The sequence below is a fragment of the Poseidonocella pacifica genome, assembly GCF_900111875.1.
Classification (GTDB): domain Bacteria; phylum Pseudomonadota; class Alphaproteobacteria; order Rhodobacterales; family Rhodobacteraceae; genus Poseidonocella; species Poseidonocella pacifica.
In genome coordinates this window covers 225,686-337,172 of the sequence record NZ_FOJU01000004.1, presented here as the reverse complement: position 1 = coordinate 337,172, position 111,487 = coordinate 225,686, and the positions used below count along the sequence as shown (strand labels likewise).

The following is a 111,487-nucleotide window of genomic DNA, read 5'->3' as shown; positions in this document are numbered from 1 at the left end:
GGGGGTTGAGGTTAGACATGGAGGCGATCTCGGAGGGCATGGCCCGAGATGGCGTCGCGCTCCCTTCATTGTTGCGGCAGATCCGTGCCTCGCTGCCCGAGGATCTGCATCCGGCCATTCATCGTGGCCTGACCAGTCAGGATGTGATGGATACGGCCCTGGCGCTTTGCCTGAAATCCGTGATCCCTATCTTTGGCACGCGGATTGAGCGTGTCATCTCGGTATTGGATGACCTGTCGGATCGCTTCGGGTCGAGGCCGCTTATGGCGCGGACCCGCATGCAGGCGGCGATGGAGATAACGGTCGCGGACCGGATCGCCGCATGGCTCCATCCCTTGCCGGACCTGCGCGACGGCCTCAGCCGCCTTTCACCAAAGCTTCTACGGCTGCAATTCGGCGGGGCAGTCGGAAACCGGAACATCGACGCAGCCGACGCGATCAATGCGGCTTTCGCAGATCTGCTGGATCTCTCCCCCATGTCGCGCGCCTTCCACACGGATCGAACCGCGCTTGTCGAATTTGGGGGATGGCTCTCTCTCGTGACCGGAAGCCTTGGCAAGATCGGTCAGGATATCGCCCTGATGGCACAGCAGGGTGTCGACGACATTTCCCTCCGCGGCGGGGGCGGCTCGTCCGCCATGCCGCACAAACAGAACCCGGTGGGGGCGGAGGTACTGATCACCTTGGCGCGATTCAACGCAGCGCAGCTCGGTGGGCTCCATCAGGCTCTGGTGCACGAGCAGGAACGGTCGGGCGCGGCGTGGTCATTGGAATGGCTGATCCTCCCCCGGATGATGGAGGTCACAGGCCGTGCGCTTACCCTTGCTGACGAAGTCCTTTGCCAAGTCGAAAGTATCGGGCAGCGCTAGCGGGGACGCGCCTCAATCACGACGAAGGCCTGCGCCCAGGGATGATCATCTGTCAACGTGACGTGGATGATCGCCTCGTGGTCGGGCGGCGTCATTGCGAGGAGCCTTTCGCGCGCCCACCCCGTCACTTCCATGACAGGCTGTCCGGTTGGCAGGTTCGAGACAGCCATATCCTTCCACGCGATCCCCATTCGCAAGCCCGTGCCCAGTGCCTTGGAACAGGCTTCCTTCGCGGCCCAACGCTTGGCATAAGTTCCGGCCACGTCTGCCCGCCGCTCCGCCTTTGCCTGTTCCACGTCAGTAAAGACGCGATTCCGGAACCGCTCGCCAAAGCGTTCCAGCGTGCCGGCGATACGGTCTATATTCGCCAGATCGGTCCCGATACCGAGGATCATGCGCGGGCGTCGTCCATCAGGCGCCGCATCTCGACGATAGCCGGGGAAAGCCCCCGAAAGATCGCCTCCCCGATCAGGAAATGGCCGATATTTAGCTCCATGACCTCGGGAAAGGCCGCGATAGGCCGCACCGTGTCATAGGTCAGGCCATGGCCAGCATGAACTTCGAGCCCCAGGGAATGCGCGAGGCTCGCCATCTCCCGCAAGCTGGTCAGTTCGGCTTCGGCGGTCTCGACATGCCCTTCGGCGCAGGCATCGCAATAGGCGCCCGTATGCAACTCTATCACCTGTGCGCCGATCCGGTGGGCCGCCTCGATTTGCCGACGATCCGCCGCAATAAAGATGGACACCCGGCAACCCGCTTCGCGTAGCGGCGCGATGAAATGCGCCAGACGGTTTTCTTCCCGCGCGACCTCAAGTCCGCCTTCGGTCGTTCGTTCCTCGCGCTTTTCCGGCACAATGCAAACAGCATGAGGGCGGTGACGAAGCGCTATCGCCTGCATCTCATCGGTCGCGGCCATCTCGAAATTCAAGGGAACTGAGAGGACCTCCATCAGCCCGTCGATGTCACTGTCCGATATGTGGCGCCGATCCTCGCGCAAATGCGCCGTGATGCCGTCGGCACCGGCCTCTTCGGCAAGTTTGGCCGCCCTGAGAGGATCAGGATAGGCACCGCCCCGCGCATTCCGCACGGTTGCGACATGATCAATATTCACTCCAAGGCGCAGCCGGCCGGATGTCTGGGTCATTCCACTTCCCCGATCTGGATTTTCGCCAAACTAGTCCGATCCCCGCCCGGCGTCAGCCGGTTTCTTTCGGCCTTTCAACACCCTCCAACGCGACATACGCGCGGCGCGGCGGCGGTTTTGATAAGCGCGGATCAGGGGGACCGAGAGGTAATAACACACCGTCGCGGAAATGAGCCCCGGCAGAATTCCTCCCACGAGATAGGGCAGGAAGACATCATGAAAAAACATCCGCAGCCCGTTCCAGTCGGCGGTGCGATCGGAAAAGAGCGCCCCGAAATTGGCCCACAGATCCTGCGCGGCAAAAAGGAATGCCTGCAAAAGACTGTTCTCGGCCCCATGGAACCGCCCACCAAGCATGAAATGCCCGGTTTTGAGGGAGATGATGCCGATCGGCAGATAGGTCAGGGGATTGCCGAAAAACGTACCCAGCAGCGCCGCGAGGATATTGCCCCGGATCATCGTCGCTATCAGTGCCGCAACCACGAAATGCAGACCGTAAAACGGCGTGAAGGTGGTAAAGACACCCGCCCAGATGCCGCGCGCGACTTTTTCAGGAGGATCGGGAAGCCGGTTCAGGCGGTGCTTCACATAATGAAAGGCGCGTGCCCACCCGCCCTTTGGATAGACGGCGTGCTGAAGAATCGTCAGGGGGCCCCGCCGATCGCGCCGTTTGAAGATCACCCCGCCCTATCCTTCCTGCGTCGTTTCCGACATGTCCCGTCCCGCAACCGGCGCCGAATGCTGCCCCCGTGACGGATCGCGATGCCGCTCCAGCGATGCCACTTCGCTTTCTGCCTCAAGCGCGGTTAATACTCGGTGCAGGTGCTCTGCATCGCACAGGTCCACATCTATCAGCAGGCGGTAATAGTCCGGTTTGCGGTCGACAAAGTGCAGATCCGAAATGTTGGCTTTCTGCTCGCCGATCATGGTGCAGATATGCCCCAACACACCTGCATCATTCGCGATGGTAATATCAAGCGACACATTGTGGACAGGCGCATGTTGGCCTGAGTCCCAATGCAGGTCCAGCCAGCGGTCGGGTTGATCCTCCAGCGATGTCAGGGCTTCGCAGTCAATGGCATGAACGACCACGCCGCGCCCTCGGGTGGTGATCCCCACGATCCGCTCCCCCGGGACGGGCTGGCAACAGGGCGCGCGATCAAAGTTTTGCCCCGGCGAAAGGCCGATGACCGCGCGGCGGAAATCGACCTCATGCTCGGGCTGTGGGCTGAGGTCGGGATAAAGCGCCCTCACGACCTCACGGCCGGTTATCTCGGCGCTGCCGAGTCGGGCGAGCAGATCGTACCGGTCTTCGACCCGGAGCAGCTTGGCGGCAGTGCTCAACGCCTTGTCGGTCGCCTTCTTCCCGATGTGCTCAAAGGCCACACGCGCCAGTTCGCGCCCGAGCTTCATAAAACGCTCACGGTCCTCCGCCCGCAGGGCCCGACGGATCGCGGATTTGGCCCGGCCCGTCGCAACGATATCCAGCCACGTGGCCTGCGGCGTCTGGCCCTCTGCCGTGATGATCTCCACCGATTGGCCGTTCTTGAGCCGGGTCCAGAGCGGCACCCGCATTCCATCGACCTTGGCCCCGACACAGGCATTCCCGATCCGCGTATGGATCGCATAGGCAAAATCGATCGGCGTCGCACCACGCGGCAGCTTTATGACATCGCCCTTTGGGGTGAAGCAGAAGCGCTGATCGGAATACATCTCCAGCTTGACGGCTTCGAGAAAGTCCTCGTGATCTTCGTCTTCGCTAAAGCGCTCCGTGAGGCTTGCGAGCCACTTGGCAGGGTCGACCGCAAAGGGGTTTTCGCTGCGCACCCCATCCCGATAGGACCAATGCGCGGCGACGCCCGTCTCGGCGACATCGTGCATTTGAGCAGTTCGTATCTGCACCTCGACGCGTTTGCCATCACGTCCTGAAACAGAGGTATGGATGGACCGATACCCGTTCGATTTGGGCTGGCTGATGTAGTCCTTGAACCGTCCCGGCACCGCCCGCCAGCGCTGATGGATAACGCCTAGCGCGGCATAGCATTCGGCATCCGTCTCGGTAATGACGCGGAACCCGTAGATATCGGACAGACGCGAAAATCCGACGTCCTTCTCACGCATCTTGCGCCAGATGGAATAGGGTTTCTTGGCCCGCCCGAACACTTGTGCCTCTATGCCCGCGGCCTCAAGTTCCTTGCGCATATCGCCCGTGATCCGCTGGATCACGTCGCCGGTCTCTCGCTGCAGGGTAATGAAACGCCGGATGATCGAACTGCGCGCGTCAGCGTTGAGAACCCGGAAGGCCAGATCCTCCAACTCTTCGCGCATCCATTGCATACCCATCCGTCCCGCGAGCGGCGCATAGATATCCATCGTCTCGCGCGCTTTCTGAACCTGCTTTTCATGTCGCATCGACTTGATGGTGCGCATGTTGTGCAGGCGATCGCCAAGCTTGACGAGGATCACGCGCAGGTCCTTGGACATCGCCATGAACAGCTTGCGGAAATTCTCGGCCTGCTTGGTCTCGGAGCTTGAAAGCTGAAGGTTGGTGAGTTTGGTGACACCATCCACCAGATCAGCCACCTCGCGGCCAAACTGACGGGAAACCTCGGAATAGCTCGCCTTGGTATCCTCGATCGTGTCGTGCAGCAGCGCCGTCACAATCGTGGCGTCATCGAGTTGCTGTTCGGTCAATATCGCCGCAACGGCCACAGGATGAGAGAAATACGGCTCCCCGGATTGACGGAACTGGCCGTCGTGCATCCGCTCGCCGAATTCATACGCCCGGCGGATGAGTTGCTCATCCGCACGGGGATTATAATTGTGGACCAGCGCGATCAGATCATCGTCGGAGATCATTGTGCGCGCCTTTGCAGTTGGCGGCTTAGCGCTGCCCTTGAGCTTCCATCAGAGCCCGCAGAAGCTTCTCCTCGGAGAGGTCGTCGTCAGCAGGCTTGTCCGCCGCTTCCGCACCCATGAGAAGCGCCATGCTGTCATCTTCGGGTTCGTCGATTTCGATCTGGGTCTGGTTCGACTCGATCATGCGCTCACGCAATTCATCGGCCGACTGAGTTTCCTCGGCAATCTCGCGAAGCCCGACGACGGGGTTCTTGTCATTGTCGCGGTCAACAGTGATCGGCGAGCCGGCCGCGATCTCACGCGCACGGTGCGCGGCGAGCATCACAAGTTCGAAACGGTTCGGGACCTTGTCGACACAATCTTCAACAGTCACGCGGGCCATATAGGACTCCAATCGGCAGGCTTGGGTGGAAGCGGGTACATACGCCCAAGATAGAGCCTTGACAAGGCGGTTTCTATAGAAGTGCGCGAACCTCTGCTCGGGCGGTCGGATCGAGGGCCTCACACATCTCCGCGATGCTTCTTCCGGTCAGGGGGTGCCGCCAATCCGGCGCCACATCCAAGAGCGGAAGCAGAACAAATGGCCGATCCTGCAATCGGGGATGGGGAAGCACCAGTTGAGAGGGCGCCCGCGTCATCTGTTCCTCCAACGAAAGCTCCCGCCAGGCAGTTTGTGTATCGGCGTCCGGCAGGATGATATCCCCCACGGCAATCAGATCAAGATCGAGTGTCCGGCTGGCCCATCTCGCGCCCCGCTCCCGTGCAAAACCCGCTTCGATCTCGTGGAGGAGATCGAGCACTTCCTGCGGCCCGCGCTTCGATCTGACAATCGCTGCGGCGTTGACATAATCGGGGCCGGATCCAGCGGGAAATGCCGGAGTCGCGTAAAACCTACTCACCGACACCAGCAGCAGCGGCGAATCGCTCAGCTTCTGAACCGCTGCCGCGATAATTTGTTGAGAGTCGCCCACCGAAGACGTAAGATTGGACCCTAGGGCAATGATAAAAAATGCCCCGGTCGAAAAGGCCATGGCACATGTGGCGCCTTTTTTATGGCTCTGCATATACTTTTTCGCCTCTTGCGGATGGGATTCAGTGAATTAACTTCATATTAGGCTGGTGCCCAGTTCGCACTCACGGACTTCGGGCAACGGACATTATTCGGAAGGAACTTTTATGTTCTATAAGGACGAACGGCTCGCGCTGTTCATCGATGGCTCGAATCTGTATGCGGCGGCCAAATCGCTCGGATTCGACATCGACTACAAGCTTTTGCGACAGGAATTCATGCGTCGCGGCAAGCTGCTTCGGGCGTTCTACTACACCGCGCTTCTGGAGAATGACGAATATTCTCCGATCCGGCCCCTGGTGGACTGGCTGCATTACAACGGCTTCACCATGGTGACCAAGCCTGCCAAGGAGTACACCGACAGTCAGGGCCGGCGTAAGGTCAAGGGCAACATGGATATCGAACTTGCCGTCGATGCCATGGAACTCGCCCCTCGCGTGGATCACATTGTGCTTTTCTCGGGCGATGGCGATTTCCGCCCCCTGGTCGAAAGCCTCCAGCGGCAGGGTGTGCGTGTTTCAGTCGTATCCACGATCCGCAGTCAGCCACCGATGATCTCCGACGACCTCCGGCGCCAAGCCGACAACTTCATCGAGCTGGATGATCTCAAAGAAGTGATCGGGCGCCCCCCGCGCGAGCATCAGAACGACAAGGATTCGGCATTCGCGGCGAGCCACTAGCCCTCGTCGTGCCGCAGTATGAGGAAGCCGCAGCAAATCCGCGCCTCGGGGTAGAACCCGGGCGACGGAGGCATTAGCTGTGGGACTGATTACGAAAGGTGAGTCCTCATGAGCAAATCTCCCCTCACGCTTTATTTGGCTGCTCCGCGCGGGTTTTGCGCCGGGGTCGACCGTGCGATCAAGATCGTGGAGATGTCGCTCGAAAAATGGGGCCCGCCTGTCTATGTCCGGCACGAAATCGTCCACAACCGGTTCGTCGTGGATGGGTTGCGGGAAAAGGGCGCGGTGTTTGTAGAAGAACTCGACGACTGCCCCGACGACCGGCCGGTGATCTTCTCCGCTCATGGGGTCCCGAAGGCCGTCCCGAATGAAGCTGCGCGCCGGGAAATGGTGTATGTCGATGCCACCTGCCCCTTGGTCAGCAAGGTTCATATCGAAGCGCAGCGCCATGCAGAAGCTGGCCTTCAGATGATCATGATTGGCCACGCAGGGCACCCCGAGACGATCGGAACGATGGGGCAACTGCCCGATGGCGAGGTCTTGCTGGTCGAGACCGAAGCCGACGTCGAAACCGTCGAGGTGCGTGATCCTGAGCGGCTTGCCTTTGTTACCCAGACCACCTTGTCCTTGGACGATACTGCGGGAATCGTTGCCGCGCTCAAACGGCGTTTTCCCGCAATCGTAGGCCCACACAAGGAAGATATTTGCTACGCGACCACCAACCGGCAGGAAGCCGTCAAGGCCATGGCGCCAAGCTGCGATGCTCTGCTGGTGGTCGGCGCTCCGAATTCGTCCAACTCGCGTCGGCTCGTGGAGGTCGGCGCACGGGCGGGATGTAGCTATTCGCAGTTGGTCCAGCGGGCCACGGATATCGACTGGCGGGCCCTCGAGGGAATACAGTCAATCGGTATCTCGGCGGGGGCCTCCGCACCTGAGGAACTCGTCGACGAGGTTATCGCTGCATTTTCTGAACGTTATGAGGTTTCAGTCCAAGAAGTCGTGACCGCTGAAGAGAACGTCGAGTTCAAGGTGCCACGGGTTCTCCGCGTTCCAGCATGACCCCTTGCCCTCCGCTGCGCGCAGCGGGATAAGGCGGCTCTTGGCGGATCGGGCGGAGTGTCATGGCGGAGCTTTTTGCATACACGGATGGGGCATGTTCGGGAAATCCCGGCCCCGGCGGCTGGGGCGCACTTCTGATTGCGCGCGACGGGAAAGAAGTCCTGCGTGAGCGTGAGTTGAAGGGCGGCGAAGCCAACACCACCAACAACCGGATGGAACTGCTGGCTGCGATCAACGCGCTCGAAGCGCTCGAACGGCCCTCGTCCCTGACTGTTGTAACGGACAGCGCTTATGTCAAAGGCGGCATCACCCAGTGGATGCATGGTTGGAAGCGCAATGGCTGGAAAACCTCCGCGCGCAAACCAGTCAAGAACGAAGACCTCTGGCGACGTCTGGATGAGGCGAGCCGCAAGCACGAGGTACGCTGGGAATGGGTCAAGGGCCACGCAGGTCACCCGGAAAACGAACGAGCCGATGAGCTCGCGCGGGCTGGCATGTCACCGTTCAAGCCGGGCTCTACCTGAATCGAATCAGCCCAAACGCCCCAAACCATCCCGTTGTCGCCATTTATATCTACCTAAGGTTGAACCTCGGTCAATTTTGCAGCGGCCGACGCAACTCGAAATTGCAAATTGCGCGTTCCGGGCAAGAAGCCTGTGGCAATGACGTGGGCTATGCTAACGTCCTCGTGACCAGAGCGGGCTGTCTGCAGTTCATGATGTCGTCGCACTTCGCGCCTACACAACGAACAGCAGTAATTCGTGTTGATGACGGAGGTTTTACGCAGCAACACCGAACGTGGCCGGGCGCTGTTTAGAAAACTCGGTTTTCTTTAGCGAACGGTAGGGCTTTGCAAAATAAAACCTGACAACAGGTTGCCAGGTTTTCATGACGTAAAAATTTTAGTGCGAGTAAGCGCGTCACCCTTTCTAGGGTGGCGCGCAATTTCTGTAAAGAAACCTTGGAAATATTGAGCGCTTTTTCGCGTCTTTGTCCGAGTTCTCAGCGGAATTCTGTCAACTTCCGCCTTCTCGCCACTTGTTTCGCTACCTTGCAGGGCAGGTGCCCGCGACTCGGGCACTTTCTCAGAGCGTGTCGCCAGCACTGATCTTGAGTCCACGAAGGAACTCTTCGGCGCTTTGCGGCCCTCGGCCCTCGCGTTGAAGGTGGCTCATCCTTACTGCGCCCTCGCCGCAAGCGACCAGCATATTGTCATCGAGCACCTCTCCCGGCGCGCCGCGACCTTCTGCAAGCTCACTTCCCAAAAGTTTGATCCGCTGACCATCGCGCATGATCCAAGCCCCCGGAAAGGGAGATAGCGCGCGGATCTGTGCGTCTACCTCTGCAGCAGGCCGTGACCAGTCCACTTGCGCTTCCGCCTTGTCGATCTTGGCGGCATAAGTCACGCCGTCTGTCGGCTGGGGCACCGCGTCCAGTTCGCTCAACCGATCAAGTGCGTCCACAATCAACTTTGCCCCAAGGTCCGAGAGGCGATCGTGCAAGTGACCCGTCGTTTCCGTCCTCCCGATCGACACGGCCTCGCGCAAGAGAACCGGCCCGGTATCAAGGCCCGCTTCCATCTGCATGATGCAAACGCCGGTCTCGGCATCGCCCGCCATGATGGCGCGGTGTATCGGCGCAGCTCCGCGCCACCGGGGCAGCAAGGAGGCATGGATGTTGAGACAGCCATGGGTAGGGGAGTCCAGCACCGGCTGTGGAAGGATCAAACCATAGGCCACGACCACGGCGACGTCAGCCCCAAGGGCGGCGAAGTCCTGCTGTGCGTCCTCGTTGCGCAATGTTGTCGGTGTACGTACCGGCAGACCAAGGGCCTCCGCCCGCGCATGAACTGGCCCGGGTCTTTCCTTTTTGCCGCGACCGGCGCGCCGGGGAGGCTGCGAGTAGACGCAGACAATATCGTGACCCGCCTCGTGCAGCGCCTCCAGACTCGGAACGGAAAATTCCGGCGTGCCCATGAAGATGAGTTTCACCGCAACTTCTCCGCCTTCTTGATCAACATCTGCCGGCGTGTCCGGCTCAGCCGATCGAAAAACATCTTTCCGTTCAGGTGGTCTATCTGATGCTGGACGGAAGTCGCCCACAGCCCGACGAAATCACGCTGCTCCATCTCTCCATCGGCGTTCATGAACCGAACCGTGACACCGCGCGGCCTCAGGATCTCAGCGGAAACACCGGGCAGGTTCGGACTGGCTTCATCATGGGCGTGGAACTCCACCGACGCATGGAGAATCTCCGGATTTGCCATGCGGACCGCCTGCCCCCGTTCTTCGCTGGCATCCACGACTGCAAGTCTAAGGTTGATCCCGATCTGCGGCGCCGCGAGGCCGACACCGGGCATCGCCTCCATCGTGTCGATCATGTCGTCCCAAATCGCACGGATGTCGGAATCAATGCCCTCAACCGGCACGGAGACCATACGCAGCCGCTTGTCGGGCCAGGGAATACAGCGCCGTCCACCCATCAGGACCGCGCCTGCTCCCGCTTCAGCTTGACCATCTTGCGAGTGATCATCTGACGCTTCATGGGTTTCAGATAATCGATGAAAAGCTTGCCATCGAGGTGATCAATTTCGTGCTGGACACATGTCGCCCAAAGCCCGTCGAAGCCCGCCTTTTTTCCCGTTCCATCAAGGTCGAGCCAGCTGACCTCAACCTCAGCGGGGCGCGTGACCTCAGCATATTGATCCGGGATCGAGAGGCATCCCTCTTCGTAAATGTTCAACTCCTCAGAGGCGGCGGTGATTTCCGGGTTGAGCATCACCATCGGTCTTGGCTCTGCGCCCTCTTCTTTCACGCAATCGAGCACGATGAGCCGTTGCATCACGCCGACCTGCGGGGCCGCAAGCCCGATCCCGGGGGCATCATACATCGTCTCAAGCATATCGGACGCGAGTTGCCGCACCTCATCGGAGAGTTCCTCCACAGAGGGGCAGACCTTCTTCAGGCGGGGGTCGGGGTGGATCAGGATCGCGCGTTTCATGCCGCTCATCTAAGTCAAGCCGCCGCATCTCGCAACGCCTCTTGCGCCCGCAGTGTCAGGCGTTAGCGTCCTTCGCGACAACCGATGCGAAGGACCACCCATGAATTTCGACGAGATCATCGACCGGACCGGCACACACTCCGCTAAATGGGACATGATGGAGCAACTCTATGGAGTTCCCTCCGACAGCGGGTTGCCGATGTGGGTCGCGGATATGGATTTTCGCCCCCCTGAAGTGGTTCAGGAAGCGGTTCAACGCATGGCCGCGAATGGTGTCTATGGCTATTTCGGGGATGAGAGCGCCTATCGCGCCGCGATACGTTGGTGGCTTGCGGAGCGCCATGGATGGACGGTCGAAACCGATTGGATCTTTACCACCCATGGCCTTGTGAACGGTACCGGCCTTTGCATCGATACCTATACAGAGCCGGGCGACGGGATCATCCTCCTTTCCCCGGTCTATCATGCCTTTTCCCGCGTGATCCGCGCCTCCGGGCGGGAGGTTGTCGAATTGCCACTGGCACTCCGGGAGGATCGCTATGAACTCGACATAGACGCATGGCAGTCTGCGCTTACCGGCACGGAAAAGATGCTCATCCTGTGCTCCCCGCACAATCCAGGCGGCCGCGTATGGACAGCGGCGGAATTGCGCGCCCTTGCTGATTTTGCGCGCGACAACAACCTGCTGCTGGTGTCCGATGAAATACATCAGGACCTGATCTTTCCCGGCAACACCCATATTCCAATGGCCGTAGCCACCCCGGATATCACGGATCGGCTGATCATGATGTCTGCCACGACCAAGACCTTCAACATTGCAGGGGCCCATGTCGGCAACGTGATCATCCCCGACCCTACTCTCCGCAGCAAGTTTTCAAAGCGGATGAGCGCTTTGGGGATCTCGCCCAATTCTTTTGGGTTGCACATGGCCACGGCCGCATATTCCCCCGACGGGGCGATCTGGCTCAATAGCCTGATGCTGTACCTTGATGAGACACGCAAAATCTTTGATGCAGGTATCGCCGGAATTCCCGGCCTGAAGAGCATGCCGCTCGAAGGCACCTACCTTGCGTGGGTAGATTTCAGCGGAACCGGTATGACCGAGGCAGACATCCTTCGACGTGTGGAAAAAGCCGCGCGCATTTGCACGAGCCACGGCAAGACCTTCGGCAAAGGTGGAGAGAACTTCTTGCGATTCAATCTGGCGACGCCGCGTGCACGGGTGGAGGAGGCCATTGCTCGCCTACAGGAGGCATTCGCGGACCTGCAATAGTCAGGCCACTCGGGCATTCACTCCGGCGCAGGAAGAAATCCAGCAGGCGTCACTCGATCCGTCACATAGTCCAGCGGCGGCGCGCCCAAAGCATCACTTCGCCACTTGAACGCGAAATGGACGCGCCCCGCATCTTCGCCCGTGGCCACGATCAGGCAATGCCGCAGAAAACGGTCTCCGTCGAAGAAATCGACATGCCCCGGCAACCGCGCGGCGGCCTCTCGGTCTACTGAAAAACCGTCGTCCCATATCTCTCGAACCGGCACGCGCACCGTACCTGCCTCAACGCGCAACCTCGGGCGCGCCTTGCTTGCCTTGGCACGCGATGCGGCGAGTTCTTCCTCTACTTCCCGCGGTAAAAACACCCTGTCCCCCAATCCCTCGGGCGCGTGCGAATCGTGGCCCTGAAAAGATCATACCCCATATCCCGCGCGCCGGAGCGGTCTCCTCTCTGTGCATTCGCGCATGTGTCCTGCGCGCATACCCTGCCTTTTCGCAGAGCGCGCAGGCGTCATATTGAGGTTGGAATACAAGGAGGACGACTCATGGGTTTGCTCGTTGACGGACAATGGCAAGATCAGTGGTACGACACGAAAGAATCCGGCGGTAAATTCGTCCGGTCGACTGCGAAGTTTCGGAATTGGATAACGCCCGATGGTGCCCCCGGCCCGTCGGGGGAGGGGGGATTTCCTGCGGTATCGGGTCGGTATCACCTCTACGTCGCCCTCGCCTGTCCCTGGGCCCATCGCGCACTGATCTTCAGGGCGCTCAAGGGGCTGGAGCCTCATATCGGCGTTTCTGTGGTACATCCCGACATGCTAAACGACGGCTGGACCTTCGCGACGGATTTTGACGGCGCAACGGGCGACGATCTCTATGGCCTCCCGTTTCTTCGGGACATCTATACCAAGGCCGATCCGGAGATTTCGGGCCGCGTGACTGTACCAGTCCTTTGGGACAAGGAACGCGAGACCATCGTTTCGAACGAGTCCGCTGAAATCATCCGCATGTTCAACTCGGCCTTCAACGACCTGACCGGAGACACGCAGGATTTCTACCCCGAAGCCCTCAGAGCTGAAATCGACCACGTGAATGCACGCGTCTATTCCACGGTCAACAACGGTGTCTACAAGGCAGGGTTTGCCACCACGCAAGAGGCCTATGAGGAGGCCGTTCTACCGCTGTTCGAAAGCCTCGATTGGATCGAAGATCGGCTGAAGCGTCAACGCTACCTTGTGGGGGATATCGTCACCGAGGCCGACTGGCGGCTGCTGACAACGCTTCTGCGCTTCGATCTGGTTTATCACGGACACTTCAAGTGTAACCGCCGACGGATCGCCGATTATCCCAACTTGTGGGGATACACGCGAGAACTCTATCAGTGGGAAGGGATCGCAGAAACCGTTCGCTTCGATCACATCACGCGCCACTACCACTACAGCCATGACATGGTGAACCCGCACCGTATCGTGCCGATCGGCCCCGATCTGAATTTCGATGCGCCTCACGGCCGCGGGTGATCAGCTTGCCTGCCCATAGTGTTCGATGATCGCCGTAAGATCTTCGGGCGGTGTATGGGCGGGCAAATAGGCACAGGCCGACGGGCTGAGGCTGAAAATCGACCCGTCGGTAAAGAAGCTTCGCCGGGTGACGAAAACGATCCGCGCAGACGGCTGACGGTAGCTGACGTAATCCGCCACGGCCAGCGGGCTACCTGACTCAAGATTGAGATCGAGGATCACCACGGCGAAGGACCCTTTGGCCACAAGGTCAACAGCGCTGTCGGCATCTGCCGCGCGCTGAACCGCAAACCCCTCTCGCGTCAGGTGACGCTCCCAGAGCGTACCCAATTCTTCGTTGCTCTCTACGATCAGTACTTTCATGGACATCCTGTAAAACGCATCAGCGTCTGATACCCCATCCCTCCGCTCAGGGCGTTTACAAAGTCCTAACGAAATTGCTGTCGCGATCCGTACAGCGCGACTTCCTGCTCAGTTACCCTGAATAACGGCGATTCCTCGCCGAATGCGGGATATCGAATTCCCGCCGCCGCACACATCCTGTCGATGGGCGGAGCACCCTGTTATGGTCGGATCATGAAAATCATATACGCCCTCGCCGCCCTCCTCTTCGCCTCACCGATCGCCGCCCAGACCCCCTGCGGCGGACCGTTCGGCGCCTTCCTGAATGGCGTAGCTGCCGAAGCGAGCCAGAGGGGTGTTCCCTCTGACACGATACGCGGCTTCCTCGCCGGAGCCGCGCAGGACCCCGCGGTGATCCGAGCGGACCGGGCGCAGGGCGTCTTCCAGTTGCCCTTTCTCGAATTTTCACAACGTCTGATCAGCGCCAATCGCCTTCAGAACGGACAAGCCAACGCCCGCAAATGGGATGCCGTGTTCGACAGGGTGGAGCGGCAATACGGCGTTCCGCGCGGCGTGCTGCTGTCCTTCTGGGCGTTCGAGACGGATTTCGGACAGGTGCAGGGCAACTTCAACACGCGCAATGCACTCCTCACTCTTGCTCACGATTGCCGCCGGCCCTCACTGTTCCGGCCACAGATATTCTCGGCGATGGAGTTGTACCGCCGGGGTGACTTTGACCCGAACCGGACCACCGGCGCCTGGGCCGGGGAGATCGGCATGGTACAGATGTTGCCCGGCGACATTCTGGAAAACGGCATCGATGGAGACGGCGACGGGCATGTCTCTCTCAAGACGTCGCCTGCGGACGCGTTGATGTCGGGCGCCAAGATGTTGCGCCACCTTGGATGGCGGCCGAATGAGCCGTGGCTTCAGGAAGTTGTCCTTCCCGCCGACTTTGATTGGTCCGCGACGGGGTTGAACACCACGCGAAAGGTCTCCGATTGGGCGCGCGCGGGTGTCAGGCCACGCTCCGCATCCCTCGGCCCCTCGACGCTACCTGCATCAATCCTTCTTCCGCAGGGTCGAAACGGGCCTGCTTTTCTCGCCTATCCGAACTTCACCACGCTCTTTGAGTGGAACCGCAGCTTCGTCTATGTCACCACAGCGGCCTATTTCGCCACGCGGCTGGAGGGGGCGCCGATCTATAACGCCGGCAACCCCGATCCTGCGCTCAGCGGCGAGCAGATGAAAATGCTCCAGAGGAAACTCGTGGCCCATGGGCATGATGTCGGCGCCATCGACGGCATCCTGGGCGCGCTCACCCGCGCCGCCGTGCAGGCAGAACAGCGCCGTCTTGGCCTGCCCGCGGATGCATGGCCGACCCGCGCACTTCTCGACCGCCTCTGATCAAAAATTTCTCCTCCTAACATAAATTTCGATCGGCGGGCGGGAACTTTAATCATCGGCCTCCGTTATCTCGACGTGGAAGGGCAGCAATACCTGCTTCCCTCGTATGAGTAAGGAGGACCTACAATGAAACGTCTTCTGGCAACGACCGCTATTGTTTTCGCCGCGAGCACTCCAGCCTTCGCAGAATCCCATGCTATGGAAGCCGAAACCGACGCAGAGGTTCAGGCGCAAACCGAGCTTGGCACAGAGATGAACCAGGCCGGTGAAGAGATCGAGCAGGCAGCAGATGATGCCGCCGCTGAGATCGACCAAGCTGCTGAAGATACTGCACAAGCTGCAGAGAACGCCGGTGACGAAGTTGAACAAATGGCTCAGGACGGTCTCGAAACCGACACTGACGCGACGCTGAACGCCGATGCAAACGCAACCGCAATGAACGACAGCCTGTTCATCGGGTCCGCTTCGGTGAATGCCGGCGCACTTTCCGCCTCTGAACTGATCGGCAAGTACGTCTACAGCTCGGAAGCTGAAGTTTCAGGTGACGCGATGGCCGAAGCTGATGAGAACTGGAACAACATCGGTGAAGTCAACGACATCCTGATGTCTGCCGACGGCAAGATGCAGTCCGTGGTTCTCGACATTGGCGGCTTCCTCGGGATGGGCGAACACACCGTCGCCGTCTCAATGGACAAGCTCGACATCGTTCAGGACTCCGATGACGCTGACGATTACTTCGTCGTCGTGAAGGCCACCAAAGATGAACTGATGGCTGCCCCTGAGTTCAACAAAGACGACATTGGTACGAACACAGCTGTTGAAGAGTCTGAAACTGTTACCGAGTAACACTGTGTAGCAGTAACGAGTACCGCCCGCCGCACCCAGTGCGGCGGGCATTTTTATATCTGCCGTCTAGACCTTGGTCAGGCCACCATCTGTTCGGCCTTCTTGAGGTCGACCGAAACCAACTGGCTCACCCCCTGCTCCTGCATTGTCACACCAAAGAGGCGGTCCATACGTGCCATCGTAACCGCATGGTGCGTGATGATCAGGAAACGCGTGTCGGTACGGCGGCACATTTCATCCAGCAAATCGCAGAAGCGCGTGACGTTCGCATCGTCTAGCGGCGCGTCCACCTCATCAAGCACGCAGATTGGCGCTGGATTTGCCAGAAACACTGCAAAGATCAGCGCCATGGCTGTGAGGGTCTGCTCTCCCCCGGACAACAGCGAAAGCGTCGAAAGCTTCTTACCGGGAGGCTGGCACAGAATTTCCAACCCAGCCTCCAGTGGATCATCGCTTTCGACAAGCTCCAAAGTCGCCTCACCGCCGCCGAAAAGATGGGTGAACAGGAGCGAAAAGTTACTGTTTACCTGCTCAAAGGCCGTCAAAAGCCGTTCACGGCCCTCGCGGTTCAGACCAGAGATCCCAGAGCGTAGCGCTTTGATGGCTTCTTCGAGGTCGAGCTTTTCCCGCCGCAGGTCGTCGTGCTCTGTCTGCACCTCCCGCGCATCCTCTTCGGCCCGCAGATTGACTGCCCCGAGCGCATCCCTCTGGCGTTTCAGGCGATTGACCTCGGCCTCAATGGCCGCGCTGTCCGGCATCTTGTCGGCATCCGCGCCGAGCTTGGCGATCAAGCTCTCTGCACTTGTCTCCAACTCTTGCTCAATGCGGGCCGCAGCGCTTTCTGCGCTCTGCTTGGCGGCCTCGTGGCGCGCTTCCGCGCCCGCTCGGGCCTCTCGCGCTTCGGAGGCCGTGCGCTCCGCGTCCCGTTCCGCCACCACGGCCTCTCGCAGCGCGCTTTCGGCCTCGGCCAACCGATCGGCGGCTGCGCGCCGGCGCGTCTCCGCCGCCTCAACCTCCCGGTCGAGCGCTTCGCGCTTTCCGGCAATCTCCGCAGGTGTGCCGCGCGCAACCTCCAGCTCCTCCGCAGAGGCATCACGACGTTCGGACAGCTCCCCGATCCGTTTTCCCGCGGATTCAAGGCGGAGCTTCCACCCGCTCAGCTCCTTGGTCACCTCTTGCGCGCGTTTCAGCCGCGCCTCCCCTTCCCTGCGCAATTCATCCCGCGCAGAGCGGCGCGCCATCATCGTCATCCGCGCGGCCTCGACCGTCACCTTGATATCCTCGACCTGCGCGCGGGCAGTGCCAAGATCGCCGAGCGCATCGACCGCCCGTTCCGCTTCGCGCAGCCGCCCGCGTGCCTCTGTCGCCTCATCCTCGTGGCGTGTGACGGAAAGCCCCTGACTCTCCAACCTTCCGGTCGCAAGGTTCAGGTCGGCTTCGGCGCGGCTCAGGGTCCGGTTGGCGTCATTGGCCGCCCGGTCAGCCTCACGCCGTGCGTCCCTTGACGCGCGGTCCTTTGCCGCCGCATCCGCAAGATGAGCCGTCAACACATCATGCTGCGCCTTCGCCTCTGCGGCCAGCCCATCAGCCTTTTCCGCTTCTGCCCGGAGCGCTTCGAGCCGGTTCACCTGCTGCAATCGAAGCGCGGCGGCGCTTGGCGCATCTTCGTTCCGAGTGTGAAAGCCATCCCAACGCCACAGATCGCCCGCCGTACTCACCAACCTCTGGCCGGGACGCAGCGCCCCTTGCAGCGCCTTGCCTTCGGACGCATCCACCAGCCCGATCTGACCCATCCGCCGGATGAGGACGGGCGGCACCGACACATGCGCAGACAGTGGTAGCGCCCCCTCCGGAAGCGGCTGTGCGTCATCATAGCCGGGAAGCGCACGCCAACCCGATCCGCCCTCCGCGCTGATTTCCGGCGCGCGCAGGTCATCGGCCAAGGCCGCCCCGATGGCCTTTTCGTATCCCGCCTCCACCTGCAACTGGTCCATGATCTGCCCGCCTTCGGCGGTATCGCGGGCAAGCAGCTTGGCGAGCGCGGACGCTTCTGCGCGAAGGGCGTTGGCTTCTCCCTCCGCCTCCGACCGCTTCGCGCGCGCCTCGGCTTCCTCAGCCTGGATCTTGCTACGATGGCTTTCGGCGGCGGTCAGAGCTTCCTCTGCGGCCTGTGCCGCCGTCACGGCAGCCGCCTCTCCGGCTTGCGCCTCCGCAAACGCGATCTTGGCGCTCTCCAGCGCTGCTTTCGCCTCTGTTACCGCGCGGCGTGATCGCTCCGCCTCGTTCTCGGATCGCTCAAGTGTCTTGCGACTATCGTCAAGCAAACGATGCGCTGATTGATGCCGCGCAGCCAACCGGGCCAGATCCTCGGTAAGCTGGGTGAGATCATTCTCGCGAACCTGCAATACCTCCGACGCTTCGGTTGCCGCCTCGTTCGCCTGCGACAACCGCTCTTCGTGGCCATCGCTTGCTTTGGCAAGCTCAGCGGCTTCCCACTCCAGACGCGAGATCGTCTCGCCCGCGTCCCGGTTCAATCCAGCCTCCCGCTCCATGTCGCGATCAAGCTGTGCAATGCGCCGTTCCAGCGTCTCGATCTGTGAGGCCGCCCGCTTCGCTTCCTCATCGAGCCCGTCCCGTTGTACAGCAAGACGTTGCAGAACCGCCGCGGCAATCGCTTCTTCCTCCCGCAAGGCCGGCAACCCGGCCTCCTGCTCTGCACGCCGACCGGCTGCTTGACGGGCCGCCGCTTCGGCCTGAGCCGCGCCGCGTACCCGGCTCTTCAAAAGGGTTTCCGCCTGAATTCGGGCTTCGTCCGCCTCACGCCAAAGCCGATAGAGCAAAAGCCCCTCTGCCCGCCGCAATTGCGAGCCTATTTCCCGATAGCGCGCAGCTTGCCGTGCTTGCCGAGCGAGTTGACCAAGCTGATTGGCAAGTTGTTCGATGACATCGTCAACCCTTCCCAGGTTTCCCTCCGCTGCCTTCAGCTTCAACTCTGCCTCATGTCGCCGCTGATAAAGCCCGCTGATCCCGGCAGCCTCCTCAAGGATGCGGCGCCGGTTTTTCGGCTTGGCGTTGATCAGTTCGGAAATTTGGCCTTGCCGAACCAATGCTGGGGAATGCGCGCCGGTGGAGGCATCCGCGAACAGCATCTGAACGTCGCGCGCGCGAATGTCCTTGCCGTTGGCCTTGTAGGCGCTGCCGATGTCGCGCGTGATGCGCCGTACGATATCGAGGTGATCGCTCTCGTTGAAACCCGACGGGGCAAGCCGTTCGCGATTGTCGATCTGCAAGCCAACCTCGGCGAAGTGCCGCGCGGGGCGCGTGGCCGCCCCTGCAAAGATCACATCTTCCATCCCCCCGCCGCGCATCGCGGTCGGGCGGTTTTCCCCCATGACCCAACGAAGAGCTTCGAGCAGATTCGACTTGCCGCAGCCATTGGGCCCCACGACCCCGGTCAGCCCATCGGAGATGAGCAATTCCGTCGGATCGACAAAGCTCTTGAAGCCCGTGAGTCTGAGTTTGGAGAAGCGCAAGATTTGCCCCGCTGATTCCGAGTCAGCACCAAATGTGGCGTGGGAGGGTAATCCGAGTCAACCAAAACCACCGGATTTCGCGTTATATGAGCGGTTATCCACAAGATGTTGAATATGGCTGAATGCTTCGGAGCGCGGCAATCTTTCTTGACCTGCCTGTTCTTTGCGCTCCTTATACAGAACAGCAATCAGAACTGACGTGCCATGCATCCAGTTATTACCCTTTCCGATCCCCGTGAGCCGCAGGCATCCGCGCTGCTGCGGTCCAGTCACAACCTGATGGAAAGTCTCTTCCCGCCAGAAGACAACCACTTCCTTTCCATAGAAGCGCTGTGCCGACCTGACATTCTCTTCGTCACCGCCCGCCAGAGCGGTCAGGTGCTCGGCTGTGGGGCCCTGATGATCCGTGAGGGATACGGCGAGCTTAAATCAATGTTCACGACCCCGCCTGCCCGTGGACGAGGGATCGCGGCAGCAGTCCTCAATCGCCTCGAAGACGAGGCCCGCAAACAGGGGATGAGCGCCATTCGCCTTGAGACGGGCGACCTGCTGCACGAGGCGCACCGACTTTATGCGCGCCACGGCTTCCAGCTCTGCGAGCCATTTGGCGACTACGAGGAAAACCCCTCCTCCATCTTCATGGAAAAGTGGCTCTGACGCATCCAACCAATTGACGGCTTGCCGGACGGCCAATGCGGTCATATCTTCTCACCAATATGGCAGAGAGGTGCGGATGACCTTCCGACCCGTTCAATCCGAAAAGCTGTCGACCTCCGTCGTTCGGCAGATCGAACAGCTTATCCTGCGTGGGATTTTGCGCCCGGGAGAGCGTTTGCCGTCAGAGCGTGACCTCGCGGACCGTCTCGCAGTATCCCGGCCCAGCTTGCGGGAGGCCGTCTCGGAGCTGCAATCGCGCGGTCTTCTCACCACACGCGCCGGGTCGGGTGTCTTTGTCGCCGAAGTGCTGGGCAACGCATTTTCCGACGCTTTGGTACAGCTTTTCGCAGGCCACGAAGAAGCGCAATTCGACTATATCTCCTTTCGCCGCGATATGGAGGCGATCTGTGCGGACCGGGCGGCGCGCCTCGCCTCGGATACGGACCTGAAGGTCATCCAGACCGTGTTCGACAAGATGGAAGCCGCCCATTCGGGGCGAAATCCGGAAGAAGACGCGCGGCTGGATGCGCAGTTTCACATGGCCATCGTCGAAGCCAGCCACAACGTCATCCTGCTTCACATGATGCGTTCGATGTTCGATTTGCTGAGGGCGGGGGTTTTCTACAACCGTCAGGCGATGTTCAAGCAACGCACGTCGCGGCTGACCCTGCTGGACCAACACCGCGCGATCAATGATGCGCTACAGGACAGGGATTCCGAAGCCGCCGCAGCCGCCGTGCGCACGCATCTGACCTTTGTGGAGCATTGCCTCGACCTGCAGCGCAGGGCTGAAAAGAATGAAGAGATCGCCCGGCGCAGGCTACAGCACGAAGCCGATACCCGCTGAACGGAAAAAGCCCGGACAAAAAGTCCGGGCTTTTCTATTCGTTGCTAGAGATAGGATCAGTGCAGCTTGGCATCGACCTGAGCGATGGAGTCGTCGATCAGGCGGTCCGAATCCTGCGACGTCATCTGCTTGGCAATCACTTCGCGCGCTGCGGCAATCGCAACAGTGATGGCTTGGTCACGAACCTCGCGGACGGCACCCGCTTCAGCAGCATGGATTTGCTCTTCCGCGGCGGCCAGACGGCGCGCGATGGAGGCCTTGAGGTCCTTCTGCGCTTGAACCGCGGCGGCCTTGGCCTCGTCACGCGCTCCGGCGACGATCCGATCAGCCTGCTCCTGCACATCCTTTTGCTTGCGCTCATAGGACGCCAAAAGCGATTGCGCCTCTTCGCGCAGGGCCCGCGCTGCATCAAGCTCCGACCGGATTCCATCGGCACGCTTGTCCAGCATCCCCATCAGAAGCCCCGGCACCTTGAAGTAGATCAGCACCACGACGAACAACAAGAAGCCCAGCAACACGATGAAATCCGTGTTGTTCAGCGAAAAGAACGGACCGCTTGCCGCAAAGGCCGGCGAGGCGGCGGTGGCGAGTAGAAGTGCCAGAATGCGCATCGCTTATCCTTTCAACCGGTCGTCGACGGCGGCGTTGATCGCCTGTTCGTCGGTTTGCGCGCCAAGGGCGCGAACGATCTCCCGAGCGGTGTCCCGTGCGACGATCTGGACGCTTTCCAGAGCGCTCTTCCGGATCTCGGAAATCGCAGCCTCGGATTCGGCTGTCTTCGCGGCGATATCGGCATCCGCCTCCGCGATGGACCGGTCCAGCTCCGCCTGAATTTCCGCGCGCGTTTCCGCGGCGATCTTCTGGGCTTCGGCCCGTGCATCGGCCAGCGCCTTGTCGTAGGCCGCTTCGGCCTCCTGCGCTTGTGCCTTCAGATCGTCTGCGGCCGCAATATCATTGGTAATCGTGCCTTGCCGCTCTGCCAGAACCGCGGAAATCCGCGGCAAAGCAATACGGGCAAGCAGGAAGTAGATCACGACAAGCGTGACCAGCAGCCAAAAGATCTGGTTCGGGAACCAGTCAAAGCAAAGCTGCGGCAGGCCTATGGCACTGCCCGTGGGGCCCACGCAGGAGCCGACCACTTCCGTTGTCGTTTCGGTCGCCATGTCGTCGTACTCCTACCGGAACCTATCTTAACTCCATCGGGCGGCCGGGTCACCCCGGCCCGCCCGGGCGTAAGGATCTGGTTACCGCTGGATCAGACGGCGAACATCAGCAGGAGCGCGATGAGGAACGAGAAGATCCCGAGCGCTTCTGCGAAGGCGATGCCGATGAAGAGGGTCGCGGTCTGGGACGCGGCTGCCGAAGGGTTGCGCAGAGCGCCGGCAAGGAAGTTGGCAGCAACGTTGCCGACCCCGAGAGCTGCGATGCCCGTGCCGAGACCTGCAATGCCTGCGCCGATGTGTGCGAGTTGACCTTCCATGGGTGTATCTCCTTACGATTGGAAGTTTTCGAATATGATGTGGCGGGTCCGAAGGGGGCGTACCCCCTCAGGCTACGATCAGTGTGAGGGGTGCAACGCGTCCTTGAGATAGACGCATGTCAGGATGGTGAACACGTAGGCCTGAATGAAGGCGACCAGTACCTCGAGCCCGTAGAGCGCTGTGACCGCCAGAACCGAAAGCGGCGCGATGGCGGCAATCGCGGCGAAGCCCGCGAAAACCTTGATCACCGCGTGGCCCGCCATGACGTTGCCAGCAAGACGAATGGAGTGGCTCACCGGGCGCACAAAGTAGGAAATCACCTCGATGATGGCCAGAACCGGACGAAGGGCGAGCGGCGCGGAAGAGACCCAGAAGAGCCCCAGAAACGCGCTCCCGTTCTTGACGAAGCCGATCACCGTCACACTGATGAACACGGCCAACGCCAGAACCGCTGTCACGGCGATATGCGATGTCGTGGTGAAGGCGGTCGGGATCAGCCCGAGGAAGTTGGCCACCACGATGAACATGAACAGCGACATGATATAAGGGAAATACTTGACCCCGTCCTTGCCGGCGATGTCCTCGACCATCTTGTAGATGAAGCCATAGGCCAGTTCGGCAATCGACTGCGACCGGTTGGGGATCACGGCGCGCGAGCGGGTGCCCAGAATGAGGATCGCACCGATCACGAGCACGGTGATGGCCATCCACAGGGTCACGTTCGTGGGCGTGTACCAATGCACGGCACCGTCGCCAAAGAGCGGCTTCACGATGAACTGATCCATCGGGTGAAATGCCAGCCCGCCCTCTGCGGCGTGCCCTGCCTCAGCGTGTCCCGTCGTTTCCGTCGCCATGCGCCCCGGCCCTCTTGTCCTCTGCGGCCTCAGCCGCCAGTTTCTCCTGCACCTCCTGCGCGCTCCGCATCATCGTTTTGACACCGGCGGCGAGGCCCAAAAATATAAACAGCACCATGAGAAAGGGAGTCGTGCCGAAAAACCGGTCGAGCCCGTATCCGATGCCGAAACCGATCCCAAGACCGGCCACAAGTTCCGTCACCATCCGCCAGGCAAGGTTCGCCTGAGAATAGTGTTCATCCGCGCGTGGCGTTGGCGCTTGCGCGGCTTTCGCGGCCGCGATCTTCGCCTCCAGATCGGCCATGCGCTCATCAATGCGCGGGTCGGCCATGTCTCTTTGCCCCACGGGTTGGTTGGCGCTAGTGCTATGCGCGGGGGGGGACCGAGTCAAGCGCCCCGACGCCGCGCCCACGCGAAGACTAGGTCACTGTTTTAAAACGAAAATCTTCGCAACCAATCCTCCGCACCCAAATGGTCGCAGGCCATGTTGGGGGGCAAAAGCGACGTGGAGCATATTCAACCGAATGGTTGACGATTGCGGCGGGTCCGGTCACCAAGAGGCATGAGCGACGATCTCGACACCGTCTTTGCGGCCCTCGCCGACCCGACCCGCCGCGCGATCCTGTCGATGCTGCTGGAGGATGACATGGCCGTCACGGATGTGGCGGAACCCTTCAAGATCTCTTTGGCCGCCATTTCCAAGCACCTCGGGATACTAACCCGCGCGGGCCTCATCACCCAAGAGAAACGGGGGCGGGTGAAGTGGTGCAAGCTGGAGCCTGATGCGCTTCGCGATGCCTCTGTCTGGATGCAGGGCTTTGGGCAGTTCGAACCGATCAACCTCGACGCGTTCGAACGCTTCCTGGCCCGGGAACTGGACGCCGGGTCCTAGCTTTTGCGCGGCACCGCCTGAGGGCTTTCATCCTTGAGCAGCAAGAGCAGCGCACCAATCGTCAACGCCACCCCGACAAGCACGAGCGCGGGCGGTCCGCCGTGGCGCATCGCAAGCTCCCACCCGATGACCCATGTGGGCACAAGATAAGTATAGGCCATGACCTTGGACGACGGGAGCCGCAGCGCCGCGTATTGCAAAAGCACAAAGGTCATCGCGCTGGCAAAGACGGCCACATAGATCAGTGTGATCCAGACGATCGGCGGCAGCGCCAGCCAATCGGTATCAAGGATCGCCGGCATCCCGACGATCGTCAGCAGGACAAAGGCCGTGACCAGAACCGCAAAGGAAAACGGCAACGCCGGCTCCCCCCGGTTCAGCCGTGGCACCAGCGGTGTATAGATAGAGTGGCACAGGACACCGATGAAATAGATCGCCTCGCCCCGCCCGATCTCAAACGCGAGCAGCCGCGACAGTTCCGCTTCGAAAATCACCCAGAGCGCCCCCGCCGCCCCGATCAACAGCCCCGCCGCGATGCGCAGCGTCGTGATCTGATGCATCAGCAACCAGCCGAACCCTGCCGCCATGACCGGGGTGAGCGTAAAGATCGCCGCCGCCTGCACCGGCCGCGCGGTTTTCAGCCCCTGAAACATCAGCGCGAAATAGGCGGCGAAAAGCGCGCCAAGCACCAGGAACCGCCATGGCGCTCGGTAATGCGCCCGCTGGAACCCGCCCGTCGCCAAGACCGCAACCCCAAGCAGCAGGCCCGCGATCAAGAAGCGCAAGGCATTGATCGCCAACGGATCGACCAGCGGCGCCGCAAGCGCGCCGAGGGAAAACGATCCCGCCACCAGCAGGGAGAATGTCAGCATCGCCAGATGCCCGCGGCTGCCTTCGGTCACGGAATGGACCACGTCTTGGCTTCGGCCTTCAGGAAGTCGAGGAACGTTTGCACCTTGATGGTCCGGTGCAGGTCCACATGGGTTACCAGCCAGAGTTGCGCGGACCATTCCTCCCGCGCCGGGCTGACCTGTTCCAGATCCCCGATCTCACCCTCGCCCCAGATCGGCATGAAGCCGATCCCGACACCCGCCCGGACAGCTTCTTGCAGCGCCTGCTCTTCGGAGGAGCGAAAGACGATACTTTCCTCCGGCACGTTCTCCCAGAGCCAACGGTGAAACGGCGCGCGGGTGGCACGATCATCCACGGTGACGAAGCGATGCTTGGCATAATCCTCAACCTGTTCGGGCCGCCCGAATTCCGCCACATAAGCGGGGCTGGCGAACAGGGCATGGTGCTGGGTAATGAACGGCTGCACCACATTGTCCGGCTGATCGGGGGCGCGGCCCGCGCGGATCGCCACATGCGCCTCGCCATACTCCAGACGGAAAAGCCGGGTGCCGGTCAGGAACCGGACGATAAGTTCGGGATGCTCCGCGCGAAATCGTGCGAGCACCGGGGCGAGCAAAGGCGACAACTGGCTGAGCGAGGTCACGACCAACTCGCCGCCCACGGATTCGCCGCGTCCCTTGATACGGCCCGCCAACTGGCTGAATTGGTCATCCGTCGTCTGCGCAACGCGCATCAGGTCCTGACCCGCCTCCGTGGCGGTGTATCCGCGGGCGTGCCGCTGAAAGAGCTTGACGCCCAACCGCTGTTCAAGCGCATCCACGTGCCGGATGACGGTCGCGTGATGAACCCCGAGCACCTCGGCGGCGCCACTCACCGTCCCCAGACGCGCGACCTGATAGGCCGTGCGGATTTCATCCCAGTTGTCCATGGATCTCACTGTGCGCTGACAAACATTTCCTGTGGGAAGATGCGGATTGCGTTGGAAAATGCAAGGACCATTTGTGGGGCAACCTATAGCAAACAAAATGAGCCTCCGATGACCAAGACCATCCTCCGCCTCGATGCTTCCGCCCGCCGCGAAAACTCCGTAACGCGGGAGCTTTCGGGTGCCATCACCGAGCGTCTCGGCGCGGACCGTGTGATCCACCGCGATCTGGCCCAGACGCCCCTGCCCCAGCTTGACGAGGCATGGGTGGGTGCCAATTTCACCCCCGCCGACCAGCGTGACGATGCGCAAAAGGCCGCCCTGGCCCTGTCCGATAGCCTGATTGAGGAATTGCGCGCAGCCGACGTGATCGTCATCGGCGTGCCGATCTACAACTTCGGGGCCCCTGCGGCGCTCAAGGCTTGGGTCGATCTCGTGGCCCGCGCGGGTGTGACGTTCCGCTATACCGACGAAGGCCCCAAAGGTCTGCTCGACGGCAAGCGCGCGATCCTCGCTGTCGCGTCGGGGGGTGTTGGCGCAGGGTCCGAGGTTGATTTCGCCTCCAACTACATGCGCCACGTGCTTGGCTTCATCGGTGTCACGGATGTGGACATCGTCGCCGCCGACCGGATGGCGCTGGATCCCGAAGGCACGCTGAATGCCGCGCGCCAACAGGTCGCCGACCTCGCCGCCTGATCGGCCCCACCCCCGCCCGCCCGGCGGCACGTCCTCACCTCCACACTATCTGTCCGCCGGTCGGGGCAACCCGCCGGCGGATTTTCGAATCTCCCTCGGCTCCGATGTCTGTGCCCCAGTTCGTGCAGCGCATTGGGCGCCATGGCCCCGCCCAAGCGCCTGCTTCGCTTGACTCGCCCGCCGCTGCCGTCTACACGCGCATCCAATTCCCGGAAGTGAAATTGCTTCCGGTCCCATGGGCATAGCCCGGGATCGACCTCCGTCAGCGCGTTGCGCCCACGGGGGCACTCGGCGTTTGGCACGTCGTCCCGGTTTGCGCATGGTTTGTGGAACGCACCGCTTACCCCTATCTTTGGGGCGGGCTCATCGAAACCGGCTGAGGAGGCCGAGGGCATGTTTGAAAATCTATCCGAACGTCTCTCCGGCGTCTTTGACCGGCTGACGAAACAAGGCGCGCTGAGCGAGGAGGACGTCAAGACGGCCCTCCGCGAGGTGCGCGTGGCCTTGCTCGAAGCGGACGTCTCGCTTCCCGTGGCGCGCGATTTTGTCAAGGCGGTACAGGGCAAGGCAACCGGTCAGTCCGTGACCCGCTCCGTCACGCCGGGCCAGCAGGTCGTCAAGATCGTCCATGACGAGTTGATCCACGTCCTGTCCGGCAGCGAAGACCCCGGCAAGCTCAAGATCGACAACCCGCCCGCACCGATCCTGATGGTCGGCCTTCAGGGCTCGGGCAAGACGACCACGACCGCCAAGCTCGCCAAGCGGCTCAAGGATCGCGACGGCAAGCGCGTGCTCATGGCCTCGCTCGACGTGAATCGCCCCGCCGCGATGGAACAGCTACAGATTCTGGGCCTCCAGATCGGCGTGGATACCCTCCCCATCGTCAAGGGTGAGGATCCCGTCACCATCGCCAAGCGCGCCAAGACCCAAGCGGCGCTCGGCGGCTACGATGTCTATATGCTCGACACGGCCGGACGGCTGCACATCGATCAGGAGTTGATCGCTCAGGCCGCTGCGGTCCGCGATGCGGTCGCGCCGCGCGAAACCCTCCTCGTGGTTGACGGCCTCACCGGTCAGGATGCCGTGAACGTCGCGACCGAGTTCGACGACAAGATCGGCGTCTCCGGCGTGGTCCTGACCCGGATGGACGGTGACGGGCGCGGCGGCGCGGCGCTCTCCATGCGGGCGGTCACCGGCAAACCCATCCGCTTCGTCGGCCTCGGCGAGAAGATGGACGCCATCGAGACCTTTGAGCCGGAACGTATCGCCGGCCGTATCCTCGGCATGGGCGATATCGTCAGCCTCGTGGAAAAGGCGCAAGCCACGCTGGAGGTCGAACAGGCCGAGCGCATGATGAAGCGCTTCTCCAAGGGCCAGTTCAACATGAACGACCTGCGCACCCAGCTTGAGCAGATGATGAAGATGGGCGGCATGCAGGGCATGATGTCCATGCTGCCCGGCGCGGCCAAGATGCAAAAACAGATGGAAGGCTCCGGCGTCGACGACAAGATGCTGGTCCGCCAGATCGCCCTCATCCAGTCGATGACCAAGAAAGAGCGCGCCAACCCCCAGATCCTGCAGGCCTCGCGCAAGAAACGCATCGCCAAGGGTGCGGGGCTTGAGGTCGCGGAATTGAACAAGCTGCTCAAGATGCACCGCCAGATGTCCGACGTGATGAAGAAGATGGGCAAGGGCGGGATGCTGAAACAGGCCATGAAGGGCATGTTTGGCAAGGGCGGAAATCCCTCCCCCGAAGACATGGCGCAGGGCATGGACCCCAAGGCGCTGGAAAAGGCCGCGCGCCAGATGGGCGGCGGCCTGCCCGGTCTCGGCGGCCCCGGCGGCCTGCCCCCCGGCCTGAGCGGTTTCGGCCGCAAGAAGTGATCCACCGCGCCGCATATCCGGCCGCCCGCCTCGGGCGTCTTTCCGGCACGGGCAGCCCCCGTGCCGCGCGGCGGTGCGTCCTCCGGGGTGCGGCATGACCTCCGCGCCGCGCTATCCCGTGCTCGAAACAGAGCGTCTCCTGCTCGCCTCCCCGGCGGAGCCGGATTTCGACGCCGTTGCGCAATATCTCATGCCCGGCGCGCCGACCTTCATCGACGCCGCCGATGACAAGGACGCGCTTTGGTGGTCGCTCGCCACGATGATCGGCCATTGGCATCTGCGCGGCTACGGCCATTTTGCCGTGTTCGAAAAGGAAAGCGGCGTCAACATCGGGTTGATCGGCCCATGGTTCCCCCAAGGTTGGCCCGAGCCAGAGCTTGCATGGCAATTGCTGCGCGGCTTTGACGGGCGCGGCTATGCGACGGAGGCCTCCCGCGGGGTGCTCCACTGGCTCTACCGCGAGAAGAAGTGGGTTTCGGTGATTTCGCTCATCGCCGATGACAATCACGCATCCGTCGCGCTTGCCTGCCGCCTCGAAGCGGAGCCCGAGGATATCTTCAGCCATCCGCTGGTCGGCGATGTGCGCATCTGGCGCCATCATCGCGACCGGCATGAGGCATGGTACAAGGCACAGGAGGCGCGCGCCAAATGACGCTCCGTATTCCTGTACTAGAGACCGAACGCCTGATCCTGCGCGCCCCCCGCGAAGAGGATTTTGAGGCTTTCGCCGCCTTTGCCCAATCGCCGCGCAACGTCTTTGTCGGTGGGATCGCCCCGCGTTTCGACGCTTGGCGCGGCTTTCTGTCGGGCCTCGGTCACTGGGCCTTGCGCGGCTATGGCTTCTTCGTGGTCGAAGTGCGCGAAACCGGCGCGGTCGCGGGCCGGGTGGGTCTTTGCTATCACGACGGCTGGCCGGAACCGGAAATCGGCTGGATCATCTTTGACGGGTTCGAGGGGCATGGCTATGCTCATGAGGCCGCTCTGGCCGCGCGGGGCTGGGCCGCGCGCGCGCTTGGGATGACGCGCCTCATCAGCCTGATCGACCCCGACAACCACCGCTCGGAAGCGTTGGCCCGGCGGCTCGGCGCGGTGCCCGAAGCTGACTGGACCATCGAGGACAAGCATGTGCGCATCTGGCGCCACCCCGAGGTGGCGCCATGAGCATCGACATCCCCGTTCTGGAAACCCGGCGGCTCGTCCTGCGGGGCCCCGAGCCGGACGATTACCCGAACTTCAAGGCGACCTTCTCCTCCTACCGCTCGCGGTTCATGGGCGGCCCGCTCAATGCCTATGAGGCGTGGATGCTCTATGCCGCCGAGATCGGCCATTGGGAAATCCGGGGTTTCGGCATGTGGATGATTCACGACCGCGAAACCGAACGGACCCTCGGCATGGCGGGCGGATGGTTCCCGGCGAAATGGCCGGAGCGCGAGCTTGCCTGGATCATCTGGCCCGATGTGGCGGGTCGCGGGATCGCGCTGGAGGCGACGAATGCCTGCCGCCACTTCTACTACGAGAAGATGGGGTGGGACGGCGCCGTGAGCTACATCGACCCCAAGAACCTCGATTCCATCCGGCTGGCCGAACGTCTTGGCGCGGTGCGGGATACATCGGCGGCCTCCGTCGATGGCAATGACGTGGTCTATCGCCATCCCGCGCCAGCAGCGTTGCGGTCGGGACAGATCGCCGACGGCATCGCGATGGAGATCGCCAACTACATCGATCCGCTCTTTACGCCGAAGGGGATGCCCCTTGACTGAGTTCCGCCCGATCCACCCCAAGCTGTTGATATGCCAGGGAGTCATACAAATGTCATACGCGAGTCATACGCATGTCATACCCCCCTTTTCGGCATGGGGGGCCCCGGCATGAGCGATCAGGTAAGCCGCGCCGCGAGCCTTCTCAAGGAGCACCGCGAGAGCATCGACCGGCTGGACGCAATCCTCGTCTACACCCTTGGCGAGCGGTTCAAGCACACTCAGGCCGTGGGAAAACTCAAGGCCGAGCACGACCTTCCCCCGTCCGATCACGCGCGCGAAGCCGCGCAGATCGCGCGGCTAGAAGACCTGGCGAAACGGGCTGATCTCGACCCGGAATTTGCCAAGGCTTTCCTGAACTTCATCATTCAGGAAGTCATCCAACACCACGAGAAACACCAAGCCTGACAGGCGGGCAACACCCCGCCAAGCCACTGACCTCAAAAGGAGAAACACCATGGCTATCAAACTTCGTCTCGCGCGCGGCGGCTCCAAGAAGCGCCCCTTCTACCGCATCGTCGTCTCCGACAGCCGCATGCCGCGTGACGGCCGCTACATCGAGCGCGTCGGCACCTATAACCCGCTCCTCGCCAAGGACAACGAAGAGCGCGTGTCGATGGACATGGAGCGCGTGCAGCACTGGCTCGACAAGGGCGCCCAGCCCACCGACCGCATCTCCCGCTTCCTCGAAGCGGCTGGCGTGATCGCCAAGAAAGAGCGCGCCAACCTCAAGAAGGGCGAGCCCGGCGACAAAGCCAAATCGCGCGCCGAAGAAAAGGCCGCCAAAGCAGCCGAACCCGCGACCGAAGAATCCGCGGAATAAGTCGCGCATCGGCCGGTCCCGCCCCGCGCGGGACCGGCCCATTTTTCAAGGCAGATCCATGTTCGGCCTCATTCGTCTCGTAATTTTTGTGCTTCTCGCCTTTACCGTCGGCATGTTCTACGAACGCCAGCAGGCGGCGGAGCGTTGCGGCGATCTTGGCGGGCGCATGGCTGCAGGTCTTTGCGTCGGAGTGGGATCATGAGCGACAAGGTCGTTGTCGGAAGTATAGCCGGGGCCTTCGGGGTGCGCGGCGAGGTACGTATCAAAAGCTATTGCGCCGACCCGTCCGCCATAGCCGATTACAACCCGCTCACGCTTGAGAACGGTCGCGTCCTGACCCTGACACTGCTTCGCCCCGTCAAGGGCGGCTATGCGGTGCGCCTGTCGGGCGTGGCGACGAAGGAAGAGGCCGATGCCCTGCGCGGGGCCGAGCTTCTGACCGAGCGGGAACGCCTCCCCTCTCTTCCCGATGATGAATATTATCATGCTGATCTCATTGGCCTTTCCGTGCTCGATACCGGCGGAGAAGAGCTTGGCCATGTGAAATCCGTGCAGAACAACGGTGCGGACGATCTGTTGGAGGTCCACGGCCCGGGTCTGTCGACCACAGTGTTTGTCCCATTCACCAAGGCCGTGGTGCCAACCATCGACCTTACGGCCCGACGTATTGTGATCGACCCGCCCGAAGGGCTGTTCTGATGGCCGACAAGCCCGGCAAATCCCACGGGCGGCTTGCCATCCGGCCCTCGATCAAGCCGCAGGAACTGATTACGCCCACGCCGCAACTGCACGGCGCATGGACGGCCAAGGTCATCACCTTGTTCCCTGATCTGTTTCCGGGCGTCCTCGGCGGCTCGCTCACGGGAAAGGCGCTTCAAGAGGGGCTTTGGCAGCTCGAAACGATTGACCTGCGCGAATTTGGCGATGGCAAGCACCGCAATGTCGACGATACCCCTGCGGGCGGCGGTGCGGGCATGGTGCTGCGTCCCGACGTCGTTGGCCGCGCCTTCGATGCCGCGCGGGACGGCGCACGCGGGATCTGGCCCGTGCTTTACATGTCGCCCAGAGGCCGACCAATGGATCAGGCCTTGATGCGCTCTCTGAGCGAAGCCGACGGGGTGACCATCCTCTGTGGGCGCTTTGAGGGCGTGGATCAGCGGGTGCTCGATCACTACGATGTTCTGGAGGTCTCGCTCGGCGATTTCATCCTGACGGGTGGAGAGATTGCGGCTCAGGCCTTGATCGATGCGACAGTGCGACTGCGCCCCGGGGTCTTGGGCAACGCTCAGAGCACCGAGGCGGAGAGCTTCTCCAATGGGTTGCTGGAGCATCCGCAATATACCCGCCCCGCCGAATGGCAGGGCCGCGCGATCCCCGAAGTGCTCATGTCCGGGCACCATGGCAAGATCGACGCATGGCGACGCGCCCAGTCCGAAGGCCTCACCCGTGCCCGCCGCCCCGATCTCTGGGCCGCGCATGAGGCACGCTCCAAGGGCTGAAACCCCTTGCCAGACTGACCCATCTTGGATATCAGCGCCCCAGCCTGAGCGGGAAACCGAGTCGGGTATCTTTGTTTTGTCCGCTCCCATCCATCGCGGGCCTCTTCTGATCGCAGATCCGGGCGCATGAGGGCAAAGCAGGGACACAAGAAGGAACGACGACCTGATCTCTGGCGGGCTCGCATTGGCGGGGACCCGGAAGAAGACCGAGAGCTCTGAGGCGCGCAGAACTTTGCGGGATAAACCGCAAGCAGCATAGGAGAGATCAGATGGACCTGATCGCGACACTGGAGGCAGAACAGATCGCCTCCCTCGGGAAAGACATTCCCGACTTCAAGGCCGGCGACACGATCCGCGTCGGCTACAAGGTGACCGAAGGCACACGCAGCCGCGTACAGAACTACGAGGGCGTTTGCATCAGCCGTAAGAACGGCGATGGCGTTGCCGGATCTTTCACCGTTCGCAAGATTTCCTTCGGTGAAGGTGTGGAGCGTATTTTCCCGCTCTACTCGACCAACATCGAAAGCATCACCGTAGTGCGCCGTGGCCGTGTGCGTCGCGCCAAGCTCTACTATCTGCGTGAGCGTCGCGGCAAGTCCGCACGGATCGCAGAGGTCACAAACTACAAGCCCAAATCTGGCGCCGAAGCGTAAGGACCGGACTGATGAAAAAAGACATCCATCCCGATTACCACGTCATCGACGTCAAGATGACCGATGGCACCATTGTCCAGATGCGCTCCACCTACGGGTCCGAAGGCGATACGCTGTCGCTCGACATCGACCCCTCGGTGCACCCTGCCTGGACCGGCGGCAACTCGCGCCTGATGGACACCGGCGGCCGCGTGTCGAAGTTCAAGAAGAAATACGAAGGTCTCGGTTTCTGAGACCCTTTCGGGTCGACGGATCCGATTGTTTCGACAAAGCGCGCCCCTTGGGCGCGCTTTTTTCGTTCCGGGTCGTCATTCCGCCGTCAGGTCGATGGCGGCATACCAATCGGCCACAGCCCGCATTTCGGCATCGCTGAGTCCCTTGGCAATTTCCGACATGACCGCATGCTCCCGCTTGCCGATCCGAAAGGCCTTGAGCTGCGTGACGATATAGATGTTCGGCTCTCCCGCGAGGTTGGGCGCATCTTCGGCGACCGCGATACCGTCGACCCCGTGGCAAGCTGTGCAAAGCTCCGGTGCGTCCTCCTCTGGGGCAGTCAGGGTCGCAGTGACATTCTGTGCGGCATACCAATCGGCGACATCCGCGATTTGCTGTTCGGAAAGGCCGGCCGCCACCACCGACATCATCTCGTGTTCCCTCGCACCCGTCTTGAAGGCCAGAAGTTGGGCCTGCAGATAGGCCGCTGGCTCACCGCCAATGTTGGGGGCAATGGGAATGGCAGCGATCCCGTCAAGACCGTGACAGGTGCGGCACTGCCCGGCCACCTTCCTGCCTGCCTCCTGTGCGGGGAGTGGCCCGGCGAGCAGAAGCCCGCCGAGCACGATGCCAAGTACCCGCCTCATTCGCCGTAGCTTATCCGGTAGATTGCACCGGCAAGGTCATCGGAGACGAGGATTGACCCATCCCGAAGCTCCGCCACGGCGGCAGGCCGCCCGAGATATTCGCCGTTCTCGTCAAGCCAACCTTCGGCAAAAGGCTTCGACGTGGCGTTCCCCTCGTCGTCGATCATGGTGACCATCACGCGCGCTCCGACTGGCGTCGTCCGGTTCCACGATCCATGTTGGGCCGAGAAAATGGCGTTCTTGTACTCACTGGGGAACATGTTCCCGTCATAGAACTCCATCCCGAGATCCGCTGCGTGGGCCGTCATTTCCACTGCGGGCATCACGACATCCGCGGGCACTTCTTCGCCCTTGTATTCGTTCGTCCGCACATCCCCGCCGCCATACCAAGGGAAGCCAAAATTCTGGCCTGCTTCCGTCTGGCGATTGATCTCGCCCGGCGGGATGTCATCGCCCATGCCGTCAACCTGATTGTCGGTGAACCAAAGCTCGCCGGTCTCCGGGTGGAAATCATGCCCGACCGAATTGCGGATGCCGCGCGTATAGACCTCTCGCCCGGTGCCGTCGGTGTTCAGTCGGATCATGCCGCCGATGCCCCACTCACTATAGAGATCCAGCTTCTCGGCGGCCGGCACGTTGAAAGGTTGCCCGAGGGAGATATAGATCTTGCCGTCCGGGCCGATCTTGCAAACGCGCGCGGAGTGGTTGAAGCTCTCTTCAGCCGGCGGGATCAACTCGCCCTGTGGGACCAGTTCAAACGCGGCCACGTCAGGACTTTCATAGAAGAATTCCGCCGCAGGGAAGAGCAGCACGCGGTTCTGCTCCGCGATATAGAGGAATCCGTCGGGGCTGAAGCAGGGACCGTTTGGAATGGTGAAGGTGAGCGACGGAGCGAAATCCTTTACCTCATCGGCGACGCGGTCCTTGTTGCGATCCGTCACGGCCCAGACCTTGTCCTTGCGGGTGCCGACAAAGGTCACGATGCCTTGGGGGCCAACAGCCATGTGCCGCGCGTCCGGGACCACGGCGTAAAGCTCAATTTTGAACCCATCTGGAAGGGTTATCCGTTCAAGCGTCCGCTTGATCCCTTCGGCATAGTCACCCCCCTGTTCGATCACTTGAAAATCCCGGGTACCGGTGCTTTGGAAATTCCCGAGTTTCTCCAGGTTGTCCGGAACGTCCGGCGATTGCGCAACGGCACAGCCGCTCGCAACGATAGCCACCGCTGCGGCGATGAAAGTGTTTTTCATGATGTCCTCCCGAAACTTCTTGGCCTTTCGGCAAGACCGATCCTGCGGGGCGTCTTCCCTTGCGTCAATAGGCTTGCATCATCCTTAAGTTGTAACTGCAGGTGCAGCAATTCGGCCACCTCGGTAGCTTGATCCGGGCATTCCGCTTTTCCTGCAGGCCGTAGCACAATAGAACCAGTGGCAAGAAAACGCTGATCTGAACGGCGAGCAACGGGAGAGGACCGGGCGGCATGGCGCATATCATCGTGGTCGGCAACGAAAAGGGCGGCGCGGGAAAATCGACCGTTTCGATGCATGTCGCAACGGCGCTGGCAAGGTTGGGACACCGGGTTGGCTGTCTTGACCTTGACCTGCGGCAGCAATCCCTCGGGGCCTATCTGCAAAAACGCGCGCGGTACTGCGAGGCAGAGAACCTGCCCCTGCCCACGCCCGCGTTTCATCAACTTCCGGAAATCGACGAAACCACGCTGGCCGAGGGAGAGAACCCTTTTGACAAGCGCCTGTCGCTTGCTGTCGAAGGTCTGCACGATACGGTGGATTTCATCCTGATCGATTGCCCCGGCTCCCATACTCGGCTCAGCCAGATGGCACATTCCATTGCCGATACGCTCATCTCCCCCCTCAACGACAGCTTCATCGACTTCGACCTTCTGGCGAAGACCGACGAAGGGGGCGATAAGATCATTGGCCCCTCCGTCTATTCGGAAATGGTGTGGCAGGCGCGACAGCTTCGCGCACAGTCGGGGATGGAGCCCATCGACTGGATCGTGCTTCGCAACCGCCTCGGGGTGCAGAACATGGTCAACAAGAAGAAGATGTCGAAGGCGCTGGCAAAGCTTGCCAAACGGATCGGGTTTCGCGTGGCGCCGGGCTTCGGCGAGCGGGTCGTCTTTCGGGAGCTGTTCCCCAAGGGACTGACCTTGCTGGATCTGCGCGACGTGGGCGTCAAACAGTTGAGCATGTCGAATATAGCCGCGCGTCAGGAATTGCGCGACCTCATGAGATCACTGGACCTGCCCGGGGTAGAGGTCAGTTTCTGAGCTTCGGGTTTATGCCCTTACCTGCGCCTTCTCTCTGCTCACACCTGGCACAGCGCACGCCAACTGTCCGCGTAGCCCCTCATTCCGGGTTCAGCGGCGGTCGTCACCGGGGCTGTTGCCGGGGCTGCACCTCCCGCGCCGAAAAGCTGTGCCGCACCGATGCTTGTACCCGTAGCCGAATCCGCGGTTTCCACCTCGCCGCGGCAGGCACAGAGCATCGCAAGAAAATCGGCGTTCCGGGCAAAGGGTCCTTCGACGACAGTTGGCCCCCGAGCCCCGATCAGCGACAAACAGGTATCCGTCATCAGGGCCAGATAAAGCGCGAGTGCGAACAGGCGTTCTCCATCCGAAGCGGGTTCGGCGGTCCAGCGCGCGGCGCGCCCCGGAAACGGGCCGCTTTCCGGCACAACTGAGGGCAAGAGCATTACACTGTCGCAAAGCACGCGCGCACGATCTTCAGGAGTGGGCGTCACCTCCGCGCCGTCACGGATCAACTCGAATTCACGCCCGCCCATAAAGCGCGCGGAGGGCACCGGATCGCCGAAAGCCGAGGTATTGATCAGGGTATCGCGCGCGGAGTCCAGCACACCGGCTTCACCTCCGATTGCCATGGCAACCACCCATGTGCCGGAAGACACGACGGTGAACGGTCCCGTTCGCCCCATGAGATGGGGAAGCAACGAAGCGTTGCTGTCGTGAATACCGCAAAGAACGGGCGTTTCTCGGGGCAGCCCGGTCAGGTCCGCAACAGCCGGCGTGATCACCCCAAGAACGTCGGAGGAGTGGTGCGCCGGGGCCAACAACCCGTCAATCCCGAGCCGATCCGCCAGTGCGGACAAGCGTCCGTCCCGTGGCGCCCAAAGATCCGTATGGCAACCTAGGGACGTCACATCGGTGGCGTACTTCCCGGTCAGGCGGAAACCCCAATACTGCGGATAGGTCACGATATGCGCCGTGCGGGCGCGCAGCCCGGGGTCCGTGGCAAAGAGCCAGTGCAACTGCGCCCCGAGGTTCAGCCCCCCCGGCAATCTCGGCGCACCCGTCTCCTCGAAAGGCGGGCGGAGCGCGTCATACTCCGCGTGCAACGCATCCGGCCCGTCATGCTCATAATCCAGCATCGGTGCTGCAAGGGTCCCGTCCGCCTGCAGGAGCACCGCTGCCGCACCGTGGGTCGTGACGGAAATGCCGTCGATCCCATGGCTTTCCTGAAACCGCGCGAGATGACGCAGAAAGAAGGCCCAATGCCCCTCCAGATCAAAGTGCGGCCACGGAGGGCCGGGACGAACCGCGTTTGGCCGAGTGACGACGGCGACTTCTTCAAGCGCGTCGAGATCCACCAGCGCCAGTTTGGCATTGGTCTTGCCCACGTCGATGACTGCGATATGGCGGGGGCGGGTCACAGCAGGTGGAAAACGGTTTGCAACGGTGTCTCCACCGGGCTGTTGTCGGGGTTCGTTTCCATGATGTCCGCCATATAGTCCCACCACCTGCGAATTGCGGGATGGGATGGCAAGGCCGCCATATCATGGTCGGAACGCCGCCAAAGAACGCCCAAAAGATACCGGGTCTCCGGGTCGTAGTGGATTGAGTAGTCCTCCACACCCGCGTCTCTGAGGGCCTGTTCAATTTCGGGCCAAAGCGCATCATGGCGCCTTTTGTACTCTTCAAGCTGCCCGTCGTGCAGCACCATCCGAAAGGCGTATTTCTCCTTCATCGCCCCTTCCTCGACATCGCCCAGAGGCGCGGCAGGGCGATCACCCCAATCAACAGAAGCCCGATGAAAATGGACATGACAATGCCGGGCACATTCAACAGCCCAAGGCCAAAGGTCACGAGCCCCATGACAAAGGCCGCGATGACGACCCCGGGGATCGATCCCGATCCGCCAAGGATATTGACCCCGCCCAGCACCACCATCGTCACGACTTCAAGCTCCATCCCCGTGGCAATCGAGGGGCGCGTAGACCCGAGCCGCGACGTCAGACAAACCGCCGCGAGACCGGACATCAGCCCCGTCAGCAAGAACAGCGTCAGTTTCACCCGCTCGACCCGAATCCCCGAAAAGAGCGCGCCCGTGGGATTGTTGCCCACCGCATAGACCATGCGGCCAAAATTGGTCTTGTGCAGGATCACCCCATAGATGACCGCAAGGATCGCGAAAATCACAAGCTCAACAGAGATCACCCAAAAGACATAGCCCTGACCGAACCACGCGAAATCGGCGGGATATCCGCGAAAGGCGCCATCACCGAGGATGATATAGCTTATCCCGCGAAAGAGACTCATGGTGCCGATTGTCACCACAATGGATGGCAGCCCGAGCCGCGTGACCAAAAGCCCGTTGAAAGCCCCGCAAACAAGGCCGGTGAGCAATCCGGTCAGAACGATCACCGGCGTGCCAAGCCCCGCTTCCATCACCAATCCCATCGCCGTGGAGACCAGCGCGATGATCGACGCTACGGAGAGGTCAATCTCTCCTGAGATTATGAGCAGCGCCATGGCAAAGGCGATCATCGCCTTTTCCGTGAAATTGAATGTTGCGTCAGACAGGTTCCAGGCGTTGAGGAAATAGGGCGAGGCAAAGGAGTTCACCACAAAGATCCCGATCGCCACCAGAAGCAACAGACTCTCCCAACTCTTCAACCGGCGATCAAGAGTGGAGCGCAGCTGATCGGGAATATGGCGACCCTGTACAGTATCGGTGAGGCTCATCGGGTGACCTCCGCAGATTTCAGGATGACGCGCCCTTTGGCACGGCCCGCACGGGCGTTGAGCGTAACCGCGATGATGATCGCAGCGCCGGAAATGGCCAATTGCCAGAAGGGTGAGATATCGACCACCGGAAGCGCGTTCTTCACGACCCCGAGGAAAAGCGCCCCGAGCAGCGTGCCGACAACCGTGCCGACCCCGCCAGCGATGGAAATGCCGCCAATCACGCACGCTGCGACCACGTCCAACTCAAAACCGCCGGCGATATCCACATACGCCACAGCGTACCGGGCGATCCAGAGGTACCCGGTGAGGCCAGCCAAGGTGCCAGAGATGACAAAGGCAAGGAACTGCGTTCGCCCGACATCGAGGCCGGTATAGACCGCCGCCCGCGGATTGCCTCCGACCGCATAGAAGGCCCGCCCCAGCGGTGTCCGGCTCATGACCACGGCCATCACCGCCACCATAAGGAGCGCGATCCAGCCCAAGATCGGCAGTCCCAGGATCACGGTCCGGGGAAGGCCGGTGAAGGCCGGGCTCATCTCATGGGCATTGATCCATTGGCCGTCCGACAACAGGAAGATGATACCGCGAAAGATGGTCATCGTCCCGAGGGTCACGACGATGGGTGGAATATCCAGCTTCCAGACGAGCAACCCATTCACCGCGCCGAGGCACGCTCCGCATACAAGCGCCACGAGAATGACCACCGGCATCGGCAGGTCAGGCATGGCCACGTTGAGCATCGCGCAGACCATCCCGGTCAAGGCGAGGTTCGCCGCCACCGACAGGTCGATGCACCGGGTCAGGATCACCACCATCTGCCCGAGGGCGAGCACGATGAGCGGCGAGGTATCCGTAAGGACGGAGGCGAGATTGCTCGGCGCGGCGAACCCCGGAAACCGTGTCGAGATCAGGGCCAACAGCAGGAGGATCGCGCCGAAGAGCAGCGTATCGCGGGATTTTAGCGCGCTCATGCCGCAGCCCCCGAAACGCCGATGCCGGCAGCATGTCGCACAAGGGTTTCGGGCGTCATGTCCGCCCCCTCCAGTTCGGCGGCGATGCGCCCCTCGCGCATGACGATCACCCGATCGGACATCCCGAGAATTTCGGGAATTTCCGAGCTTACCATGATGACGGAGAGACCCTGTGAGGCGAGTTCGGACATGAAGTCATGCACCGCGGCCTTGGAGCCGATGTCGATCCCCTTGGTCGGCTCATCGAGGATGATGACGCGCGGCTTGGTCGCGAGCCACTTGGCGATCACCACCTTCTGTTGGTTGCCGCCCGACAGACTTCCTACCGGCGTATCAAGCGATGCGGCGCGCAAATCCAGCCGTTCGGTATATTCCCGTGCAAGGGCGAATTCCTCGGCCAACCGAATGAAACCGCGCCGGGAGGTGCGCGACAGCGAAGGGAGAGTCACATTCTGAAAGATCGGCATGTCGATGATCGCCCCCTGCCTACCCCTGTCCTCAGGCACATAGACGATGCCCGCGTCAATCGCGTCGGCGGGCGACCGGATGACGGTGATCTTGCCCTCGATCCGCGACACTCCCTTGGCGGGGCGCGTGATTCCGATCAGCGACTGCATGAGTTCCGAACGGCCAGCGCCGACCAGCCCGTAGAACCCGAGGATTTCGCCCCGGCGCAATGTGAAGGATATGTCCTCGAATTCGGTCGGGTGGCTGTAGCCGACGACCTTGAGAACCTCCTCGCCGATGACGGCGGCGCGTTTTGGAAAAATCTGGTCGACAGCGCGCCCCACCATCATTTGCACCAGCTCACCCTCGGAAATCTCGTCGATCCGCCCCGCCCCGACGAACTGCCCATCGCGAAAAACGGTATAGCGGTCCGAGATGCGGAAAATCTCGTCGAACTTGTGAGAGATAAAGAGGATCGCCTTGCCCTGTTCCTTGAGGGTCGCAACAAGGGCATAGAGCTCTTCGATTTCCTTCTGGCTCAGGGCGGCGGTAGGCTCATCCATGATGACCACACGCGCCTCGACCGAAAGGGCGCGGGCAATCGCCACTAGGTGCCGTGAGGCGATCCCAAGGTCTTTCAGCTTCACGCCGGGATCAATGGCCGCGCCGATCCCACCAAGGATTTCGCCGGCTTTCCGGCGCATCTCCGCATGATCGATCAGGCCAAACATTCCACGCGGCGCATGACCGATAAAGATATTCTCAGCCACCGACAGCTCATCAAACAGCACCGTTTCCTGATGGATCGCCGTGACGCCGCCCCGCGCCGCGTCCTGCGAAGTTGCAAACACCACCGGCTTGCCATCCAACAGAATGCTACCGCCATCAGGCTGATAGATCCCCGTGAGTATCTTGACGACCGTGGACTTGCCCGCCCCGTTTTCCCCGACCAGCGAGGTCACTTCGCCCGCGTAGAGGGACAGGTTCACCTGATCGAGCGCACGAACGCCGGGGAACGTCTTGATGATGCCGTCCAGCGCGAGAACGGGCGCGTCGGTTTGAATATTCATGTGCATGGCCTCAGAGGTGGAGGCAGGTGGGAAATCGCCCCCTGCCTCCGATGCAGCGATCAGAAGATGCTCTTGAACTCGTCGATATTGCTGCTGTCGTAGACGAAGGGGTCCGCCATGGCGGCGGAGTTCGTATCGTCCAACGTGATCGTCCCCATGCGGCCAATGGAAATCTCGGCCCCCGGTGCGGCTTCGGCGCCCTTGGCGATCTGATAGGCCATCATTGTCGCGGAATAACCCAAGTCGATCGGGTTCCAGATGGCAAAGGATTTGGATGCCCCGCTTTGGATGGCACCGGCCATTTCCGACGGCAGGCCGAGCCCGGTGACGTTGACTTCACCGACCTTGCCCGCATCCGCGACGGCCTGCGCCGCGGCAACGATACCCACCGAGGTCGGCGCGATGATCGCATCCAGATCCGGGTAGGATTGCATGAGGCCCTGCGCCTCACGGTAGGACTTGTCGGCAAGGTCGTCGCCATAGACGGTCGCCACCACGTTGATGCCGGGATAATCGCCCATGACCTTGTTCATCTCCTCGATCCAGGTGTTCTGGTTCGTCGAGGTGGTCGTGGCCGAGAGCACCGCAACATCGCCGCCATCAGGAAGGTGATCCGCCGCGAGCTTGATGATCATGTTGCCGATCAACGGATTGGAGGACGGATTGAGATGCGCCATTCGGCCCTCTTCCGCCACGCCGGAATCCCACGACACTACGGTGATGCCCCGCTGCATTGCTTTCTTGAGCGTGGGGACAAGCGCATCGGTGTCATTTGACGACACTGCGATCGCGTCGACATTCTGGGCAATGAGCGAGTTTATGACTTCGATCTGGCCCTCGGCGGTCGTGTCTGTGGGACCGGTATAGATGATCTCCACCCCGCCCAACTCATCGGCGGCTTCCTCGGCGCCTTTGGCGGCTGCCTCGAAGAAGCCGATGCCGAGCGCCTTGACCACAAGCGCGATGCGCATGTCTTCGGCAGATGCCGAGCCGGCAAAAAGTCCGGTTGCGGCGGCGACCGTCGCTAGAAGTTTTGTCAGTTTCATTGGTGGGATCCTCCCTTGATCTCCCGGATGGGTGCAGCGCCTGTTCCTTTTTGGTCGTTACGACGCTGCTTCTTCTTTCGCGGGCCCGACGGGCGCGACGACAAGCTTGATATCGGCTGCCTCCAGCATGGCGGCGGCGCGGTCCGTGATGCCCTCATCCGTGACCAGCACGTCGATCTCCTCCAGCGGGCAGGCCACGAGACTGGACCGGGCGTCGAACTTGCTGGAATCAACCAGCAATACGAGTTCGTCCGCCTGTCCGATAAGTTTCTGCTCCGCCTGAATGATGAGGGGGTCGGCCTCCATCACGCCTAGCGCAGCGACGCCTTGCGCGCCCATGAACATGCGGCGGGCATAGAAATTGCGTGTCACGTCATTGTCGAATGGCGACAGCACGATGTTCTGTTCGCGATAGATCACCCCGCCCGAGATGAGCACGGAATTGCGCGAGTTCTTCAACAAATGCTCGGCAATCGGGAAGGAATTGGTGAAAACCTGACAGCGGCGCGTCGCCAGCGGGTGAACCATCTGGAACGTCGTGGTGCCGCCGTTGATGATGATGGGATCGCCATCCTGACAAAGCTCCACCGCTGCGCGCGCAATCGCCTGCTTTTGCTTGATCCGGAGAGTTTCGTTTACAGAGAAGGGGCGTCCGGCAAGACCGGGAAACTGGCTGGGCGCGAGCGCTTCGGCCCCGCCGCGCACCCGGCGGAGCTTCTTGGCCTCATCCAGCGCAGCGATATCACGCCGGATTGTCGCCTCTGACGCACCCGTAAGACCGCAAAGCTCGACCACAGTCATGATCGGCCGGTCCTGTACGGCGGACAGAATGATCCCGTGGCGTTCCTTCTCGTGCATACTGTCCTCCCGCTTGCTCCGAAGACTGCCGCAGGGGGTCGCTCAGTGTCAATCATAAAATTTCATATATCCGCAGTATACGTCATATTATGATTGTTATTGATCAATTCTGATTGACAATGCGACGCACCCTGCGCAGACTTCGGCCCAATTGGGACCACAGCCCTCGAGGCCGGGAGGAGACTATCATGACAACCGCATCCACGCGGCTCGCGTCACTTTGGGACGATGCGCGGGCACAGAACATGACCGAGCCGGAAAAGCTGCTCTACCGGTCCAACCTGCTCGGCTCCGACAAACGGGTGACCAACTATGGCGGGGGCAATACTTCGGCCAAGGTCATGGTGGCGGATCCCCTGTCGGGCGAGACGGTCGAAGTGCTCTGGGTCAAGGGATCCGGCGGCGATGTCGGGTCCATCAAGATGGACGGTTTTTCCACCCTCTACATGGACAAGCTTCGCGCGCTCAAAGGCAAGTATCGCGGGCCGGAGCACGAGGATGAAATGGTGGGCTATCTGCCCCATTGTACCTTCAACCTCAATCCGCGGGCGGCATCGATCGACACGCCGTTGCACGCCTATGTTCCCAAACGCCACGTCGATCACATGCACCCTGACGCGATCATCGCCATCGCCGCGTCCAAGGATAGCAAGGCGCTGACGCAGGAAATCTTTGGGGGGGAGATCGGCTGGCTGCCATGGAAGAAGCCGGGCTATGAGCTTGGTCTCTGGCTGGAGCGGTTCTGTCAGGAGAACCCGGATGCCAAGGGTGTGGTGCTCGAATCCCACGGACTCTTCACATGGGCGGACGACGCCAAGGAGTGCTACGAACTCACGCTGGAGATCATCAACAAGGCCATCGCATATTTCGAAGAGAAAACTGCGGCGATACCCGCCTTTGGCGGTGCAGTGCACACGAGCCTGCCGCCGGTGGAGCGCCGGGCAATCGCCGCGCGGCTCATGCCCGCGATCCGGGGCTTTGTGTCCGGGCAACAGCATATGGTCGGGAACTTCGAAGACAGCGAGGCTGTGCTTGAGTTCGTCAACGCACGCGACATGCCCGCGCTCGCGTCGCTTGGTACGTCATGCCCCGATCACTTCCTGCGGACCAAGATCCGCCCCTTGGTTCTGAATTTCGATCCGGCCAAGGGCAATCTGGACGATGTCGTTACCGGGCTGGAGGCGCAAATCGCCGATTACCGCGAAGGCTATCGCGCCTATTACGAGCGGTGCAAGAAAGACGACTCCCCCGCGATCCGTGATCCAAACGCGGTGGTCTATCTCGTGCCGGGCGTTGGCATGATCACCTTTGCCAAGGACCGAGCCACTGCGCGCATTTCCGGGGAATTCTATGTCAACGCCATCAACGTGATGCGCGGTGCCTCGGCGGTGTCGGAGTATCAGGGGCTGCCGGAACAGGAAGCCTTCGATATCGAATACTGGCTTCTGGAAGAGGCAAAGCTACAGCGGATGCCCAAGCCAAAGTCCCTTGCAGGCCGTGTGGCGCTGGTCACCGGCGGCGCTGGCGGGATCGGCGCGGCAACGGCGGAGCGGTATCTGGCCGAGGGCGCCTGTGTCATGCTGGCCGACATCAGCGCAGACAGCCTGCAGACGGCCGCGGGCGCGCTCGTGGGCCGGTACGGGCAGGATGCCGTACGCACCATACAGATGGATGTGACGGATGAGGCACAGGTCGCGTCGGCCTACGCCGAAATCGCCGTCGAATTCGGGGGGGTCGATATCCTCGTTTCCAACGCGGGGATCGCCTCCTCGGCCCCGGTGGAAGACACAACGCTAGAGCTGTGGAACCGCAACATGGATATCCTCTCAACAGGGTATTTTCTCGTGTCACGAGAGGCTTTCAAGATCATGCGTGTGCAGGGGATCGGGGGCGCCATCGTCTTCGTTGCCTCCAAGAATGGTCTCGCCGCCAGCCCCAACGCTTCGGCCTATTGCACGGCGAAAGCCGCTGAGATCCACCTCGCACGCTGTCTCGCGCTGGAGGGTGCCGAGGCGGGCATTCGGGTCAACGTGGTGAACCCCGACGCGGTGCTGCGCGGATCGCGGATCTGGGAAGGCGAATGGCTCGAACAACGTGCTGGCACTTACGGCACCGACAAGGAGGGGCTGGAGGAGATGTACCGAAAGCGCTCCCTGCTCAAACGTTCGGTGCTGCCCGAAGACATCGCCGAGGCGGCTTATTTCCTTGCATCGGACCGATCCGCGAAGTCCACCGGGAACATCCTGAACGTCGACGCCGGCAACGTGCAGTCTTTCACCCGCTGACGCAGGAGGGCACCCCATGATCGACAGATCCATCATATCCGCACAGAACGACGCTCTGCACGATGATCTCGCACGCGACTACACCGCGTTGGGAGACAAGCTTTCGCGGCGGGGGGTCGACATCGACGCCATCAAAGACCGCGCACGCCGGTTTTCCGTGGCCGTGCCCAGTTGGGGCACGGGGACAGGCGGCACCCGGTTCGCCCGGTTTCCCGGCAACGGGGAGCCTGCGACGATCTTCGACAAGCTCGATGATTGCGGGGTGATCCATGGCCTGACGCGGGCAACGCCGCGGGTTTCGCTTCATATCCCATGGGACAAAGCGGACCCATCGGATCTGCGGGCAAAGGCCGAAGAGCATGGCTTGGGCTTTGATGCGATGAACTCCAACACCTTCCAGGACCAGCCCGGACAGGTGCACTCCTACAAATTCGGCTCTCTCAGCCACACCGCTCCCGCAACCCGCGCGCAGGCCATCGAGCACAATCTGGAGTGTCTGGAGATCGGACAGAAGATCGGGTCGAAAGCCCTCACCGTCTGGATCGGAGATGGCGCGAACTTCCCGGGGCAGAGCCATATGGGCCGGCAGTATGAGCGCTATCTGTCCTCCATGAAGGAGATTTATGCAGGTCTTCCCGACGATTGGCGGCTCTTTTCCGAACACAAGATTTACGAGCCTGCTTTCTACTCCACCGTCGTGCAGGATTGGGGCACCTCTCTCATGACAGCGCAGGAGCTTGGCCCGAAGGCGATGTGCCTCGTGGATCTTGGCCACCACGCGCCCAACGTGAATATCGAAATGATCGTCTCTCGGCTGATCCACGCGGGCAAGCTTGGCGGCTTCCATTTCAACGACAGCAAGTATGGCGACGACGATCTGGATTCCGGAACGATCGAACCCTATCGCCTCTTCCTCATCTGGAACGAGCTTGTGGATGCCGAAGACACCCCCGGCCTCGATCTCGCGCATATGATTGACCAGTCGCACAACGTAACCGACCCGATCGAAAGCCTGATGGTGTCCGCCATGGAAATCCAGCGTGCCAGCGTACAGGCCGCACTTGTCGACCGCGCCGCACTGGCTGGCTATCAGGATGAGAACGACGCGCTCATGGCATCGGCTACGCTGCGCGCGGCGTTTCGGACGGATGTCGAACCGATCCTTGCCATGGCGCGGCTTGAGGCGGGCGGCGCAGTGGATCCGGTGGCGACCTATCGCGCCTCGGGCTATCGCGCGAAGGTCGCGGAAAGCCGCCCGAAGGTCAGCGGCGCAGGCGGCGGTATCGTCTGAAGCATCAGGAGGGAAGCGCGTCCGGGTTCGGGCCGGGCAGCGCGCTTGCCTCTTCCTTCAGCCCCGTGCCGGTCAACTGGAGCCGCAGAGCCTCACGCGTGATCCACGCAATCTTGTGCGCGGCCAGATCGTGCGTCAGCCCGCCTTGCCCGTGGATATTGGAAATGCAGTTCCGAGCGCTGTCACGAACGCCTCTGCCCGGCGCGAAAGTGATATAGGCCCCCAAACTGTCCGCTACGGTCAGGCCGGGCCTCTCCCCGACCAACACGATGGAAAGCCGCGCGCCAAACCGTTCAGCGATCGCATCCCCCAAGGCCACCCGTGCCTGCGTCGCGATCACAACGGGCGACAGTCGAAGACCCATCAGCCGTGGACACAAGGCGTGCAGCACCGGTGCGGCATGGCTTTGCACCGCATCGGCGCTTAGCCCATCGGCGATGATGAGGGCAACATCGCAACCCTCCATGCTATCCAAAACCACACCACTACCCAACTGTCGCCCAAGGTCCGGACGCCGCAAATACGTTTGCCTGTCCGGCGCCGCGCTTTGTACATCCACCGTTTCGAGCGGGGCCAGCGCGGCCTTCAGGCCGGGGATATCCAAGGGGCGATGGACCGCATCGCGCGCGCGCGCATGGGCGTACTGAAACTCAAGGCTTGTTGCGGTGGTCAAGGCGGCACCGCTGCGGCCAAGCCCGATGCGGGCAGGCGTCGCGGCGCGCAACCGCGCGAATGGATCGCGGGCCACCTCGTCGCTCATGATGCCCCCAAGAGGCGCTGCGCCCCTGTGGCACCGTCGATGAGATGCCCGCTCTCGGTGATCAACCCGAACCGTTCCAGCCAATCTTCGAATTCGGGCGCGGCGCGCAAACCAAATGAATTCCGCAAATAGGCAATATCGTGAAAACTCAGGCTCTGATAGTTGAGCATGATGTCATCGGCTCCGGGAACCGCGATCAGGAAGTGCACCCCTGCCCCGGCCATGAGGGTCATCAGAACGTCCATGTCATTCTGATCCGCCTCGGCGTGGTTGGTGTAGCACACATCGCATCCCATCGGCAGACCCAGCAACTTGCCGCAGAAATGGTCCTCCAATCCGGCGCGAATGATCTCCTTGCCATCAAAGAGGTACTCGGGGCCAATAAAGCCCACGACGGTGTTGACCAGAAGAGGCTCCACCGCGCGGCACACTGCATAGGCGCGTGCCTCCAGCGTTTGCTGGTCGACCCCATGGTGCGCGTCCGCCGACAGAGCTGATCCTTGTCCCGTCTCAAGGTACATCACGTTCTGCCCCACGGTTCCGCGCCCGAGGGAAAGAGCGGCGTCGCGGGCTTCGTGAAGCATCGCGAGGGACACGCCAAAGCCATCGTTCGCCGCTTGGGTGCCGGCCACCGATTGGAACACGAGATCGACCGGCGCCCCCTGTTCGATCATCGCGATCGTGTTGGTCACATGGGTCAAGACGCAGGTCTGTGTCGGGATGTCATATCGGCACCGCAGGTCTTCGAGCATGCGCAGCAGTTCGGTGGCCGTCGGAATGTTATCCGTTGCGGGGTTTATCCCGATCACCGCGTCCCCCACCCCGTAGACCAGCCCGTCGAGTGTGCTGGCCGCGATGCCCTTGAGATCATCCGCCGGGTGGTTGGGTTGCAGGCGTGATCCCACCCGCCCGGGCAACCCGAGGCTATTGCGAAAGGCGCTGGTCACGCGGATCTTGCGCGCGACAGCGATCAGGTCGCGATTTCGCATCAGCTTGCTGACCGCCGCCACCATTTCGGGCGTAAGGCCGGGCGCAAGCGCCTGAAGCGCCCTCGTGGTGGCCGCATCCGACAAGAGCCAATCCCGGAATTGTCCCACGGTCATATGGGCGACGGTACCAAAGGCCTTGTGGTCATGGGTGTCGAGGATCAGGCGAGTTACCTCGCAGACCTCGTAGGGCACGAGGGCTTCGGAAAGGAACGTCGCCACCGGCAAATCCGCCAGCGCCGTCTGAGCCGCGACCCGCTCCACATCGGTCTGCGCCGCAAGTCCAGCCAGAGCATCGCCGGAGCGTGCAGGCGTCGCCGCCGCCATCAGGCGTGCAAGCGTGTCGAAGCGGAAGGTTTCACCCCCAAGGGTTGCGCGATACCCCATAATCCCCTTTCAGCCCCTACGGATTGCCCTTGCCCAGAGTTCACCGCGAAGTGGGTGACTCCGAAGGCCACACTGCCCGGCGGACCGGTCCCGGTCCAGACCTCATGGCCCGAAGTGAGGTGCGCCGGGCGATCATGAGTACCGTACCGCTGCCAATTGCGCCGCCGCTGTTTCCAAGGCGTTCCAGAGGCTGGCCCCTGCTGACCGCATCCCCAACACCGTCAACTCCGCCGCGTTCCGCCGCAGGACATAGACTGATTGATGCGCCAACCCCGTGCGCACCACTCTCCCCGGTCCCAGCGTTGCCGGATCGAGGTCTACCAGCTTTTCCAGCAGGGCAGTAATAGGGCCCTCGCCGTCGCTGGAGCGAATTTCAATAACGGCCCACGCATCCGTCTGCTCGGTCACCGACGTGCCCGGCGCTTCAACCTTCACCGCACCGGCAAAATCCTCCTCGGCGCGGCCCGGCGCGAGTAGCATCCACTGATTTTGGGCCGTCCATAAAGCCAAGCCATGCTCTGCTTCCGTGAACTCGGCCGTTCCGGGTAGGGGCACCCCAAAAGGCGTCGGCGGCGGGCAATTTCGGCGCAATGCCACGGAGGCAATCCCGAAGCCGGGATTTTCCGCAAGGTGGATCGCGCCAGCGTCAAAGGCGCGCGGCGCATCCCCCCCAAGGGCAAGGCTCGGGATCAGATCAGTCACGCACGCGTCCTCCATCGGGGTCAATGAAATGGGGGCTGACGACGCGGAGGCGCGTGCTTTGCCCTTCGAGTGGATTGGCGGCGGTGATCACCTCACCCATCCGGCGCGCCCCGTCTTCCAGAAATCCAAGCCCGATTCCGACGCCCAAATGTGGCGAATGACAGGCCGAACTGATCCAGCCCTCATCCATCTCCGTTCGCTCTTCGGCCCCGTCGGAAAGCAGATGTGCCCCGGCGGTGACTTTTGCGCCCGCGTCCATGGCCTGCAACCCAACGAGGGTGCGGCGATCCGCGCAAAGTCCCTCTCTGCGGGACAGAACCGCACCGATACTGTCCTTCTTGTTGGAAACCATCCGCCCCATCCCGAGCATCTGAGCCGTCGTCTGACCGTTCAACTCATTACCAGCAGCGTGACCTTTTTCAATACGCAACACCGACAGCGCCTCAGTACCATAGGGCGTCGCGCCAAGATCCTCACCGAGCGTGACAAGCCTGTCCATCAGCGCCCCACCATATCGTGCGGGGACGGCAAGCTCATAGGCCAATTCACCAGAGAAGGAGATGCGGAAGAGCCGGGCGCGCAGTCCTCCGCAGACGGTCAATTCGCGGCAGGACATGAAGGGACAGGCATCATTGCTGATGTCCACACCATCCACCACCCGTTCAAGCAGGCGCCGCGCATGCGGGCCGGCGACGGAAAGCTGCGCCCATGCATCGGTCGTCGATATGAGCTGGACATCCAGATCCGGCCACAGACATTGCCGCGCGAATTCCATATGCCGATAGACCGGCCCCGCCTGTGACGTCGTGGTCGTGACCACCAGATGATCCTCGGCCAGCCGGGCGCAAGTCCCGTCGTCCATGGCGATCCCGTCCTCACGCAGCATCAGGCCATAACGCACCATACCGACCTTGAGCGTCTTGAACCCATTGCAATAGAGCCGGTTGACGAATTCGAGCGCATCCGCCCCCTGCACATCCACCTTTCCCAACGTGGTGACATCGCAAATCCCGACACCCGCTCGGGTGGCGAGCACTTCGCGATCAACACTGTCACGCCAGTGCGTTTCGCCGGGGCGGGGGAAATACTGTGCCCGCATCCACGGGCCGACTTCGGTGAAGGGCGCCCCCCGGGCCTTGGCCCATTCGTGGGTCGGGGTCAGCCGGAGCGGCCGGAATTCCGCGCCCGTATCCCCCCCACCCAGCACGCCCAGTGAAACCGGCGTATAGGGCGGGCGAAAGATCGTCGTGCCCGTCTCAGGGATGGAACGGCCCGTAAGCTCGGCCATGATGGCAAGCGCGGTCACATTGGACGTCTTGCCCTGATCCGTCGCCATGCCAAGCGTGGTCCAGCGCTTCAGATGCTCAACGGGGCGCATGTTTTCCTGATGCGCGAGGGCAATGTCCTTTACCGTCACATCATTCTGGAAATCGACCCATGCCCGAGCGGTGCCCGGAACATACCAGAAAGCCGATTGTTTGATCGGGGTGTCTTCGGCCTCCGGCAACTCCGGCATCGCGGCGTCCACACCCAGATCGGCAAGCACCGCCTGCGCGGCCCTCGCCCCGGAGCTGAGCGCGCCGCCGGTGCTCCCTTCCCCATTCGCTGCCCCCGCGGGAACAAGGCCGCGCGGTCCGCCCTCTCCCGGCAGAAAGGCCAGTTTCTCCTCAGACCACACAGGACGGCCCCGATGATGGGAGGCGAGCTGAAGATTGGGGTTCCACCCCCCCGATACGCCCAGTGCGCCGCAAGTGAGCGTCTGGGTCCGTCCCTCCTGCGTGATCTCCACCGAGTTCAGGCCAAGCCGCCCCTTGCTTCCGGTCACGACCGCGCCGGGAAACACCGGGTAGTCGCCCAAGGGTTGCGCATCCGCGCGGGTGTCGATGACACCGGCGATCTCCACGCCCTTCGCGGCCAGATCGCTCGCGGTCCGGTGGCCATCGTCATTGTTGGTGAAGATTGCCACGCGCCCCGCGGGGCAGGCCGCCCAACGGTTCGCATAGGCCCGCAACGCGCCCGCCAGCATGATGCCGGGTCGGTCGTTGTTCGCAAAGGGAATATGCCGCTCGGTCGCGCCGGTCGCCATGATCGTGCGGCGGGCGGTGATACGCCAAAGCGTCTGGCGCACGCCGTTGCTTGCATCAGGCGCATGATCCCCCACACGCTCTACCGCGCCATAGATACCGTGATCATAAGCCCCGAAAACCGTGGTGCGGCGCATGATGCGCAGATTGGGCAGGCTGCTGAGTTCCGCCTCTCTTCCCGCAAGCCAGTCGGTGGCGGGGGCATCGCCCAGCGTGTGGCTTTCGGAAAGCAAACGCCCACCGAGGCGAAAATCCTCATCGGCGAGGATGACACGTTTGCCCGTCCGCGCAGCGGTCAGCGCCGCCACAAGGCCCGCCGCCCCCGCTCCGATGACCAATAGATCGCAATGCAGAAACCCCTTGTCGTAGCTGTCCGGATCAGGCTCCATCGACAGACGCCCAAGGCCCGCCGCGCGCCGGATCGCAGGCTCATAGAGTTTCTCCCAGAACGCTTTCGGCCACATGAAGGTCTTGTAGTAGAACCCTGCAGCGAAGAGCGGCGAGACGAAATCGTTGACCCCAAGCGCATCGAACTTCAACGAGGGCCAACGGTTCTGGCTCATGGCGTCGAGCCCGTCATAAAGCTCCGTCACCGTGGCCTTGGTATTCGGCTCCCGGCGGGCCCCACTGCGCAACTCTACAAGGGCGCTCGGTTCCTCTGAGCCGGCTGTCAGCACGCCGCGTGGCCGGTGATACTTGAAGCTTCGCCCCATGAGCCGCACGCCGTTGGCCAGCAAAGCGGAGGCAAGCGTGTCCCCCGGATGCCCGACATAGCGCCTGCCATCGAAGGTGAAGGAGAGGGTGCGGGAGCGATCGATCAACCCGCCATCAAGCCTGCTCATGTGCCGTCCCCCGTCCGCGACAACACGGCATCGCGTGCCAGCACCGCGCCGAGAATCTCATGCGTGGTGGTGTCCCGCGTCACCAGAAGGATCGCCCGGTCCCCCTGCTCGTGAAACCAAAGCTCCTCGTGGACCCCGGCCCGGTTGTCGCGCAGGTAGAGGTACTCAAAGAACGCCTCTGCCGCGCCCGGCGCCATGCCATCGGGCCGGTCGAGCAGCTTTGCATCCCCGAGATAGGTGAACTCCTGCGCATCACGGGGCCCGAGAAGGGGGTGGGGGATCAGCATCGCTTTGGCCTCAATGCAAATGGGGCGCAGCGCCTGCGCCCTTTTCGTCGATCATGTACCCCCGCTCAAACCGGTCCAGCCGGAAAGCACGGGCCGTGGGATGCGGGCTGTCATTGGCGAGAAGATGTGCAAAGGCATACCCGCTGGCCGGGGTTGCCTTGAACCCGCCATAGCACCACCCTCCGTTCAGATAGAGGCCTTCGATAGGAGTGCGGTCAATGATCGGAGAGCCGTCCATGCTCATATCGACCACCCCGCCCCAGGCGCGCAAAAGCCGCGCCCGCCCGAGCATGGGCATCAATGCCATGCCGCCCTCGACGACGTCCTCCATGACAGGCAGATTTCCCCGCTGCGCATAGGAGGCGTACCCCTCTATGTCGCCGCCAAAAACTAGTCCGCCCTTGTCGGACTGGCTGATATAGAAGTGCCCCGCGCCGAAGGTGATGACGCCGGGGATCACGGGCTTCAGCCCTTCGGTGACGAAGGCTTGCAGCGCGTGGCTCTCGATCGGCATACGAAGGCCGGCCATCCCCATGACACGGCTGGTATTACCCGCGACCGCGACGCCGACCTTGCCCGCGCTGATATAGCCCCGCGATGTTTCCACCCCGCGAACGCGGCCCTTCTCAATGAAGAACCCGGTGACCTCGCAATTCTGGATCAGGTCCACCCCGGCCATGTCCGCGCCCCGCGCGTATCCCCACGCGACACCATCGTGGCGCGCGGTGCCCCCGCGCCGTTGCAAAAGCCCGCCCTTGATCGGAAAGCGGGCGTTGTCGAAATTGAGGAAAGGCGCCATCTTGCGGACCGCCGAGACATCCAGCAGTTCGGCATCCGCACCCGACATGCGCATGGCATTGCCGCGCCGCCGAAATGCATCTCGCTGCGCATCGGAGTGGCACAGGTTGAGAACGCCCCGCTGGCTCACCATCGCGTTGAAGTTCAACTCCTGCTCCAACCCTTCCCACAGCTTCATCGAGAACTCGTAGAATGGCTGATTTCCGGGCAGCAGATAGTTGGAACGGATGATCGTCGTGTTTCGCCCCACATTGCCGGACCCGAGCCATCCCTTCTCCAGCACCGAGATGCGCGCCTGCCGAAAGGTACGGGCAAGATAATAGGCCGTCGCAAGCCCATGGCCGCCCCCGCCAATGATCACATAGTCATAGGCGGGTTTGGGATCCGGATTGCGCCAAAGCGGCGCCCAGCCCTTGTGACCGGTCAGGGCCTCGGCAAGAACGCGCAAACCTGAAAAACGCATGGCGGGGTCCTATGGATCAAATATCGAGCGTGGTTTCACGCTCCCAAGCGGAGAAGTGCGCGACGAAGGAGTTCCACTCCTGAAGCTTCATCTTCATGTAGGAGCCTGAAAACTCTTCCCCCAGTATGGCCTTCAACTCCGCATCCGCATCGAACTGCCGAATAGCATCCAGCATATTGAGAGGCAGCTTCGGGGCATCCGTCACGAGATGACCTTCGGCATACATATCGATGTCATGACGCGGCCCGGGGTCGGCCTTTGATCGGATTCCAGAAAGACCCGCCGCAATGATCACGGCCTGAAGCAGGTAGGGGTTTACCGCCCCGTCCGGCAGGCGCAATTCGAAACGCCCCGGTCCGGGAACGCGTACCATGTGTGTCCGGTTGTTCCCCGTCCAAGTGACCGTATTGGGCGCCCAGGTGGCCCCCGATGTGGTGCGCGGCGCGTTGATGCGCTTGTAGCTGTTGACGGTTGGATTGGTTATGGCGGCAAGCGCCTCGGCGTGTTTCATGATCCCGCCGAGGAACTGCGCGCCTTGCTCCGAAAGGCCCAACTCCGCCGTGGGACCGGTGCCCTTGTCCGTGGCGAACACGTTGGTTTCCCCGCTCTGATCCCAGACCGAGATATGGGCATGACAGCCGTTTCCGGTGAGGCCTTCGACCGGCTTGGGCATGAATGTCGCGCGAAGCCCGTGCTTCTCGGCGACGGATTTGACCATGAATTTGAAAAAGCTGTGCCGGTCTGCGGTGACCAGCGCGTCGGCGAATTCCCAATTCATTTCGAACTGGCCATTCGCGTCCTCGTGGTCGTTCTGATAGGGGCCCCAGCCAAGCTCGAGCATGTAGTCACAGACCTCGGCAATCACGTCATAGCGCCGCATCACGGCCTGCTGATCATAGCAGGGCTTCTCCGCCGTATCCGCCGGGTCGGAAATCCGGTCACCTTCGGGGGTCAGCAAGAAAAACTCCGCCTCGACACCAGTCATGACCCTCAGGCCCATCTCCGCTGCGTCATCCACCAGCCGCCGCAGCACGTTGCGTGGTGCCTGAGCCACATCCTCCCCCTCCATGATTGGATTGGCGGCAACCCAAGCCACGTCCTTCTTCCACGGCAGTTGGATCACCGTTGCGGGATCGGGCACGGCCAGCATGTCGGGATGAGCCGGGGTCATGTCGAGCCACGTGGCGAAGCCTGCAAATCCTGCGCCGTCTTCGACCATGCCCTCAATCGCTTGGGCGGGGACGAGTTTCGCCCGCTGCCCCCCGAAAAGGTCGGTGAAGGAGATCATGAAGTATTTGACGCCCTTCTCCCGGGCAAATGCGGCCAGATCTGTCATGTCATCAATCCCTTTTGTTCGTTCTTGGCTCCGGCGGCACGGTCATCGGCAGATCAGAAACCAGATTGCCCGGGGATCCATGACGTGCCCGCCAGCGGCACGCCGGCCATCGCCGCCGCTTCTATCGTCAGGGCGCAAAGGTCCTCCGGTTCGAGGTTATGCACGTGGCTCTTGCCGCAGGCCCGGGCCAAGGTCTGACATTCGAGCGTCAGCACGTTGAGATAGTTGCGCAGCCTCCGCCCTGCTTCGATGGGGTCGAGCCGCGCCATGAGGTCGGGGTCCTGCGTAGTTATGCCCGCAGGATCGCGCCCTTCGTGCCAATCATCATAAGCGCCGGTGGTCGTGCCAAGCTTTTGATACTCGGCTTCCCATTTGGGATCGTTGTCGCCAAGCGCGACGAGCGCGGCCGTCCCGATCGCCACAGCATCCGCCCCAAGCGCCAGAGCCTTGGCGACATCCGCACCCGTGCGAATACCCCCCGATACAACGAGTTGGACCTCCCGGTGCATTCCCAGATCCTGCAGGGCCTTCACCGCCGGGCGGATACACGCGAGCGTCGGCTGACCCACATTTTCGATGAAAACATCCTGTGTTGCGGCCGTTCCGCCCTGCATTCCATCCAGCACGACGACATCGGCACCGGCCTTCACCGCAAGCGCGGTATCGTAATAGGGCCGGGCGCCGCCGATCTTGATATAAATCGGCTTTTCCCAGTTGGTGATTTCACGAAGCTCGAGGATCTTGATCTCCAGATCGTCCGGCCCGGTCCAATCGGGATGCCGACACGCAGAGCGCTGGTCGATCCCGACAGGAAGGTCGCGCATTCCAGCGACCCGTTCGGTGATCTTTTGACCCAGAAGCATCCCGCCGCCGCCGGGCTTCGCACCCTGTCCCACCACCACTTCGATCGCATCCGCGCGGCGCAGATCGTCCGGGTTCATGCCATAACGGCTCGGCAAGTACTGATAGACCAGCTTCTCCGAATGGCCGCGCTCCTCTTCCGTCATTCCCCCGTCCCCTGTGGTGGTCGAGGTTCCGGCCATAGTGGCCCCGCGCCCCAAGGCTTCCTTGGCGTGGCCCGAAAGCGCACCGAAGGACATCCCGGCGATGGTGACGGGGATCTTCAACTCGATCGGCTTTTTGGCAAAGCGCGTCCCGAGTGTCACTGACGTATCGCATTTCTCGCGATACCCTTCGAGCGGGTAGCGGCTCATCGAGGCACCCAAAAAAAGCAGGTCGTCGAAATGCGGGACCCGGCGCTTCGCCCCGCCGCCGCGAATGTCATAGATGCCGGTGGCCGCCGCGCGCCGTATCTCCGAGTTGACGTCGTTCGAGAATGTCCACGACTGGCGCGGCTCGGTCTGGGGTGTCTTGGCCATGTCGCGCTCCTCAGTATTCGTCTGCGTGATCGATGTTGAAATGATAGAGCTTGCGGGCGGAGCCATAGCGGCGGAACTCTTCGGGGCTGGCATCCGCTCCGGCTCGCTCCAGCAGCTCGGCGAGCATCTTCAGATGCTCAGGGCGCATTTCCTTTTCGATGCAGTCGGCCCCAAGGCTCTTGACCTTTCCGCGCACAAAGAGCCGCGCCTCATAAAGGCTGTCCCCAAGCGCGTCGCCCGCATCGCCGAGCACGACTAGGTTGCCCTTTTGCGCCATGAAGGCGGACATGTGGCCGATGTTTCCATGCACCACGATGTCGATCCCCTTCATCGAGATCCCGCAGCGGGAGGAGGCATTGCCCTTGATATTAAGCAGCCCCCCGTGTCCCGTGGCCCCCGCATATTGCGAGGCATCGCCCGCAATCGTCACGATGCCCGACATCATGTTTTCCGCAACGCCCGGCCCGGCCGAACCGTCGACGGTGACACGCGCCTCCTTGTTCATGCCGGCGCAATAATAGCCGGTGGAGCCTTTGATCGTCACATCGAGCGCGCCATCCAGACCGCAGGCCATGGCATGACTTCCGCGAGGATTTTCGATTAGATATGCGTCGTTGCTGTGGGTCTTGGCAGCCGATTGGAGGGCTGTGTTGACCTCACGCAAATCGAGCTTTGCCATATCGAGCGTTACGGCCATGGATCAGCGCTCCCAGAAATAGACGGTGGCGGGCTCGGGCTCCCAAACTCGGGCAGCTTCGATCCCGGGTAGATCGGCGAAGGCGCGGTATTCCGACGCGAAAGCGACATATTCATCGGTTTCAGCCATCACCGCAGGCTTGCAGGCGATCGGGTCGCGGACCACGCCGAACCCGTCTCGCGTTCCGGCCACGAAAGTGAAAAATCCGTCGAGGTCCTTGAGCGTCCCTTCCAAGGCTTCCCCAAGGCTTGCACCTTCGGCAACGCGCCACGAGATGTACGCCGCCCCCACTTCGGTATCGTTTTCCGAACGGGTCCGGACCCCCTTGCGCTCCAACACCCTGCGCATGCGGTTGTGGTTCGAGAGGGAGCCGTTGTGGACGAGGCACTGATCGTCGGCGGTGGAAAACGGATGCGCCCCCAATGTCGTGACAGCAGACTCCGTTGCCATCCGGGTGTGACCGATCCCGTGGCTTCCGCCCATATCGCGCAAGCCGAAACGGTCTGCCACGTCGCGCGGCAGACCCACTTCTTTGTAAATTTCCATGGTCTCGCCAGACCCCATGACACGCAGCCCCCGCGCCTCCATCACCGCGGTCGCCCGCGCGCTTTGTTCTGCGGGAACCGTGACGATCGCATGGGTACTGATGGTGCGCACAGCCACCTGCGCGCCAAGCGCGTCCGAAAGCGCGTCCGCGAGCCCGGCGAAGGAGGCGTCCGGCGTGTCGGATTGCACCGTGATCTTCACCGCGCCCGGCACCGCCTCACCGTAGATTGCGATGCCCGCGCTATCGGGGCCGCGATCCGTCATGGTGATGAGCATATCGGTCAGCATGTCGCCAAGCTGAGGGCGCATGGCATCCTTCTTCAGGAACAGCCCAACAATGCCACACATCGCTTTCCCCTTGTTTCAGCTACCTCGCACTGAAACTTTCCTAATGGGAAAACTTATTGCCTCTCAATGAATATTTTATCGTCTGCGCCAGATTGTGGGCGGAGGCGTCGGATTCTCGCCATCGCCGCCCTATTTCTCGGCAAACTTCAGGCATCTGCACAGATTTCGATCAGATCAGGGCTCAACTTTCCTGCGGGTAGGTGATGATCGAGAGGTAGCGTATGGGGAGCGAGACAAGAGTCTCGGGACCGTGCGGCGCGTCGGCATCGAACAGAAGGCTGTCCCCCGGTTCCATCAGGTAAATTTGCTCGCCATGACGATATTCGACTACCCCTTCGAGGAAATAGAGGAACTCGATGCCTTCGTGCTGGAAGGTAGGAAACCGATCGCTCTCTGTTGTCAGCACGATCAGATAGGGCTCTACCACAACCCCAGACCTGTTGGAGCCGATGTGACCAAGCAGGTGGTACTGATGCCCGGCGCGTGTACCTTCCCGCTCGATCTCAACACCGTCCCCTGCTTTGACATGCATCGCGCCGCGTCGCTCTTCATACCCCTGAAAGAGCTGTAGGAACGGCACGCTGAGCGCATCGGCCAGCGTCTGGAGCGTGTTGAGCGATGGTGAAATCACGCCGTTCTCGATTTTCGACAGCATCCCCGCCGAGAGCCCTGTCTTGGCGGCGAGGTCCCCTCCGGTCATCCTCTGCCGCTTGCGCAATTCTCGGACCTGTCGCCCGATCGCGACTTCAAGGTTCTTTTCCCTTCCCTCGCGCAGGGCGTGTGGATCCTGCGTGAGCTTGGTCCCCGAGGCGGCTGTGATCTTATCGGCTCCGGTTTTCTTCATGCGGGGGCGTATCCTGGCAACTTAACAGACGCATCGCTGCGCTCAGGATGAACGCCGCAACCGCGAGGTTGGACCGGGGCCTACCGAAATCTTGGCCGCGATACGAAAATTCGCCTGTCGATCAGGCTCCGGTCACCCGCCATATGACATCGCCGACATCATCGGCCATGAGCAAGGATTTTCCATCCGGGCCGATCGCCACGCCCACGGGCCGGCCATAAGCGAGCTTTTCGTCCTCGGACAGGAATCCGCTCAGGATATCGCGGGGCGGGCCGCTCGGGGCCCCGTTCGCAAAAGGCACGAAGATCAACTTGTACCCGCTGAGCTTTGACCGGTTCCACGAACCATGCTGGCCGATGACCATTCCGTCGCCAAAACCGGGCAACGTCCCCTCAGGCATCCAGCAAAGACCCAGCGAGGCTGTATGACCGCCCAGAGCATAATCAGGCTTTATGGCGCGCGCGACAAGTTCGGGATCTTGCGGGACGCGATCGTCGACCGTATCGCCCCAATAGCAATAGGGCCAACCGTAAAAACCGCCGTCCACGACCGTGGTCAGGTAGTCAGGCGGAGTTTCGTCGCCAAGGCCATCGCGCTCATTCACCACCGTCCAAAGCGCCCCGGTGGAGGGCTCCCATGCCGTACCGACCGCGTTGCGCAATCCCGATGCGAAGATCCGTGCCGTTTCGGCTTCGACGTCAAGCTCCCAAATCGCCGCGCGCCCTTCCTCGACCTCCATGCCCTGATCACCGATATTCGACAGCGAGCCTACGCCGGCGTAAATCTTGGTGCCGTCGGGCGAGGTGATCAGGCTGCGGGTCCAATGCCCGCCCGGCTTGAAATCCACCAGCTTTCGACCCGGACCCGTCAGCGACGTGTCGCCGGACTTGTAGTCGAAAACAACAATGCCATCGGTGTTGCCGAGGTAAAACTTCTCTCCGATGAGCGCCATTCCGAACGGCTGATTCTGCCCTTCCACAAACACTTCGCGCATCTCGGCCGCGCCATCTCCGTCGGCATCCCGCCAGAGCGTCACCCGGTTGGCGCTGATGCCGATGGCCTTGACCCGGCGCATCGTAGCCTGAGCCGCGTGATCCATGAGTGTCCTCGGCGCACTGGGTTGTTCCTTGGATTCCGCCACGAGCACGTCACCATTCGGCAGCACTTCGATCCAGCGCGGATGATCAAGCCCGGAGGCAAAGGCATTTACCTTGAGCCCCGGTGCGCAGGTCGGCACATGCCCATGGGCCCAACCATGCGCGACAGGCATTTTCAGCGTCATGATACCCTGCGATTTCGCTTCGGGTATCTCGGGCGCCGAACCCATCGCCTGATGCTTCGGCGATCCCATTCGGCGCATGAGCGCCACTGTTCCGCCGACCAGAGCCGTTGCCTTCGCCATGAATTCCATTGATCCGCCTCACGCTTTCGTTTGCGGGCAATCTAGCGGCGATTGGGCGGGGGTTACAGCAACTTTCCCGCGCGTGTCGTTGCCTATCGGCGGCGAATGCCTCTACCTTCCGCCATCTGCAAATGGCTCTCACGACTGGAACAACGATTTGCTATCATACCTGCGCAGGATGCGACCATACGCGCTCATCGTCTTGCCGGTTCTCAGCGGTGTGTGGTTGGCGGGCGGCGTTACACTCATCGGGGCCCTGACCGCCAACTATTCCCACGTCAGCCAATTCATGAGCGCGCTTGGCGCAGAGGACGCGCCCTACAAGGACTGGACGAACTACGGCGTATTCATTCCGACCGAACTTTTGCTTCTGGCATTTATCGCAGAACTCAAGGGGTACCTCTCTGCGCCAAGACGCGCCCTGATGTCTCTCCTGCTACTGTCGAGCTATGCCATTCTGCTTTTAGCCGCGGCGTTTCTGCCATGTGATGCGGGATGCAGGTGGGACGGTGCCAACAGCGCCCCCAGCCTCTCTCACGTGGCTCATATGACAATTGCGACCATCGCCTATCCAATTGCCATACTTGGCGTATTGCTCCTCAGTTTCGCCGTTTGGCAGAGCAGGACATTGCGGTCGATCAGTTTGGCGACGGCTCTGGTCGGGGCCTGCTTTTATGCTGCGATTGCCCTTTGGCCGGACGCCCAAGGCCTTTTTCAGCGCGCCCTGGAGGCTTGGATTTATGCGCAGATGATCCTGATCGGCCGTTACGTATTTGCAAAGCCCGATGCTCCGAACGCAGGCTGAGCATTCATCCTTACCGCGGCTCACTGTGGTGAAGCTTGGCCCGGTTCCAACCTCGCGAATTCCCTTTGCCGGTATTGGCCTGTTGTCCTTGAGACTGATAGTGGCAAGCCCCAGCAATCCCAGCATCCGCCCTTTGCACTTCGTGGCGCGGGCGAACAATCCCGAGGTCTAGGGCGGAACGTCCATTTCGAGAAGACAGAAATCGATATTGGATACAGGCGTTTAGCGAAGTTTCTGGCATCCAATAATGTTTCAGCATCCATTCGGGCACTGCGGATAGAAGTGTAGTGCCGAACTATGTGCATGACGTCAGCCCTCACGTGGGTTGAGGTTTGGCACCCGTGCTCACCAAGGAAAACCCGCCTGTTGTGGCCTTCATGAAAGGTATCGCGGCACCTGTCAAAGCGGCGACTGCAGCGTCTGGAACCCCGTGTCAATTTGAGGTTGTGCCGTTTCCGGGCAATGGGCGGCAAGGCGAGTTCCGTTCAGCCATGACCGCGATCATGTCGAAGCTTCTGAACCAATAGCCAAAGGGGTCAGATTCGACCCAAATCGACCTGCGTCTACCCACGCCGGCTTGCTATGTGCCTACCGTAGCAGCTGGCACATCTGCCGAAGTCTTATAATTCTTGAGAACATTGGTCGGAGTGAGAGGATTCGAACCTCCGGCCCCTGCCTCCCGAAGACAGTGCTCTACCAGGCTGAGCTACACTCCGACCGTGGCGCGCGGAATAGCCGAGGCCCCAATCTTTGACAAGAGCCTTATTTCCGCGACTGCCGCTTGTCGTAGAGCCGGGCCAGTCGCGGCGTCGTGGGGACTTCGAAGCGCAGACGGGTTCGCAGGACCGGCTTGTTTTCCGATTGGCCCCCGCGGCTTTCGCGCAAGACGATATAAAGGCCGCTGGCGATAATGATCGTGGCACCGATCACGGTATTACGCGCCACGCCCTCGTCAAAGAAAACGCTGCCATACAGCGTTGCCCAAAGGATCTGGCTGTACTGCATCGGGGCGACAATCGCCGCCTCGCCGTTGCGATAGGCCGCGATGATGAGCCGGGAGGCCAGCAGACCAAAGAGCGCGATTGTCCCGATAAGGCCAAGCTCAACGATCGTCATCGGGCGATAGACAACCGGCAATAGAGCCCCCATCACCAGACAGTTCGCCATCATCGGATAGAGTAAAAGGACGACCCCACGCTCTTCTCCGCCAACCTTCCGAACGATGACGGACGCAAGCGCGCTGCTCACAGCGGCCGAGAGCGCCGCGAGATGACCAAGGGTGAAGGTTTCGGCAGAGGGTTGCAGGACCACGAACACGCCCACGAGCCCGACGAGGATGGCGATGCCCCGGCGCAGGTGGACAGTCTCCCCCAGTATCGGAATCGCCAGAAGGGTGATCAGCAACGGCGCGGCAAAGATGATCGCATAGACCTGCGCCATCGGAAGGTTCGAGAAGGCGTAGAAGGCCGAAATCCCCGTGAGCACCGCAGCGCAGGTCCGCAGGGCCATCCACCATGGATGAACGGGCCGGAGCGTGCCCTGCGTCGCGTCCCGCATCAGCACGATGGTCAACAGGGGAAACCCGAGCAGGACACTGAAAAAGATGATCTGCACGGAATTGAACGTACCACCCAGCAGTTTGACGATCACGTCATGGGTGGAGAAAATCGCAAACGCGAGCAGGGCCTGAAGGCTTCCCTTGGTATTGCCGCCCATCGCGCGCCTCCGTCATCTTGTTTCCAAAGCGATGACAAAAAGCGCGCGTAGGCTCAAGACCTCAAAGGCTGCTATCCAGCGCCTCCAGCACCAAATCGCCCATAACTGTCGTCGAAACGGGCGTCTTGCCCTCTTCTCCAAGCAGATCCGCCGTGCGCGCCCCGTCGGCGAGGACCTTCTCCACAGCGGCTTCAAGGCGCTCGGCTTCGTCGCCCTGATCGAAGGAATAGCGCAGCGCCATGGCAAAGCTCAGGATGCACGCGATCGGATTGGCCTTGCCCTGACCGGCGATGTCGGGGGCGGAGCCGTGGACCGGCTCATAGAGTGCCTTCGGGCGGCCGTTCGCCATGGGCGCACCGATGGAGGCAGAGGGCAGCATCCCGAGAGAACCAGTAAGCATGGCCGCCGCATCGGACAGAAGATCGCCAAAAAGGTTGTCCGTGACGATGACATCGAACTGCTTGGGCCAGCGGCAAAGCTGCATCGCGCCCGCGTCGGCATACATGTGCGAGAGTTCCACGTCGGGGTAATCCTCGTCGTGCACCTTCTGGACGACTTCACGCCACAGGATACCCGATTCCATGACGTTGGCCTTTTCCATGGAGCAGACCCTGTTGCTCCGACGGCGGGCAAGCTCGAAGGCCGACCGGGCGACGCGCTCGATCTCGCTCTCGGTATAGCGCTGCGTGTTGATACCGACGCGCTCATTGCCTTCCTGAAAAATCCCGCGCGGCTCGCCGAAATAGATCCCGGAGGTCAACTCACGGACGATGACGATATCAAGGCCGGCAACCACGTCTCTCTTCAGCGAGGAGAAATCCGCAAGAGCGTCAAAACACTGCGCCGGGCGGAGGTTGGCATAGAGATCCATTTCCTTGCGCAGGCGCAACAGGCCCCGCTCTGGCTTTACCGAGAAATCCAGATCGTCGTACTTCGGGCCGCCAACAGCGCCGAGCAAAACCGCATCAGCGGCCTGCGCCCGCTCCATCGTCTCGTCGGTCAACGGCGTTCCATGCACGTCATAGGCCGCACCGCCCACGAGGTCTTCGCTCACGTCGAAGGCGAGACCGCGCTTGTCACCGAACCAGTCGATGATGCGGCGCACCTGAGACATGACTTCGGGGCCGATCCCGTCGCCGGGAAGGATGAGGAGCGAAGGGGTAGTCATGGCGGTTCAGTCCTGTCTTGCTTGGGTCCGCAAACGGGGTAGCGACTGGGGGCGGTAGCGTCAATGTGGCAGTTGCAGATCGACCCAGACCAGACGGTGCCGGCTTGCACCGGTCCCCCCCTCGCCGAGGAGTGCATGATCGTCCTCGCCCGGGCGTGGCCAGAAAACCCCCGCATCCAGAACGACCCAATCCGCAGAGGGAAGCACATAATCCGCCCGCATGATGCCGACCTCCACGTCGCGCCAGTCCACCGTCGCGGAAGGCGCCCCCAGATCAGCGCCCCCGGCACTGATGGGCGTCGGGTCAACGATATCGCCACGGCTTAGAAAGTCGCGCATCACCTCGCGGCGTCCGTCGCCGCGCTCCGCGTCCAGATTGGAATCGCCCGCGATCACGAAGGCCCCCTCCGGCGGAGATTGGGCGAGTGCGCCATCCAAAAGGGCCGCCCAGAGCCGCAACTCATCCGCATTCCTCAACCCATTCCGGTCCTCGACGCCATCGAAGACAGGAGGAGTCGCGTAAAAGGTCAAAAGCTCGAACCGGCGCCCCTCAGGGAGAAGGATCGGGACAATCCAATGCGCCGTCGTGGAAAGGCGCTGCACGGAGAGCGCCTCTGGCGAATGGAACGGCTTGCCACCCCGCTGCGGAAGGTCGGCGCCGGGAACATCGGCCCAGAGGATCGCGGAAAGATCCCGCACCGCGCCCACGTCGATGGGGTATCGCGACATCACCGCCATCCCCCCCTCTCCGGCATAGGCGCCGTACCCTTGGGCATCCGCCGGACCGCCGGTACGTCCATCCCCATCAAGATCCAACCCCGTGGCCATCCCGGTATTTGGACGCAACGCGAAACGATGGGGGAAGCTCACACCCTGCAATTCGACAAGCTCGGCCAAAGCCGTGAGCGCCCGACCCTCCGCATCATAGTCGATCCCCTGAAGGGCGATCACATCCGGCGCGATATGGGCGATGATGGTGGCGACCGCTTCTGCCTGAGTGTCTCCACGCAGAATGTCACGCAGCAATAGGCCCGGCCCCGCCCGTGAAAGCCCGGTATTGTAGGTTGCCACCCGGATACGCGGCGGCTCGGTTGCGGAAACTGTTCCAGCCCCCAAGACGGCCACCAGCACCGCGAGGATCAGGCGCCCGGTACGAACCAGTCGGACCACGCCCGAGGTGCATCGCCACGCCCTAGATAGCGTGCGACGCGCAGAAGCGCCGTGGCGCGCATGAGAAGGTTTGCCGGAATGAAAGCCCATAGAGTGATCGCCCAGATGGTCGTTTGCGGATCATTGAAGGCGTGAGGATCGACGATCGGAACAAGCATGTCGACCGCCAACGGCGCGAAAACAGGAAAGCAGAGCGCACCAAGAAGGCTCAAACCCGCACTCCGGTAAAGCGCGCTCGCGGGCGCCAGCCGTGTCGCGGTGAAGAGCGGCAGGTTGATCCATAGGTTGAAGTTGCGCGGCGCGGACCACGGGGCCAGCCAGATCGCCGCCAGCATGTGGACAATCAACACTGCCATGAGCCCGAAGCTGAGCGCCGCCGCGAGAGCCATCTCTTCGCGAAGATCGATGGGGATTGCCCCCAGCGACGCCGGCAACAATGACGCCACGGGAAGGTCAGCCCAAGGGCGCAAGGCTTGGGCCGCTTGGGCGACAAGCCCAGTGACCGCCCCCGGGGCAACGGAATGTCGGAACAGCAGCGTGACGGCCAACACCAGCACGAACAAGGTAATGAACCGCAGGCGATTGACTGGGGCGGCCCCGCGGAATTCGACGAGGCTGGGCGCTGTGGCGCCATATTCCAGAAAGGTGAAGATCGCGGCGGAAAGCGCAAGGAGTTCCGCCAGCGGCGCATCGGCCCAACGCTGACCCGGCAAGAGCAGAGACGGAAGCGCCAAGAGCAGCGCCACCAGAATTGCCCTCATGAGCGCGCCAAGCCCGCGTTCCATTGCCACCTCTATCAGTTTTGCATCGCGACGCGCGGATTTGCGGCGTCATTCAATGCCTCAATATGGTCAGAACAATGCGGCAACTCCATGAACTTGCCCGCATGAAATACGTCAAATTCGTCAGGAATGCCTGATTTCCCTAGCTCATTCCGGTTCGAAATATTCGCCGGAAACTGGGAATTGCGGCGGCGATATGGCCGGGAAACGCCCGTTCCCCGGCCATTTCAGAGGTTCAGATCCAGGGCCGTACGCTGGAAAGCTGCGTCTCATAGCTGTCAATCGACGGCGCTTGTTCCATCGTCAGGCCGATATCATCCAATCCGTGCAACAGGCAGTGTTTGCGGAATGGATCGACATCAAAGGGAATGACCTCACCGTCAGAGGTGGTGATCTGTTGTTGATCCAGATCCACGGTCATACGCGCGTTCGATCCCTTCTCCGCGTCCGCCATCAACAAGTCTACTTGCTCCTGCGGCAGCGCGATCGGGAGAATCCCGTTCTTGAAGCAGTTGTTGAAGAAGATGTCGGCAAAGCTTGTGGAAATCACGCAGCTGATGCCGAAATCCTTGATGGCCCAAGGCGCGTGCTCCCGAGAGGAGCCGCATCCGAAGTTATCGCCCGCCACCAGAATCTCGGCGTCACGATACTTCGGCTGGTTCAGGACGAAATCGGGGTTCTCGTTGCCCTCCCGGTCAAAGCGCATCTCGTCGAAGAGGTTCGCGCCAAGTCCAGTACGTTTGATCGTCTTGAGGAACTGCTTGGGGATGATCATGTCCGTGTCGATGTTGACGAGCGGCATGGGAGCAGCAATTCCGGTGAGTTTTTCGAACTTATCCATTATCGCTCTCCTCAATCCAACTCGCGCACGTCGGTCAGACGGCCAGTGATCGCCGCCGCTGCGGCCATGGCGGGCGACATGAGGTGCGTGCGGCCCTTATAGCCCTGACGCCCCTCAAAGTTCCGGTTCGACGTAGAGGCGCACCGCTCGCCGGGAGCAAGTTGATCGGGGTTCATGCCAAGGCACATCGAGCACCCCGCCATGCGCCAGTCAAAACCTGCCGCCTTGAGCTTGTCGGCGATGCCCTCTTCCTCGGCCTGCGCCCTGACAAGCCCGGAGCCCGGGACGATCATGGCGCGGATACCGTCCTTGACCCGGCGGCCCTCCATGATCTTGGCAACCTCGCGCAGGTCTTCGATCCGGCCGTTGGTGCAGGACCCGATAAAGACCGTGTCGATGGTGATGTCCGAAAGTCTCTGTCCGGGGGTCAGCCCCATATAGTCGATGGAGCGCCGAGCCGCGTCGACCTTGCCGCCTGCGAAATCCTCGGGCGCGGGAACGGTCGCCGTGATCGGCAGGACATCCTCGGGCGAGGTGCCCCAAGTTACCACGGGAGCGATCTCCGAGGCGTCGATTTCGATGATCTTGTCGTAATGCGCGCCTTCGTCGGAAGTGAGGGTCTTCCAATACTCAAGCGCCATTTCCCATTGCGCACCCTTTGGTGCATGGGGCCGACCCTTGACATACTCAAAGGTTTTTTCGTCAGGCGCGATAAGCCCAGCGCGTGCGCCGCCTTCGATGGCCATGTTGCACACGGTCATACGGCCTTCGACCGAAAGCTCGCGGATCGCGGAGCCGGCATACTCGATGACGTGACCGTTGCCGCCCGCAGTGCCGGTTCGGCCGATGATCGTCAGCGTGATATCCTTGGCAGTCACACCGGGCGGAAGCTTGCCTTCGACCCGCACGAGCATGTTCTTGGATTTCTTCTGAATCAGCGTCTGCGTGGCGAGCACATGCTCAACCTCGGAGGTGCCGATCCCGTGGGCAAGCGCACCAAAGGCCCCGTGGGTCGCGGTATGGCTGTCGCCGCACACGATGGTCATGCCCGGCTGGGTCCACCCTTGCTCGGGGCCGATGATGTGCACGATGCCTTGGCGAATGTCGTCGACGTCGTACATTTCCACGCCGAAATCAGCAGCATTCTGGCGCAGCGCCTCGACCTGAATGCGCGACATCTCATCCTTGATCCCGGCAAGGCGGTTTGGGTCGGTCGGCACGTTGTGATCCGGAACGGCAATCGTCTTTTCGGGTGCGCGCACCTTGCGGCCTGCCAAGCGCAGGCCCTCAAAGGCCTGCGGGCTGGTGACCTCGTGAACGAGGTGGCGGTCGATATAGAGCAAGCAGGTGCCGTCGTCGGATTCGTGGACGACGTGCGCGTCCCAGATCTTGTCGTAGAGTGTCTTGGGGGACATAGGTCCTCTCCCTGGATGACGAATGGAATTTCTGAAGCGGAAAAAGGAATGCCGCCTTATAGGCGTGCCAGCACGGTCAGCGTGGCACCAAAGAAGCGCCAAGGCAGCCGGGAGCGATCATCCATGTCGAAAATCCGAGTCATGTCGGATCACATAAACCCACATGAGGATTCCATCAAGCACCCTTGCGCGGGTCCACGTCGATCCATCGCGGGTCGCACATGACGTCGGTGTAGGAACGCCCCACCCCCAGCCACGCCAGCGCAAGATCGGGGTTTTCCGAGTGGATCGCCGAAACGCCGGGGCTGTTGGCGGAAAAGCCTTCGACCATACGGGCCAGACTGAACCCCGGGGACTCTTCAGGAGCGTAGTAGGCAATGCGCCAGACCTCCCCGGATCCGAGGGCGCTCTCGCTGAGGTAGGTGATGTAATGAACCACGTCGATGGCGGTCGCGTCGAACCCTTCGATGGCCGATATGTCGATGAACAGATGCTTGCGCTCGGCGAAAGGAACAGTCTTGGCGAGTATGTTCCGGCAATCGCGATTGACCTCGCTGATCAACGGGCCATGGTTGCGAAGCGCTGTGTAGCCCCCGCCAATAACCAGATATCGCATAGGTGCTAAGGTTGCTGACATAAACTCACGAAATCGAACTGTTACCCTTGGTCAAGTATAGAGAAGGCGCGCCCACTGTCCATGCTTGTAAGGCCGCGCTTGTCGCAGTGCATTTTGCATGATCTGATCGCTCCATGGAGCCACAATCCACGTTCGACATTCTGCAACGACTACTGCGCCAAGGAGAAATCTTCCTTCTGGGGCTTATGCGCGAATGGAATGCCTATCAGATCGTCATCGCGGCCGGGATTTTCCTCCTAGCCTGGGGTTTCGCCAAGATCATCGGGGCGCGGATGCACCTTTGGATGCGCGGACTGGAGGGGTGGCCGCTTTGGCGCATGCGGTTGCTGGTCATGTTCCACCGGCGACTGCGACTTACTCTCTTTGTCTTTCTGATCTGGACCGTCACCCTGATCATGCGCGAGGCCACTTGGCCCAGTCGATCCTACCTGCTGGGCATAATCGCCATGCTCGCGACGGCATGGCTGCTGATCGCCATGGCCACACGGCTTATCCGCAATCCCTTGCTGCGCTTTCTGGTGCGATACGGCGGTTGGGCTTGGGTTACCCTTCTGATTGTCGGGCTGACGGACGAGGCACGGAACCTGCTCGATTCCGCCGCGGTCGATATAGGAGACGCCCATTTCTCGCTGTGGCTCCTCTTGCAGGCGCTTGTCCTTCTTGCTGTGCTTTTCGCGGGCGCGCGGTTCCTTTCGGTCACCTCCTCGGCCACCATCCGCTCCAACGAAGATATCTCCCCCTCGATGCAGGTCCTTGCCATCAAGGTTCTGCAAGTCTTGCTCTACTCCTCGGCCTTCTTCATCGGCCTGCGTACCGTCGGGGTGGATCTCACCGGGCTTGCGGTTCTGTCGGGTGCGGTCGGCGTGGGGCTTGGCTTCGGGCTTCAGAAGGTGGTCTCAAACCTCGTCTCCGGCATCATCATCTTGCTCGACAAGTCGATCAAACCCGGTGACGTGATCTCGCTCGGCGAGACGTTTGGATGGATCAATGCCCTCGGCGCCCGCTACGTCAGCGTCGTCACGCGCGATGGCAAGGAATACCTCATCCCCAATGAGGACCTGATCACGGGGCAGGTGGTCAACTGGTCCCATTCCAACGAATTCGTCAGGCTCGATATCTATTTCGGCACTGCCTATGGTGACGACCCGCATGTCGTCCGGCGCGTCGCGATAGAGGCCGCCAAGGGGGTCGGCCGAGTGCTCAGCAATCCGAACGCGCCCGTCTGTCATATCGTGGGTTTCGGCGACAGTTCGGTGGATTATATCCTGCGCTTCTGGATCGCGGACCCGACTAAGGGCCTCACCAACATTCGCGGCAACGTCTATCTCGCGCTTTGGGACGCGTTTCAGGAGCATGACATCTCATTTCCTTTCCCTCAGCGGGAGGTTCGGATGCTGGGCGAGGATGCGGCAAAGGACGCGAGGGCGGAGTGAACTGCTGGCCGCGCTTGGCGGGCTGTGCTAACCGGCGCGCACCAGCGGATGCCGGAGGGACCCATGCCATTCACACTTGCCACATGGAACATAAACTCCGTCCGCCTTCGGGCCGACCTCGTGGCGCGGCTGCTTCTCGAGGAAGCGCCGGACGTGCTCTGCCTGCAGGAATGCAAAAGCCCCGTCGACAAGATCCCGTTGGAGACCTTTGTGGCCCTTGGCTACACCCACATGGTCGCGCGCGGGCAGAAAGGGTACAACGGCGTCGCAATCCTCTCCAAGCTACCCCTAGAAGATGCGGGGGCGGAGGATTTCGCCGCGCTGGGCCATGCCCGGCACGTTGCGGCGCGGCTTGAGAATGGTGTGACGATACACAATTTCTATGTTCCCGCCGGGGGCGACAAACCCGACCGGGACATCAACGTGAAATTCGGCCAGAAGCTCGACTATCTGACCGAGATGCGCGACTGGTTCCGAAACGAGGCACCTCAGAAATCGATCCTCGTCGGAGACCTCAACATCGCCCCGCGGGAAGATGACGTGTGGAACCACAAGCAGCTCTTGCGGATCGTGTCCCATACACCCATTGAGGTGGACCACCTCGGCGCGGTGCAGGAGGCAGGCGCTTGGGTAGACATCACCCGCAAGGATATCCCTCAGGGGCAACTCTACAGTTGGTGGAGCTATCGGTCTCCCGAATGGGACGCGGCCGACAAGGGCCGCAGGCTGGACCATGTCTGGGCCACGGCGGATATCGCGAACGCCGGCCATTCGAGCCGCGTGCTCCGGCCTGCCCGCGGATGGGAGAAGCCATCGGATCACGCACCGGTTTTTGCCACCTTCGATCTTTGATCCACATGACCGCACCCTTGGCAGACGGTGCGGCACAGTCCATATACATTCCGAATTGAGAGAGAGGGGCAGCACGATGCTGGAACTTGGCGGCACGCCGGACACTGCGGCGACAGGCGAACTCATCAAAGATACGACCGAAGCAACCTTCATGGCCGATGTCGTCGACCTTAGCCAGGAAATCCCCGTCATTGTGGATTTCTGGGCGCCGTGGTGCGGACCGTGCAAAACGCTCGGCCCGGCACTCGAGGCCGCCGTACAGAAAGCCAAGGGCGCGGTGCGCATGGTGAAGGTCAACGTCGACGAGAACCAGACGATCGCGGGCCAACTTCGTATTCAGTCGATCCCGACAGTTTATGCCTTCTGGAAGGGTCAGCCGGTCGACGGATTTCAAGGCGCCGTTCCCGGCTCCGAAATCGAAGAGTTCGTGAAGCGCGTGGCCGAACTGGGCGGCGGTGCTGATGCGGATGGCGGGCTTGCCGAGGCGATTGAAGCTGCTGAGGAAATGCTGGCGCAGGGTGCCGCCGTGGATGCCGCCCAGACGTTCGCCGCAATCCTCGGGGAGGAGCCCCAGAACGCCGCCGCTTATGGGGGGCTGGTTCGCGCCCATCTGGCGATGGACGATCTCGATCAGGCGGAGGCGATCCTGAACGGCGCCCCGGCGGAGATTTCCCACGCGCCCGAACTGGAAGCAGCGGCCGCCGCGCTCGCGCTTGCCCGTCAGGCCGAAAACGCCGGACCGGAGGCCGAATTGCGTGCCCGCGTCGAGGCCGATCCCGACGATCATCAGGCGCGGTTCGACCTTGCCCAATCGCTTCATGCCAAGGGTGACGTTCAGGAAGCTGTGAACGAGCTTCTCGAGCTTTTCCGGCGCGACCGGGAATGGAACGAAGGCGCTGCAAAAGCGCAGCTTTTCACGATCTTCGACGCCCTGAAACCTCAGGACCCCATTGTGCTGGCAGGTCGGCGAAAACTCAGCTCGATGATATTTGCCTGACCTGCGCAGCGGGCTAGTTGAAGATCCATGTTGAACACCGCGGATCTGCCAGACACGATTGCCATTTTCCCGCTGCCGGGTGCGCTGCTTTTGCCGCGCACCCGATTGCCGCTCCACGTCTTTGAGCCGCGGTATCTTGCGATGCTCGAGGATGTGATGAAGACACCCCATCGGTTGATCGGGATGATACAGCCACATACCGAAGACGACAGCACCCTGCACGGGATCGGCTGCGCGGGAAGACTGACCCAATTTTCCGAAACCGAAGACGGGCGCTACATGATCACGCTCGCCGGGGTGAGCCGGTTTCAGATGCTCGAAGAAATTGACGGGTTTACCCCCTATCGAAGGGCCAAGGTCGAATGGTCCGCATATGAGGAAGACCTTCAGACCGAGGCACAAGAAGACCCGGCGCTCGACCGACCCCACTTTCTGGGCCTCCTGCGGCGCTATTTCTCCGAGCAGGAACTACAGACGGATTGGGACGAGCTTGCGGATGCGGGGGACGAGATGCTGATCGACGCGCTGTCGATGTTGTGTCCCTTTCACCCGGAGGACAAACAGGCGCTTCTCGAAGCATTCGATCTGCCAGAGCGGCGGCGCATTCTGATCGCCCTCATCGAATTCTCGCTTCGAGGCGGGGATGATGAAGAAAGGATCCGGCAATGAGCCGTACGCCAACCTTTGACCGGCGCATGCTGGAAGCGCTCGTCTGCCCCCAGACCAAGACAACGCTGGAATATAACGCGGCGCAGCAAGAGCTGGTCTCCCGCGCCGCACGGCTGGCCTTTCCCATTCGCAACGGCATACCCATCATGCTGGTGGACGAAGCCCGCGCGTTGGAGTGAACCGCCGGACCTACCTCCGCACAACCAATCCTTTGAACATAAAAAACCCGGGCGCGAACGCCCGGGCAAGTTTATCCAAAAGGCTGGTGGAAGGAGGAGTCAGCCTTTGGAGAACTCGGGGTAGGCCTCCATGCCCAGTTCGGCCATGTCGAGCCCGGCAATTTCGTCCTCTTCGGAAACCCGGATGCCCATGACCATCTTGAGGATGAACCAAAGAACCCCGGAGACTACGAAGACGAAGATACCGACGACCACGATGCCATAGAGCTGTGTGCCGAGTGTCGCATCGCCGTTGGAGAAGATGACCGCGATCGTGCCCCAGATACCGGCGAGGAGGTGCACAGGGATGGCGCCGACCACGTCGTCGATCTTGAGCTTGTCGAGCATCGGAACCGCGAAGACCACGATCACACCGCCGATGGCACCGATGAGCGTTGCGCCGCCGAGCGAGGGGGCGAGCGGTTCAGCAGTGATCGAGACCAGACCAGCGAGTGCGCCGTTGAGCACCATGGTAAGGTCGGGCTTGCCGTAGAGAAGCTGTGTCAGGATCAGCGCGGCGACAGAGCCACCTGCTGCGGCCGTGTTGGTGTTGGCGAAGATGCGGCTTACGTCTGCAACATCACCGACGGAGCCCATCGCAAGCTGCGAGCCACCGTTGAAGCCGAACCAGCCAAGCCACAGAATGAACGTGCCGAGCGTGGCAAGAGCGAGGTTGGAGCCGGGGAACGGTGTGACGCGACCGTCCTTGCCAAACCGGCCAAGACGCGGGCCAAGGATCAACGCACCGGCAAGTGCGGCCCAGCCACCGACGGAGTGCACCACCGTGGAGCCTGCAAAGTCGAGGAAACCTGCTTCATCGAGGAAACCGCCGCCCCACTTCCAGGACGCTTGCAGCGGATAGATGACTGCGGTCAGAAGGATCGTGAAGATCAGGAAGGGCCAGAGCTTGATGCGCTCCGCAAGAGTACCTGACACGATGGAAGCCGTCGCAGCACAGAACATCAACTGGAAGAAGAAGTCCGAACCGGTCGAGGCATACCCATAGTCATCCGCAGCATCGGCCGTGACACCAACCGCTTCGAGCACGCCGGGCCCCCAGACGCCGGAGAGGATGCCGTCGATCGACCATGTGCCGAGCGGGTACATCAGGTTGTAGCCGATGAGGTAATAGAAGATCCCCGCGAGCGAGAAGAGCGCAACGTTCTTGGTCAGCTGCATGGTGACGTTCTTGGCGCGCACGAGGCCCGCTTCGAGCATGGCAAAGCCGCAGGCCATGAACATCACGAGGAAGCCGCCGATCAGGAAGAGCAGCGAGTTGAAGACAAAGACGGAATCCGTCGACGGATTGACGCCCGGCACCGGGCCGTCATCCTGGGCGAACCCCATGGCGGGAAGCGCGATCAGCGCCGCCGCAGGAGCAAGTGCTTTAAGTAGTTTCATCGGTTTACAAAGTCCCTTTTGCGACGGCGTCTCAGAGCGCGTCTTCGTTCGTTTCGCTGGTCCGGACGCGAACGGCTTGCTCTAGGTCGAGCACGAAAATCTTGCCGTCGCCGATCTTGTCGGTCTTCGCGGTCTTGATGATCGTTTCAACGACCTGGTCGGCCATGGCACCGGACACCGCGATTTCCAGTTTGACCTTGGGCACGAAGTTCACCGCATATTCGGCCCCACGATAAATTTCTGTATGGCCGGATTGGGACCCGAAGCCTTTGATCTCGGTCACCATCATGCCGCGCACGCCGATGGCGGTCAGCGCCTCGCGGACCTCCTCCAGCTTGAACGGCTTGATTGCAGCAATGATGAGTTTCACCTTGTTCCCCTTCGTTTCGCGCTTGTCGCGCTTCTCGATGTGCCCGTGCAGAGAGACGGCGAAAGCGCCGCGCCTCAACGGGGAACAGCCCAAAAGACGACCCGCCGGGATGCCTATTTGCACAATTTTTGCACAAATTATATCTGATGATTATTTTTTGATCAGTTTACGAACGCTTTTCTGCAGTGCAGAGCCCTAAACAATTCGCCCGGAGGAGGCTATCTTCACCCGGTCAAGAGAACCGGGCAGGTCGAGGCAATGACTGATTCACGCAAGAAGCGGCCACGGCTCGTGGCCGAGAAGCGCACTACGTCCCGCAAGACGGCGGCGCCGAAATCCACTTCAAAACCGAGGAAGCCTGCCCGTCGCAAAAAGCGGCCGGTACGCAAGGGCGGCGTTGGCGGACGGATCTCGGGCGGGATCACCGGTCTCTTTCGCTGGATCGCGCGTCTCATATGGTCGGTGGTCTGGCGCTTCGGAGCCATCGCAACGCTGCTGGTGGGCGGCGCGGTACTCTATTTCGCATCGACGCTCCCCGAGGCGACGGCGCTGGTCGACGGAAGGGCGCGAGGCTCGGTCACCATGCTCGATCGTAACGGTGAGGTCTTCGCGTGGCGCGGTGAGCAATTCGGTGGCATGATCACTGCCGATACCGTTTCCCGCCACCTCAAGCATGCCGTTCTGGCGACCGAGGATCGCCGCTTCTACTGGCACCCCGGCGTTGACCCGGTGGGTGTGGCCAGCGCGGTGCGCATCAACCTTTCCGAAGGGCGCGGCCCACTGTCCGGGCACGGCGGCTCCACAATCACCCAGCAGACAGCAAAGCTGCTCTGTCTTGGCGTGCCTTACGATCCCACCGCCTGGAAATCCGAAGCGGCCTATGAAGCCGATTGCCGGGAGACGTCGCTCTGGCGCAAGATCAAGGAGGCGACCTACGCGCTCGCCCTTGAGGTCAAATATACCAAGGATGAGATCCTCACGATCTATCTCAACCGGACATTCCTTGGAGCGGGGTCCCGCGGGTTCGAAGCCGCGAGCCAGCGCTATTTCGGCAAGTCGGCATCCGAGGTCAATCCGGGGGAGGCGGCCATGCTCGCGGGTCTGCTGACCGCGCCCACCCGGTATGCCCCGACAAATAACCTCGAACGCTCACAGAACCGCGCCACCGTCATTGTCGGGCTGATGCAGGATCAGGGCTATCTCACCACGGAAGAAGCGGAACGCGCCCGTCGTAGCCCCGCACGGCTCTCCGAAGCGGCCGAACGGCGCGCGGGCGGCTACTTTGCCGATTGGGTCATGTCGGAAGGCCCGGATTTCCTGACGAGGGACACCACCGAAGATGTCATCGTCCGCACCACGCTGGATCAGCGCCTTCAAACCGCTGCCGAAGACGCCATGCGGGTCATCTTTGACGACAAGGTTCGCGAAGGGTCCAAGGCGCAGGCTGCCATCGTCGTCATGAGCGCAGATGGCGCGGTACGTGCCATGGTGGGGGGGCGCAAAACGGATGTCTCGGGCGTTTTCAATAGAGCGGTACAGGCCAAGCGCCAGACCGGATCCGCCTTCAAGCCCTTTGTCTATGCGGCCGCGCTTGAACTCGGTCACTCGCCCAACGACACTATCGTGGATGAGCCTCTTACCATCAATATTCCCGGCTCGGGCCCTTGGTCCCCCTCGAACTACACGAACAAACACTATGGCCGCGTAACCCTGACCCACGCGCTCAAGGACTCGCTCAATATTCCTGCGGTGAAGATCTCCGAATTCGTGGGGCGCGATGTGGTGCAAAAGATCGCGTCCGACTTCGGCATAGACAGCGACCTTGCCGAAGGCCCTGCTCTCGCACTCGGCGCATCGGAATCCACCCTGCTGGAGATGACGGGTGCCTACGCAGGCATCCTGAACGGCGGATCGTCGGTAGAACCTTACGGGCTGACGGAACTGCGGCTCATGGGCGAAACCGAATCCTTGATCGAAGGAACATCGAGCGGGATCGGTGAGCGGGTCATTCAGGAGGATGCCGCCCGTCAACTGATCTACATGATGGAAAAGGTGGTCACCGAAGGGACAGGAAAGCGCGCCGAACTTCCCGACCGGCAGGTGGCAGGAAAGACCGGCACATCCCAATCTGCGCGTGATGCTTGGTTCATCGGCTTCTCGGCCGATTATGTGGCCGGGGTCTGGATGGGCTACGATGACAACACGCCGCTGACCGGCGTGACGGGTGCGGGGCTTCCTGCCGAAATCTGGCGGGAGACGATGATCCGTGTGCATGAGGGCCTGCCCGCGCGGCCACTTCCCATGCTCGCGCCAAAGACCCCTGCTCCCGCTCCGCAAACCGCAGAGACCCAGCGCGCACCCGCCCGCCAGGACAATCAGGCAGAACGGGTTCTGCTGGACGTGCTTCGGAACATCTTCGGCGGCAATTGAGACTTCTCGTTTGGTTCAAGGCCCCAGGACTGGGGCCTTGAATGCCGCTTACGGCGACCGACCCTCGCCGAGTTGCCCGCGTCGCCGGGCCAGAGCGCCCGCGCGCATGTCTTCGTAGCTCTCGATCACCAGTCCGCGGGCGAGAGCAGCATCGCGCTTGCGCGACACGCCGTCGGCGAAACGGAAGGCCCCGACCGCCCGGCGCGTGCCCACGGGCAAGAGCGGTTTCAGCGGGTTCGTGAAGAGATCGACGATCCGCCCGGCGGCATCCCGCTCCGTCGTTGGCCCCATGACCGGCAGCACCAGAAAATCGCCCTCTCCCACGCCCCAGACATGCAAGGTGGTTCCGAAATCCGTCCGCTTCTCGGCAAGGCCCATCGGCGTCGCCGGATCGAATATACCCGCAATCCCCAGAACGGTGTTGACCACGAAGCGCAGCGAATTGCGCCCTGCCCCCGGCAGGTCGCCCTGTGCCACGTTGTTCACCACCACACCGGGCAGCCCAACGTTCGACGCAAAGTTCCGCACCGCCGCCTTGGCAGGCCCCGGAACGGTTTCCGAATACCCCCTCGCGGCAGGTTCGAGAAAGATACGGTCGAGCCGCTGGTTCAGCGCGAAATGCCGTCGGTTGGCATCCTCGTAACGATCAACCCCGTCCGGCGGAGTCGCACAAGCCGCCAGCAGAAGAAGCGACGCACCCGCGCAGATTCGGCGCAGGAGGGGGAAGGGGCTGGGGTGCATCAAAAACTCCACGTGTGAGAAGAATGGACAAACGCCGGAAAAGATTGGATTTGACCCGCGCTGGACCACAGCCTATGCCGAAACGGGAGAATGGCAAGGAGACCGCATGGCAAGCCCGCTCCCCCACGATGGCCGCGAAGAGCTGCGTCGCGCCAGAGCAGAGAACCGCGGCCTCTACTGGACGGTCGGAATATTCAGCCTTTTCGCCAACCTGCTCATGCTCACCGGCCCGCTCTACATGCTGCAGGTCTATGATCGCGTTCTGGGATCCCGCTCCGTCGAGACGTTGATCGCGCTCACGGCGCTGGTCGCATTCCTCTATGGTGTCATGGGCTTGCTTGACTATGCCCGTGGCAGGATCATGGCCCGCGTCGGCGCCCGTTTTCAGCACCGAATGGATGGCCGCGTGTTCGACGCGGTTCTCCGCAAGGCGGGGGCGTCCTCCTCCGATGAAAAGGCGCGCACCGGTCTTCGTGATCTCGAATCCGTCCAGCGGATGATTTCATCCCCGGCCCTCATGTCGCTCTTCGACTTGCCGTGGACACCGTTATTCCTCGCCGGGATCTATATCTTCCATCCCTACCTCGGGTACCTCGCGACCATCGGCGGCGGCTTCTTGATCATCGTCACTCTGGTAAATCAGGCCACGACACGCCGCCCCCTCACCCTAGCCAACAGCTCAACCTATCACGCCGAACAGCTTGGTGATCAGATCCGGGGTGAGGCCGAGATGGTGCAATCCCTCGGAATGCGCGGGGCGACCTTTTCCCGCTGGCAAAAAGCACGCGACACAGCGCTGAACCAGTCGCTCAGCGCGGCGGACCTCGGGGGCACCTTCAGTGCCATTACCAAGACTTTTCGCCTCTTTCTCCAGTCGGCCATGCTTGGCCTCGGCGCCTATCTGGTCCTGCAGGAGGCGGTGACGCCCGGCGTGATGATTGCCTCGTCCATTCTTCTGGGGCGCGCTTTGGCACCGGTCGAATTGCTGATCGGCCAATGGCCCGTAATACAGCGCGGGCTGAAGGGATGGTCGAACTTGGGGGAATTGCTCACCGAAGTCCCACCGAGCGCGGAGCGCACGCCCCTGCCGCGCCCTCGTGCCCGCCTTGATGTACAACAGGTGACCGTCATTCCCCCCGGCGAACAGCAAGCCTCGCTTCGGGTGGTGTCCTTCACCGTCGAACCGGGTCAGGCGGTGGGGGTCATTGGCCCCTCGGGGGCCGGGAAATCGACCCTTGCCCGCGCCATCATCGGCCTTTGGCGGCCTGCGGGCGGCAAGATCCGGCTCGACGGGGCCTCTCTGGACAATTACGACCCTGATGTTCTGGGCCAGCACATGGGATACCTCCCCCAGCGGGTGCAACTCTTTGACGGCACCATCGCCGAGAATATCGCGCGCATGTCCACCCAACCCGACGCGGAGAAGGTCATCGCAGCCGCGCGCAAGGCCGCTGCGCATGAGATGATCCTGAAGCTGCCCGATGGCTATGACACTCGGGTGAGTATCGCGGGCGGTCGCCTTTCCGGCGGCCAGATTCAGCGCATCGGCCTTGCCCGCGCGCTCTATGGGGATCCGATCCTGCTTGTCCTTGATGAGCCGAACTCCAATCTGGACAACGAAGGTTCCGAAGCGCTCAATCAGGCGATCAAGACGATGAAGGCGGAACAGAAATCCATCCTCATCATGGCACACCGCCCAGCCGCCATTACCGAATGCTCTCACCTTTTAGTCCTTGATCAGGGGGCCAAACGTACCTTCGGGCCAAAGGACGAAGTGCTGCGCGATGTGGTTAGCAACGCCAAGGCGATACAGTCGTCCACAAAACCCGGAGGTGTCACGTGAACGGCGGGGCCTGGTCCGCACGGGGCCATCTTCTTGTTGGGGTGATTGCCCTCATCGTGTTGGTCGGGGGCTTCGGGACCTGGGCCACCTTCACCACGATTTCCGGCGCGATCATCGCGCAGGGCCGGATCGAGGTAGATCAGAACCGACAGGTGGTGCAGCACCCCGATGGCGGCGTCGTCGAGGAGATTATCGTCGATGAAGGGGACGAGGTGGCCGCAGGCGACCTTCTGATCCGGCTTGAACCGACGCAGCTTCGCTCTGAGCTGTCGGTGGTCGAGAACCAGCTTTATGAAATCCTGGCCCGGATCGGCCGCCTCGAAGCGGAGCGAGACGACGCAGAAGAGATCACCTTTGATCCGCTTCTGCTCGAAGCCGCTGCGGAGAACGAAAGCTTTGAGAAACTCGTCGATGGGCAGCAACGCCTCTTTACGGCCCGCCGGTCCTCCATCGCGAGCGAAATCGATCAACTTCGCAAACGGCGCCGTCAGACGGAGAGCCAAATCGAAGGTATCGACGCGCAACAGGCCTCCCTCCAAACGCAGCTTGGTTTGATCCGCGAAGAACTGGCCAATCAGCAATCCCTGCTCGACCGGGGCCTTGCACAGGCAAGCAGCGTGCTTGCCCTGCGCCGCGAAGAGGCCAGCCTGTCGGGCTCTGTCGGCGAACTCACCGCGCAGCGCGCACAGGCAGAGGGTCGGATCACCGAAATAGAAATTCAAATCCTCAATCTCGGGGACAAGCGCCGCGAAGAGGCGATTACCCAGCTTCGCGATCTAAGCGTGAACGAGCTTGAGACCGGTGAACGCCGCAGGACACTCGTGGAGCAGCTTGACCGGCTCGATATTCGCGCGCCCGTGTCCGGCATTGTCTACGGGCTTACGGTGTTCACGCCGCGCTCGGTCATCCGCCCCGCCGATCCGGTCCTTTATCTGGTTCCGCAGGACCGCCCGCTCGTCATCGCCGCGCAGATAGAGCCGATCGACATCGACAAGATCCGCCTTGATCAGGAAGTGGTGCTTCGGTTCTCAACTTTTGATCAGCGCACCACGCCGGAGTTGCTCGGCACGGTCACGCAGATCTCCGCCGATGCCTTCACCGATGAGCGCTCCACCCTTACCTACTACCGGGCAGAGATTCGGCTCAGCGAGGGAGAGCAGGCCAAACTGCCTGATGGCATCACCCTGATCCCCGGCATGCCGGTGGAGACATTCCTGCGCACGCAGGACCGCTCGCCTCTGGCCTACCTCGTCAAACCGCTGACCGATTACCTCGCCAAGGCTTTCCGCGACGGCTGAGCCTTTTCTTCCCTACGTGGCCGGACTAGCCTGCCGCGCAAACGAAGCAGAGGAGTTTTGCGATGAGCGCTATCGGAGACCGGCTGGCCGAACTGGGCATCACTCTGCCCGACGCCCCCGCCCCGGCGGCCAACTATGTCCCCTTCGTGCAGGTGGGCGATCTGGTGCATGTCTCGGGACAGATTTCGGCGGACGACAATGGATTGATTACCGGCAAGCTGGGCGCCGACATGGATGTCGAAGCAGGGGCTGCCGCTGCGAAACGCTGCGCGATCAGCCTTCTGTCGCAAGCAAAAGCGGCGTGCGGTGGCGATCTCGGGCGCTTGGTACGCGTGGTGAAGCTTACCGCATTTGTCAATTCCACCGGCGAATTCACGGAACAACCCAAGGTCGTCAACGGCGCGTCGGACTTTCTCGTCGAAGTGTTGGGCGACGCTGGCCGCCACGCGCGCTCCGCGGTTTCGGCAGCCTCTCTTCCGCTCGGCGTCGCTGTCGAGATCGAAGGCATCTTTCAGATCCGATGACCGCTCTGCACCCCGCGTTCCTCGCCCGTCCCATCGCGCATCGCGCCTTGCATAACGTTGCCGATGGGAGACCGGAAAACAGCCGTGCCGCCATCGCCGCCGCCATGGCGCATGGCTATGGGATAGAGATCGACCTGCAGCTCAGCGCCGATGGCGTGGCGATGGTGTTCCATGACTATGAGCTGGACCGGCTGACGTTCGAACGCGGGCCGGTGCATCTGCGGACCGCCGGTGCCCTTCAACAAACCACCCTGCGCGGCGGAGCGCAGGGCATTCCAGCCCTTGCCGATGTTCTGGAGCAGGTGGCGGGTCGCGTGCCCCTGCTGATCGAAATCAAGGATCAGGACGGTGCCATGGGCGACAACGTTGGCGCTCTTGAGGCGGCAACCGCTGCGGAACTCGCCCGGTATGAAGGGCCGGTCGCGGTCATGTCCTTCAATCCCCATTCGGTCGCCGAGATGGCGCGGATCGCCCCTGATATCGCCCGTGGCATCACAACCTGTTCCTACGATCCCAAAGACTGGCCCCTGCTACCCGCCAGTCGCCGCGATGCCTTGCGTGACATTCCCGACTTCGATGCCGTCGGCGCCAGTTTCATCAGTCACGAAGCGCGTGATCTTTCGCGAGACCGCGTGCAGGACCTCAGAGATGCCGGAACACCGATCCTCTGCTGGACCATCCGCAGCCCCGCCGCGGAGGCAGAGGCGCGCAAAATCGCGCAAAACGTGACCTTCGAGACCTATTTGCCCGCTTGATCCGCGCGACCAAAGGGCCAGATCTTCCCCGGGAAGGCAGGTCATGACCGATACCATAGAGATCCGACTCCTCCACAGCATCACCGACATCCCGCAATCCGAGTGGGATGCCTGTGCCTGCCCCGAGGCCAAAGGCGGCGGCCGGCCTCTCGATCCCTTCACAACGTGGGCCTTTCTCGAGGCGTTGGAATGGAGCGGGTCGGTCGGCCCTCGCACTGGTTGGCAACCGCATCACCTCGCTGCCTATCTGGGGGGCAAGTTGATCGCCGTCGCGCCGATGTATGCCAAGGGGCATAGTCAGGGCGAGTATATCTTCGACCACAATTGGGCACATGCCTATGAGGCGGCAGGGGGCAGCTATTACCCCAAGCTTCAGATCGCGGTCCCGTTCACTCCGGCCACCGGGCGGCGCTTTCTGGCGCGACCCGGTCATGAGACGACCGGGATCAATGCGCTGGTTCAGGGTGCGGTACAAATCGCCTCGGAGAACCAGCTTTCCTCTCTCCACGTCACCTTTTGTACCGAGGCCGAAGCCATCGCAGGTGAGGCCATGGGCCTGCTCGCGCGGCGCACCCATCAATTCCATTGGAAAAACGACGGCTATACCGACTTCGACGCCTTCCTGAACTCTCTCAGCTCGCGCAAGCGCAAGAACATGCGCAAGGAACGCGCGACCGCGCAAGGGTTCGGAGGCGAGATCCACACCCTCACCGGCGATCAGATCGAAGCACACCACTGGGATGCCTTCTGGCATTTCTATCAGGACACAGGCGCGCGAAAGTGGGGTTCCCCCTATCTGACGCGGGCATTCTTTGACCGTGTGCATGACACGATGCGCGACGACATGCTGCTCGTTCTTGCCGAGCGGGACGGAGAGTATGTCGCGGGCGCGCTCAATTTCATCGGGCGCGATGCCTTGTTCGGGCGCTACTGGGGCTGCACTGAACATCACCCCTGCCTGCATTTCGAACTCTGCTACTATCAGGCCATCGACTATGCGATCCGCGAGGGGCTCGGCAGCGTGGAGGCCGGAGCCCAGGGCGAGCACAAGTTGGCACGGGGGTATCTGCCGGTCACGACGCATTCATTGCACTGGATTGCGGATGCCGGTTTCGCCAAGGCCATTGCGCGCTACCTTGAGGAGGAAGGGCGGATGGTTGAGGATGATATGGAGATCATGACATCCTATGGGCCGTTCCGCAAAGCGCAGGTGGAGGAACAGGAATGAGCAAGATACTGGACGACAGCGCAAGAGAAACGGACCTTGCGCCCCTTCTCGATGCGGGTTGGCGCATGGTCGATGGCCGCGATGCCATCACGCGGGAATATCGGTTCAAGGGGTTTTCGTCAGCCTTTGGGTGGATGACCCAGATCGCCATCGTCGCCGAGAAGATGAACCACCACCCCGAATGGTCCAACGTCTACAACCGTGTGGAGGTCACTTTGAGCACCCATGATGCAGGCGGGCTGACCGACTTGGATATCAAGCTGGCGAAGCGGATGGACAAGGCTTTCCCAGCCTGATCACAGCCGATCCGCGAGGGCGAGACCGGCAAAGACCGGGCGCAAGAGCGCGCGGCGAAAGCGCCCGAAGGGCAACGCGGGCGGCGGCGCGCGGAGGAGTTCGGGAATATCCCCTGCCCCCGTCACGCAGCCCGCAAGCACACGCCCGGCATAGGTTCCCATCGCCACGCCGTTCCCATGCCAGCCAAAGCCCGTCCAAACCCCTTTCATGTCTGGCACCGGGCCGATGTAGGGTCTGCGCGCGCCTGTGAGGCATACCAGTCCGGACCAGAAATGGGTCGTCTCGACCGCACGCCACGCCGGAAACATCTCATCAAAATGCGCCCGGATCGCGCGCGCCATGCGGCGGTCGCTGGACTCCGTCGCGCGGAGACCGCCGCGCATCCCGAACAGCATGCGGTTCTCCGGCAGGAGACGAAAGTAATGGAGCAGGTTTCGCGTGTCGTAGCACATCTGGCGGCTATGCCATCCCTGCGCCTCGCGTTCCGCGTCGGTCAGGGGCCGTGTTACCATGATATTGGAGAAGACCGGCAAGATCCGCCGCCCTGACCAACGGGGCACGTCTTCGGCGCCATATCCGTTGGTGGCAAGCAGGGTATGTTCGGCGCGATGCAGCCCGTGGGAAGAGCGAAGACCGCCGGATGCGACATCCTCGATTGTGGTGCCGCCATGGATGCGAACTCCGGCAGCGACGCAAGCCGCTATCAGACCCGCGAGGTATTTGCGGGGATTGAGCGCAAAGCCGTGAGGGTGTCGCAACCCGCCATGAAAGGGCCCCGAAATCCCCCGCGCCCCGAGATCTGCCCGCTCAATCACCTCGCCACCGTCTTCGCGGAGCTGGCGCATGGCCCGCGCGGAATGAGCGAGGACGGTTTCCCCTTGGGAATGACGATCCACCTCCATGGCGTGCCGCGTTACAAGGTCGTCGACGAGTTCAACGGCTGACTGCTGTACTTCGGCCCACTCGGCCGCGGCATGGGTGCCATGACGCTTGACGATGCTCTCATGCCGCAGCATCGCGCCACCGATGCAACAGAACCCCCCGTTCCGGCCCGATGCGCCCCAACCCGGCTGATGCTCATCGAATACGGCGACGTCATAACCCTGCTCAGCGAGGTGCAGCGCCGCCGAAAGCCCCGTGAAGCCCGCGCCCACCACGGCCACCTGCGACGCGGTATCCCCGGCAGGCGGCGGAAAACGCGGCAATTCGACGGTTGTGGGCCAATAGCACCCCTGAAGGCTCTCGGCGGCATAGGCCCGCGGCTCATACAGTCGGCGCATCAGTCTGCGCGGGCTGCGGCGTGTTCATCGGCCCGCTGGCGCAAGACACTGCGCTTGGTTGCGAGCGAGGCAATGACGACGCCGACGGCCACGATTCCGATCATGATGGTTGAAAGCGCATTGATTTCCGGGCTGACCCCAAGGCGGATCGAGCTGAAAATCTTGATTGGCAGGGTCGTTGCCGACGGACCCGCCGTAAAGGAGGCGATCACAAGATCATCAAGCGACAGGGTGAATGCCAGCAACCAGCCAGAGATGACAGCGGGTGCGATGATGGGCAAGGTAACGAGGCGGAATGCCTGCCACTGCGTACACCCAAGATCGAGCGCGGCTTCTTCCAGCGACTGATCGAAGCTGGCGAGGCGCGAGGACACCACGACAGAGACATAACACATCGAGAATGTCGTATGGGCAAGCACGATGGTCAGCACCCCGCGATCTAACCCGATCCCGATAAAGAGCAGCAGAAGTGACAGGCCGGTGATCACCTCAGGCATGACGAGCGGCGCATAGACCATCCCGGAAAATAGGGTCCGCCCCGGAAACCGGCCCATCCGGATCAGTACCCACGCCGCCATCGTCCCGAGCACCGTCGCCACGGTCGAACTCATCACCGCAACGCGGATCGTGACCCAGGCCGCATCGAGAAACGCCTCGTTAGAGAGCAACTCGCCATACCACCGCGTCGAAAACCCGGCCCAGACGGTGACGAGTTTGGAGGCATTGAAGGAATAGATCACGAGGATGATCATCGGCAAGTAGAGGAACGCGAACCCCAGCGAGAGCGAGGTCACGTTGAACAGGGACAGGCGCCTCATCCTTCGGACTCCCGCTGTTTTTGCTCGTTTCGCTGGAACAAGACGATCGGAATGATCAGGATCAACAGCAAGATGACCGCGACCGCCGAGGCCACCGGCCAATCGCGGTTGGAGAAGAATTCTTCCCACAGAACCTTGCCGATCATCAGCGTATCAGATCCCCCGAGCAGCGAGGGGATCACAAATTCACCAATCGTTGGAATGAAGACGAGAAAACACCCCGCAATAATCCCGCTCCGCGACAGCGGGAACGTCACCAGCCAGAACGCGGAAAGGCGGGAGCACCCCAGATCCTCGGCCGCCTCCAGCAGCTGCCCGTCAAGCTTTTCAAGCGTGGCATAGACCGGAAGGATCATGAAGGGCAGGTACGTGTAGACCACGCCGATATAGACCGCGAGATTGGTATTGATGATCGCCAGTGGCGTATCGATCAGGCCAATCCATAGGAGAAACTGGTTGAGATACCCCTCAGAACTGAGGATCCCCATCCACGAATAGACCCGGATCAGGAAGGAGGTCCAGAACGGCAGGATCACCAGCATGAGCAGGGTGGGCCGCCATGCCTCCGGCGACCGAGCCATGGCATAGGCCATCGGATAGCCAATAAGCAGCGTCAGGAAGGTCGAGACAAGAGCGATCCGCAAGCTGGACAGATATGCTTTCCAGTAAAGATCGTCGCTGGCGAGAAAGGTGAAGTTCTCGAAATCAAGCTCGGAGACGAATGCCTTGATACCGGCCCATCCGGCCTGAAAATCGAGGGTCGGGGCATAGGGTGGGATCGCCAACGCCATATCGCTGAGGGCGATTTTCAACACGATCAGGAATGGAACGAGGAAAAGTGCCAGCAGCCAGAGGTACGGGACCGCTATGACGAAAATGCGTCTCATTCGGCCAGAAGCACCCCGGCAGTATCGGACCAGCTGAGCCAGACCTCATCCTCCCAGGTGAAGCTGCGACGGGCAATGCGCCGCGTGTTCGCTTCCTGTGCCTTGACGATTTGCCCCCCCGCCAACTCAACGTGGTAGGTCGAGAGGTTCCCGAGATAGGCGATGTCGAGGATCTTGCCCCGCACCCGGTTGAGCGCCTCAGGCTCCTGAGCATGGATCGCGACCTTTTCGGGCCGAATGGCCAACGAACATGCCTGACCCTCGCTGAAGCTTCGTTGGCTCTGGGCGATGAGCGGCGGGCGCCCCTCACCCCACGTGATCGCATATGTCTCTGGGCCGGTAGCCGATGCCGTGCCTTCGATGATGTTCACGTCGCCGATGAAATCCGCCACATACACGCTCTGCGGCTCTTCATAGATCTTGTCGGGCGTGGAAATCTGCACGATGCGGCCCTCGTCCATCACGGCGACGCGGGTGGCAACGGTCATCGCCTCTTCCTGATCGTGGGTGACGATGACGAAGGTGGTGCCGGTCTTCTCTTGGATGTCGACCAGCTCGAATTGCGTGTCCTGCCGGAGTTTCGCATCCAGCGCGCCGAGCGGCTCATCCAACAGTAAAAGTTTCGGCGCCTTCGCCAGTGACCGTGCAAGCGCGACCCGCTGCCGTTGCCCACCCGAGATCTGGTGCGGTTTGCGCTTTGCGAACCTCTGAAGCCGCGTCAACCGCAGCATCTCCTCGACGCGTGCGGCGATCTTGTCCTTGTCCAACCTCTCGCGCCGCAGGCCAAAGGCGATGTTTTCCCATACGCTCAGATGTGGGAAGAGCGCATAGGACTGAAACATCATGTTCACGGGGCGCTTGTTCGGCGGCGTGCGCCCGATGTCCTGCCCACCCAGCCATATCTTGCCCTCGGTCGGGGTTTCGAACCCGCCAAGCATGCGCATCAAGGTGGTCTTGCCACAGCCCGATGGCCCGAGCAGCGCGAAGAATTCCCGCGCAAAGATATCGACGCTGACATTGTCGATGGCGGTGAAATCGCCAAAGCGCTTGGTCACACCCTCAAACCGGATGAGCGGGGTTTCCTTCGGGTCGTCCCATGGGGCGAAGACTGTTTGCGGCATGCCTGTCCTTGCAATGCACGGCCCGCGCGGATCAGGCGCGGGCCGGAGTTCGATTCAGGTGCCGGATTTGATCTTGGTCCAGAGCCGGGTCACGACCCGCTGAACCTTGGGGTCATAGGGCGTGGTCGTGTAGAGGTTTTCGCGCGCTTCCTCGCTTGGGTAGATCGCCGGATCGCCGATCACATCCTCTTCGAGAAACTCCTGCGATGCCTCGTTGCCGTTGGCGTAATAGACATAGTTGGACGCGGCGGCCATGTTCTGGGCGTCCATGATGAAGTTCAGGAACTGATGGGCGCCGTCCGGGTTCGGAGCATCGGTCGGAATCGCCATCTGGTCGAACCACATCTGGCCGCCCTCGCTCGGGGCGTTATAGGCGATTTCCACGCCGTTATCCGCTTCGGCGGCGCGATCGCGCGCCTGCAACACGTCTCCGGACCAACCGACCGCAACGCAAATATCGCCATTGGCGAGCGCGTTGATGTATTCGGAACTGTGGAATTTCTGGATGTAGGGACGCACGCCGGCATAGACGTCTTCGACCTTGGCGATCACGTCGGGGTCATGGCTGTCGGGATCCTCGCCGAGATAGGTCAGCGCCGCCGGGATCATTTCCGCCGGGGCATCGAGGAAATGCACGCCGCATTCGGCAAGCTTTTCCATATTCTCAGGATTGAAAATAAGCTCAAGGCTGTCGATCGGGGCGTCTTCGCCAAGCAGTTCCTGGACCTGACCCACATTCACACCAATGCCCGTGGTTCCCCACATGTAGTTGATGGAATAGGCATTATCGGGATCATACTTGCCAGTACGCTCTTCGACCATGCTCCACATGTTCTCGTGGTTCGGCAGCTTGGTCATGTCCAGCTTCTGAAAGGCCCCTGCGGAAATCTGGCGTTGCAGGAAGGTTCCAGTGGGGACCACCACATCATACCCCGACCCGCCGGCCAGCATCTTTGTCTCAAGCACTTCGTTGCTGTCGAAGACGTCGTAGATGAGCTCGAGCCCGGTCTCTTCCTCGAACTTGGCGAGCAAGTCCTCGTCGATGTAATCCGACCAGTTATAAACGCGGACTTCGTCGGCGAAGGCGGCGCTCGCGGCAAGGCCCGCCGCGACGGTCAGGGTCAGGACTCTCTGTGTCATTCGTGTCTCCCGTAGGGTCCGGATGTTATTCTCCGGGACCCGGATTTGATCATATTTGGCAAATCGATCTCAAGGCTATATGTTTCCACGCCGAAACGCTCTGTGCAAGCGGCGTGCAATCACGAGGCTCGTAAATGTCAGACACCCTCCTCGATCTGTCGGAAAAAGCGGCGGCCTCCGCACCGCTGCCCGCCCATGCACGTGTCTATCACGACCTGCGCGCGCAAATCCTCTTTGGTGAACTCGCTCCGGGCGAGCCTGTCACGATTCAGGGGCTGTGCGAGCGCCTCTCTGCGGGAACGACACCAGTGCGCGAAGCGATCCGGCGGCTCTGCGCGGAAGGTGCGCTCGAAATGCGCGGCAACCGTCGCATCTGTGTCCCCGATCTAGCCCCCGAGGCTTTGGCCGACATCATGCTCATTCGGCGCACAGTAGAGCCAGAGTTGGCTCGGAGAGCCACAAAACGCGTCACCTCGCAGCAAATCGAAGATCTGGAAATCCGTGACCGTGAGCTTGATGAGACGATCCTGCGTGGCGATTTGCACGGGTATCTGCGGGCGAACTACATCTTCCACCGTTCGATCTACCGCATCGCCCAAGCACCCGTTCTTGCGGATTTCGCGGATCTGGCATGGCTTCGGTTCGGCCCCTCCCTGCGCGTGGTCTGCGGCCGGGTCGGCACCACCGGCCTCCCTGATCGGCACAAGGAAATCCTCGATGCCATGCGCAAGGGCGATGCCGACGGCGCGGCGGAGGCGCTTCGGAGAGACACGGAACAGGGCATGGCGCTCATAGCCGAGCCCACCGCCCGCGCGGCGCGATTCGATTGACACGCCGGAATTTGATCATATCTTGCGCTGCAACCCATTCCTATAGATCCATGAGGGCGTCATGACCGCCATTACCAACCATCTGCCCACGGCAGAGCTGCAGCGGCTCGACGCCGCGCACCACATGCATCCGTTCACCCACGGTCAGGAACTGCGCGACAAGGGTGCGCGTGTGATCACCCGCGCCAAGGGCGTCTGGCTCACCGATAGCGAAGGCGAAGAAATCCTTGACGGGATGGCCGGCCTTTGGTGCGTCAACCTTGGCTATGGCCGCGAGGAACTGGCCGAGGTCGCCGCGCGCCAGATGCGCGAACTGCCCTTCTACAACACCTTCTTCCAGACGACGCATGTTCCCGCCATCGCTCTGGCCGCCCGGCTTGCAGAACTGGCGCCGGGGGATCTGAACCACGTCTTCTTTGCCGGGTCAGGCTCCGAGGCGAACGACACGAACATCCGCATTGTCCGGCAATACTGGGCTGAAAAGGGCAAACCCTCGAAGAAGGTCATCATTTCGCGGCAGAACGCTTATCACGGCTCCACCATGGGCGGCGCGTCGCTCGGGGGGATGTCCGGCATGCACGCACAGGGCGGCCTGCCCATCGCTGACATCACCCATATCGATCAGCCCCACTGGTGGGCGGAAGGCGGTGACAGCGATCCTCAGGAGTTCGGCCTCGCCCGCGCCCGACAGTTGGAGGAAAAGATCCTCGAACTGGGCGAAGACAATGTGGCAGCCTTCATCGCAGAACCCGTCCAAGGCGCGGGCGGAGTCGTAATCGCACCCGACAGCTACTGGCCCGAGATTCAGCGGATCTGCGACAAGTACGAGATCCTGCTCATCGCCGACGAGGTCATCTGCGGCTTCGGGCGCACGGGCAACTGGTTCGGCTGCCAGACGCTGAACATCCGCCCGGACATCATGACCATCGCCAAGGGCCTGTCCTCAGGCTACCAGCCGATTGGCGGATCGATCCTTTCCGATGAGGTCGCCCGCGTGATCGAGGGCCACGAGTTCAACCATGGCTACACCTATTCCGGCCACCCGGTCGCCTGCGCCGTCGCGCTCGAAAACCTGCGTATTCTGGATGAGGAAGGGATTGTCACCCGCGTCCGCGAAGAGACCGGCCCCTATCTAAAAGAGAAGTGGGAGGGGCTTTGCGATCACCCGCTCGTGGGCGAGGCCAACATCATCGGCATGATGGGCTCCATCGTTCTGACCCCGGACAAGGACAGCCGCGCCGCCTTTGCTGCGCCGGAGGGTACCGTGGGGCTCATCTGCCGCGAGCGGTGCTTTGCGAATAATCTTGTGATGCGCCACGTCGGAGACCGCATGATCATCTCCCCCTCGCTTGTGATCAGCCGGGATGAGATCGACACGTTGATCGAACGGGCGCGCCTGTCTCTCGATGAGACCTATGACCGGCTGAAGGCCGACGGGCTGCTGCAATCTGCGTGAGTGCACACTGCGAAACGGGGGCGCGCCTGACCGGTGCGCTCCCGATTAAGACAGCCGCCGCGCAAGGCCCTCTAGCATATCGAGACAGCGCGACATCTGATCCAGCGTGACATACTCATCCGCCTTGTGGGCCTGATCGATCGATCCGGGCCCACACACCACGACATCCATGCCCATTTCCTGAAACAGACCCGCCTCGGTGGCGAAGGGAACCACATCGACGCCGTTCGCCCCGGTCAGCTCGGCCACGAGATCGCGCGCCGCATTGGCGGCCATGGGCTCCAGCCCCGCGACCTCTCCGATGGTTTCCGTCTGGATGTCGGCGCGGGGGTCGACCGCGCGCATCGCCGGCAGGAGTGTGTCGCTGACATAGGCCGCGATTTCCTCCTTCATATAGCTCATGTCCTCGGACGTGACCGGGCGGAATTCCCACTCGACCTCGGCCCGTCCGGCGATGACGTTATGCGCGACGCCGCCATGGATTCCCCCGATGTTCATCGTGGTCCAGGGCGGGTCAAAACGGCTGCCCCGTGGGGCGCGCGTCTTCATTTCCTCGCGCAGCTCCATCAGCCGCGTGACATAGCGCACCGCGTACTCTGCGGCATTCACCCCCCGGTCGGGCGCGCTGCCGTGCCCTTCGAGGCCATGGAAATGGGTGGTGTATTCGCAACATCCCTTGTGGCCTTCGATGATCTGCATTCCGGTCGGCTCACCGATGATCGCGATGCCGGGGGCAATGCCGCGCGTCTTCAGATCGCTCACAAGCGCCTGCCCGCCGATACAACCGACCTCCTCATCATAGGTGAAGGCGAAATGCACCGGGCGTTTGAGATCCCGCGCGGCGAAAACCGGGGCCATCGCCATGGCGCAGGCAATGAACCCCTTCATGTCACAGGCACCGCGCCCAAAGAGCGCGCCATCCCGCTCGACCATCTCGAAAGGATCAGAGGTCCAGTCCTGTTCCGCGACGGGCACCACATCCGAATGCCCCGACAAGACGATCCCACCATCCGTATCGGGGCCTATTGTGGCGAAGAGATTGGCCTTGTGACCGCTCTCATCGTGGAAAATCTCAGTTCTTGCGCCCAGATCCGAAAGTTGGCTTCCCAGCCATTCGATCATTTCCAGATTCGAATCCGATGAAATCGTGGGGAAGGCGATCAGATCCGCCAATATCTGCCGGGCGTGGGATAGCTTGCTCATTCTCTTTCACAAACATGCGGCGAGGCCGGTTGCAAAGGGTTTCGGCGGCGCCGTCCTCTCGGATGAGGATGGATTCGGTGATTTCCATACCCCAATCGCGCATCCACAGTCCCGGCATGAAGTGAAAGGTCATCCCCGCCATCAGGACGGTTTCGTCCTCGGCGCGCAAGCTCACGGTGCGCTCGCCCCAATCCGGAGGATAGGACAGGCCGACCGAATAGCCACAGCGCGCCCCGCGCTCAATCCCTGCACGCTCCAGCGGCAGCGCGAGCGCATTGGCGATATCACAAGCCCGGTTTCCGGCCCGCGCGGCAAGAAGGCCCGCCTCAAGACCCTCGACCAACGCAGCTTCGGCCCTGCGAATTTCTTCGGGCGGAGTCCCCAGAAAGATCGTCCGACAGAACGGCGCGTGATACCGGCGATAACATCCCGAAATCTCAAAGAACGTGGCTTCGCCATTCGCAAAGGTCTGACCATTCCACGTCAGGTGCGGAGCCGCAGCATCCGCCCCGGAAGGCAGCATGGGCACAATCGCGGGGTAATCCCCCCAGTCGCCATCCACGCCGCGGATCGCATCGCGGTAAGCCTCGGCCACGACCTCATTCTTGGCCACGCCCACTTCGACCCGCTCCCAAAGACCATCGACGATCTTTTCGGAAATCTTGGCCGCGCGGCGCATGAAGACGATCTCTTCGTCCGACTTTATCGCCCGCTGCCAGTTCACCAACGCGGTCGCATCCTGAAACTCCGCTTGGGGGAGCGCCTTCTGGAGCACTTCAAAGGCCTTGGCCGAGAAATAGTAGTTGTCCATCTCCAGCCCGATCCGCGCATCCGCCGAAACGCCGAAGTCGGACATCCGGTGGGCAAGATCCTGCATCGGATGCCGTTCGGTCGATTGGACATAATCGTCGGAATAGCCGCAAACGCGATCCGCCTCCATCCAGCAGGTCCGATAGGCGCCATTGGCATCCATGCGGCGCCCCCACCAGACGGGATCGGCGTCTTTGAGTACGATAACCCCTTGATGAACATAGAAGGACCAGCCGTCATATCCCGTCAGCCACGCCATGTTGGACGGGTCCGTGACATACATCACATCGAGACCCGCGGCCTCCATCGCCACGCGGGTGCGGGCAAGACGTCGCTGATATTCGAAAGCGGTGAACGGAATGTCCTTGCGAATCATCAAAGGGCCTCCTGAGCATGGGGTACATCCAAGTTCACCATGCAAACCCGGGCCCGGTCGCACCAAAAACGACATACCCTGCCGCTTTCTGACCAATCCCGGAGCATGTGGTCAGTTTTGCAGCACCTGCTGCCGATAGGCCGCAGCTTCGGGCCATAAGGATCAGGGGTTTGGCACGTTGCGCCGGGTCCGGCCCCGCCCTCGGGCAGCTTTGCCTCAATATCACTCACCCGCCGCCAAACCGGCCCTGCAATCGCTTTGGATTGGGACTTTGATCCGTCTACCCGGTTGCAACATGAGGTCGGAGGCGCTTTAGTTGGCCCATCAAGACGCGGGACCCAACCCTGCGCGGCAACAACAGGGGGGCCGGTTTGGCCAACGATCTCAGCAGCGACGCCTTCGTCGAATTCGAACGCGTGCAGAAGAGCTATGACGGCGAAAATCTCGTCGTCAAAGACCTCAACCTGACCATGCCCAAGGGCGAGTTCCTGACGATGCTCGGCCCGTCGGGATCAGGCAAGACCACCTGCCTGATGATGCTGGCAGGGTTCGAAACCGCCACCCACGGCGAGATCAAGCTCGACGGCATTTCCATCAACAACATCCCACCGCACAAGCGCGGGATCGGCATGGTGTTCCAGAATTACGCCCTCTTCCCGCATATGACGATCGCCGAGAACCTGTCCTTCCCGCTGGAGGTCCGCAAGATCGGCAAGTCCGACCGGGAAGCCAAGGTCAAGCGCGCGCTCGACATGGTCCAGATGGGCGAATTCGGTGGCCGCCGTCCGGCACAGCTTTCGGGCGGCCAGCAACAGCGTGTGGCCCTCGCCCGCGCCCTTGTCTTCGAACCAGAGCTTGTCCTGATGGACGAACCGCTCGGCGCGCTCGACAAGCAGCTGCGTGAACACATGCAGTTCGAAATTACAAACCTCGCCCACGATCTGGGGATCACGACCGTCTATGTGACCCACGACCAGACCGAAGCGCTGACGATGTCGGACCGCGTCGCCGTTTTCAACGACGGGCGCATTCAGCAGCTTGCTCCGCCCGACGCGCTTTATGAAGAGCCCGAGAACAGCTTCGTCGCGCAGTTCATCGGTGAGAACAACACGCTGCTTGGCACGATCAAGGAAATCTCCGGAGAGACCTGCCTCGTCCAACTCGACGATGGCGAAGTGATCGACGCACGCCCGGTCAATGTCTCGAAGGTCGGGGAACGCACCCTGATCTCGATCCGCCCCGAGCGGGTGGAAATCGACACGGACCGCCTTGGCCCCAATGCCCATACCATTCCCGCCGAAGTGCTGGAGTTCATCTATATGGGCGACATTTTCCGCACCCGGCTTCGCGTCGCAGGGCGGGACGACTTCATCATCAAGACCCGCAACTCGCAGGATCAACGCAAGCTCAAGCCGGGCGAACAGATCCGTATCGGGTGGATGCCGCGTGATTGCCGGGCGCTCGACGCGTGATGTGAATACCCCCGGCCCCCAAGTGGGGCACGGGGGAAGGGTATCGCGGCTTGGCCCGTGGCACGATGCCGATCTTTTTCAAGCGGGTTCAACTGGGAGAAATACATGATGCTCACTAAGACCCTGATGGCGTCGACGGCACTGACGGTTGCGGCCGCCGGGATTGCCGCCGCGCAGGATATGTCCGACAGCGTCACCGGCGTCAGCTGGGGCGGTGCCTACCAGGCTTCTCAGCAAAAGGCTTATGTGGAGCCCTACCTCGAAATGAACCCGGACGTATCCTGGTCCTGGGATGAGTCGTCCAACGAAGCCGTCGCCAAGCTGCGCGCGATGGAAGAGGCCGGCAACGTCACATGGGATATCGTGGACGTGGTCGCGGCCGACGCCATCCGTCTTTGCGACGAAGGCCTCGCGCTGGAAATCGACCATGACGAGGTGCTTGCACCGGCCGATGACGGAACAGATGCTTCGGACGATTTCGGCGACCTGATCGTCTCCGATTGCTTCATCCCGCAGATCGTTTATTCGACCACCGCCGCGTTCCGCCCGGACCTGCTGCCCGATGGCGCGGAAACTCCGACGTCCATCTGCGCATTCTTCGACATGGAAGCCTATCCGGGCAAGCGCGCGCTCGAAAAGCGCCCCATCAACAACATGGAATGGGCCCTCTACTGCGACGGCGTGGAAAAGGATGAGATCTACGACGTTCTCGCCACGCCCGAAGGTCAGGATCAGGCCCTCGCCAAGCTCGACACGATCAAGGATCAGGTCGTGTGGTGGTCCGCCGCCGCCGAGCCTCCGCAGCTTCTCGCCGACGGTGAAATCGTCATGGGCTCCTCCTACAACGGTCGCTGGTTCTCCGCGATCGAAGAGCAGGATCAGCCCTTCGAGATGCTCTGGGACATGCAGGTCTTTGACCTCGACGGCTGGATCGTTCCGGCGGACCTCCCCGAGGATCGCCTTGCCCGCGTGATGGACTTCCTGCGATTCTCGACCGACACGCAGCGGCTCGCCGATCAGGCGGCCTACATCTCCTACGGTCCCGCGCGTCAATCCTCCGCACCGCTTGTAGGGCAGCACGCCGAGCTGGGCATCGACATGGCGCCGCACATGCCGACCGACCCCGCGAACGCAAGCAACACCTTGCTCTACAACTATGAGTTCTGGGCGGACTATCGCGACGATATCGACGCGAAGTTCCAATCCTGGCTCGCACAATAAACGAACCGCGGCGGGGCCTCAGGCTCCGCCGCGATCATTAAGACAGGGGAATAAGATGGCAAAAGGCTACATCATCGGACATATCACGGTGACCGACCCGGAGGCCTACAAGGAATATGTCGAGCGCGACACGCCGATCCTCGAAGGTCTGGGCGGACGTTTCATCATCCGCGGCGGACAGGCCGAGGTGAAGGAAGGCGAAACGCTCCAGCGCCACGTCGTCATCGAATTCCCCAGCTTTCAGGCCGCCTTGGCGGCTTATGACTCCCCCGAATATCAGGAAGTCGCCGCAATCCGGTACAAGACCGCCGAGAGCGTCATCCTTGTTGTGGAGGGCACCGAATGAGCACCGCCTCGTCTGGACCGACCGCCGCTGATGAGTCTGCCCCCGTCCTTGCCGCCGACGGCACCCCCCTCAAGAAATCCCTGCGCCGCGCCCTTCGCGCCCAGAAGCTTCGCGCTCTGGGGCTGATCGCGCCGCTGCTGATCTTTGTTCTCGTGGCGTTCATTGCGCCGATTGGTGACATGCTGTTCCGCTCCGTGGAAAACCGCATCGTCAGCAACACCATTCCCCTGACCGCCCGCGTCATGGACGAGTGGGACGGCCAGAGCGATGAGCCCCCCGCCCCGACCTTCGAGGCGCTCTACTACGATCTGTTCCTCTCCGCTGAAGCGCGCCGTCACACCCGGCTTGGCACGCGTCTCAACTATGAACAAACGGGCCTGTCGTCGCTCTTCCGCTCTTCGGGGCGCGGTGTCGATGACATTGGCGAAACCCACGTGGAGACCATCGAGGATCTCGACGACCGTTGGGAAGATGGCGGCTTCTGGCACGCGCTCATGACTGGCGAAGGGCCGCGCGCGGATGATCTCCTGCTGGATCAGCGCGCCCGCCTCGCCGCCCTCTCCAGCAGTAGCTACAACGGGGATATAGGCTTCGAGCCGGGCGAGCAGATCGCCGATCTTCTTCCCACCACGGCCCGCGAATACACCGCCTTTGCCCTCTTCACCGCCATTGAGGAAGGCGACATCGTTGTCGAGGAAGAGCCGTGGGAAGCGGTCTATGTGGCACTGGCGCAGGATCTGCGGTCCGCGGATCTCTCCGGCTATCAGGGTCCGCAAGCCGATGCCCTTCGCGCCGCGCAGGAGGCCGTCACGGCCCTGCCGCCGATCGACTTCCGCGCAGGTTTCGCCGAACTGGACGAAGGGTGGATCTCCCCCGACGTGTGGGAAACGATCAACATGTACAGCCCGGATTATACCACGGGCTACTTCCTCAATGCCGTCGACATGCAAAAGACCCCCGATGGTGCGGAATTCCGGCCCGACAATGAGCGGCTCTACGGTATCCTCTTCAAGCGCACCATGTTCATGAGTCTCGCGATCACCCTGTCCTGCGTCATGCTGGGCTATCCGGTGGCATGGCTGCTCGCCAACCTGCCGATGCGCAGCGCGAACCTGCTGATGATCCTGGTGCTCCTGCCCTTCTGGACCTCGCTCCTCGTGCGGACCTCGGCGTGGAAGATCATGCTGCAACAACAGGGTGTCATCAACGATACGCTCGTCTGGCTCGGGATCGTGAACGACGCCTCGCGCCTCGTGATGATCAACAACCAACTCGGCACCATCATCGCCATGACGCATATCCTGCTGCCGTTCATGATCCTGCCGATGTATTCGGTGATGTCGACCATCCCGCAAACCTACGTGCGGGCCGCGAAATCGCTGGGCGCCACGAACTGGACGGCCTTCTGGCGGGTCTATTTCCCGCAGTCGGTGCCGGGGATCGGCGCGGGCTCCATCCTCGTCTTCATCCTCGCGATCGGCTACTACATCACCCCCGAGATCGTGGGTGGCACCACCGGTACGTTCATCTCGAACCGTATCGCCTATCACATCTCCTCCTCGCTCAACTGGGGGCTGGCCGCCGCGCTTGGCACCATCCTCTTTGCGGTCGTCCTGATCCTGTATTGGGCCTACGACCGGATCGTGGGCATCGACAACGTGAAGCTGGGGTAAGAACATGGCACTCACACCTGCAATACCCCGCCCCTATTCCTTCGTCGGTCCGACCGTCGCCGCCTTTGGCGCGCTTGCCGGGCTCTTTGTCGGAACCGCGCAGGGCTCCGCCCCTCTCGGGGTCGTCGTCGGGGCAGTCCTCGCCGCCGCGCTGACCTTCGTCTTCATGCATGACAGCGTTCCCGACAAACCCGCCCGTTGGGTGACCATCGTGGCCTTCGCCATCGGCGGGGTGCTCTTTGGCGGTCTGATGGGCGGGATCATCGGCGCCCTGACGGGCTGGTTCTTTGGCTGGGTGATCTTCTGGCTGGCCAGCGGCCGCTACCGCGCCCACCTCGTGCCCTACCTCACACCGGGACAGGTGCTCTGGCACTATGCGTTCCGGGTGATCGCCGGGGCGATCTTTGTCTTTCTCATCACGCCGATCCTCGTGATCATCCCGCTGTCGTTCAACGCGGAGAATTTCTTTACCTTCACGCCAGAGATGCTGCGCCTTGATCCCGAAGGCTACTCGCTCAAGCACTACCGCGACTTCCTGACCAACCCCGAATGGACGACCGCGGTCTGGAACTCGGTGCGCATCGCACCGGTGGCGACGCTGATCTCCGTCTCGCTCGGCACACTCGCCGCCATCGGCCTCAGCCAGAGCCACGTGCCCGGCCGCCGGGTGATCATGGCGGTTCTGATCTCTCCGATGATCGTGCCCCTGATCATCTCGGCCACGGGGATGTATTTCTTCTACTCCAAGATCGGCCTTGTCGGCACCTACTGGGGCGTCGTGCTGGCCCATGCGGTGCTCGGCATTCCCTTCGTGATCATCACCGTGACCGCGACTCTGGTGGGCTTCGATCGCTCGCTTACCCGCGCTGCGGCCAATATGGGCGCCGATCCGATCACCACCTTTTTCCGGGTTCAGATGCCGCTCATCCTACCCGGCGTGATCTCGGGCGGGCTCTTCGCCTTCATCACCTCCTTCGATGAGGTGGTCGTGGTGCTCTTCCTCGGCTCCGCCGAACTTCAAACCCTGCCGTGGCAGATGTTCACCGGCCTGCGCGAACAGATCAGCCCGACGATCCTCGCCGCCGCGACCATCCTCGTCGGAATCTCGATCCTGCTTCTGGCCTCGGTCGAGATGCTGCGCCGCCGATCCGAACGGCTTCGGGGGATGAGCCCGGGTTGACATCCCGGCCTTCCGAATTAGCACAGTGACCCAGCAGAGGCGCCCTTCGCGGCGCCTCTTCTCAATAGAGAGGGATGCCTATGGAACAGCAGTATCAGGCCGCTTGGGCCTTCGTGGACGATAACTGGGACAAGCTGGAAATCGTGCGTGACGTGATCGTCAACGCGATCTACGCACTGGTGATCCTGATCGTCGCCCTGATCGTCAGCGGCTGGATCCGCCGCCGCATCCTGCGCGTTGGCGAACGCAGCCGCCATTTCGACATGACGCTGGCCAGCTTCCTCGGCAACGTCGCGCGCTATGGGGTGCTCGTCCTCGCGCTGATCTTTGTTCTGAACCGCTTCGGGATAGAGACGACCTCGCTTGCCGCCCTGATCGGTGCCGCCGGTCTTGCCATCGGTCTCGCCCTGCAAGGCACGCTCAGCCACCTTGCCTCCGGCGTCATGCTCGTTGCCTTCCGCCCCTTGGAAATCGGCCAGTTCGTCGAGGCAGGCGGCGAGAGTGGCACCGTTTCCAACATCTCGCTCTTCAATACGGAGTTGACCACCGTCGACAACGTGCAGGTGATCCTTCCCAACGGCACGGTCTGGGGCAACGTGATCAAGAACTATTCGCACTTCCCCACGCGCCGCTGCGATCTTGTGATCGGGGTCGGCTATGACAGCGATCTGAAGAAAACCGAAGAAGTCCTCTGGAGCCTGATCAACGCCGATGACCGTGTCCTGCCCGCGCCGGAGCCCTTCTGCAAGCTGACCAATCTGGGCGACAGCTCCGTGGATTTCACCCTGCGTCTGTGGTGCAAGGCCGACGACCTGTGGAACCTCAAGTTCGATCTGACCCGGCAGATCAAGGATGCCTTCGACGCCAACGGGATCCAGATCCCCTATCCGACCCGCACTCTCGTCGTGGAAAAGACCGCCGCCCCCGAGGCGACCCCCTGACCACCCAGCGCGCGGGCCGTTAATCCGGCCCGCGGTGCACGGGGAGTCATACAAATGTCATACACGAGTCATACGCAGGTCATACGACCCGAAACGGCCCTCCGGCCCTGTTAACAAAGGCGCGGAGCATCGATTCGGCCCCGCGGCGACCGGATGGCCGCTCGCCGCGTTAACCCCTCAGAGAGCCGCCAGAAGCGCCTCGCCCCCCGAGATCTCACAGGTCCCCCGCTCCACCTCCGGGTGGAAGGACGCCACGACGCCATCCTCGACGATCATCGCATAGCGTTTCGACCGTCCGATAAGGCCCGCCGGCTCTGCGCTGAACTCCATGCCGATCGCTTTGGTAAAGGCACCCTGAGGATCGGACAGAAGCGCGATCCCCGCCTCATGTGCCCCGGTGGCTTCACCCCATGCATCCAACACGAAGGGATCGTTCACGGCGATACAGATGATCTCATCCACACCCTTGTCATCAAAGGCTTTTTTCGTACGGATAAAGCTCGGCATATGCGCCGAATGGCAGGTGGGGGTAAAGGCACCCGGCACTGCGAAAAGCACCACCTTGCGCCCCTTGAGCCGTGCCGCAAGCGCGACCTCCTGCGGCCCGTCGTCTCCCATAGCGACCAGCGTCGCGTCGGGCAGTTTGTCGCCCTGTGAAATGCTCATGGCACATCCCTTTGGTTTGCGTTTCCAGTTGCGCCCGATATAGCCTCCTCATGGCTTGGAGCCACAGGAAAAGGAAGCAGAGATGGGCGGAATCGTGATCGTCGGAGGCGGACAGGCCGCAACATCCCTTGTCGCCCGCCTGCGGCGCGGTGGGTATGACGGCGCGCTGACCCTCATCGGCGACGAACCCGTCCCCCCGTATCAGCGCCCACCCCTCTCCAAGGCCTACCTGTTGGGGGAGATGGAAGAAGAACGTCTATATCTGCGCCCCCACAGCTTCTATTCTGAAAATGATGTCGACCTGATCCTCAGCACCGAAGTGACGGAAATCGACCGGTCCGCACGCGAAATCGTGGCCGGGGATCGCCGCATGGCTTACGAAACTCTGGTCCTGTGCACCGGCTCCCGGCCCCGCCGTTTGCCTGCCAGCATCGGCGGCGATCTCGGCGGGGTCCACACGGTCCGCACCCTCGCCGACGTCAAACGGTTCGCCCCCGAAGTCCGCCCCGGGCGCCGCGCTCTCGTGGTCGGCGGCGGGTATATCGGGCTGGAGGCCGCGGCGGTTCTGGTGAAATCGGGATTGTCGGTCACCCTCGTGGAAATGGCCGACCGCATCCTGAACAGGGTCGCGGCCCCCGAAACAGCGGACTATTTTCGCAAGCTACATCAAGAGCATGGCGTCGATTTGCGGGAAGGCGTGGGCCTATCGCGACTCGTCGGAGACGAGCGCGTCAGTTCAGCCAAGTTGACGGATGGCACGCAGATTCCCGTCGATGTCGTGATCGTCGGCGTCGGGATCGAGCCGGAAACACGGCTGGCCAAGTCGGCGGATCTTGACCTCGACGACGGGATCGCAACCGACGCATTTGGCCGGACCTCGGACCCGAATATCTGGGCCGCCGGGGATTGCGCCTCCTTCCCGCAGGAAAACCGCCGGATGCGCCTTGAATCCGTCGGCCACGCCATCGATCAGGCCGAATGCGTGGCCGACAACATCCTTGGGGCGGAGCGGGTCTATTCGCCAAAGCCGTGGTTCTGGTCCGATCAATACAATGCCAAGCTCCAGATTGCCGGTCTGGGAGCGGGGTACGACAGGATCGTCACGCGGCAGGGCGCGGCTGGCACGATCTCCTTCTGGTACTTCGCGGGGCCTCGGCTTCTTGCCATCGACGCAATCAATGACCCGCGCGCCTATATGGTCGGCAAGCGTTTGATCGAAGGCGGAAAAACCGTTGACCCTCACGTCGTGTCCGACCCGGAAACTGACCTGAAGGCCCTGTTGAAGGCATGAGGATCATCGCGGGCGCATATCGGGGGCATCGCCTCGCAGCGGTCGGAAAGGGCGATCCCGCCGCGCATCTCCGCCCCACAACGGACCGTCTGCGCGAAACCCTGTTCAACGTGCTCGCTGCAGGCAAGTTCGGCACGCTCTCAGGGTCCGTCGTCCTGGACCTCTTCGCAGGAACGGGTGCGCTTGGGCTGGAGGCCCTCTCACGGGGTGCTGTCCACGCGACTTTCGTTGACGATGGCCGCGCCGCGCAAAAGCTCATCCTCGACAACATCAAGCGACTGCGGCTCGAAAACGCCCGCCTGTTGAGCCGCGACGCCACGCGGTTACCCAAGAATGACGGCGCTCTGGCAACGTTGGTGTTTCTCGATCCACCTTACGGCAAGGACCTCGGCGCGCGCGCCCTCGGGGCGGCTTCGGCGGGTGGATGGCTTGCACCCGGAGCCTTGGTAATCTGGGAAGAAAATGCGCAGCAGCCCGCACCGGAGGGGTTTGAGATGCTCGATCACCGCCGTTACGGGGATACCAGCTTCACCTTCCTGCGCCATGGGGACGGGCCGGCCAACTAGGGCCGACCCGTTGTTTCACTCGGCTTCAACCGCCTCGACGGCCGCCTTGGCATCATCATAGAGTGTCTGGGCGTCGAGCCCCCGCTCCGTCATCTCGGCGATCCAGTCCTGCGTCACCTCGGCCCCGAGTGCCTTGATCTCTTCGGTGACCTCCGGGCTGAGTTCGGTGATGGCGTTACCATCGGCTTCCATCACGGCATGGCCATCACGATCGCCCAGATCATGCGCCTTGCCAGCCCAGGCTGAGGTTTCGCGACCGGAATTTGCGTCGATCACAGCGCGCAGGTCATCGGGCAGGCCCTCATAGACCTTCTTGTTCATGACCCATACGAAATAGAGATTATAGAGCGCCCGATCCCCAGCAACATCCGTATGGCTGTCCGTCAGCTCATCGAGTTTGAGGGAGGGCGCCATTTCCCATGTGATCACCCCACCATCAACCACGCCGCGCGCCAGCGCTTCGGGGAAGGCCGGTACGGCCATGCCGACGGGCGTCGCGCCGAGCTTCTTGAGAAGCAGTGTGGCGGGCCGTGAGGGGCCGCGCAGTTTCAGCCCGTCGAAATCAGACACTTCTTCGACCGGGGGGCCTTTTTTGTGAACGATTCCCGGGCCGTGCATATGCGCCGCGATGAGGTGGACGTCCGCGAAATCATCCATCAGATGCGCCTGCGTGAAATCCCAGGCGGCAGTGCTGGCCTCTTCGCCGGACTTGCTGGTCATAAAGGGCAGTTCCATTGCCTCCGCCTCGGGGAAGCGACCGGGCTGATACCCCGGAATGACCCAGCCCCCATCAATGACGCCGTCACGCACGAGGTCATACTGGTTCGGCGCGGACCCGCCGAGTTGCATGAAGGGATAGATCTCCACCTTGATGCGGCCCTCGCTCTCCTCTTCGACCTTTTGGGCCCAAGGTTCGATGAAGTACTTGGGGTTTGCCGAATTGGGCGAAACGAAATGCTGAAACCGGAGAGTTACCTCCTGCGCCGTGGCGGGGATGGCCATGAGACCGGTTAGGGTGATCGCAGCGGCCGTCAGAAGCGTCTTCAACGCAAAGTCCTCCTTATGGGGCGCCTGTGGTGGCACCGGGACGGCCCCAAGGGTGCAAATCCCGCGCCCCGATGCAAGCGGTGTTTTGCCACATGCCGGATAGACCATTGGCGAAAGGGCATCCTGTGGCTAGTCTTGCATTCAAAATATTGAATGGGAGACCGTGATGCCGATCCTCAAGCCCTCACGCCGTGATCTTCTCCGGCTCGCTGCCCTCGCACCGGGCTTCGTGCTCCCCGCCCTTCGCCCCGCGTCTGCGCTCGGGGCGCCAGAGACGGACAACCCGGCCCATTTTCGCTTCAGCCTTGGCGAGGCAAACCTTACCGTGATCTCGGATGGATACCTTGCGCTGCCCGCGTCCGGCCTTGGCGTGAATGCCGATCCCGAAGACGTTCGGCGGTTTCTGGAGCAACATTTCCTCTCCCCGGAAACGCAGTATTCACACACCAATCACCTGTTGATCGAATTGGGTAAGGCGCGTGTGCTCGTCGATCTCGGGTCGGGGAACCGCTTCTTGCCGACGGCCGGTCGCCTCTTTGCCAATCTGGAAAATGCAGGCATCGATCCGTCAAGCATCACCCATGTCGTCGTCACCCATGCGCATCCCGATCATATCTGGGGCATCCGGGACGATTTCGACGAACCGATCCTGCCGGATGCAGAATACATCATGGGACGGGCCGAACACGACTTCTGGACGGAGGATGGGCTTGTCTCTCGTGTGCCGGACGAGATGCAGCAATTCGTTGTCGGAGCAGTCAATTCGATCCAGGCAGAGGGGCTACAGTGGGCACTGGCGGATGAAGGTCACAAGATCGCCCCCGGAATTTCAATGCTGTCCAGCCCCGGACATACGCCCGGCCATATGAGTATCCATGTGGCGAGCGGCGGCGAGGAACTCATCGCACTCGGCGATGCTATGACCCATGCCCACATGAACTTTGCCCATCCCGACTGGGTGAACGGCTTCGACATGGATGGGGATCAAACGGTAGCGACCCGCCTTGCACTCCTAGACCGAGCGGCGGCGGACCGCGTGACGATACTGGGGTATCATTTCCCGTTTCCGGGCGTAGGGCATGTCACACGGGATGGCGATGCCTTCCGCTTCCTCCCCGCGCTCTGGCGGTTCACTGAATAGGGAACTTGTCGCTCAGTATGTCGGGTGGAATGTTCCAGCGGGGGAGAGTGTGAATATCTCCGCTCCGTCCGCTGTCACGCCAACCGAATGCTCGAACTGCGCCGAAAGGCTCTTGTCGCGCGTCACCGCCGTCCAGTCATCCGACAGCACCTTTGTCTCGGCGCGCCCGAGGTTCACCATGGGCTCGATGGTGAAGAACATACCCTCTTCGAGGATTGCCCCGGTACCGGGGCGACCATAATGCAAGACATTGGGCGGCGCGTGGAATACCCGCCCCAGCCCGTGACCGCAGAAATCACGCACGACGCTCATGCGGTTCGCCTCGACATAGGTCTGAATCGCGTGGCCGATATCACCAAAGGTCATGCCCGGACGTACGGCATCAATCCCGCGCATCAGCGCATCATGCGTCACCTGAATAAGCCGCTCCGCCTTGCGGGAGAGCTTGCCCGCGACATACATCCGCGACGTATCCCCGAACCAGCCATCGACAATCACCGTCACGTCGATGTTGAGGATATCACCATCCTTGAGCGTCTTTTCCCCGGGGATCCCATGACAGACGACGTGGTTGACGCTGATACAACTGGCGTGCTGATACCCCTTGTACCCGATCGTCGCGGAGGTTGCTCCCGCATCCACGATCATCTCCTCGATACGCTTGTCGATCGAGGCTGTCGTCGCTCCGGGCACGATATCACCGGCGATCTGATCGAGGATATGCGCGGCCAGTTTCCCCGCACGGTGCATACCGGCGAAGTCTTCTGTCTGGTGTATTCTGATGCCGTCTTTGGTCAGGCGGCCCATATGATGATCGTTCACGACGCTATTCCCGGTTTCGCGCAACGGTTTCCCTTTGACGGGGCCTACTTAAGCATAAAACCGTCAAAGCGCCAGTGTTCAGGTGCTGCACGGCAGCGTAGACCCCAGAAAGACGCCCTCCGGGCTGAGTTTCGTGTCGAAAACCAAGACCTCGACACCCGCGCTTCGTGCAACCTCAAAGGCCGCCGCATACGCCGGGTCCAGATCTGAGGCGAGGGAAAAGTGGCTGCAATCCGTACGCTGGACGAGGTAAAGCATAACCGCGCGATTGCCTGACTGCGCAACCTTTGCCAGCTCTTCTAGATGCTTGGCACCCCTGGCCGTCACGCTATCGGGGAACTCGGCAAGGCCGGGCTGACGGGAGAGGGTCACGCTCTTGACCTCGACATAGGCCGGCGGCCGCTCCGCGTCTTCGAGAAGGAAGTCGATCCGGCTCCGCGTGCCATACCGCACCTCGGGCCGAACGCTGTGATACCCCTCCAGCCCCGGAACCTGCCCTGCCTCCAGCGCCCCACGAAGCGCCCGGTTCGGAACGGAGGTATCGACGCCGGTGAAGTGCCCGTTCTCGTGATCGACCAGACGCCAGCCCCATTTCAGCTTTTTCTTGGGATCATCATTTGGTTCGAGCCAAATCCGCGTTCCCGGATCAGCGAGGCCCATCATACTGCCGGGATTGGCGCAATGCGCCGTGATCTCGCGTCCGTCATCAAGAAGGCAGTCGGCGAGGAACCTCTTGTAGCGGCGAAGCAGCCGCGCGGGTACGAGCGGGGTTTGAAACAGCATGGGCAGGCCCTATACCTGCCAGAGCGATCCACGCAAGGAGCCGTCATGCCAAACCCCACCGCCGCGATGCTCGTCATCGGAGATGAAATCCTCTCTGGCCGCACCCGGGATGCCAACATGCATTTCCTCGCGGGCGAATTGACCAAGTCCGGGATCGACCTTCAGGAGGTCCGTATCGTTTCCGATCGCCACGACGCGATCGTTGAAGCGGTGCGCGCCCTGTCCGCGGCCTATGATACCGTCGTGACCTCGGGGGGGATCGGCCCGACCCATGATGACATTACCGCGGACGCGATTGCCGATGCCTTCGGCGCGCCGATCGACGTGCGCGAAGACGCCCGCGCCTTGCTCGCCAAACACTATGAGACCACGGGGCGGGAGTTGAACGCGGCGCGCCTTCGCATGGCCCGTATTCCCGACGGCGCGACCCTTATCGAGAACCCAGTAAGCATCGCGCCCGGTTTCACCCTTGGCAATGTTCACGTGATGGCCGGCGTCCCTTCGGTGTTTCAGGCCATGGTCGCCAGTGTCTTGCCAACCCTCACGGGGGGTGAGCCGCTCCTCTCCCAAACCTTGCGCGTCGCGCGGGGGGAAGGCGACATTGCCGGACCCCTCGCAGAGATCGCCGCCGCGCATCCCGACGTTTCCATCGGCTCTTACCCGTTCCAACAGGACGGGGCCTTTGGCGCGAATATCGTCGTCCGGGGGATGATCGGTGCAAAGGTGGACGCAGCGATTTCCGACCTTGCACTTCTTTTTGCCGAATGACGTCAGCCGACGAATGGATGCGCGCGATGGAGGCCACATGGCCGCCCGCAGCGGTGCATCATGGTGATGGATGGGTCCTCCGTGAGGGCCAAGGTGGTGGGAAACGGGTAAGCTCCTGTTCGGCCACGCGGCCGGTGGACGAGGCCGCGATACACGCCGCAGAAACAGCCATGGCGGCGATAGGCCAGCGTGCCCTCTTCATGTTGAATGGCTCCGAAGGCGATTTGGACGGGCAGCTAGAGGCAAAGGGCTACGCCTGCGTTGATCCAGTCGCGCTCTATGCCGCCCCGGTATCACAACTTTGCGCAGACCTTCCGCCGCTCTGCGTCTTCGACCTCGAAGAACCGCTGTCCATCATGCTGCGCCTTTGGAGTGCGGGCGGTATCGGGCCGGAACGCATGGCCGTCATGGCGCGGGCCAAAGGCCCCAAGACCTACCTTTTCGGGCGCAACCGGAATCGCGCCGCGGCTGTGGCCTTTGCCGCCCTCGATGGCCCTCTGGTGATGCTGCATGCGCTCGAAGTGGCCCCCGATCATCGTCGCGAGGGGGTGGGTCGGGCCATGTTGACCGCAGCCGCCAACTGGGCCGCCAGTCACGGTGCAACAGAGCTGGGCCTCGCCGTAACCCGCGCGAACACTCCCGCCAACGCGCTCTACGCCGCGATGGGTCTAGAGGTCGTCGGCGGATACCACTACCGGTGTGCGCCATGATGCATCGCCTCGCTCTCGTGCTCATCTTCCTTGGCGGGGCGACGGCGGCGCTTGACCTTCCCGCAGGGGCCGAACTCGTCGAAGAGGTGCGCCGCAGCCCTGGCAGCTATATGCTGCCCACCGGCACGGCCAAGAACGGCGTCGTTCCCACAGAGCCCGTGGATGGCAATATCCTTCGCCAAGTCTGGCAGTTGCCGCGCGCGCAAACCGCGCTTCTGCCCCTCCTGCGGGGGATCGAGGCGCAGCTTGGGGCCGAAGGATACGAAACGATCTTTGATTGCGCTGCCACGGCATGTGGGGGCTTCGACTTCAGGTTTGGCATAGAGGTCGCGCGGCCCCCTGACATGATCGTCAACCTTCGCACCTTTCGATTTCTGGCCATGCGAAACACGAGTATGCGGAGCGCCGCGACCCTGCTGGTCAGCCGAACCCCGGAACGGCTTTACCTTCAGATTGTGACGGTCAGCCCCCCGGATGACCCATCCCAAGCGATAGAGGTCGCGGAGAACCCGGAAACTCCGGCACCTGGCGGAGACGTCATCGCCCTTCTGCGCCGGAATGGGCATGTCGTTCTCTCGGATCTCGTTTTCGAAAGCGGCGGGACGCAACTCGGAGAAGGAAAGCTCCGCTCCCTTGAGACCTTGGCAGGCTACCTCAACCAAGACCCCGTTCGGCGGATCGCGCTTGTGGGGCATACCGACAGCGTGGGGTCAATCGACGCCAATACCGCCTTGTCGCGCCGCCGTGCAGAAGCCGTCCGTGCGCGATTGCTGCAACGCTACGATGTGGCGGCGGAGCAAGTAACCGCGCGTGGGGTCGGCCTGCTGTCGCCCTACGCCTCTAACGCGACCCCGGAAGGGCGCGAACAGAATCGCCGTGTCGAGGCGGTTCTTCTGGCGGGCGAATGACCCGGGTTCTGATTCTCGGGGCCTCGGGGCGACTTGGCACATTCCTGCGCCGAGCGTGGTCCCGCGGCGCGACCGGCATCGACCCCATTTACCAGTATCGCCGCTCCGCCCCGCCGGAGGGCGTACTCTGGCACCCGGGGGATGACACTGCACGACTGCCGCAAGCCGATGCAATAGTTGCACTCTGGGGGGTAACATCCGGGACGACCGACGCCCTTGAGATGAATGCTTCACTCGCAGAAGAAGCGGGGCGGATCGCGGCCGGAATCGGAGCGAAGACCGTCTTTCATTTCTCGAGTGCAGCCGTCTACGGCCCAACAGAGCGCCCCGCTACGGAAGAGGCTCCCTTGCGCCAATCGGGCGCTTATGGGCTTGCCAAACTGGAAATGGAGCGTGTTCTACACGGCCTTCGCGGCCCGGCATGCCATGTGGCACTGCGGCTCGGAAATGTGGTGGGGGGCGACAGTCTTAGGGCGGCCCTAGAGGGCACTCGGCCCGCCACCCTCGATCAGTTCCCAGACGGGCGCGGACCATTGCGAAGCTATATTTCCCCCGTCGGGCTCTCGTCCGCACTTGTCAGATTGACGAAGCAGCCGCCCACTGCGCTTCCGCCTGTCCTCAACCTCGCGGCGCCTCGCCCCCTTCACATGGATGCCTTGCTTTTGTCTGCCGGGCGCAGCTGGACATGGAGACCTGCCCCGGGCAGCGGCGTTCAACAGGCCACGATCTGTACCAGCCGTCTCGCGTCTCTCCTTCCCGGTCTCTCCCTTGCGGATGATCCTGCGACCCTGATCGCGGAGTGGCAGGAGTTGTCGCAATGACCCCCGCCAAGCGCGTCGCCGATATCGCCCTTGCGCTCCTTCTACTCGTCCCTCTCGCGCCGGTCATGTGCGTGATCGCGCTGCTCATCCTTCTGCGCGATGGTCGCCCTGTGCTCTACCCCTCAGAGCGGATGCGCACACCCTCAGACCCCTTTACGCTTTTGAAATTCCGAACCATGAGTTCGGCGGAAGGGGATACCGGGGTTTCCGGAGGAGACAAGGCCACGCGGATCACCCCGACAGGGGCCAGGCTGCGCAAGGCGCGTCTTGATGAGCTGCCCCAACTCTTGAACATCTTGAAAGGTGACATGAGCTTTGTCGGGCCCCGCCCTCCGCTACGCCGCTATACCGAGATGTTCCCGGAGCTTTATGGGGAAGTGCTGCGCGCGCGCCCGGGCGTGACCGGGCTTGCGACCCTGTTGCTGCATCACCGCGAGAGCCGCCTGCTTGATGAGTGCCGAACCGCCGAAGAAACCGAAGCGGTCTATACGCGGCGCTGCATACC

At 61.8% G+C, this 111,487-nt stretch carries 116 protein-coding genes and 1 tRNA gene (2 of these 117 cut by a window edge); 55 read left to right on the top strand and 62 right to left on the bottom strand.

Annotated features, from left to right (window positions below):
• Positions 1–869: the 3' portion of a 3-carboxy-cis,cis-muconate cycloisomerase gene (locus BM234_RS13615; protein ID WP_092065895.1), read on the top strand. 184 nt of this gene lie to the left of the window's left edge; only the last 869 of its 1,053 coding nucleotides appear in the window; its start codon lies beyond the left edge, outside the window; it ends in the stop codon at positions 867–869.
• On the opposite strand, the gene acpS is transcribed toward BM234_RS13615, so the two are convergent.
• The 6 genes from acpS to folK all read right to left on the bottom strand — a co-directional run bounded on the left by acpS (position 866) and on the right by folK (position 5,903).
• A complete protein-coding gene (gene acpS / locus BM234_RS13610; RefSeq protein WP_092065893.1) occupies positions 866–1,264 on the bottom strand; it encodes a holo-ACP synthase in 399 nt (132 codons plus the stop codon). The genes BM234_RS13615 and acpS overlap by 4 nt on opposite strands.
• A complete protein-coding gene (locus BM234_RS13605) occupies positions 1,261–2,013 on the bottom strand; it encodes a pyridoxine 5'-phosphate synthase (protein WP_092065891.1) in 753 nt (250 codons plus the stop codon). Before BM234_RS13605 ends, acpS begins: the two co-directional genes overlap by 4 nt.
• 30 nt (positions 2,014–2,043) lie before the next feature.
• On the bottom strand, positions 2,044–2,694 hold the full coding sequence (locus BM234_RS13600) for a DUF2062 domain-containing protein (protein WP_092065889.1): 651 nt from the start codon (positions 2,692–2,694) through the stop codon (positions 2,044–2,046).
• A 6-nt stretch (positions 2,695–2,700) separates the two neighbouring features.
• On the bottom strand, positions 2,701–4,872 hold the full coding sequence (locus BM234_RS13595) for a RelA/SpoT family protein (protein ID WP_092065887.1): 2,172 nt from the start codon (positions 4,870–4,872) through the stop codon (positions 2,701–2,703).
• A 25-nt stretch (positions 4,873–4,897) separates the two neighbouring features.
• Positions 4,898–5,254 carry a DNA-directed RNA polymerase subunit omega gene (gene rpoZ / locus BM234_RS13590; protein ID WP_092065885.1) on the bottom strand — a complete coding sequence of 119 codons (357 nt, stop codon included), beginning with the start codon at positions 5,252–5,254 and terminating at the stop codon, positions 4,898–4,900.
• A 73-nt stretch (positions 5,255–5,327) separates the two neighbouring features.
• A complete protein-coding gene (folK, locus tag BM234_RS13585; protein ID WP_092065883.1) occupies positions 5,328–5,903 on the bottom strand; it encodes a 2-amino-4-hydroxy-6-hydroxymethyldihydropteridine diphosphokinase in 576 nt (191 codons plus the stop codon).
• A gap of 145 nt (positions 5,904–6,048) precedes the next feature.
• Between folK and BM234_RS13580 the strand changes: the two genes are divergently transcribed.
• From BM234_RS13580 to rnhA, 3 genes are all read left to right on the top strand, one after another.
• Positions 6,049–6,621: a LabA-like NYN domain-containing protein gene (locus BM234_RS13580; protein WP_092065881.1), complete on the top strand. Its 573-nt coding sequence runs from the start codon at positions 6,049–6,051 to the stop codon at positions 6,619–6,621.
• 108 nt (positions 6,622–6,729) lie between these two features.
• A complete protein-coding gene (gene ispH, locus BM234_RS13575) occupies positions 6,730–7,680 on the top strand; it encodes a 4-hydroxy-3-methylbut-2-enyl diphosphate reductase (RefSeq protein WP_092065879.1) in 951 nt (316 codons plus the stop codon).
• A 62-nt stretch (positions 7,681–7,742) separates the two neighbouring features.
• Positions 7,743–8,204 (top strand): ribonuclease HI, encoded by a 462-nt coding sequence (rnhA, locus tag BM234_RS13570; protein ID WP_092065877.1) that lies wholly within the window; start codon positions 7,743–7,745, stop codon positions 8,202–8,204.
• A gap of 561 nt (positions 8,205–8,765) precedes the next feature.
• Here rnhA and fmt read toward each other — a convergent pair.
• Genes fmt through def (BM234_RS13555) form a run of 3 tightly spaced genes read right to left on the bottom strand, consistent with a single transcriptional unit; the run spans position 8,766 to position 10,680 of the window.
• Entirely contained in the window at positions 8,766–9,671 is a 906-nt protein-coding gene (gene fmt / locus BM234_RS13565; RefSeq protein ID WP_092065875.1) for a methionyl-tRNA formyltransferase, read from the bottom strand.
• Positions 9,668–10,162: a peptide deformylase gene (gene def, locus BM234_RS13560; RefSeq protein WP_092065873.1), complete on the bottom strand. Its 495-nt coding sequence runs from the start codon at positions 10,160–10,162 to the stop codon at positions 9,668–9,670. Before def (BM234_RS13560) ends, fmt begins: the two co-directional genes overlap by 4 nt.
• The gene (def, locus tag BM234_RS13555; RefSeq protein WP_092065871.1) at positions 10,162–10,680 is read right to left on the bottom strand and encodes a peptide deformylase; all 519 of its coding nucleotides are present in this window, start codon (positions 10,678–10,680) and stop codon (positions 10,162–10,164) included. Before def (BM234_RS13555) ends, def (BM234_RS13560) begins: the two co-directional genes overlap by 1 nt.
• Before the next feature lie 100 nt (positions 10,681–10,780).
• Here def (BM234_RS13555) and BM234_RS13550 point away from each other — a divergent pair, with 100 nt between their 5' ends.
• Entirely contained in the window at positions 10,781–11,953 is a 1,173-nt protein-coding gene (locus BM234_RS13550) for a MalY/PatB family protein (protein ID WP_092065869.1), read from the top strand.
• Between the two features lie 17 nt (positions 11,954–11,970).
• Here the strand turns inward: BM234_RS13550 and BM234_RS13545 are convergent, their stop codons facing one another.
• Positions 11,971–12,318 carry a hypothetical protein gene (locus BM234_RS13545; RefSeq protein ID WP_092065867.1) on the bottom strand — a complete coding sequence of 116 codons (348 nt, stop codon included), beginning with the start codon at positions 12,316–12,318 and terminating at the stop codon, positions 11,971–11,973.
• Between the two features lie 180 nt (positions 12,319–12,498).
• Between BM234_RS13545 and BM234_RS13540 the strand changes: the two genes are divergently transcribed.
• Positions 12,499–13,473: a glutathione S-transferase family protein gene (locus BM234_RS13540; RefSeq protein ID WP_092065865.1), complete on the top strand. Its 975-nt coding sequence runs from the start codon at positions 12,499–12,501 to the stop codon at positions 13,471–13,473.
• Here BM234_RS13540 and BM234_RS13535 read toward each other — a convergent pair whose 3' ends face one another.
• The gene (locus tag BM234_RS13535) at positions 13,474–13,836 is read right to left on the bottom strand and encodes a response regulator transcription factor (protein ID WP_092065863.1); all 363 of its coding nucleotides are present in this window, start codon (positions 13,834–13,836) and stop codon (positions 13,474–13,476) included.
• Between the two features lie 213 nt (positions 13,837–14,049).
• On the opposite strand from BM234_RS13535, the gene BM234_RS13530 reads away from it, so the two are divergent.
• Entirely contained in the window at positions 14,050–15,222 is a 1,173-nt protein-coding gene (locus BM234_RS13530) for a lytic murein transglycosylase (protein WP_092065861.1), read from the top strand.
• A 126-nt stretch (positions 15,223–15,348) separates the two neighbouring features.
• Positions 15,349–16,068: a PRC-barrel domain-containing protein gene (locus tag BM234_RS13525; protein ID WP_092065859.1), complete on the top strand. Its 720-nt coding sequence runs from the start codon at positions 15,349–15,351 to the stop codon at positions 16,066–16,068.
• Between the two features lie 77 nt (positions 16,069–16,145).
• On the opposite strand, the gene BM234_RS13520 is transcribed toward BM234_RS13525, so the two are convergent.
• Positions 16,146–19,601: a chromosome segregation SMC family protein gene (locus tag BM234_RS13520; RefSeq protein ID WP_092065857.1), complete on the bottom strand. Its 3,456-nt coding sequence runs from the start codon at positions 19,599–19,601 to the stop codon at positions 16,146–16,148.
• Positions 19,602–19,805: 204 nt separating this feature from the next.
• Here BM234_RS13520 and BM234_RS13515 point away from each other — a divergent pair, with 204 nt between their 5' ends.
• Together BM234_RS13515 and BM234_RS13510 are read left to right on the top strand one after the other, a co-directional pair.
• Complete coding sequence (locus BM234_RS13515) at positions 19,806–20,258, top strand: GNAT family N-acetyltransferase (protein ID WP_092065855.1); 453 nt, start codon at positions 19,806–19,808, stop codon at positions 20,256–20,258.
• Positions 20,259–20,334: 76 nt separating this feature from the next.
• Positions 20,335–21,105 carry a FadR/GntR family transcriptional regulator gene (locus tag BM234_RS13510; protein ID WP_092065853.1) on the top strand — a complete coding sequence of 257 codons (771 nt, stop codon included), beginning with the start codon at positions 20,335–20,337 and terminating at the stop codon, positions 21,103–21,105.
• Positions 21,106–21,161: 56 nt separating this feature from the next.
• Here the strand turns inward: BM234_RS13510 and BM234_RS13505 are convergent, their stop codons facing one another.
• The 5 genes from BM234_RS13505 to BM234_RS13485 all read right to left on the bottom strand — a co-directional run bounded on the left by BM234_RS13505 (position 21,162) and on the right by BM234_RS13485 (position 23,771).
• Entirely contained in the window at positions 21,162–21,716 is a 555-nt protein-coding gene (locus BM234_RS13505) for a F0F1 ATP synthase subunit B (protein ID WP_092065851.1), read from the bottom strand.
• 3 nt (positions 21,717–21,719) lie between these two features.
• Entirely contained in the window at positions 21,720–22,268 is a 549-nt protein-coding gene (locus tag BM234_RS13500) for a F0F1 ATP synthase subunit B' (RefSeq protein WP_092065849.1), read from the bottom strand.
• 92 nt (positions 22,269–22,360) lie between these two features.
• A complete protein-coding gene (locus BM234_RS13495) occupies positions 22,361–22,585 on the bottom strand; it encodes a F0F1 ATP synthase subunit C (RefSeq protein WP_058245700.1) in 225 nt (74 codons plus the stop codon).
• A 78-nt stretch (positions 22,586–22,663) separates the two neighbouring features.
• The gene (locus tag BM234_RS13490; RefSeq protein ID WP_092065847.1) at positions 22,664–23,440 is read right to left on the bottom strand and encodes a F0F1 ATP synthase subunit A; all 777 of its coding nucleotides are present in this window, start codon (positions 23,438–23,440) and stop codon (positions 22,664–22,666) included.
• Positions 23,412–23,771 carry an AtpZ/AtpI family protein gene (locus BM234_RS13485; protein WP_092065845.1) on the bottom strand — a complete coding sequence of 120 codons (360 nt, stop codon included), beginning with the start codon at positions 23,769–23,771 and terminating at the stop codon, positions 23,412–23,414. Before BM234_RS13485 ends, BM234_RS13490 begins: the two co-directional genes overlap by 29 nt.
• Positions 23,772–24,002: 231 nt before the next feature.
• On the opposite strand from BM234_RS13485, the gene BM234_RS13480 reads away from it, so the two are divergent.
• Entirely contained in the window at positions 24,003–24,332 is a 330-nt protein-coding gene (locus tag BM234_RS13480) for an ArsR/SmtB family transcription factor (RefSeq protein WP_092065843.1), read from the top strand.
• Here the strand turns inward: BM234_RS13480 and BM234_RS13475 are convergent.
• Complete coding sequence (locus BM234_RS13475) at positions 24,329–25,204, bottom strand: DMT family transporter (RefSeq protein WP_245752654.1); 876 nt, start codon at positions 25,202–25,204, stop codon at positions 24,329–24,331. The two genes, BM234_RS13480 and BM234_RS13475, sit on opposite strands and share 4 nt — an antisense overlap.
• A gap of 26 nt (positions 25,205–25,230) precedes the next feature.
• Positions 25,231–26,112 carry a LysR family transcriptional regulator gene (locus BM234_RS13470; protein WP_092066059.1) on the bottom strand — a complete coding sequence of 294 codons (882 nt, stop codon included), beginning with the start codon at positions 26,110–26,112 and terminating at the stop codon, positions 25,231–25,233.
• 108 nt (positions 26,113–26,220) lie between these two features.
• Between BM234_RS13470 and BM234_RS13465 the strand changes: the two genes are divergently transcribed.
• From BM234_RS13465 to rpmE, 12 genes are all read left to right on the top strand, one after another.
• A complete protein-coding gene (locus BM234_RS13465) occupies positions 26,221–26,805 on the top strand; it encodes an FMN-dependent NADH-azoreductase (protein WP_092066057.1) in 585 nt (194 codons plus the stop codon).
• A gap of 393 nt (positions 26,806–27,198) precedes the next feature.
• The gene (gene ffh / locus BM234_RS13460; RefSeq protein ID WP_092065839.1) at positions 27,199–28,689 is read left to right on the top strand and encodes a signal recognition particle protein; all 1,491 of its coding nucleotides are present in this window, start codon (positions 27,199–27,201) and stop codon (positions 28,687–28,689) included.
• A gap of 94 nt (positions 28,690–28,783) precedes the next feature.
• Positions 28,784–29,341: a GNAT family N-acetyltransferase gene (locus BM234_RS13455; RefSeq protein ID WP_092065837.1), complete on the top strand. Its 558-nt coding sequence runs from the start codon at positions 28,784–28,786 to the stop codon at positions 29,339–29,341.
• Positions 29,338–29,850, top strand: coding sequence for a GNAT family N-acetyltransferase (locus tag BM234_RS13450; RefSeq protein WP_092065835.1), 513 nt, complete (start codon positions 29,338–29,340; stop codon positions 29,848–29,850). The genes BM234_RS13455 and BM234_RS13450 overlap by 4 nt, the downstream gene beginning before the upstream one ends.
• Positions 29,847–30,449: a GNAT family N-acetyltransferase gene (locus tag BM234_RS13445; protein WP_092065833.1), complete on the top strand. Its 603-nt coding sequence runs from the start codon at positions 29,847–29,849 to the stop codon at positions 30,447–30,449. Before BM234_RS13450 ends, BM234_RS13445 begins: the two co-directional genes overlap by 4 nt.
• 108 nt (positions 30,450–30,557) lie before the next feature.
• Complete coding sequence (locus tag BM234_RS13440; RefSeq protein ID WP_092065831.1) at positions 30,558–30,854, top strand: chorismate mutase; 297 nt, start codon at positions 30,558–30,560, stop codon at positions 30,852–30,854.
• 49 nt (positions 30,855–30,903) lie between these two features.
• The gene (rpsP, locus tag BM234_RS13435; RefSeq protein WP_092065829.1) at positions 30,904–31,269 is read left to right on the top strand and encodes a 30S ribosomal protein S16; all 366 of its coding nucleotides are present in this window, start codon (positions 30,904–30,906) and stop codon (positions 31,267–31,269) included.
• 58 nt (positions 31,270–31,327) lie between these two features.
• Positions 31,328–31,471, top strand: a complete 144-nt coding sequence (locus BM234_RS17505; RefSeq protein ID WP_175501272.1) for a hypothetical protein — start codon at positions 31,328–31,330, stop codon at positions 31,469–31,471.
• A complete protein-coding gene (gene rimM / locus BM234_RS13430) occupies positions 31,468–31,968 on the top strand; it encodes a ribosome maturation factor RimM (RefSeq protein ID WP_092065827.1) in 501 nt (166 codons plus the stop codon). Before BM234_RS17505 ends, rimM begins: the two co-directional genes overlap by 4 nt.
• Positions 31,968–32,768: a tRNA (guanosine(37)-N1)-methyltransferase TrmD gene (gene trmD, locus BM234_RS13425; protein ID WP_092065825.1), complete on the top strand. Its 801-nt coding sequence runs from the start codon at positions 31,968–31,970 to the stop codon at positions 32,766–32,768. Before rimM ends, trmD begins: the two co-directional genes overlap by 1 nt.
• Before the next feature lie 269 nt (positions 32,769–33,037).
• Positions 33,038–33,421 carry a 50S ribosomal protein L19 gene (gene rplS / locus BM234_RS13420; RefSeq protein WP_092065823.1) on the top strand — a complete coding sequence of 128 codons (384 nt, stop codon included), beginning with the start codon at positions 33,038–33,040 and terminating at the stop codon, positions 33,419–33,421.
• Between the two features lie 11 nt (positions 33,422–33,432).
• Positions 33,433–33,654 carry a 50S ribosomal protein L31 gene (rpmE, locus tag BM234_RS13415; protein ID WP_092065821.1) on the top strand — a complete coding sequence of 74 codons (222 nt, stop codon included), beginning with the start codon at positions 33,433–33,435 and terminating at the stop codon, positions 33,652–33,654.
• A gap of 75 nt (positions 33,655–33,729) precedes the next feature.
• Here rpmE and BM234_RS13410 read toward each other — a convergent pair whose 3' ends face one another.
• Positions 33,730–34,281, bottom strand: coding sequence for a c-type cytochrome (locus tag BM234_RS13410; protein WP_092065819.1), 552 nt, complete (start codon positions 34,279–34,281; stop codon positions 33,730–33,732).
• Positions 34,278–35,531, bottom strand: coding sequence for a PQQ-dependent sugar dehydrogenase (locus tag BM234_RS13405; protein ID WP_092065817.1), 1,254 nt, complete (start codon positions 35,529–35,531; stop codon positions 34,278–34,280). The genes BM234_RS13410 and BM234_RS13405 overlap by 4 nt, the downstream gene beginning before the upstream one ends.
• Positions 35,532–35,761: 230 nt before the next feature.
• Here BM234_RS13405 and BM234_RS13400 point away from each other — a divergent pair, with 230 nt between their 5' ends.
• Positions 35,762–36,571 (top strand): division plane positioning ATPase MipZ, encoded by an 810-nt coding sequence (locus BM234_RS13400; RefSeq protein WP_092065815.1) that lies wholly within the window; start codon positions 35,762–35,764, stop codon positions 36,569–36,571.
• Positions 36,572–36,609: 38 nt separating this feature from the next.
• On the opposite strand, the gene BM234_RS13395 is transcribed toward BM234_RS13400, so the two are convergent.
• From BM234_RS13395 to BM234_RS13365, 7 genes are read right to left on the bottom strand one after another with little or no spacing between them, the layout of a single operon-like run.
• Positions 36,610–37,971, bottom strand: a complete 1,362-nt coding sequence (locus BM234_RS13395) for an FGGY-family carbohydrate kinase (RefSeq protein WP_092065813.1) — start codon at positions 37,969–37,971, stop codon at positions 36,610–36,612.
• Positions 37,968–38,285, bottom strand: a complete 318-nt coding sequence (locus BM234_RS13390) for an L-rhamnose mutarotase (protein ID WP_092065811.1) — start codon at positions 38,283–38,285, stop codon at positions 37,968–37,970. Before BM234_RS13390 ends, BM234_RS13395 begins: the two co-directional genes overlap by 4 nt.
• On the bottom strand, positions 38,282–39,283 hold the full coding sequence (locus BM234_RS13385) for an ABC transporter permease (protein WP_092065809.1): 1,002 nt from the start codon (positions 39,281–39,283) through the stop codon (positions 38,282–38,284). The genes BM234_RS13390 and BM234_RS13385 overlap by 4 nt, the downstream gene beginning before the upstream one ends.
• Positions 39,280–40,257: an ABC transporter permease gene (locus BM234_RS13380; protein ID WP_092065807.1), complete on the bottom strand. Its 978-nt coding sequence runs from the start codon at positions 40,255–40,257 to the stop codon at positions 39,280–39,282. Before BM234_RS13380 ends, BM234_RS13385 begins: the two co-directional genes overlap by 4 nt.
• Complete coding sequence (locus BM234_RS13375) at positions 40,254–41,774, bottom strand: sugar ABC transporter ATP-binding protein (RefSeq protein ID WP_245752649.1); 1,521 nt, start codon at positions 41,772–41,774, stop codon at positions 40,254–40,256. The genes BM234_RS13380 and BM234_RS13375 overlap by 4 nt, the downstream gene beginning before the upstream one ends.
• A gap of 59 nt (positions 41,775–41,833) precedes the next feature.
• Complete coding sequence (rhaS, locus tag BM234_RS13370) at positions 41,834–42,820, bottom strand: rhamnose ABC transporter substrate-binding protein (RefSeq protein ID WP_092065803.1); 987 nt, start codon at positions 42,818–42,820, stop codon at positions 41,834–41,836.
• Between the two features lie 57 nt (positions 42,821–42,877).
• Positions 42,878–43,678, bottom strand: a complete 801-nt coding sequence (locus BM234_RS13365) for a DeoR/GlpR family DNA-binding transcription regulator (RefSeq protein WP_092065801.1) — start codon at positions 43,676–43,678, stop codon at positions 42,878–42,880.
• Positions 43,679–43,866: 188 nt separating this feature from the next.
• Here BM234_RS13365 and BM234_RS13360 point away from each other — a divergent pair, with 188 nt between their 5' ends.
• Together BM234_RS13360 and rhaI are read left to right on the top strand one after the other, a co-directional pair.
• Positions 43,867–45,963 carry a bifunctional rhamnulose-1-phosphate aldolase/short-chain dehydrogenase gene (locus BM234_RS13360; protein ID WP_092065799.1) on the top strand — a complete coding sequence of 699 codons (2,097 nt, stop codon included), beginning with the start codon at positions 43,867–43,869 and terminating at the stop codon, positions 45,961–45,963.
• A 16-nt stretch (positions 45,964–45,979) separates the two neighbouring features.
• The gene (gene rhaI / locus BM234_RS13355; RefSeq protein WP_092065797.1) at positions 45,980–47,254 is read left to right on the top strand and encodes an L-rhamnose catabolism isomerase; all 1,275 of its coding nucleotides are present in this window, start codon (positions 45,980–45,982) and stop codon (positions 47,252–47,254) included.
• 4 nt (positions 47,255–47,258) lie between these two features.
• On the opposite strand, the gene eutC is transcribed toward rhaI, so the two are convergent.
• The 12 genes from eutC to BM234_RS13295 form a co-directional block, all read right to left on the bottom strand.
• The gene (eutC, locus tag BM234_RS13350) at positions 47,259–48,014 is read right to left on the bottom strand and encodes an ethanolamine ammonia-lyase subunit EutC (protein ID WP_092065795.1); all 756 of its coding nucleotides are present in this window, start codon (positions 48,012–48,014) and stop codon (positions 47,259–47,261) included.
• Positions 48,011–49,387: an ethanolamine ammonia-lyase subunit EutB gene (locus tag BM234_RS13345; protein WP_092065793.1), complete on the bottom strand. Its 1,377-nt coding sequence runs from the start codon at positions 49,385–49,387 to the stop codon at positions 48,011–48,013. The genes eutC and BM234_RS13345 overlap by 4 nt, the downstream gene beginning before the upstream one ends.
• A 132-nt stretch (positions 49,388–49,519) precedes the next feature.
• Positions 49,520–50,089 carry a sarcosine oxidase subunit gamma gene (locus BM234_RS13340; protein WP_245752647.1) on the bottom strand — a complete coding sequence of 190 codons (570 nt, stop codon included), beginning with the start codon at positions 50,087–50,089 and terminating at the stop codon, positions 49,520–49,522.
• Positions 50,082–53,015: a sarcosine oxidase subunit alpha family protein gene (locus BM234_RS13335; RefSeq protein ID WP_092065789.1), complete on the bottom strand. Its 2,934-nt coding sequence runs from the start codon at positions 53,013–53,015 to the stop codon at positions 50,082–50,084. Before BM234_RS13335 ends, BM234_RS13340 begins: the two co-directional genes overlap by 8 nt.
• Entirely contained in the window at positions 53,012–53,302 is a 291-nt protein-coding gene (locus tag BM234_RS13330) for a sarcosine oxidase subunit delta (protein ID WP_092065787.1), read from the bottom strand. Before BM234_RS13330 ends, BM234_RS13335 begins: the two co-directional genes overlap by 4 nt.
• 10 nt (positions 53,303–53,312) lie before the next feature.
• Positions 53,313–54,563 (bottom strand): sarcosine oxidase subunit beta family protein, encoded by a 1,251-nt coding sequence (locus BM234_RS13325; RefSeq protein ID WP_092065785.1) that lies wholly within the window; start codon positions 54,561–54,563, stop codon positions 53,313–53,315.
• A 16-nt stretch (positions 54,564–54,579) separates the two neighbouring features.
• A complete protein-coding gene (glnT, locus tag BM234_RS13320; protein WP_092065783.1) occupies positions 54,580–55,899 on the bottom strand; it encodes a type III glutamate--ammonia ligase in 1,320 nt (439 codons plus the stop codon).
• Between the two features lie 53 nt (positions 55,900–55,952).
• Positions 55,953–57,278, bottom strand: a complete 1,326-nt coding sequence (locus BM234_RS13315) for an FMN-binding glutamate synthase family protein (RefSeq protein WP_092065781.1) — start codon at positions 57,276–57,278, stop codon at positions 55,953–55,955.
• A gap of 10 nt (positions 57,279–57,288) precedes the next feature.
• Positions 57,289–57,975, bottom strand: coding sequence for a GltB/FmdC/FwdC-like GXGXG domain-containing protein (locus tag BM234_RS13310; protein WP_092065779.1), 687 nt, complete (start codon positions 57,973–57,975; stop codon positions 57,289–57,291).
• A 3-nt stretch (positions 57,976–57,978) separates the two neighbouring features.
• The gene (locus BM234_RS13305; RefSeq protein WP_092065777.1) at positions 57,979–58,869 is read right to left on the bottom strand and encodes a class II glutamine amidotransferase; all 891 of its coding nucleotides are present in this window, start codon (positions 58,867–58,869) and stop codon (positions 57,979–57,981) included.
• A 181-nt stretch (positions 58,870–59,050) separates the two neighbouring features.
• Positions 59,051–59,713: a helix-turn-helix domain-containing protein gene (locus BM234_RS13300; RefSeq protein WP_092065775.1), complete on the bottom strand. Its 663-nt coding sequence runs from the start codon at positions 59,711–59,713 to the stop codon at positions 59,051–59,053.
• Between the two features lie 121 nt (positions 59,714–59,834).
• Complete coding sequence (locus tag BM234_RS13295) at positions 59,835–61,124, bottom strand: PQQ-dependent sugar dehydrogenase (protein ID WP_092065773.1); 1,290 nt, start codon at positions 61,122–61,124, stop codon at positions 59,835–59,837.
• 148 nt (positions 61,125–61,272) lie between these two features.
• Here BM234_RS13295 and BM234_RS13290 point away from each other — a divergent pair, with 148 nt between their 5' ends.
• Positions 61,273–61,920 carry a DUF998 domain-containing protein gene (locus BM234_RS13290; protein ID WP_245752645.1) on the top strand — a complete coding sequence of 216 codons (648 nt, stop codon included), beginning with the start codon at positions 61,273–61,275 and terminating at the stop codon, positions 61,918–61,920.
• A gap of 639 nt (positions 61,921–62,559) precedes the next feature.
• Here the strand turns inward: BM234_RS13290 and BM234_RS13285 are convergent.
• The 8 genes from BM234_RS13285 to BM234_RS13245 all read right to left on the bottom strand — a co-directional run bounded on the left by BM234_RS13285 (position 62,560) and on the right by BM234_RS13245 (position 69,628).
• A tRNA-Pro gene (locus tag BM234_RS13285) sits at positions 62,560–62,636 on the bottom strand.
• Between the two features lie 46 nt (positions 62,637–62,682).
• Positions 62,683–63,636 (bottom strand): DMT family transporter, encoded by a 954-nt coding sequence (locus BM234_RS13280; protein WP_092065769.1) that lies wholly within the window; start codon positions 63,634–63,636, stop codon positions 62,683–62,685.
• Between the two features lie 61 nt (positions 63,637–63,697).
• A complete protein-coding gene (gene leuB / locus BM234_RS13275; protein WP_092065767.1) occupies positions 63,698–64,804 on the bottom strand; it encodes a 3-isopropylmalate dehydrogenase in 1,107 nt (368 codons plus the stop codon).
• 60 nt (positions 64,805–64,864) lie between these two features.
• Complete coding sequence (locus tag BM234_RS13270; protein ID WP_245752643.1) at positions 64,865–65,974, bottom strand: endonuclease/exonuclease/phosphatase family protein; 1,110 nt, start codon at positions 65,972–65,974, stop codon at positions 64,865–64,867.
• On the bottom strand, positions 65,944–66,759 hold the full coding sequence (locus BM234_RS17660; protein WP_245752642.1) for a hypothetical protein: 816 nt from the start codon (positions 66,757–66,759) through the stop codon (positions 65,944–65,946). The genes BM234_RS13270 and BM234_RS17660 overlap by 31 nt, the downstream gene beginning before the upstream one ends.
• A gap of 232 nt (positions 66,760–66,991) precedes the next feature.
• Positions 66,992–67,597: a 3-isopropylmalate dehydratase small subunit gene (gene leuD / locus BM234_RS13260; RefSeq protein WP_092065758.1), complete on the bottom strand. Its 606-nt coding sequence runs from the start codon at positions 67,595–67,597 to the stop codon at positions 66,992–66,994.
• 11 nt (positions 67,598–67,608) lie between these two features.
• Positions 67,609–69,012, bottom strand: a complete 1,404-nt coding sequence (gene leuC / locus BM234_RS13255; RefSeq protein ID WP_092065756.1) for a 3-isopropylmalate dehydratase large subunit — start codon at positions 69,010–69,012, stop codon at positions 67,609–67,611.
• 175 nt (positions 69,013–69,187) lie between these two features.
• On the bottom strand, positions 69,188–69,628 hold the full coding sequence (locus BM234_RS13245) for a hypothetical protein (protein WP_092065752.1): 441 nt from the start codon (positions 69,626–69,628) through the stop codon (positions 69,188–69,190).
• Positions 69,629–69,762: 134 nt separating this feature from the next.
• On the opposite strand from BM234_RS13245, the gene BM234_RS13240 reads away from it, so the two are divergent.
• The 5 genes from BM234_RS13240 to BM234_RS13220 all read left to right on the top strand — a co-directional run bounded on the left by BM234_RS13240 (position 69,763) and on the right by BM234_RS13220 (position 73,779).
• Positions 69,763–71,082 carry a mechanosensitive ion channel family protein gene (locus BM234_RS13240; protein ID WP_092065750.1) on the top strand — a complete coding sequence of 440 codons (1,320 nt, stop codon included), beginning with the start codon at positions 69,763–69,765 and terminating at the stop codon, positions 71,080–71,082.
• Positions 71,083–71,145: 63 nt separating this feature from the next.
• The gene (locus BM234_RS13235; protein WP_092065748.1) at positions 71,146–71,934 is read left to right on the top strand and encodes an exodeoxyribonuclease III; all 789 of its coding nucleotides are present in this window, start codon (positions 71,146–71,148) and stop codon (positions 71,932–71,934) included.
• A 76-nt stretch (positions 71,935–72,010) separates the two neighbouring features.
• Positions 72,011–72,931 (top strand): thioredoxin, encoded by a 921-nt coding sequence (trxA, locus tag BM234_RS13230; RefSeq protein ID WP_092065746.1) that lies wholly within the window; start codon positions 72,011–72,013, stop codon positions 72,929–72,931.
• Positions 72,932–72,958: 27 nt separating this feature from the next.
• Positions 72,959–73,600, top strand: coding sequence for an LON peptidase substrate-binding domain-containing protein (locus BM234_RS13225; RefSeq protein ID WP_092065744.1), 642 nt, complete (start codon positions 72,959–72,961; stop codon positions 73,598–73,600).
• The gene (locus tag BM234_RS13220; RefSeq protein WP_092065742.1) at positions 73,597–73,779 is read left to right on the top strand and encodes a Trm112 family protein; all 183 of its coding nucleotides are present in this window, start codon (positions 73,597–73,599) and stop codon (positions 73,777–73,779) included. Before BM234_RS13225 ends, BM234_RS13220 begins: the two co-directional genes overlap by 4 nt.
• 99 nt (positions 73,780–73,878) lie before the next feature.
• Here BM234_RS13220 and BM234_RS13215 read toward each other — a convergent pair whose 3' ends face one another.
• Positions 73,879–75,219 (bottom strand): ammonium transporter, encoded by a 1,341-nt coding sequence (locus BM234_RS13215; RefSeq protein WP_092065740.1) that lies wholly within the window; start codon positions 75,217–75,219, stop codon positions 73,879–73,881.
• Between the two features lie 31 nt (positions 75,220–75,250).
• Positions 75,251–75,589: a P-II family nitrogen regulator gene (locus tag BM234_RS13210; protein WP_092066055.1), complete on the bottom strand. Its 339-nt coding sequence runs from the start codon at positions 75,587–75,589 to the stop codon at positions 75,251–75,253.
• Between the two features lie 258 nt (positions 75,590–75,847).
• Between BM234_RS13210 and BM234_RS13205 the strand changes: the two genes are divergently transcribed.
• Positions 75,848–78,019: a transglycosylase domain-containing protein gene (locus tag BM234_RS13205; protein WP_092065738.1), complete on the top strand. Its 2,172-nt coding sequence runs from the start codon at positions 75,848–75,850 to the stop codon at positions 78,017–78,019.
• Positions 78,020–78,067: 48 nt separating this feature from the next.
• Here the strand turns inward: BM234_RS13205 and BM234_RS13200 are convergent, their stop codons facing one another.
• Positions 78,068–78,760 (bottom strand): MlaA family lipoprotein, encoded by a 693-nt coding sequence (locus tag BM234_RS13200; protein WP_092065736.1) that lies wholly within the window; start codon positions 78,758–78,760, stop codon positions 78,068–78,070.
• Positions 78,761–78,866: 106 nt separating this feature from the next.
• Between BM234_RS13200 and BM234_RS13195 the strand changes: the two genes are divergently transcribed.
• The 6 genes from BM234_RS13195 to BM234_RS13170 all read left to right on the top strand — a co-directional run bounded on the left by BM234_RS13195 (position 78,867) and on the right by BM234_RS13170 (position 84,704).
• On the top strand, positions 78,867–80,603 hold the full coding sequence (locus BM234_RS13195; protein WP_092065734.1) for a type I secretion system permease/ATPase: 1,737 nt from the start codon (positions 78,867–78,869) through the stop codon (positions 80,601–80,603).
• Positions 80,600–81,901, top strand: coding sequence for an HlyD family type I secretion periplasmic adaptor subunit (locus tag BM234_RS13190; RefSeq protein WP_092065732.1), 1,302 nt, complete (start codon positions 80,600–80,602; stop codon positions 81,899–81,901). Before BM234_RS13195 ends, BM234_RS13190 begins: the two co-directional genes overlap by 4 nt.
• Positions 81,902–81,963: 62 nt before the next feature.
• Complete coding sequence (locus BM234_RS13185; RefSeq protein WP_092065730.1) at positions 81,964–82,425, top strand: RidA family protein; 462 nt, start codon at positions 81,964–81,966, stop codon at positions 82,423–82,425.
• Positions 82,422–83,180 (top strand): glycerophosphodiester phosphodiesterase family protein, encoded by a 759-nt coding sequence (locus tag BM234_RS13180; RefSeq protein ID WP_092065728.1) that lies wholly within the window; start codon positions 82,422–82,424, stop codon positions 83,178–83,180. The genes BM234_RS13185 and BM234_RS13180 overlap by 4 nt, the downstream gene beginning before the upstream one ends.
• A 43-nt stretch (positions 83,181–83,223) precedes the next feature.
• A complete protein-coding gene (locus tag BM234_RS13175) occupies positions 83,224–84,408 on the top strand; it encodes a GNAT family N-acetyltransferase (protein ID WP_092065726.1) in 1,185 nt (394 codons plus the stop codon).
• Complete coding sequence (locus tag BM234_RS13170; protein WP_092065724.1) at positions 84,405–84,704, top strand: 4a-hydroxytetrahydrobiopterin dehydratase; 300 nt, start codon at positions 84,405–84,407, stop codon at positions 84,702–84,704. The genes BM234_RS13175 and BM234_RS13170 overlap by 4 nt, the downstream gene beginning before the upstream one ends.
• Here the strand turns inward: BM234_RS13170 and BM234_RS13165 are convergent, their stop codons facing one another.
• The 5 genes from BM234_RS13165 to BM234_RS13145 are packed head-to-tail and all read right to left on the bottom strand — an operon-like array spanning position 84,705 to position 89,951.
• Entirely contained in the window at positions 84,705–85,985 is a 1,281-nt protein-coding gene (locus BM234_RS13165; RefSeq protein WP_092065722.1) for an NAD(P)/FAD-dependent oxidoreductase, read from the bottom strand.
• Positions 85,985–86,803 (bottom strand): ABC transporter permease, encoded by an 819-nt coding sequence (locus tag BM234_RS13160; RefSeq protein ID WP_092065720.1) that lies wholly within the window; start codon positions 86,801–86,803, stop codon positions 85,985–85,987. The genes BM234_RS13165 and BM234_RS13160 overlap by 1 nt, the downstream gene beginning before the upstream one ends.
• Positions 86,800–87,690, bottom strand: a complete 891-nt coding sequence (locus BM234_RS13155; RefSeq protein ID WP_092065718.1) for an ABC transporter permease subunit — start codon at positions 87,688–87,690, stop codon at positions 86,800–86,802. Before BM234_RS13155 ends, BM234_RS13160 begins: the two co-directional genes overlap by 4 nt.
• Complete coding sequence (locus BM234_RS13150; RefSeq protein ID WP_092065716.1) at positions 87,687–88,811, bottom strand: ABC transporter ATP-binding protein; 1,125 nt, start codon at positions 88,809–88,811, stop codon at positions 87,687–87,689. Before BM234_RS13150 ends, BM234_RS13155 begins: the two co-directional genes overlap by 4 nt.
• 54 nt (positions 88,812–88,865) lie before the next feature.
• Positions 88,866–89,951: a polyamine ABC transporter substrate-binding protein gene (locus BM234_RS13145; protein ID WP_092065714.1), complete on the bottom strand. Its 1,086-nt coding sequence runs from the start codon at positions 89,949–89,951 to the stop codon at positions 88,866–88,868.
• A 134-nt stretch (positions 89,952–90,085) separates the two neighbouring features.
• Between BM234_RS13145 and BM234_RS13140 the strand changes: the two genes are divergently transcribed.
• Together BM234_RS13140 and BM234_RS13135 are read left to right on the top strand one after the other, a co-directional pair.
• Positions 90,086–90,781 (top strand): GntR family transcriptional regulator, encoded by a 696-nt coding sequence (locus BM234_RS13140; RefSeq protein WP_092065712.1) that lies wholly within the window; start codon positions 90,086–90,088, stop codon positions 90,779–90,781.
• A 61-nt stretch (positions 90,782–90,842) separates the two neighbouring features.
• Complete coding sequence (locus BM234_RS13135; protein WP_092065711.1) at positions 90,843–92,237, top strand: aspartate aminotransferase family protein; 1,395 nt, start codon at positions 90,843–90,845, stop codon at positions 92,235–92,237.
• 45 nt (positions 92,238–92,282) lie between these two features.
• On the opposite strand, the gene argE is transcribed toward BM234_RS13135, so the two are convergent.
• Together argE and BM234_RS13125 are read right to left on the bottom strand one after the other, a co-directional pair.
• Positions 92,283–93,410, bottom strand: coding sequence for an acetylornithine deacetylase (argE, locus tag BM234_RS13130; RefSeq protein ID WP_245752653.1), 1,128 nt, complete (start codon positions 93,408–93,410; stop codon positions 92,283–92,285).
• Positions 93,310–94,626, bottom strand: coding sequence for a M24 family metallopeptidase (locus tag BM234_RS13125; RefSeq protein ID WP_245752640.1), 1,317 nt, complete (start codon positions 94,624–94,626; stop codon positions 93,310–93,312). The genes argE and BM234_RS13125 overlap by 101 nt, the downstream gene beginning before the upstream one ends.
• Positions 94,627–94,997: 371 nt before the next feature.
• Between BM234_RS13125 and BM234_RS13120 the strand changes: the two genes are divergently transcribed.
• The 6 genes from BM234_RS13120 (at position 94,998) to BM234_RS13095 (ending at position 101,459) form a co-directional block, all read left to right on the top strand.
• A complete protein-coding gene (locus BM234_RS13120; protein ID WP_092065707.1) occupies positions 94,998–96,098 on the top strand; it encodes an ABC transporter ATP-binding protein in 1,101 nt (366 codons plus the stop codon).
• Positions 96,099–96,203: 105 nt separating this feature from the next.
• Complete coding sequence (locus tag BM234_RS13115; RefSeq protein WP_092065705.1) at positions 96,204–97,319, top strand: extracellular solute-binding protein; 1,116 nt, start codon at positions 96,204–96,206, stop codon at positions 97,317–97,319.
• A 55-nt stretch (positions 97,320–97,374) separates the two neighbouring features.
• Entirely contained in the window at positions 97,375–97,665 is a 291-nt protein-coding gene (locus BM234_RS13110; RefSeq protein ID WP_092065703.1) for a DUF1330 domain-containing protein, read from the top strand.
• Positions 97,662–99,338, top strand: coding sequence for an ABC transporter permease (locus tag BM234_RS13105; protein WP_092065701.1), 1,677 nt, complete (start codon positions 97,662–97,664; stop codon positions 99,336–99,338). Before BM234_RS13110 ends, BM234_RS13105 begins: the two co-directional genes overlap by 4 nt.
• Before the next feature lie 4 nt (positions 99,339–99,342).
• The gene (locus BM234_RS13100; RefSeq protein WP_092065699.1) at positions 99,343–100,518 is read left to right on the top strand and encodes an ABC transporter permease; all 1,176 of its coding nucleotides are present in this window, start codon (positions 99,343–99,345) and stop codon (positions 100,516–100,518) included.
• Positions 100,519–100,598: 80 nt separating this feature from the next.
• A complete protein-coding gene (locus BM234_RS13095; protein ID WP_245752639.1) occupies positions 100,599–101,459 on the top strand; it encodes a mechanosensitive ion channel family protein in 861 nt (286 codons plus the stop codon).
• 177 nt (positions 101,460–101,636) lie between these two features.
• Here BM234_RS13095 and BM234_RS13090 read toward each other — a convergent pair whose 3' ends face one another.
• Positions 101,637–102,125, bottom strand: coding sequence for a peroxiredoxin (locus tag BM234_RS13090; RefSeq protein ID WP_092065695.1), 489 nt, complete (start codon positions 102,123–102,125; stop codon positions 101,637–101,639).
• An 82-nt stretch (positions 102,126–102,207) separates the two neighbouring features.
• Between BM234_RS13090 and BM234_RS13085 the strand changes: the two genes are divergently transcribed.
• Positions 102,208–103,416, top strand: a complete 1,209-nt coding sequence (locus tag BM234_RS13085) for an NAD(P)/FAD-dependent oxidoreductase (RefSeq protein WP_092065693.1) — start codon at positions 102,208–102,210, stop codon at positions 103,414–103,416.
• Positions 103,413–103,982, top strand: coding sequence for a 16S rRNA (guanine(966)-N(2))-methyltransferase RsmD (gene rsmD / locus BM234_RS13080; protein WP_092065691.1), 570 nt, complete (start codon positions 103,413–103,415; stop codon positions 103,980–103,982). The genes BM234_RS13085 and rsmD overlap by 4 nt, the downstream gene beginning before the upstream one ends.
• A 15-nt stretch (positions 103,983–103,997) precedes the next feature.
• Here rsmD and BM234_RS13075 read toward each other — a convergent pair whose 3' ends face one another.
• Complete coding sequence (locus BM234_RS13075; protein ID WP_342714720.1) at positions 103,998–105,029, bottom strand: TRAP transporter substrate-binding protein; 1,032 nt, start codon at positions 105,027–105,029, stop codon at positions 103,998–104,000.
• A gap of 166 nt (positions 105,030–105,195) precedes the next feature.
• On the opposite strand from BM234_RS13075, the gene BM234_RS13070 reads away from it, so the two are divergent.
• Positions 105,196–106,170, top strand: coding sequence for an MBL fold metallo-hydrolase (locus BM234_RS13070; RefSeq protein ID WP_092065689.1), 975 nt, complete (start codon positions 105,196–105,198; stop codon positions 106,168–106,170).
• Positions 106,171–106,182: 12 nt separating this feature from the next.
• On the opposite strand, the gene map is transcribed toward BM234_RS13070, so the two are convergent.
• Both map and sfsA read right to left on the bottom strand, forming a co-directional pair.
• Positions 106,183–106,977 (bottom strand): type I methionyl aminopeptidase, encoded by a 795-nt coding sequence (map, locus tag BM234_RS13065; RefSeq protein ID WP_092066051.1) that lies wholly within the window; start codon positions 106,975–106,977, stop codon positions 106,183–106,185.
• A 93-nt stretch (positions 106,978–107,070) separates the two neighbouring features.
• Positions 107,071–107,775, bottom strand: coding sequence for a DNA/RNA nuclease SfsA (gene sfsA, locus BM234_RS13060; RefSeq protein WP_092065687.1), 705 nt, complete (start codon positions 107,773–107,775; stop codon positions 107,071–107,073).
• Positions 107,776–107,820: 45 nt separating this feature from the next.
• Here sfsA and BM234_RS13055 point away from each other — a divergent pair, with 45 nt between their 5' ends.
• The 5 genes in view from BM234_RS13055 to BM234_RS13035 are tightly spaced (at most 26 nt apart) and all read left to right on the top strand, a layout consistent with a single transcriptional unit that may run on beyond the window.
• Positions 107,821–108,543 carry a competence/damage-inducible protein A gene (locus tag BM234_RS13055; protein WP_092065685.1) on the top strand — a complete coding sequence of 241 codons (723 nt, stop codon included), beginning with the start codon at positions 107,821–107,823 and terminating at the stop codon, positions 108,541–108,543.
• A 26-nt stretch (positions 108,544–108,569) separates the two neighbouring features.
• Positions 108,570–109,253, top strand: a complete 684-nt coding sequence (locus BM234_RS13050; RefSeq protein ID WP_245752637.1) for a GNAT family N-acetyltransferase — start codon at positions 108,570–108,572, stop codon at positions 109,251–109,253.
• Positions 109,250–110,161 (top strand): OmpA family protein, encoded by a 912-nt coding sequence (locus BM234_RS13045; RefSeq protein ID WP_092065681.1) that lies wholly within the window; start codon positions 109,250–109,252, stop codon positions 110,159–110,161. The genes BM234_RS13050 and BM234_RS13045 overlap by 4 nt, the downstream gene beginning before the upstream one ends.
• Positions 110,158–110,982 carry an NAD-dependent epimerase/dehydratase family protein gene (locus tag BM234_RS13040; RefSeq protein ID WP_092065679.1) on the top strand — a complete coding sequence of 275 codons (825 nt, stop codon included), beginning with the start codon at positions 110,158–110,160 and terminating at the stop codon, positions 110,980–110,982. The genes BM234_RS13045 and BM234_RS13040 overlap by 4 nt, the downstream gene beginning before the upstream one ends.
• A protein-coding gene (locus BM234_RS13035; RefSeq protein WP_092065677.1) for a sugar transferase crosses the window boundary here: on the top strand, positions 110,979–111,487 show its 5' portion. It continues 106 nt past the right edge of the window; the window shows 509 of its 615 coding nt (coding positions 1–509); it begins with the start codon at positions 110,979–110,981; the stop codon falls past the right edge of the window. Before BM234_RS13040 ends, BM234_RS13035 begins: the two co-directional genes overlap by 4 nt.

Excerpts from the sequence above, each read along its gene's own strand:
- acpS (WP_092065893.1), bottom strand. The coding sequence starts at position 1,264 with ATGATCCTCGGTATCGGGACCGATCTGGCGAATATAGACCGTATCGCC.
- BM234_RS13605 (WP_092065891.1), bottom strand. The coding sequence starts at position 2,013 with ATGACCCAGACATCCGGCCGGCTGCGCCTTGGAGTGAATATTGATCAT.
- BM234_RS13595 (WP_092065887.1), bottom strand. The coding sequence starts at position 4,872 with ATGATCTCCGACGATGATCTGATCGCGCTGGTCCACAATTATAATCCC.
- rpoZ (WP_092065885.1), bottom strand. The coding sequence starts at position 5,254 with ATGGCCCGCGTGACTGTTGAAGATTGTGTCGACAAGGTCCCGAACCGT.
- folK (WP_092065883.1), bottom strand. The coding sequence starts at position 5,903 with ATGGCCTTTTCGACCGGGGCATTTTTTATCATTGCCCTAGGGTCCAAT.
- BM234_RS13580 (WP_092065881.1), top strand. The coding sequence starts at position 6,049 with ATGTTCTATAAGGACGAACGGCTCGCGCTGTTCATCGATGGCTCGAAT.
- ispH (WP_092065879.1), top strand. The coding sequence starts at position 6,730 with ATGAGCAAATCTCCCCTCACGCTTTATTTGGCTGCTCCGCGCGGGTTT.
- rnhA (WP_092065877.1), top strand. The coding sequence starts at position 7,743 with ATGGCGGAGCTTTTTGCATACACGGATGGGGCATGTTCGGGAAATCCC.
- def (WP_092065873.1), bottom strand. The coding sequence starts at position 10,162 with ATGGGTGGACGGCGCTGTATTCCCTGGCCCGACAAGCGGCTGCGTATG.
- def (WP_092065871.1), bottom strand. The coding sequence starts at position 10,680 with ATGAAACGCGCGATCCTGATCCACCCCGACCCCCGCCTGAAGAAGGTC.
- BM234_RS13550 (WP_092065869.1), top strand. The coding sequence starts at position 10,781 with ATGAATTTCGACGAGATCATCGACCGGACCGGCACACACTCCGCTAAA.
- BM234_RS13540 (WP_092065865.1), top strand. The coding sequence starts at position 12,499 with ATGGGTTTGCTCGTTGACGGACAATGGCAAGATCAGTGGTACGACACG.
- BM234_RS13535 (WP_092065863.1), bottom strand. The coding sequence starts at position 13,836 with ATGAAAGTACTGATCGTAGAGAGCAACGAAGAATTGGGTACGCTCTGG.
- BM234_RS13530 (WP_092065861.1), top strand. The coding sequence starts at position 14,050 with ATGAAAATCATATACGCCCTCGCCGCCCTCCTCTTCGCCTCACCGATC.
- BM234_RS13525 (WP_092065859.1), top strand. The coding sequence starts at position 15,349 with ATGAAACGTCTTCTGGCAACGACCGCTATTGTTTTCGCCGCGAGCACT.
- BM234_RS13515 (WP_092065855.1), top strand. The coding sequence starts at position 19,806 with ATGCATCCAGTTATTACCCTTTCCGATCCCCGTGAGCCGCAGGCATCC.
- BM234_RS13510 (WP_092065853.1), top strand. The coding sequence starts at position 20,335 with ATGACCTTCCGACCCGTTCAATCCGAAAAGCTGTCGACCTCCGTCGTT.
- BM234_RS13505 (WP_092065851.1), bottom strand. The coding sequence starts at position 21,716 with ATGCGCATTCTGGCACTTCTACTCGCCACCGCCGCCTCGCCGGCCTTT.
- BM234_RS13500 (WP_092065849.1), bottom strand. The coding sequence starts at position 22,268 with ATGGCGACCGAAACGACAACGGAAGTGGTCGGCTCCTGCGTGGGCCCC.
- BM234_RS13495 (WP_058245700.1), bottom strand. The coding sequence starts at position 22,585 with ATGGAAGGTCAACTCGCACACATCGGCGCAGGCATTGCAGGTCTCGGC.
- BM234_RS13490 (WP_092065847.1), bottom strand. The coding sequence starts at position 23,440 with ATGGCGACGGAAACGACGGGACACGCTGAGGCAGGGCACGCCGCAGAG.
- BM234_RS13485 (WP_092065845.1), bottom strand. The coding sequence starts at position 23,771 with ATGGCCGACCCGCGCATTGATGAGCGCATGGCCGATCTGGAGGCGAAG.
- BM234_RS13480 (WP_092065843.1), top strand. The coding sequence starts at position 24,003 with ATGAGCGACGATCTCGACACCGTCTTTGCGGCCCTCGCCGACCCGACC.
- BM234_RS13475 (WP_245752654.1), bottom strand. The coding sequence starts at position 25,204 with ATGCTGACATTCTCCCTGCTGGTGGCGGGATCGTTTTCCCTCGGCGCG.
- BM234_RS13470 (WP_092066059.1), bottom strand. The coding sequence starts at position 26,112 with ATGGACAACTGGGATGAAATCCGCACGGCCTATCAGGTCGCGCGTCTG.
- BM234_RS13465 (WP_092066057.1), top strand. The coding sequence starts at position 26,221 with ATGACCAAGACCATCCTCCGCCTCGATGCTTCCGCCCGCCGCGAAAAC.
- ffh (WP_092065839.1), top strand. The coding sequence starts at position 27,199 with ATGTTTGAAAATCTATCCGAACGTCTCTCCGGCGTCTTTGACCGGCTG.
- BM234_RS13455 (WP_092065837.1), top strand. The coding sequence starts at position 28,784 with ATGACCTCCGCGCCGCGCTATCCCGTGCTCGAAACAGAGCGTCTCCTG.
- BM234_RS13450 (WP_092065835.1), top strand. The coding sequence starts at position 29,338 with ATGACGCTCCGTATTCCTGTACTAGAGACCGAACGCCTGATCCTGCGC.
- BM234_RS13445 (WP_092065833.1), top strand. The coding sequence starts at position 29,847 with ATGAGCATCGACATCCCCGTTCTGGAAACCCGGCGGCTCGTCCTGCGG.
- BM234_RS13440 (WP_092065831.1), top strand. The coding sequence starts at position 30,558 with ATGAGCGATCAGGTAAGCCGCGCCGCGAGCCTTCTCAAGGAGCACCGC.
- rpsP (WP_092065829.1), top strand. The coding sequence starts at position 30,904 with ATGGCTATCAAACTTCGTCTCGCGCGCGGCGGCTCCAAGAAGCGCCCC.
- BM234_RS17505 (WP_175501272.1), top strand. The coding sequence starts at position 31,328 with ATGTTCGGCCTCATTCGTCTCGTAATTTTTGTGCTTCTCGCCTTTACC.
- rimM (WP_092065827.1), top strand. The coding sequence starts at position 31,468 with ATGAGCGACAAGGTCGTTGTCGGAAGTATAGCCGGGGCCTTCGGGGTG.
- trmD (WP_092065825.1), top strand. The coding sequence starts at position 31,968 with ATGGCCGACAAGCCCGGCAAATCCCACGGGCGGCTTGCCATCCGGCCC.
- rplS (WP_092065823.1), top strand. The coding sequence starts at position 33,038 with ATGGACCTGATCGCGACACTGGAGGCAGAACAGATCGCCTCCCTCGGG.
- rpmE (WP_092065821.1), top strand. The coding sequence starts at position 33,433 with ATGAAAAAAGACATCCATCCCGATTACCACGTCATCGACGTCAAGATG.
- BM234_RS13410 (WP_092065819.1), bottom strand. The coding sequence starts at position 34,281 with ATGAGGCGGGTACTTGGCATCGTGCTCGGCGGGCTTCTGCTCGCCGGG.
- BM234_RS13405 (WP_092065817.1), bottom strand. The coding sequence starts at position 35,531 with ATGAAAAACACTTTCATCGCCGCAGCGGTGGCTATCGTTGCGAGCGGC.
- BM234_RS13400 (WP_092065815.1), top strand. The coding sequence starts at position 35,762 with ATGGCGCATATCATCGTGGTCGGCAACGAAAAGGGCGGCGCGGGAAAA.
- BM234_RS13390 (WP_092065811.1), bottom strand. The coding sequence starts at position 38,285 with ATGAAGGAGAAATACGCCTTTCGGATGGTGCTGCACGACGGGCAGCTT.
- BM234_RS13385 (WP_092065809.1), bottom strand. The coding sequence starts at position 39,283 with ATGAGCCTCACCGATACTGTACAGGGTCGCCATATTCCCGATCAGCTG.
- BM234_RS13380 (WP_092065807.1), bottom strand. The coding sequence starts at position 40,257 with ATGAGCGCGCTAAAATCCCGCGATACGCTGCTCTTCGGCGCGATCCTC.
- BM234_RS13375 (WP_245752649.1), bottom strand. The coding sequence starts at position 41,774 with ATGAATATTCAAACCGACGCGCCCGTTCTCGCGCTGGACGGCATCATC.
- rhaS (WP_092065803.1), bottom strand. The coding sequence starts at position 42,820 with ATGAAACTGACAAAACTTCTAGCGACGGTCGCCGCCGCAACCGGACTT.
- BM234_RS13365 (WP_092065801.1), bottom strand. The coding sequence starts at position 43,678 with ATGCACGAGAAGGAACGCCACGGGATCATTCTGTCCGCCGTACAGGAC.
- BM234_RS13360 (WP_092065799.1), top strand. The coding sequence starts at position 43,867 with ATGACAACCGCATCCACGCGGCTCGCGTCACTTTGGGACGATGCGCGG.
- rhaI (WP_092065797.1), top strand. The coding sequence starts at position 45,980 with ATGATCGACAGATCCATCATATCCGCACAGAACGACGCTCTGCACGAT.
- eutC (WP_092065795.1), bottom strand. The coding sequence starts at position 48,014 with ATGAGCGACGAGGTGGCCCGCGATCCATTCGCGCGGTTGCGCGCCGCG.
- BM234_RS13345 (WP_092065793.1), bottom strand. The coding sequence starts at position 49,387 with ATGGGGTATCGCGCAACCCTTGGGGGTGAAACCTTCCGCTTCGACACG.
- BM234_RS13335 (WP_092065789.1), bottom strand. The coding sequence starts at position 53,015 with ATGAGCAGGCTTGATGGCGGGTTGATCGATCGCTCCCGCACCCTCTCC.
- BM234_RS13330 (WP_092065787.1), bottom strand. The coding sequence starts at position 53,302 with ATGCTGATCCCCCACCCCCTTCTCGGGCCCCGTGATGCGCAGGAGTTC.
- BM234_RS13325 (WP_092065785.1), bottom strand. The coding sequence starts at position 54,563 with ATGCGTTTTTCAGGTTTGCGCGTTCTTGCCGAGGCCCTGACCGGTCAC.
- glnT (WP_092065783.1), bottom strand. The coding sequence starts at position 55,899 with ATGACAGATCTGGCCGCATTTGCCCGGGAGAAGGGCGTCAAATACTTC.
- BM234_RS13315 (WP_092065781.1), bottom strand. The coding sequence starts at position 57,278 with ATGGCCAAGACACCCCAGACCGAGCCGCGCCAGTCGTGGACATTCTCG.
- BM234_RS13310 (WP_092065779.1), bottom strand. The coding sequence starts at position 57,975 with ATGGCCGTAACGCTCGATATGGCAAAGCTCGATTTGCGTGAGGTCAAC.
- BM234_RS13305 (WP_092065777.1), bottom strand. The coding sequence starts at position 58,869 with ATGTGTGGCATTGTTGGGCTGTTCCTGAAGAAGGATGCCATGCGCCCT.
- BM234_RS13300 (WP_092065775.1), bottom strand. The coding sequence starts at position 59,713 with ATGAAGAAAACCGGAGCCGATAAGATCACAGCCGCCTCGGGGACCAAG.
- BM234_RS13295 (WP_092065773.1), bottom strand. The coding sequence starts at position 61,124 with ATGGAATTCATGGCGAAGGCAACGGCTCTGGTCGGCGGAACAGTGGCG.
- BM234_RS13280 (WP_092065769.1), bottom strand. The coding sequence starts at position 63,636 with ATGGGCGGCAATACCAAGGGAAGCCTTCAGGCCCTGCTCGCGTTTGCG.
- leuB (WP_092065767.1), bottom strand. The coding sequence starts at position 64,804 with ATGACTACCCCTTCGCTCCTCATCCTTCCCGGCGACGGGATCGGCCCC.
- BM234_RS17660 (WP_245752642.1), bottom strand. The coding sequence starts at position 66,759 with ATGGAACGCGGGCTTGGCGCGCTCATGAGGGCAATTCTGGTGGCGCTG.
- leuD (WP_092065758.1), bottom strand. The coding sequence starts at position 67,597 with ATGGATAAGTTCGAAAAACTCACCGGAATTGCTGCTCCCATGCCGCTC.
- leuC (WP_092065756.1), bottom strand. The coding sequence starts at position 69,012 with ATGTCCCCCAAGACACTCTACGACAAGATCTGGGACGCGCACGTCGTC.
- BM234_RS13245 (WP_092065752.1), bottom strand. The coding sequence starts at position 69,628 with ATGCGATATCTGGTTATTGGCGGGGGCTACACAGCGCTTCGCAACCAT.
- BM234_RS13240 (WP_092065750.1), top strand. The coding sequence starts at position 69,763 with ATGGAGCCACAATCCACGTTCGACATTCTGCAACGACTACTGCGCCAA.
- BM234_RS13235 (WP_092065748.1), top strand. The coding sequence starts at position 71,146 with ATGCCATTCACACTTGCCACATGGAACATAAACTCCGTCCGCCTTCGG.
- trxA (WP_092065746.1), top strand. The coding sequence starts at position 72,011 with ATGCTGGAACTTGGCGGCACGCCGGACACTGCGGCGACAGGCGAACTC.
- BM234_RS13225 (WP_092065744.1), top strand. The coding sequence starts at position 72,959 with ATGTTGAACACCGCGGATCTGCCAGACACGATTGCCATTTTCCCGCTG.
- BM234_RS13220 (WP_092065742.1), top strand. The coding sequence starts at position 73,597 with ATGAGCCGTACGCCAACCTTTGACCGGCGCATGCTGGAAGCGCTCGTC.
- BM234_RS13215 (WP_092065740.1), bottom strand. The coding sequence starts at position 75,219 with ATGAAACTACTTAAAGCACTTGCTCCTGCGGCGGCGCTGATCGCGCTT.
- BM234_RS13205 (WP_092065738.1), top strand. The coding sequence starts at position 75,848 with ATGACTGATTCACGCAAGAAGCGGCCACGGCTCGTGGCCGAGAAGCGC.
- BM234_RS13200 (WP_092065736.1), bottom strand. The coding sequence starts at position 78,760 with ATGCACCCCAGCCCCTTCCCCCTCCTGCGCCGAATCTGCGCGGGTGCG.
- BM234_RS13195 (WP_092065734.1), top strand. The coding sequence starts at position 78,867 with ATGGCAAGCCCGCTCCCCCACGATGGCCGCGAAGAGCTGCGTCGCGCC.
- BM234_RS13185 (WP_092065730.1), top strand. The coding sequence starts at position 81,964 with ATGAGCGCTATCGGAGACCGGCTGGCCGAACTGGGCATCACTCTGCCC.
- BM234_RS13180 (WP_092065728.1), top strand. The coding sequence starts at position 82,422 with ATGACCGCTCTGCACCCCGCGTTCCTCGCCCGTCCCATCGCGCATCGC.
- BM234_RS13175 (WP_092065726.1), top strand. The coding sequence starts at position 83,224 with ATGACCGATACCATAGAGATCCGACTCCTCCACAGCATCACCGACATC.
- BM234_RS13170 (WP_092065724.1), top strand. The coding sequence starts at position 84,405 with ATGAGCAAGATACTGGACGACAGCGCAAGAGAAACGGACCTTGCGCCC.
- BM234_RS13165 (WP_092065722.1), bottom strand. The coding sequence starts at position 85,985 with ATGCGCCGACTGTATGAGCCGCGGGCCTATGCCGCCGAGAGCCTTCAG.
- BM234_RS13160 (WP_092065720.1), bottom strand. The coding sequence starts at position 86,803 with ATGAGGCGCCTGTCCCTGTTCAACGTGACCTCGCTCTCGCTGGGGTTC.
- BM234_RS13155 (WP_092065718.1), bottom strand. The coding sequence starts at position 87,690 with ATGAGACGCATTTTCGTCATAGCGGTCCCGTACCTCTGGCTGCTGGCA.
- BM234_RS13150 (WP_092065716.1), bottom strand. The coding sequence starts at position 88,811 with ATGCCGCAAACAGTCTTCGCCCCATGGGACGACCCGAAGGAAACCCCG.
- BM234_RS13145 (WP_092065714.1), bottom strand. The coding sequence starts at position 89,951 with ATGACACAGAGAGTCCTGACCCTGACCGTCGCGGCGGGCCTTGCCGCG.
- BM234_RS13140 (WP_092065712.1), top strand. The coding sequence starts at position 90,086 with ATGTCAGACACCCTCCTCGATCTGTCGGAAAAAGCGGCGGCCTCCGCA.
- BM234_RS13135 (WP_092065711.1), top strand. The coding sequence starts at position 90,843 with ATGACCGCCATTACCAACCATCTGCCCACGGCAGAGCTGCAGCGGCTC.
- BM234_RS13125 (WP_245752640.1), bottom strand. The coding sequence starts at position 94,626 with ATGATTCGCAAGGACATTCCGTTCACCGCTTTCGAATATCAGCGACGT.
- BM234_RS13115 (WP_092065705.1), top strand. The coding sequence starts at position 96,204 with ATGATGCTCACTAAGACCCTGATGGCGTCGACGGCACTGACGGTTGCG.
- BM234_RS13110 (WP_092065703.1), top strand. The coding sequence starts at position 97,375 with ATGGCAAAAGGCTACATCATCGGACATATCACGGTGACCGACCCGGAG.
- BM234_RS13105 (WP_092065701.1), top strand. The coding sequence starts at position 97,662 with ATGAGCACCGCCTCGTCTGGACCGACCGCCGCTGATGAGTCTGCCCCC.
- BM234_RS13100 (WP_092065699.1), top strand. The coding sequence starts at position 99,343 with ATGGCACTCACACCTGCAATACCCCGCCCCTATTCCTTCGTCGGTCCG.
- BM234_RS13095 (WP_245752639.1), top strand. The coding sequence starts at position 100,599 with ATGGAACAGCAGTATCAGGCCGCTTGGGCCTTCGTGGACGATAACTGG.
- BM234_RS13090 (WP_092065695.1), bottom strand. The coding sequence starts at position 102,125 with ATGAGCATTTCACAGGGCGACAAACTGCCCGACGCGACGCTGGTCGCT.
- BM234_RS13085 (WP_092065693.1), top strand. The coding sequence starts at position 102,208 with ATGGGCGGAATCGTGATCGTCGGAGGCGGACAGGCCGCAACATCCCTT.
- rsmD (WP_092065691.1), top strand. The coding sequence starts at position 103,413 with ATGAGGATCATCGCGGGCGCATATCGGGGGCATCGCCTCGCAGCGGTC.
- BM234_RS13070 (WP_092065689.1), top strand. The coding sequence starts at position 105,196 with ATGCCGATCCTCAAGCCCTCACGCCGTGATCTTCTCCGGCTCGCTGCC.
- map (WP_092066051.1), bottom strand. The coding sequence starts at position 106,977 with ATGGGCCGCCTGACCAAAGACGGCATCAGAATACACCAGACAGAAGAC.
- sfsA (WP_092065687.1), bottom strand. The coding sequence starts at position 107,775 with ATGCTGTTTCAAACCCCGCTCGTACCCGCGCGGCTGCTTCGCCGCTAC.
- BM234_RS13055 (WP_092065685.1), top strand. The coding sequence starts at position 107,821 with ATGCCAAACCCCACCGCCGCGATGCTCGTCATCGGAGATGAAATCCTC.
- BM234_RS13050 (WP_245752637.1), top strand. The coding sequence starts at position 108,570 with ATGGAGGCCACATGGCCGCCCGCAGCGGTGCATCATGGTGATGGATGG.
- BM234_RS13045 (WP_092065681.1), top strand. The coding sequence starts at position 109,250 with ATGATGCATCGCCTCGCTCTCGTGCTCATCTTCCTTGGCGGGGCGACG.
- BM234_RS13040 (WP_092065679.1), top strand. The coding sequence starts at position 110,158 with ATGACCCGGGTTCTGATTCTCGGGGCCTCGGGGCGACTTGGCACATTC.